At 42.4% G+C, this 115,343-nt stretch carries 114 protein-coding genes, 1 tRNA gene, 1 riboswitch and 4 other annotated features (2 of these 120 cut by a window edge); of the genes, 9 read left to right on the forward strand and 106 right to left on the reverse strand.

What is annotated here, in order from left to right:
* On the forward strand, positions 1 to 447 hold the 3' portion of the coding sequence (locus LG330_RS11855) for a transcription repressor NadR (protein ID WP_404404093.1). 90 nt of this gene lie to the left of the window's left edge; 447 of the gene's 537 nt are visible here — the last part of the coding sequence; its start codon lies off the left edge, out of view; it ends in the stop codon at positions 445 to 447.
* A gap of 33 nt (positions 448 to 480) precedes the next feature.
* Here the strand turns inward: LG330_RS11855 and pheA are convergent, their stop codons facing one another.
* From pheA to LG330_RS12005, 30 genes are all read right to left on the reverse strand, one after another.
* The gene (pheA, locus tag LG330_RS11860) at positions 481 to 1,341 is read right to left on the reverse strand and encodes a prephenate dehydratase (protein WP_404404095.1); all 861 of its coding nucleotides are present in this window, start codon (positions 1,339 to 1,341) and stop codon (positions 481 to 483) included.
* A gap of 21 nt (positions 1,342 to 1,362) precedes the next feature.
* Positions 1,363 to 1,818, reverse strand: a complete 456-nt coding sequence (locus LG330_RS11865) for an ACT domain-containing protein (RefSeq protein WP_404404097.1) — start codon at positions 1,816 to 1,818, stop codon at positions 1,363 to 1,365.
* Between the two features lie 21 nt (positions 1,819 to 1,839).
* Positions 1,840 to 3,129: a GTPase ObgE gene (obgE, locus tag LG330_RS11870; RefSeq protein ID WP_404404099.1), complete on the reverse strand. Its 1,290-nt coding sequence runs from the start codon at positions 3,127 to 3,129 to the stop codon at positions 1,840 to 1,842.
* Between the two features lie 44 nt (positions 3,130 to 3,173).
* Positions 3,174 to 3,701 carry a Spo0B domain-containing protein gene (locus LG330_RS11875; protein ID WP_404404101.1) on the reverse strand — a complete coding sequence of 176 codons (528 nt, stop codon included), beginning with the start codon at positions 3,699 to 3,701 and terminating at the stop codon, positions 3,174 to 3,176.
* A 108-nt stretch (positions 3,702 to 3,809) separates the two neighbouring features.
* Positions 3,810 to 4,100 carry a 50S ribosomal protein L27 gene (gene rpmA, locus LG330_RS11880; RefSeq protein WP_039810086.1) on the reverse strand — a complete coding sequence of 97 codons (291 nt, stop codon included), beginning with the start codon at positions 4,098 to 4,100 and terminating at the stop codon, positions 3,810 to 3,812.
* A 13-nt stretch (positions 4,101 to 4,113) separates the two neighbouring features.
* Positions 4,114 to 4,437: a ribosomal-processing cysteine protease Prp gene (locus tag LG330_RS11885; RefSeq protein WP_039810089.1), complete on the reverse strand. Its 324-nt coding sequence runs from the start codon at positions 4,435 to 4,437 to the stop codon at positions 4,114 to 4,116.
* 11 nt (positions 4,438 to 4,448) lie between these two features.
* Positions 4,449 to 4,757 carry a 50S ribosomal protein L21 gene (gene rplU, locus LG330_RS11890; protein ID WP_404404103.1) on the reverse strand — a complete coding sequence of 103 codons (309 nt, stop codon included), beginning with the start codon at positions 4,755 to 4,757 and terminating at the stop codon, positions 4,449 to 4,451.
* A 16-nt stretch (positions 4,758 to 4,773) separates the two neighbouring features.
* Positions 4,774 to 4,849: a sequence feature (ribosomal protein L21 leader region), on the reverse strand.
* Between the two features lie 66 nt (positions 4,850 to 4,915).
* Positions 4,916 to 6,304, reverse strand: a complete 1,389-nt coding sequence (locus LG330_RS11895; protein ID WP_404404105.1) for a ribonuclease E/G — start codon at positions 6,302 to 6,304, stop codon at positions 4,916 to 4,918.
* A gap of 27 nt (positions 6,305 to 6,331) precedes the next feature.
* Positions 6,332 to 7,141, reverse strand: coding sequence for a site-2 protease family protein (locus LG330_RS11900; RefSeq protein ID WP_404404107.1), 810 nt, complete (start codon positions 7,139 to 7,141; stop codon positions 6,332 to 6,334).
* A complete protein-coding gene (locus tag LG330_RS11905; RefSeq protein WP_404404109.1) occupies positions 7,119 to 7,721 on the reverse strand; it encodes a peptidoglycan DD-metalloendopeptidase family protein in 603 nt (200 codons plus the stop codon). The genes LG330_RS11900 and LG330_RS11905 overlap by 23 nt, the downstream gene beginning before the upstream one ends.
* A 75-nt stretch (positions 7,722 to 7,796) precedes the next feature.
* On the reverse strand, positions 7,797 to 8,597 hold the full coding sequence (gene minD / locus LG330_RS11910; protein WP_404404111.1) for a septum site-determining protein MinD: 801 nt from the start codon (positions 8,595 to 8,597) through the stop codon (positions 7,797 to 7,799).
* Positions 8,598 to 8,599: 2 nt separating this feature from the next.
* Positions 8,600 to 9,253, reverse strand: a complete 654-nt coding sequence (gene minC / locus LG330_RS11915; protein WP_404409581.1) for a septum site-determining protein MinC — start codon at positions 9,251 to 9,253, stop codon at positions 8,600 to 8,602.
* Positions 9,254 to 9,296: 43 nt separating this feature from the next.
* Positions 9,297 to 9,815: a rod shape-determining protein MreD gene (mreD, locus tag LG330_RS11920; RefSeq protein ID WP_404404113.1), complete on the reverse strand. Its 519-nt coding sequence runs from the start codon at positions 9,813 to 9,815 to the stop codon at positions 9,297 to 9,299.
* Entirely contained in the window at positions 9,812 to 10,687 is an 876-nt protein-coding gene (mreC, locus tag LG330_RS11925; protein ID WP_404404115.1) for a rod shape-determining protein MreC, read from the reverse strand. Before mreC ends, mreD begins: the two co-directional genes overlap by 4 nt.
* Positions 10,688 to 10,719: 32 nt before the next feature.
* Positions 10,720 to 11,721 carry a rod shape-determining protein gene (locus LG330_RS11930; RefSeq protein ID WP_404404117.1) on the reverse strand — a complete coding sequence of 334 codons (1,002 nt, stop codon included), beginning with the start codon at positions 11,719 to 11,721 and terminating at the stop codon, positions 10,720 to 10,722.
* A 96-nt stretch (positions 11,722 to 11,817) separates the two neighbouring features.
* On the reverse strand, positions 11,818 to 12,513 hold the full coding sequence (gene radC / locus LG330_RS11935; protein ID WP_404404119.1) for a DNA repair protein RadC: 696 nt from the start codon (positions 12,511 to 12,513) through the stop codon (positions 11,818 to 11,820).
* An 11-nt stretch (positions 12,514 to 12,524) separates the two neighbouring features.
* Positions 12,525 to 13,091, reverse strand: a complete 567-nt coding sequence (locus LG330_RS11940) for a Maf family protein (RefSeq protein WP_404404121.1) — start codon at positions 13,089 to 13,091, stop codon at positions 12,525 to 12,527.
* A 95-nt stretch (positions 13,092 to 13,186) separates the two neighbouring features.
* A complete protein-coding gene (locus LG330_RS11945; protein ID WP_404404123.1) occupies positions 13,187 to 13,858 on the reverse strand; it encodes an SPOR domain-containing protein in 672 nt (223 codons plus the stop codon).
* A gap of 109 nt (positions 13,859 to 13,967) precedes the next feature.
* Positions 13,968 to 14,723 (reverse strand): prepilin peptidase, encoded by a 756-nt coding sequence (locus LG330_RS11950; RefSeq protein ID WP_404404125.1) that lies wholly within the window; start codon positions 14,721 to 14,723, stop codon positions 13,968 to 13,970.
* A gap of 18 nt (positions 14,724 to 14,741) precedes the next feature.
* Positions 14,742 to 15,380, reverse strand: a complete 639-nt coding sequence (locus LG330_RS11955; protein ID WP_404404127.1) for a hypothetical protein — start codon at positions 15,378 to 15,380, stop codon at positions 14,742 to 14,744.
* A complete protein-coding gene (locus LG330_RS11960) occupies positions 15,367 to 15,915 on the reverse strand; it encodes a PilN domain-containing protein (RefSeq protein ID WP_404404129.1) in 549 nt (182 codons plus the stop codon). The genes LG330_RS11955 and LG330_RS11960 overlap by 14 nt, the downstream gene beginning before the upstream one ends.
* Positions 15,916 to 16,911, reverse strand: a complete 996-nt coding sequence (pilM, locus tag LG330_RS11965) for a type IV pilus biogenesis protein PilM (RefSeq protein ID WP_404404131.1) — start codon at positions 16,909 to 16,911, stop codon at positions 15,916 to 15,918.
* 48 nt (positions 16,912 to 16,959) lie between these two features.
* Entirely contained in the window at positions 16,960 to 17,358 is a 399-nt protein-coding gene (locus LG330_RS11970) for a prepilin-type N-terminal cleavage/methylation domain-containing protein (RefSeq protein ID WP_404404133.1), read from the reverse strand.
* 86 nt (positions 17,359 to 17,444) lie between these two features.
* A complete protein-coding gene (locus LG330_RS11975) occupies positions 17,445 to 18,650 on the reverse strand; it encodes a type II secretion system F family protein (RefSeq protein WP_404404135.1) in 1,206 nt (401 codons plus the stop codon).
* Complete coding sequence (locus tag LG330_RS11980) at positions 18,647 to 19,693, reverse strand: type IV pilus twitching motility protein PilT (protein ID WP_404404137.1); 1,047 nt, start codon at positions 19,691 to 19,693, stop codon at positions 18,647 to 18,649. The genes LG330_RS11975 and LG330_RS11980 overlap by 4 nt, the downstream gene beginning before the upstream one ends.
* Before the next feature lie 10 nt (positions 19,694 to 19,703).
* Complete coding sequence (locus LG330_RS11985) at positions 19,704 to 21,317, reverse strand: GspE/PulE family protein (protein WP_404409582.1); 1,614 nt, start codon at positions 21,315 to 21,317, stop codon at positions 19,704 to 19,706.
* 66 nt (positions 21,318 to 21,383) lie between these two features.
* A complete protein-coding gene (locus LG330_RS11990) occupies positions 21,384 to 22,670 on the reverse strand; it encodes a VanW family protein (RefSeq protein WP_404404139.1) in 1,287 nt (428 codons plus the stop codon).
* Between the two features lie 195 nt (positions 22,671 to 22,865).
* Positions 22,866 to 24,575 (reverse strand): sensor domain-containing diguanylate cyclase, encoded by a 1,710-nt coding sequence (locus tag LG330_RS11995; protein WP_404404141.1) that lies wholly within the window; start codon positions 24,573 to 24,575, stop codon positions 22,866 to 22,868.
* Between the two features lie 102 nt (positions 24,576 to 24,677).
* The gene (locus LG330_RS12000; protein ID WP_404404143.1) at positions 24,678 to 25,949 is read right to left on the reverse strand and encodes a bifunctional folylpolyglutamate synthase/dihydrofolate synthase; all 1,272 of its coding nucleotides are present in this window, start codon (positions 25,947 to 25,949) and stop codon (positions 24,678 to 24,680) included.
* Between the two features lie 54 nt (positions 25,950 to 26,003).
* Entirely contained in the window at positions 26,004 to 28,643 is a 2,640-nt protein-coding gene (locus tag LG330_RS12005) for a valine--tRNA ligase (RefSeq protein ID WP_404404145.1), read from the reverse strand.
* 66 nt (positions 28,644 to 28,709) lie between these two features.
* Positions 28,710 to 28,933: a binding site (T-box leader), on the reverse strand.
* A gap of 102 nt (positions 28,934 to 29,035) precedes the next feature.
* On the opposite strand from LG330_RS12005, the gene LG330_RS12010 reads away from it, so the two are divergent.
* Positions 29,036 to 29,230: a hypothetical protein gene (locus LG330_RS12010; RefSeq protein ID WP_404404147.1), complete on the forward strand. Its 195-nt coding sequence runs from the start codon at positions 29,036 to 29,038 to the stop codon at positions 29,228 to 29,230.
* Here the strand turns inward: LG330_RS12010 and LG330_RS12015 are convergent.
* From LG330_RS12015 to LG330_RS12130, 24 genes are all read right to left on the reverse strand, one after another.
* Positions 29,212 to 30,117, reverse strand: coding sequence for a hypothetical protein (locus LG330_RS12015; protein WP_404404149.1), 906 nt, complete (start codon positions 30,115 to 30,117; stop codon positions 29,212 to 29,214). The genes LG330_RS12010 and LG330_RS12015 overlap by 19 nt on opposite strands.
* 95 nt (positions 30,118 to 30,212) lie before the next feature.
* Positions 30,213 to 31,508 carry a glutamate-1-semialdehyde 2,1-aminomutase gene (gene hemL, locus LG330_RS12020; protein WP_404404151.1) on the reverse strand — a complete coding sequence of 432 codons (1,296 nt, stop codon included), beginning with the start codon at positions 31,506 to 31,508 and terminating at the stop codon, positions 30,213 to 30,215.
* A 20-nt stretch (positions 31,509 to 31,528) separates the two neighbouring features.
* Positions 31,529 to 32,509, reverse strand: coding sequence for a porphobilinogen synthase (gene hemB / locus LG330_RS12025; protein WP_404404153.1), 981 nt, complete (start codon positions 32,507 to 32,509; stop codon positions 31,529 to 31,531).
* A 37-nt stretch (positions 32,510 to 32,546) separates the two neighbouring features.
* A complete protein-coding gene (locus LG330_RS12030; RefSeq protein ID WP_404404155.1) occupies positions 32,547 to 33,308 on the reverse strand; it encodes a uroporphyrinogen-III synthase in 762 nt (253 codons plus the stop codon).
* A gap of 1 nt (position 33,309) precedes the next feature.
* Positions 33,310 to 34,242: a hydroxymethylbilane synthase gene (gene hemC / locus LG330_RS12035; RefSeq protein WP_404404157.1), complete on the reverse strand. Its 933-nt coding sequence runs from the start codon at positions 34,240 to 34,242 to the stop codon at positions 33,310 to 33,312.
* 33 nt (positions 34,243 to 34,275) lie between these two features.
* Positions 34,276 to 35,109, reverse strand: coding sequence for a cytochrome c biogenesis protein (locus LG330_RS12040; protein ID WP_404404159.1), 834 nt, complete (start codon positions 35,107 to 35,109; stop codon positions 34,276 to 34,278).
* Between the two features lie 15 nt (positions 35,110 to 35,124).
* The gene (gene hemA / locus LG330_RS12045) at positions 35,125 to 36,456 is read right to left on the reverse strand and encodes a glutamyl-tRNA reductase (RefSeq protein ID WP_404404161.1); all 1,332 of its coding nucleotides are present in this window, start codon (positions 36,454 to 36,456) and stop codon (positions 35,125 to 35,127) included.
* Positions 36,457 to 36,960: 504 nt separating this feature from the next.
* Positions 36,961 to 37,548 (reverse strand): ribosome biogenesis GTP-binding protein YihA/YsxC, encoded by a 588-nt coding sequence (gene yihA / locus LG330_RS12050; protein WP_404404163.1) that lies wholly within the window; start codon positions 37,546 to 37,548, stop codon positions 36,961 to 36,963.
* Entirely contained in the window at positions 37,545 to 39,866 is a 2,322-nt protein-coding gene (gene lon, locus LG330_RS12055; RefSeq protein WP_404404165.1) for an endopeptidase La, read from the reverse strand. The genes yihA and lon overlap by 4 nt, the downstream gene beginning before the upstream one ends.
* 182 nt (positions 39,867 to 40,048) lie before the next feature.
* Complete coding sequence (clpX, locus tag LG330_RS12060; RefSeq protein ID WP_404404167.1) at positions 40,049 to 41,320, reverse strand: ATP-dependent protease ATP-binding subunit ClpX; 1,272 nt, start codon at positions 41,318 to 41,320, stop codon at positions 40,049 to 40,051.
* 229 nt (positions 41,321 to 41,549) lie between these two features.
* Entirely contained in the window at positions 41,550 to 42,839 is a 1,290-nt protein-coding gene (tig, locus tag LG330_RS12065; RefSeq protein ID WP_404404169.1) for a trigger factor, read from the reverse strand.
* 143 nt (positions 42,840 to 42,982) lie between these two features.
* A complete protein-coding gene (locus tag LG330_RS12070; protein WP_404404171.1) occupies positions 42,983 to 43,930 on the reverse strand; it encodes a tetratricopeptide repeat protein in 948 nt (315 codons plus the stop codon).
* Positions 43,931 to 44,062: 132 nt separating this feature from the next.
* A tRNA-Arg gene (locus LG330_RS12075) sits at positions 44,063 to 44,136 on the reverse strand.
* A 170-nt stretch (positions 44,137 to 44,306) separates the two neighbouring features.
* Entirely contained in the window at positions 44,307 to 45,347 is a 1,041-nt protein-coding gene (locus LG330_RS12080; RefSeq protein ID WP_404404173.1) for an IS30 family transposase, read from the reverse strand.
* Between the two features lie 181 nt (positions 45,348 to 45,528).
* A complete protein-coding gene (locus tag LG330_RS12085; RefSeq protein ID WP_404404175.1) occupies positions 45,529 to 46,038 on the reverse strand; it encodes a metallophosphoesterase in 510 nt (169 codons plus the stop codon).
* A 9-nt stretch (positions 46,039 to 46,047) separates the two neighbouring features.
* A complete protein-coding gene (locus tag LG330_RS12090) occupies positions 46,048 to 46,632 on the reverse strand; it encodes an XTP/dITP diphosphatase (protein WP_404409584.1) in 585 nt (194 codons plus the stop codon).
* Positions 46,632 to 47,384 (reverse strand): ribonuclease PH, encoded by a 753-nt coding sequence (gene rph, locus LG330_RS12095; protein WP_404404177.1) that lies wholly within the window; start codon positions 47,382 to 47,384, stop codon positions 46,632 to 46,634. Before rph ends, LG330_RS12090 begins: the two co-directional genes overlap by 1 nt.
* A 238-nt stretch (positions 47,385 to 47,622) precedes the next feature.
* Positions 47,623 to 48,420 carry a glutamate racemase gene (gene racE, locus LG330_RS12100; protein WP_404404179.1) on the reverse strand — a complete coding sequence of 266 codons (798 nt, stop codon included), beginning with the start codon at positions 48,418 to 48,420 and terminating at the stop codon, positions 47,623 to 47,625.
* 16 nt (positions 48,421 to 48,436) lie between these two features.
* Positions 48,437 to 48,889 carry a MarR family winged helix-turn-helix transcriptional regulator gene (locus tag LG330_RS12105; protein WP_404404181.1) on the reverse strand — a complete coding sequence of 151 codons (453 nt, stop codon included), beginning with the start codon at positions 48,887 to 48,889 and terminating at the stop codon, positions 48,437 to 48,439.
* Between the two features lie 107 nt (positions 48,890 to 48,996).
* Entirely contained in the window at positions 48,997 to 49,209 is a 213-nt protein-coding gene (locus LG330_RS12110; RefSeq protein ID WP_404404183.1) for a LuxR C-terminal-related transcriptional regulator, read from the reverse strand.
* Between the two features lie 68 nt (positions 49,210 to 49,277).
* Positions 49,278 to 49,742, reverse strand: a complete 465-nt coding sequence (locus LG330_RS12115) for an acyl-CoA thioesterase (protein ID WP_404404185.1) — start codon at positions 49,740 to 49,742, stop codon at positions 49,278 to 49,280.
* Between the two features lie 111 nt (positions 49,743 to 49,853).
* Complete coding sequence (gene sdhB, locus LG330_RS12120) at positions 49,854 to 50,627, reverse strand: succinate dehydrogenase iron-sulfur subunit (RefSeq protein WP_404404187.1); 774 nt, start codon at positions 50,625 to 50,627, stop codon at positions 49,854 to 49,856.
* Between the two features lie 2 nt (positions 50,628 to 50,629).
* A complete protein-coding gene (gene sdhA / locus LG330_RS12125; protein WP_404404189.1) occupies positions 50,630 to 52,390 on the reverse strand; it encodes a succinate dehydrogenase flavoprotein subunit in 1,761 nt (586 codons plus the stop codon).
* 58 nt (positions 52,391 to 52,448) lie between these two features.
* Positions 52,449 to 53,057: a succinate dehydrogenase cytochrome b558 subunit gene (locus LG330_RS12130; RefSeq protein WP_404404191.1), complete on the reverse strand. Its 609-nt coding sequence runs from the start codon at positions 53,055 to 53,057 to the stop codon at positions 52,449 to 52,451.
* Positions 53,058 to 53,439: 382 nt separating this feature from the next.
* Between LG330_RS12130 and LG330_RS12135 the strand changes: the two genes are divergently transcribed.
* Positions 53,440 to 53,883 (forward strand): YslB family protein, encoded by a 444-nt coding sequence (locus LG330_RS12135; protein WP_404404193.1) that lies wholly within the window; start codon positions 53,440 to 53,442, stop codon positions 53,881 to 53,883.
* A gap of 37 nt (positions 53,884 to 53,920) precedes the next feature.
* Here the strand turns inward: LG330_RS12135 and LG330_RS12140 are convergent, their stop codons facing one another.
* The 13 genes from LG330_RS12140 to zapA form a co-directional block, all read right to left on the reverse strand.
* Positions 53,921 to 55,150 carry an aspartate kinase gene (locus LG330_RS12140; protein WP_404404195.1) on the reverse strand — a complete coding sequence of 410 codons (1,230 nt, stop codon included), beginning with the start codon at positions 55,148 to 55,150 and terminating at the stop codon, positions 53,921 to 53,923.
* Between the two features lie 111 nt (positions 55,151 to 55,261).
* Positions 55,262 to 55,441: riboswitch (Lysine riboswitch) on the reverse strand.
* Between the two features lie 58 nt (positions 55,442 to 55,499).
* Positions 55,500 to 57,272, reverse strand: coding sequence for an excinuclease ABC subunit UvrC (gene uvrC, locus LG330_RS12145; protein WP_404404197.1), 1,773 nt, complete (start codon positions 57,270 to 57,272; stop codon positions 55,500 to 55,502).
* A 92-nt stretch (positions 57,273 to 57,364) separates the two neighbouring features.
* Positions 57,365 to 57,679, reverse strand: coding sequence for a thioredoxin (trxA, locus tag LG330_RS12150; protein WP_404404199.1), 315 nt, complete (start codon positions 57,677 to 57,679; stop codon positions 57,365 to 57,367).
* A 257-nt stretch (positions 57,680 to 57,936) separates the two neighbouring features.
* Positions 57,937 to 58,911: an electron transfer flavoprotein subunit alpha/FixB family protein gene (locus tag LG330_RS12155; protein WP_404404201.1), complete on the reverse strand. Its 975-nt coding sequence runs from the start codon at positions 58,909 to 58,911 to the stop codon at positions 57,937 to 57,939.
* A gap of 28 nt (positions 58,912 to 58,939) precedes the next feature.
* Positions 58,940 to 59,713, reverse strand: a complete 774-nt coding sequence (locus tag LG330_RS12160; protein ID WP_404404203.1) for an electron transfer flavoprotein subunit beta/FixA family protein — start codon at positions 59,711 to 59,713, stop codon at positions 58,940 to 58,942.
* Between the two features lie 19 nt (positions 59,714 to 59,732).
* Entirely contained in the window at positions 59,733 to 60,506 is a 774-nt protein-coding gene (locus LG330_RS12165; protein WP_404404205.1) for an enoyl-CoA hydratase, read from the reverse strand.
* Between the two features lie 13 nt (positions 60,507 to 60,519).
* A complete protein-coding gene (locus tag LG330_RS12170; RefSeq protein ID WP_404404207.1) occupies positions 60,520 to 61,101 on the reverse strand; it encodes a TetR/AcrR family transcriptional regulator in 582 nt (193 codons plus the stop codon).
* 108 nt (positions 61,102 to 61,209) lie between these two features.
* Positions 61,210 to 62,925, reverse strand: a complete 1,716-nt coding sequence (locus tag LG330_RS12175) for a long-chain-fatty-acid--CoA ligase (protein ID WP_404404209.1) — start codon at positions 62,923 to 62,925, stop codon at positions 61,210 to 61,212.
* A gap of 466 nt (positions 62,926 to 63,391) precedes the next feature.
* Positions 63,392 to 63,799 carry a DUF350 domain-containing protein gene (locus LG330_RS12180; RefSeq protein WP_404409586.1) on the reverse strand — a complete coding sequence of 136 codons (408 nt, stop codon included), beginning with the start codon at positions 63,797 to 63,799 and terminating at the stop codon, positions 63,392 to 63,394.
* Between the two features lie 20 nt (positions 63,800 to 63,819).
* A complete protein-coding gene (locus LG330_RS12185) occupies positions 63,820 to 66,177 on the reverse strand; it encodes an endonuclease MutS2 (protein ID WP_404409587.1) in 2,358 nt (785 codons plus the stop codon).
* A gap of 10 nt (positions 66,178 to 66,187) precedes the next feature.
* Positions 66,188 to 67,900, reverse strand: a complete 1,713-nt coding sequence (polX, locus tag LG330_RS12190) for a DNA polymerase/3'-5' exonuclease PolX (RefSeq protein WP_404404211.1) — start codon at positions 67,898 to 67,900, stop codon at positions 66,188 to 66,190.
* A 66-nt stretch (positions 67,901 to 67,966) separates the two neighbouring features.
* Entirely contained in the window at positions 67,967 to 68,515 is a 549-nt protein-coding gene (locus LG330_RS12195; RefSeq protein ID WP_404404213.1) for a CvpA family protein, read from the reverse strand.
* A 7-nt stretch (positions 68,516 to 68,522) separates the two neighbouring features.
* Positions 68,523 to 68,783: a cell division protein ZapA gene (gene zapA, locus LG330_RS12200; RefSeq protein WP_404404215.1), complete on the reverse strand. Its 261-nt coding sequence runs from the start codon at positions 68,781 to 68,783 to the stop codon at positions 68,523 to 68,525.
* A gap of 144 nt (positions 68,784 to 68,927) precedes the next feature.
* Here zapA and rnhC point away from each other — a divergent pair, with 144 nt between their 5' ends.
* The gene (rnhC, locus tag LG330_RS12205) at positions 68,928 to 69,845 is read left to right on the forward strand and encodes a ribonuclease HIII (protein WP_404404217.1); all 918 of its coding nucleotides are present in this window, start codon (positions 68,928 to 68,930) and stop codon (positions 69,843 to 69,845) included.
* Between the two features lie 150 nt (positions 69,846 to 69,995).
* On the opposite strand, the gene pheT is transcribed toward rnhC, so the two are convergent.
* The 3 genes from pheT to LG330_RS12220 all read right to left on the reverse strand — a co-directional run bounded on the left by pheT (position 69,996) and on the right by LG330_RS12220 (position 74,553).
* Positions 69,996 to 72,407, reverse strand: a complete 2,412-nt coding sequence (gene pheT / locus LG330_RS12210; protein ID WP_404404219.1) for a phenylalanine--tRNA ligase subunit beta — start codon at positions 72,405 to 72,407, stop codon at positions 69,996 to 69,998.
* 12 nt (positions 72,408 to 72,419) lie between these two features.
* Entirely contained in the window at positions 72,420 to 73,463 is a 1,044-nt protein-coding gene (gene pheS, locus LG330_RS12215; RefSeq protein ID WP_404404221.1) for a phenylalanine--tRNA ligase subunit alpha, read from the reverse strand.
* A gap of 340 nt (positions 73,464 to 73,803) precedes the next feature.
* Positions 73,804 to 74,553, reverse strand: coding sequence for a TrmH family RNA methyltransferase (locus LG330_RS12220; RefSeq protein ID WP_404409589.1), 750 nt, complete (start codon positions 74,551 to 74,553; stop codon positions 73,804 to 73,806).
* Positions 74,554 to 74,652: 99 nt separating this feature from the next.
* On the opposite strand from LG330_RS12220, the gene sspI reads away from it, so the two are divergent.
* Positions 74,653 to 74,862: a small acid-soluble spore protein SspI gene (gene sspI / locus LG330_RS12225; protein WP_404404223.1), complete on the forward strand. Its 210-nt coding sequence runs from the start codon at positions 74,653 to 74,655 to the stop codon at positions 74,860 to 74,862.
* Here the strand turns inward: sspI and LG330_RS12230 are convergent.
* The 3 genes from LG330_RS12230 to LG330_RS12240 all read right to left on the reverse strand — a co-directional run bounded on the left by LG330_RS12230 (position 74,859) and on the right by LG330_RS12240 (position 77,026).
* Positions 74,859 to 75,311: a small multi-drug export protein gene (locus LG330_RS12230; protein WP_404404225.1), complete on the reverse strand. Its 453-nt coding sequence runs from the start codon at positions 75,309 to 75,311 to the stop codon at positions 74,859 to 74,861. The two genes, sspI and LG330_RS12230, sit on opposite strands and share 4 nt — an antisense overlap.
* Positions 75,312 to 75,391: 80 nt before the next feature.
* Positions 75,392 to 76,477: a M42 family metallopeptidase gene (locus LG330_RS12235; protein WP_404404227.1), complete on the reverse strand. Its 1,086-nt coding sequence runs from the start codon at positions 76,475 to 76,477 to the stop codon at positions 75,392 to 75,394.
* A 63-nt stretch (positions 76,478 to 76,540) separates the two neighbouring features.
* The gene (locus LG330_RS12240) at positions 76,541 to 77,026 is read right to left on the reverse strand and encodes a dUTP diphosphatase (protein WP_404404229.1); all 486 of its coding nucleotides are present in this window, start codon (positions 77,024 to 77,026) and stop codon (positions 76,541 to 76,543) included.
* A 105-nt stretch (positions 77,027 to 77,131) separates the two neighbouring features.
* Here LG330_RS12240 and LG330_RS12245 point away from each other — a divergent pair, with 105 nt between their 5' ends.
* Positions 77,132 to 77,521, forward strand: coding sequence for a sigma-w pathway protein ysdB (locus tag LG330_RS12245; RefSeq protein WP_404404231.1), 390 nt, complete (start codon positions 77,132 to 77,134; stop codon positions 77,519 to 77,521).
* 26 nt (positions 77,522 to 77,547) lie between these two features.
* Here the strand turns inward: LG330_RS12245 and LG330_RS12250 are convergent, their stop codons facing one another.
* The 4 genes from LG330_RS12250 to infC form a co-directional block, all read right to left on the reverse strand.
* A complete protein-coding gene (locus LG330_RS12250; RefSeq protein WP_404404232.1) occupies positions 77,548 to 77,811 on the reverse strand; it encodes a DUF1294 domain-containing protein in 264 nt (87 codons plus the stop codon).
* Positions 77,812 to 78,118: 307 nt separating this feature from the next.
* Positions 78,119 to 78,478, reverse strand: a complete 360-nt coding sequence (rplT, locus tag LG330_RS12255; protein WP_041120948.1) for a 50S ribosomal protein L20 — start codon at positions 78,476 to 78,478, stop codon at positions 78,119 to 78,121.
* 41 nt (positions 78,479 to 78,519) lie between these two features.
* Positions 78,520 to 78,708: a 50S ribosomal protein L35 gene (rpmI, locus tag LG330_RS12260; RefSeq protein ID WP_039810275.1), complete on the reverse strand. Its 189-nt coding sequence runs from the start codon at positions 78,706 to 78,708 to the stop codon at positions 78,520 to 78,522.
* A gap of 22 nt (positions 78,709 to 78,730) precedes the next feature.
* Positions 78,731 to 79,267, reverse strand: a complete 537-nt coding sequence (infC, locus tag LG330_RS12265) for a translation initiation factor IF-3 (protein ID WP_404409590.1) — start codon at positions 79,265 to 79,267, stop codon at positions 78,731 to 78,733.
* Positions 79,268 to 79,296: 29 nt separating this feature from the next.
* Positions 79,297 to 79,433 (reverse strand) — a sequence feature (ribosomal protein L20 leader region).
* Positions 79,434 to 79,657: 224 nt separating this feature from the next.
* Here infC and LG330_RS12270 point away from each other — a divergent pair.
* Positions 79,658 to 80,134 carry a YusW family protein gene (locus LG330_RS12270; protein WP_404404235.1) on the forward strand — a complete coding sequence of 159 codons (477 nt, stop codon included), beginning with the start codon at positions 79,658 to 79,660 and terminating at the stop codon, positions 80,132 to 80,134.
* A gap of 34 nt (positions 80,135 to 80,168) precedes the next feature.
* Here LG330_RS12270 and thrS read toward each other — a convergent pair whose 3' ends face one another.
* From thrS to LG330_RS12365, 19 genes are all read right to left on the reverse strand, one after another.
* Entirely contained in the window at positions 80,169 to 82,100 is a 1,932-nt protein-coding gene (gene thrS, locus LG330_RS12275; protein ID WP_404404237.1) for a threonine--tRNA ligase, read from the reverse strand.
* A gap of 51 nt (positions 82,101 to 82,151) precedes the next feature.
* Positions 82,152 to 82,376, reverse strand: a binding site (T-box leader).
* 254 nt (positions 82,377 to 82,630) lie between these two features.
* On the reverse strand, positions 82,631 to 83,569 hold the full coding sequence (gene dnaI, locus LG330_RS12280) for a primosomal protein DnaI (RefSeq protein ID WP_404404239.1): 939 nt from the start codon (positions 83,567 to 83,569) through the stop codon (positions 82,631 to 82,633).
* Positions 83,569 to 84,927 (reverse strand): replication initiation and membrane attachment family protein, encoded by a 1,359-nt coding sequence (locus tag LG330_RS12285; RefSeq protein ID WP_404404241.1) that lies wholly within the window; start codon positions 84,925 to 84,927, stop codon positions 83,569 to 83,571. Before LG330_RS12285 ends, dnaI begins: the two co-directional genes overlap by 1 nt.
* A 60-nt stretch (positions 84,928 to 84,987) precedes the next feature.
* On the reverse strand, positions 84,988 to 85,449 hold the full coding sequence (nrdR, locus tag LG330_RS12290; protein WP_404404243.1) for a transcriptional regulator NrdR: 462 nt from the start codon (positions 85,447 to 85,449) through the stop codon (positions 84,988 to 84,990).
* Between the two features lie 71 nt (positions 85,450 to 85,520).
* Positions 85,521 to 85,904, reverse strand: a complete 384-nt coding sequence (locus LG330_RS12295) for a hypothetical protein (RefSeq protein ID WP_404404245.1) — start codon at positions 85,902 to 85,904, stop codon at positions 85,521 to 85,523.
* Positions 85,905 to 85,995: 91 nt separating this feature from the next.
* Positions 85,996 to 86,376, reverse strand: coding sequence for an adenosylmethionine decarboxylase (gene speD, locus LG330_RS12300; RefSeq protein WP_404404247.1), 381 nt, complete (start codon positions 86,374 to 86,376; stop codon positions 85,996 to 85,998).
* 361 nt (positions 86,377 to 86,737) lie between these two features.
* Positions 86,738 to 87,775, reverse strand: coding sequence for a glyceraldehyde-3-phosphate dehydrogenase (locus LG330_RS12305; protein ID WP_404404249.1), 1,038 nt, complete (start codon positions 87,773 to 87,775; stop codon positions 86,738 to 86,740).
* 139 nt (positions 87,776 to 87,914) lie between these two features.
* Positions 87,915 to 88,511: a dephospho-CoA kinase gene (gene coaE, locus LG330_RS12310; protein WP_404404251.1), complete on the reverse strand. Its 597-nt coding sequence runs from the start codon at positions 88,509 to 88,511 to the stop codon at positions 87,915 to 87,917.
* 10 nt (positions 88,512 to 88,521) lie between these two features.
* Complete coding sequence (gene mutM, locus LG330_RS12315; protein WP_404404252.1) at positions 88,522 to 89,394, reverse strand: bifunctional DNA-formamidopyrimidine glycosylase/DNA-(apurinic or apyrimidinic site) lyase; 873 nt, start codon at positions 89,392 to 89,394, stop codon at positions 88,522 to 88,524.
* 17 nt (positions 89,395 to 89,411) lie between these two features.
* Positions 89,412 to 92,045 carry a DNA polymerase I gene (polA, locus tag LG330_RS12320; protein WP_404404253.1) on the reverse strand — a complete coding sequence of 878 codons (2,634 nt, stop codon included), beginning with the start codon at positions 92,043 to 92,045 and terminating at the stop codon, positions 89,412 to 89,414.
* 120 nt (positions 92,046 to 92,165) lie between these two features.
* Positions 92,166 to 93,122, reverse strand: coding sequence for a protease modulator HflC (gene hflC / locus LG330_RS12325; protein WP_404404255.1), 957 nt, complete (start codon positions 93,120 to 93,122; stop codon positions 92,166 to 92,168).
* On the reverse strand, positions 93,112 to 94,080 hold the full coding sequence (gene hflK, locus LG330_RS12330; protein ID WP_404404257.1) for an FtsH protease activity modulator HflK: 969 nt from the start codon (positions 94,078 to 94,080) through the stop codon (positions 93,112 to 93,114). The genes hflC and hflK overlap by 11 nt, the downstream gene beginning before the upstream one ends.
* 217 nt (positions 94,081 to 94,297) lie before the next feature.
* Positions 94,298 to 96,067, reverse strand: coding sequence for a two-component system histidine kinase PnpS (gene pnpS, locus LG330_RS12335; RefSeq protein ID WP_404404259.1), 1,770 nt, complete (start codon positions 96,065 to 96,067; stop codon positions 94,298 to 94,300).
* Positions 96,064 to 96,774, reverse strand: a complete 711-nt coding sequence (locus LG330_RS12340) for a response regulator (protein WP_404404261.1) — start codon at positions 96,772 to 96,774, stop codon at positions 96,064 to 96,066. The genes pnpS and LG330_RS12340 overlap by 4 nt, the downstream gene beginning before the upstream one ends.
* Positions 96,775 to 97,085: 311 nt before the next feature.
* Positions 97,086 to 97,562, reverse strand: coding sequence for a MaoC/PaaZ C-terminal domain-containing protein (locus LG330_RS12345; protein WP_404404263.1), 477 nt, complete (start codon positions 97,560 to 97,562; stop codon positions 97,086 to 97,088).
* A 160-nt stretch (positions 97,563 to 97,722) separates the two neighbouring features.
* Positions 97,723 to 98,667, reverse strand: a complete 945-nt coding sequence (gene mdh, locus LG330_RS12350; RefSeq protein WP_404404265.1) for a malate dehydrogenase — start codon at positions 98,665 to 98,667, stop codon at positions 97,723 to 97,725.
* A 62-nt stretch (positions 98,668 to 98,729) separates the two neighbouring features.
* A complete protein-coding gene (gene icd / locus LG330_RS12355) occupies positions 98,730 to 99,998 on the reverse strand; it encodes an NADP-dependent isocitrate dehydrogenase (protein WP_041120932.1) in 1,269 nt (422 codons plus the stop codon).
* A gap of 112 nt (positions 99,999 to 100,110) precedes the next feature.
* Complete coding sequence (gene citZ / locus LG330_RS12360; RefSeq protein WP_404404267.1) at positions 100,111 to 101,226, reverse strand: citrate synthase; 1,116 nt, start codon at positions 101,224 to 101,226, stop codon at positions 100,111 to 100,113.
* Between the two features lie 228 nt (positions 101,227 to 101,454).
* Complete coding sequence (locus LG330_RS12365) at positions 101,455 to 101,925, reverse strand: DUF441 domain-containing protein (protein ID WP_404404269.1); 471 nt, start codon at positions 101,923 to 101,925, stop codon at positions 101,455 to 101,457.
* A 47-nt stretch (positions 101,926 to 101,972) separates the two neighbouring features.
* On the opposite strand from LG330_RS12365, the gene LG330_RS12370 reads away from it, so the two are divergent.
* The gene (locus LG330_RS12370; RefSeq protein WP_404404271.1) at positions 101,973 to 103,040 is read left to right on the forward strand and encodes an AI-2E family transporter; all 1,068 of its coding nucleotides are present in this window, start codon (positions 101,973 to 101,975) and stop codon (positions 103,038 to 103,040) included.
* A gap of 29 nt (positions 103,041 to 103,069) precedes the next feature.
* On the opposite strand, the gene LG330_RS12375 is transcribed toward LG330_RS12370, so the two are convergent.
* The 9 genes from LG330_RS12375 to LG330_RS12415 form a co-directional block, all read right to left on the reverse strand.
* Positions 103,070 to 103,459 carry an FxsA family protein gene (locus LG330_RS12375; protein ID WP_404404273.1) on the reverse strand — a complete coding sequence of 130 codons (390 nt, stop codon included), beginning with the start codon at positions 103,457 to 103,459 and terminating at the stop codon, positions 103,070 to 103,072.
* 105 nt (positions 103,460 to 103,564) lie between these two features.
* Positions 103,565 to 105,325, reverse strand: coding sequence for a pyruvate kinase (gene pyk / locus LG330_RS12380; protein WP_404404275.1), 1,761 nt, complete (start codon positions 105,323 to 105,325; stop codon positions 103,565 to 103,567).
* Between the two features lie 21 nt (positions 105,326 to 105,346).
* On the reverse strand, positions 105,347 to 106,306 hold the full coding sequence (gene pfkA, locus LG330_RS12385) for a 6-phosphofructokinase (RefSeq protein ID WP_404404277.1): 960 nt from the start codon (positions 106,304 to 106,306) through the stop codon (positions 105,347 to 105,349).
* 299 nt (positions 106,307 to 106,605) lie between these two features.
* The gene (gene accA, locus LG330_RS12390; RefSeq protein WP_404404279.1) at positions 106,606 to 107,568 is read right to left on the reverse strand and encodes an acetyl-CoA carboxylase carboxyl transferase subunit alpha; all 963 of its coding nucleotides are present in this window, start codon (positions 107,566 to 107,568) and stop codon (positions 106,606 to 106,608) included.
* Positions 107,562 to 108,422, reverse strand: a complete 861-nt coding sequence (gene accD / locus LG330_RS12395; protein ID WP_404404281.1) for an acetyl-CoA carboxylase, carboxyltransferase subunit beta — start codon at positions 108,420 to 108,422, stop codon at positions 107,562 to 107,564. The genes accA and accD overlap by 7 nt, the downstream gene beginning before the upstream one ends.
* 13 nt (positions 108,423 to 108,435) lie before the next feature.
* Positions 108,436 to 109,065 carry a FadR/GntR family transcriptional regulator gene (locus LG330_RS12400; RefSeq protein ID WP_404404283.1) on the reverse strand — a complete coding sequence of 210 codons (630 nt, stop codon included), beginning with the start codon at positions 109,063 to 109,065 and terminating at the stop codon, positions 108,436 to 108,438.
* Complete coding sequence (locus LG330_RS12405) at positions 109,062 to 110,300, reverse strand: NADP-dependent malic enzyme (protein ID WP_404404285.1); 1,239 nt, start codon at positions 110,298 to 110,300, stop codon at positions 109,062 to 109,064. The genes LG330_RS12400 and LG330_RS12405 overlap by 4 nt, the downstream gene beginning before the upstream one ends.
* Before the next feature lie 97 nt (positions 110,301 to 110,397).
* The gene (dnaE, locus tag LG330_RS12410) at positions 110,398 to 113,706 is read right to left on the reverse strand and encodes a DNA polymerase III subunit alpha (RefSeq protein ID WP_404404287.1); all 3,309 of its coding nucleotides are present in this window, start codon (positions 113,704 to 113,706) and stop codon (positions 110,398 to 110,400) included.
* A 32-nt stretch (positions 113,707 to 113,738) separates the two neighbouring features.
* A complete protein-coding gene (locus LG330_RS12415) occupies positions 113,739 to 114,674 on the reverse strand; it encodes a bifunctional oligoribonuclease/PAP phosphatase NrnA (RefSeq protein ID WP_404404289.1) in 936 nt (311 codons plus the stop codon).
* An 80-nt stretch (positions 114,675 to 114,754) separates the two neighbouring features.
* Between LG330_RS12415 and LG330_RS12420 the strand changes: the two genes are divergently transcribed.
* On the forward strand, positions 114,755 to 115,075 hold the full coding sequence (locus LG330_RS12420) for a YtpI family protein (protein ID WP_404404291.1): 321 nt from the start codon (positions 114,755 to 114,757) through the stop codon (positions 115,073 to 115,075).
* 41 nt (positions 115,076 to 115,116) lie between these two features.
* Here LG330_RS12420 and LG330_RS12425 read toward each other — a convergent pair whose 3' ends face one another.
* Positions 115,117 to 115,343, reverse strand: the 3' end of a protein-coding gene (locus tag LG330_RS12425; RefSeq protein ID WP_404404293.1) for a DRTGG domain-containing protein. 1,084 nt of this gene lie beyond the right edge of the window; the window shows 227 of its 1,311 coding nt (coding positions 1,085-1,311); its start codon lies off the right edge, out of view — the gene reads right to left on this strand; it ends in the stop codon at positions 115,117 to 115,119.

Raw genomic sequence — 115,343 nt, forward strand, 5'->3', positions numbered from 1 at the left:
TCTCTCGCAAGCGAGATGAATGTGAGCAGACAGGTCATTGTCAGTGATATTAACTTATTAAAGGCAAAAAACGAGCCAATCCTTGCGACAAGCCAGGGTTATTTATACATGCCTGCGCATCCGACCAGTCGGGTATCCAGACTCATTGTATGCAAACATACGCCTGCACAGACTGAAGAGGAATTAATGCTGATTGTACGTAATAGGGGTATTGTTAAAAATGTCGTGATTGAGCATCCTGTCTACGGGGAAATGACTGCTTCACTGATGCTTCATAATCAGACTGAGGTAAAGCGATTCACTGATCAGCTTGCATCTTCTGAGTCAGTACTGTTATCAGTACTAACAAACGGTATACATATGCATGAAATAGAAGCAGAGCATACGGCTATTCTTGACCGGATTGAGTATGAGCTTGATCAGGCAGGTATTTTATATAAGGAATAAAAAAAGTTCTCTCAATTTGATGAGAGAACTTTTTTATTTTTGAGGCTCGAGCAGATGTTTTTTATAACTCCCGAGGATCTTCACTGTACAGCCGAGCGCTTCAAGCTCTTCAATTGCCCCCTGCATCAGTACACCATCCACAGGTTTTTCAACATCAATGATAAAGAAGTAATTGCCAAGCCCGGTTTTAAGCGGTCTTGATTCAATTTTACTCAAGGAAAGCTGGCGCCATGAAAAAGCAGATAGCACCTGGTGGAGCGCACCCGGTCTGTCATCAGATGGTAGCGTGACCATAAGTGTGGACTTTTCAGCATCCTGTTCAAACGGAAGAAGTTCCGTTTCTTTTTCACTTGTCAGCACAACAAAACGTGTGTGGTTGAAATGAAAATCATGAATATTTTCTTCTACAATCTCCAGACCATATGTATCAGCAGCCAGCGAATTACCGATTGCAGCTACATTTTCCTCTTGATGTTCACTTACATATTTCGCAGCCGCTGACGTAGAGGTTGATGGCTCAAGCTCAATCCCCCTGAAGCGGTAGTAAAGATACTTGTGGCATTGCGCAAGTGCATGGGAATGAGACATAATCTTCGTTACATCCTGCCATTTGTTCTCGTTGTCCGGATGTACCATTAAGTGCTGTTCAATTGGTGAAATTAATTCAGCCGTTATATGTAGATCAACATCATGGAACAGATAATCAATTGTAATGGGCACAGAGCCTTCCAGTGCATTTTCAAGCGGCACCACTGCACGATCCACTTTTTCCTCAGCAAGTGCCTCAAGACAGTCGGGAATGGTAGGAAAGGCAATATATTCTCCATTCGTAAATACACTTTTTACCGCATGATGGGTAAAAGAAGCTTCAGGTCCTAAGTAACCAATTTTCATATACTCACCTTCTTTATAAAATCAGGCCCCAGAGCCCAGTACTTCCACTTTTTCAACAAATTCAAGCTTTTTAAGTCTGTTCAGCATCTCATCTAGCGAAACGTTCATATCAGTTACATTTAATGACAGTGTGACGTTTGCTCTTCCCTGTAGCGGGATGGTCTGGTGTATCGTCAGGATATTTCCACCGCAGGATGCGACCAGCCCAAGCAGCTGAGATAAGGTGCCTGAGCGGTCTTCAAGATGAAAAAAGAGCGTGATGATTTTTTCTTTCACAACTGTGTGAAAAGGGAAAACAGTATCTCTGTATTTATAAAATGCACTTCGGCTTAAATCAACTGAGCGCACTGCTTCCCATACAGATCCTGCATGCCCTCTTTCAAGCAGCTGCTTTGCTTCAAGCGTTTTTTGCATCGCTTCCGGAAGCACATCTTCTCTGACAAGATAAAATTTTTCATTCAGTTCCTTTTTTGGCACCTTATAACCCCCTGCTTCTATCTACTCAACGAAATCAAATTCAAATTCAATGATTTTAACAGTGTCGCCATTCTTCGCACCTTTTTCACGCAGTGCATCGTCAATGCCCATTGCACGCATCTGTCTTGCGAATCGCCTGATTGATTCTTCACGGCTGAAATCTGTCATCTTGAACAGTCTCTCAAGAGAATCTCCTGAGATCACAAAGCTTCCGTCTGATTCACGTGTGATCTCAAACTTAGACCCTGCATCTTCGTGTTTGTAAAGGACGCGGTTGATTGTTTCATCTTTCTCAGCTTCCTGTAATGGGAATTCAGGCGTTGATTCAACGAGATCAGCTACTGTGTAAAGCAATTCTTTCAGACCCTGTCTTGAAATGGCAGATGCAGGGAACACTTTCACATCGTCTCCAACCTGTTCCATGAATTTCTTCAGGTTTTCCTCAGAATCAGGCATATCCATTTTGTTAGCCACAACAACCTGTGGACGTTCTGTCAAACGCAGGTTATATTCCTTCAGTTCGTTATTAATTGTCAGGTAGTCCTCATAAGGATCGCGTCCTTCAAGAGCAGACATATCAACGACGTGCACGATGACACGCGTTCTCTCGATATGACGCAGGAACTGATGACCAAGACCCACACCTTCATGCGCACCTTCAATCAGACCGGGCAGATCTGCCATAACAAACGTTCTGTTATCTTCCGTCTCCACCATCCCAAGATTCGGCGCAATGGTCGTGAAGTGATATTCAGCAATTTTCGGCTTTGCAGCTGATACGACAGATAACAATGTCGACTTCCCAACACTCGGGAATCCAACGAGTCCAACATCTGCAAGCAGCTTTAATTCCATAATAATATTCTTTTCCTGACCCGGTTCGCCTTTTTCAGACAGTTCAGGTGCAGGATTTGACGGTGTAGCAAAGCGTGAGTTTCCTCTTCCTCCGCGTCCGCCTTTGGCAATCACTGCCTGCTGACCGTGCTCAGTTAAGTCAGCAATGACTTCACCCGTTGCCTCATCTTTTACTACTGTACCAGGTGGCACTTTTACGATCATATCTGATGCGCCTCGGCCGTGCTGGTTTTTAGACATACCATTTTCGCCTTTAGGTGCTTTAAAATGACGCTGATAACGAAAATCCATCAGTGTTCTTAAGCCCTCTTCGACTAAAAAGATGACATTGGCTCCCTGACCGCCGTCTCCGCCGGCAGGTCCGCCTTTTGGTACATATTTTTCTCTTCGGAAAGCGACCATTCCATCTCCGCCGTCTCCGCCTTTTACATATATCTTTACCTGATCGACAAACATAATTGTGGATCCTCCTATTGTTAAACTTTCACTCTTGGCACAGGTTAATCAAATGTCAGCTTTATTGAAAAGGATGCGCTTGTATCCTGAATCCATTCCAGCTTCGCTTCTACTGGTTCCTGTATAATATCTTCCGGAGTAGATTGAAGAGGCTCCCCTTCGTATTCCACAACAATAGAAAAGCTTTCTTCCTGCTGTTCAAATAAAAAGTAAAGCTCCTGATCTGATGGTGTATTTAAAGCTTTATCCACCGCTGCTGCAGTTTTCTTAGCCCATTGAAGGAGTAAACTGTCATATGATTCCGGAATCTTCATCCGTTCTGTAAATTCATACCCAAGCTTGAGCGGACCTGGACGATACCAGTTGTATGTCAACAGCCATTCTGAAAAGCGGGGTGTGCCAAGACCGGTCAGTAAAGCTTCCTGTCTGGATTCAATGACCATTTCATCTATGATTTGTGTGGCCCGTTCTATATTTGATAACTCGAGATTCCCTTTGATCATCTGCAGTTTATTCATCCAGTCATGCCGGCAGTGCTGCAGCAGCTCGAGCTTTAGCTTTGATTCTATCATTGGCCCCCTCCTACCTAGTGTTACTTACACTCTAGTATAGCAAAGAGAGCGCTGATGCTGAACATAAAAAGAAACTCTGGCTGTTTATAACCAGAGTTTCTTAAGAAATTAAGCTTCTTGTGCAGCTGGATATACGCTGACCTTTTTCTTGTCACGGCCCATACGCTCAAAGCGTACAACGCCGTCAGCTTTTGCGAATAGAGTGTCATCTCCTCCGCGGCCTACGTTTTCTCCAGGATAAATCTTAGTTCCACGCTGACGGTAAAGGATTGATCCGCCTGTAACGAACTGGCCATCCGCACGCTTAGCGCCTAGGCGCTTAGAGATTGAATCACGACCGTTCTTAGTTGAACCTACTCCCTTTTTCGAAGCGAAAAATTGAAGATCTAATCTTAGCATGGTTTTCCACCTCCTACTGTTTGAAGGTTATTTTAATGTATTGCCCGTATTCCTGTTCAATTGTCTGCAAGGAGACAATCATACTTTCCATAATCAGCTGGGTACTGCTGTTTGCTTCATCCGGAAACTCAACTCTGAGATAGCCTCCATCGTCTCCCTGGTGTATCAGCGGTTCAGTCTCTGTCAGAGAAAGAACGGCGTTTACTGCGCCAAAGGAAACTGCAGATGCACCTGCACAGACTAAGTCTTTACCGTGTTCCGCATAATCAGCATGCCCTTCCATTTGAAAAGCTCTTATCAGACCGTTCGGATCTTTTTCGATGATCACCTGTATCATGAATAATCCTATTAAGCGTTGATCTTGCCGATTACAACTTTAGTGTAAGGCTGACGGTGACCAAGCTTACGGTGTTGATTCTTCTTCGGCTTGTATTTGAATACAGTGATCTTTTTAGCGCGACCCTGTTTTTCAACTTTACCTGTAACTGTAGCGCCATCAACTAGCGGGCTGCCTACCTTTACATTATCTCCGCCTACGAAAAGAACTTTGTCAAACGTAATTTCTTCGCCTGCTTCAACGTTAAGCTTTTCGATGTAGACCTCCTGGCCTTCAACTACTTTAATCTGCTTTCCGCCTGTTTCAATAATTGCGTACATTCCAATGCACCTCCTCAATTTCACTCAGACTCGCCATATACCAGGTGACTTCTCAGTGCTTAATAACCTGTTATGAGCGGTTGTAGCACGGGTGCTACAAACAGTAACATATGAATGTTATCACAATCAGAATCGTGGTGTCAATGACAATATTAGATTTATAGAATTTTGTAGTAAGGATGAATATGATCGATCTCTGTTATGTTGACCGGAATGTTCAGATCTTCTTCAATCCATTTGATAAATGCCGGGTCAGTTTTGATCAGCTGATGAATATCCCTGGTCAGTTGAATGTCCGCCTTGTCGATCTTTCTTCTTTTTGATAGAAGATCTTTTTCAAGTTCAAGCAGGCAGCTTTCCGGGGAAAGCACATGCCCTTTACCTGCACACACAGGACACGGAATTGTATATAGAGACTGATAGGAACCTTTCGTTTTTTTCCTCGTGAGCTGATAAAGCCCAAGCTCAGTAAAGCCTGCCGAATGGATGTGCTTATGATCATATTTTGCTGTGTCTCTGATTAGCTGATCAACCTCATCCTGATCTTTTTTTGAATCCATATTGATAAAGTCAATCAGCACAATACCATGGAGATCCCTCAGCTTCATTTGCCTGAGCGATTCAAGTGCAGCTTTTTGATTGATCTCTTTTACAGCTGCCCTCTTCTGCTTTGCACCTGTCTGATGTGAGGAGTTCACGTCAATGACTGTGAGGGCTTCCAGAGAATCAATGACAATAGAGCTGCCGCCATCAAGCCAGACTGTATTACGCGTGAGTATGTGGTTCAGATCTTCTTTCAGGAAGCTGCGGAAGAAATCTTCATCTTCCAAATAGAGTGTCAGATCTGCTTCAAGCTGTGCGTCTGCAATAAATGATTTCAGCTGTTTTGAAAGCGATGATGAATCCGTAATGATTTCATCAGGTTTTATTTTTATCAAAGCAGCTTTGACATCTTCATCAAAGTTTTCAGGCTTGTCTGCCAGAAAGAAGCCTTTTTTCTGCTTAAACAAGCTGGCTATCTTTTCATACTGCTGCTGTAATGCTGTAAGCTCTGACGTTAATTCAGATTCATCTGCTGCTCCTGCTTCTGTTCTGATCAGTATGCCACTGCCATGCTGCAGGGAATTTTCAGCCCAATTTTTTAAACGCTTATGCTGATTAGTCATAATCTTTTTGGATAATCTGACCATTTTAGTAAATGGGAAATAAACCATATATTGTCCGGACAATTCAATGTCACCGGTCAGTACCGGGCCTTTCGCTGCTTCCTCATCTTTTATCACCTGCACGAGCAGTCTCATTCCCTGATGCACCGGTCCATATAGATCAGGAATGGTTTTTAATGGCAGATAGCCTTTAGGACCGTGATCAAACATCACAAAAGCTGCCTGAAGTGACGGCTTAATACTTGCAATCGTTCCACTGTAAATGTTGCCAACCTTCGTTTCTGAAAATGGCGGATACAGTTCAATTCTTGCAGGTTTTCCGTGTTCTATCACTGCCCATTTCTTTTCTCTCGTCCTGCTGCTGATGATGATTTGCTTCATTGAATGCACCTTCTATTCTTACCGCGATCATTTTTCTGCGGAAAAGTATCGTTTTATTATCATATCATCACTTAGATTACCAATCATCTTCCCGTTTCTCATAAGAATAAAATACTGCTTCCTTCCTTTATATAATTTATTCACTAAGCTGTGTATGTTCAGTTTATCTTCAATCACTTTAACCTTTACTTTATGATCAGGAGCATGGTCTCCCCATTTTTCAAGCAAAAATTGTTTATGTAAAAGGTGCCTGTTCAGATAAAGCTGCCAGGTACAGACCGCTGAATAGATATATAAAAGCATCCACTGGAATTGAATTCCATTTAACAGGATAAGAAGTAGAGCAAAAAGGCTGATTGAACTAACGATTAATGTAATATGAACACTCTTTTTAAAAGGAAATAAGAGATTGGCGACTGAATAGACCACCCTCCCCCCGTCAAGCGGCCATACCGGAAGAAGATTAAAAAAGAGAAGCTGAAGGTTCAGGTGATAAAGCTCATCAGCCAATGGAAATGGGGGCTGAAAGCAAATCATGAGCAAATGGACGAGGATATGAAATAATGGTCCACTGCATGCAACTGCCAGCTCTTCAGAAACCGGCTTATTTAATATTTTCTTTACTTCAAGCTGACCGCCAAACGGCAATAACGTCAGCTTAGCCACCTTCCATTTAAAGCATGCAGCTGTCATTGCGTGGGCCGCTTCATGAAACAAAACGAGGATAAACAGCATAAAAAAAGATAAAAACTGTCCTGATAAAAAAGAAGCCAGTGCCATCACCCAAAGTACAGGGTGGAATGAAATGGAGAAATTACTCTTTTTCATTAATCTCATTTATAAAATGCTGCAGATTAAATGGCGTTTCTGACGGTTTAAGCATGAACTGATAGGTATGACCATCAGTATAGCCGATCTGTGAACCCGCATTTACCAAATCGAATGTTTTTATGCCCTTTGGTACGACAGAAAGGTACACTGTTTTTTTCCTGTCAGTGTGCTGCATGACTACAACGTTTTCCCCTTCAGCTTCACCTGCAAATAAGATCAGCCCGCTTCTTGGTGCAAAAATCGGTTCACCTGCAGCAGATTTGATCACTGAACTTTCCCCGCTCAGCGCTTCCTGATAAAAAGAGGCTGATACCGGCATCACTGTGTGATCATCTGTGTCAACCTCACTGATAAATCCCAGGTGTCTGCCCCATGTATCATAGTGAGCTGCAAATTCAAATGATGAATAGAGTACATCCTGTGCTTCTATCAGTTGTTCAATTGACCAGAGATCATCTTCACTTGCTGTAAATACGACTGCAATCAATCCGGCAAGTATCGTTTTAATCAGAAATTTTTCAGGAAACCTGCTATTGACCTGACCTTTTTTACGCAATGGATCAGCGTACTTTTTTTCAGGGGACATGGATACACTCTCCCTTAACGAGTCTTGTGATCCATTGTATGAAAAAAACCGGCAGCACATTCGCTGCCGGCTGTTTTACTTTTTGCCGAGTAACTTAAAAACTTTCTGAAAAAAAGAAGGCTTCTCATCAGTCAGGGACATAAGTGGAATTGATTCTCCGAGAATTCTTTTTGCAATATTACGGTATGCAATGGATGCTTTACTGTCAGGATTCATCGTAATCGGTTCCCCCTTGTTTGATGCTGTTATCACCTGATCGTCATCTAAAACGATCCCAAGCAGATCAATTGAAAGGTGAGTTGTCACTTCGTCAATGTCCAGCATGTCCCCTGATTCCATTAAATGATTTCTAATTCTGTTAATGATTAGTACAGGCGCTTCTTTTGTTTCCTGTTCGAGGAGCCCGACAATTCTGTCTGCATCACGGACAGCAGATCTCTCGGGCGTAGTAACGACAATTGCACGATCAGCACCTGCGACCGCATTTTTATATCCCTGCTCAATTCCGGCCGGGCAGTCAATTAATATGTAGTCATAATCCTGCTTCAGCTGATCAACAAGCTCCTTCATCTGTTCAGGATTTACTGCTGATTTGTCACTCGTCTGTGCTGCCGGCAGGAGGTATAGTAATCCATCAAAACGCTTATCTTTAACGAGCGCCTGATTCGGTTTACAACGTCCTTCTACTACATCTACAAGATCATAAATAATTCTGTTATCCAAACCAAGAATCACATCCAGGTTACGCAGACCGATATCAGTATCAATTAAGCATACTTTTTTCCCCTGCATTGCGATTGCTGTACCCAGATTGGCAGTCGTAGTCGTTTTACCGACGCCGCCTTTACCTGATGTAATGACGATTGCTTCGCCCACTGCTATCTTCCTCCTTCGAACTTCGTAATACTGGGACGGATCCTTCTCAAAATCTGCAAACGGTCAACAACGATCTGATTGCTGTCATCTATATATGCACATTCCATTTCATGTGAATCATCATCATGATCGGGTGCACGGTTTAATTTTGACGCGATCCGGAGCTGTGCGGGAATCATCTGGGAAGCCACAATGACCGCTTCCTCTTTTCCGTAACAGCCTGCATGCGCGATCCCTCTCAGTGTACCTAATATATAGATGTTTCCTCCGGCCATAATCATACCGCCGGGATTCACATCACCCACAAGCAGAAAATCACCTTCAACTTCTATCACCTGACCGGATCTGACAATACCGGTCATAGAAGACATCTCTTTTTCTCTGACCCGCTGCTCTGATTCAGTTTTCGTCATCACATCACTGTGAATTTCTTCTACAAGCAGGCTTTTCTGCTGATGTACAATCTGTCTGATTTCTTCCTGCTGGATTTCTGTTAAATAGCGGTGTCCCACTTCAATCCTGGCTTTAACCGCCTGACCATCAGCAGGCGCTTTATACTGAACAGAAAGCTTTTCGATCAGTTCTTCTTTTAAAACGTCGTAACCGCACTGGTCATTCAGCTTCAAAATAAAACCGTCCTTCGTGCCTTTAATCATTACATTTTGTGCACCCACATGATTCACCCCAAACCGTAGCGTATTAATCCTCCAGATACCTGAATTTCATCGCTGACATCCAGACCTTTAAAGGATAAGCTGCAATTAAAATAAAGATTGCATTAAAAATCAGTGTAGAGTATAACCTTTGATCCAAAAACGTCTGTATATTCATGTCCGTAATACCGATCAGCAGATTAAACTGATAAACCAGCCATTCAAGTAAAGCGATCATGATCAATGTAATCAGACTGCTGATTGCGATATTCTGAAAAATCAATCTCAGGATCAGCGCAGAAATATAGATTAACAGCGGGAATAAGAACATGTAAATTCCCATAATGCCTGTAAAAAATACGTCGTATAAAAATCCTAATACAAACGCATAAATATAAGCTGAATTTCTGCTGTAATAAAAGCTTAAAAATAATAAAAACACGACCAGAAAGCGGGGTACTAACAGTCTTGCGTCACCTGCCACTTCCACGGGTGAAAAGGTCGCGAAGATACTTTCACTGTAGAAGATTACAATGCCGAGAAGCGGAAGAAGAAACCGGTTCATTCTTCTTCCTCCCCTGTTTCTATCTCATCGGCACCTGCAGCCAGACGTTCAAGTACCAGTACATGCTCTATATCAGAAAGCTTGGCAGCAGGCTTTACATAAGCTGTCTGGGTCAAACCATATTCATCAGATGATACTTCTGTTACTTCCCCAATCAGAAGGCCGCGCGGGAATACTCCGCCAAGACCTGACGTGATGACACTTGAACCTTCTTCTACTTCAACATCGAAAGGTATTTTCCTTACCATTAATTCTTCTCTTTCAGGATCAAATCCTTCTACTAACCCATAAACATTTGATTCTTCCGTCTGGATTAAAGCAGAAACGCGGTTATTGGAATTTCTGGCGCTAAGTAATTCCACCGTTGATGTAAACTGTCCGGTGTCTTTTACTCTGCCGATCATACCGCCTGCTGTCTGGACCGCCATGTTTGCTTCAAGACCGTTTACCTGTCCTTTATCAATAATGATCGTATCCTGCCATTGATCCGGGTTTCTCGCGATCACTGTAGCATTTGTCGTATTGTAATCACGAATATTCCCTTCAACATTCGTCTGGGCTCTTAACTCTTCATTATCACGTTCAAGATCAGTGACCTGTGTCTGAAGTAAAGCAAGCTCTTCCAGCCTTGATTTTAACTTTTTATTTTCACTGTAAGTATTCAGCAGATCCTGCACACTTTCAATACCGCCACCGACAAACCCGGCAGGCTTTGAGGCAATATTCTGTCCGAATCCCACTATATCTTTTACAAATTGCTCAGGAAGAGAGATGTTTTCCCTTTCCCTCAGTGAAAAACCAATTAGTGCAACAAGCAGTATAATACTGACGAGCAGCACAATCAGCCTTTTATTTCTAAAAAAAGAAGGCATTTTCTGCACACCCCAATTAACTGTTTTCCTTGTTACTTCTGTTTCTTAAAGTAGTCGATATTATCCAGTGCTTTTCCTGTGCCGATTGCAACACAATCCAGTGGTTCTTCAGCAATATGAACTGGCATTGATGTTTCTTGTGTCATCAGCTGATCAAGTCCCTTAAGTAATGCCCCTCCACCTGTCAGGACGATTCCGCGGTCCATAATGTCAGCTGAAAGCTCAGGTGGTGTATGCTCAAGCGTGCTTTTTACTGATTCAATAATCGTAGAAATTGTATCAGCTAAAGCCTTCTGGATTTCCTGCTGCGTAATTTCAATTGTTTTTGGCAGTCCTGTCAGCAAATCACGGCCACGGATTTCCATTTTTACATCGTTTTCAGATGCAACCGCTGATCCGATTTCCATTTTAATCGCTTCAGCCGTACGCTCACCAATCATCAGGTTATATTGTTTTCTAATGTAGGAAACGATCGCGTCATCCATTTCATCGCCAGCCACACGAATAGACTCGCTCGTCACGATACCTCCAAGTGAAATCACAGCTACTTCTGTTGTACCTCCACCTATATCTACGACCATACTTCCCGTTGGTTCCCAAACTGGAAGACCGGCACCGATTGCAGCTGCAAACGGCTCTTCGATTGGAAATGCGTCTTTAGCACCTGCCTGTCTCGCTGCATCGATTACTGCACGCTTTTCTACAGACGTAATACCTGATGGCACACATACCATTACGTAAGGTTTTCTAGTAAATGCACCGCTTTTCAGTGCCTGATTCATATAATATTTCATCATTGTTGAAGTTGTTTCAAAGTCAGCAATGACACCATCTTTCATCGGGCGCAGAGCTACGATGTTACCAGGTGTTCTGCCGATCATGTTTCTAGCTTCATTTCCTACTGCTACAATATCTCTAGTATCTTGTCTTAGCGCTACCACTGAAGGTTCTCTGACAACGATCCCCTTACCTTTTATGTAAACAAGTGTGTTCGCTGTACCTAAATCAATTCCTATATCTTTCGTTCCAAACATGGAGTATCTCCCTTTCTCATTCCGCTAATAGCCCTTTATAGGCCGGTCAAAAACCATAGCTTTAATTATAGCTCACACACATACCATTTAACAACGTTACATATACCCTTTTTCCTTCAAACTTACATACTTCTTCTCACCAATGATTAAATGATCCAGCACTTCGATCCCTATCATCTTTCCACATTCTACTAATCTCCTGGTTACATCAATGTCTTCTTTTGAAGGGGAAGGGTCTCCACTTGGGTGGTTGTGCGCGCAGATGATTGAGGCTGCAGACCGCTTGAAGGCTTCCTTAAAAACCTCTCTGGGATGCACGATTGAGGAATTCAGCGAGCCGATAAAAATTGTCTGCTGGTGGATGATCTGATTTTTCGTATTGAGGTAAAGTGCAACAAAATGCTCTTGAGTCAAAAAGCGCATTTCATTCATGAGAAAAGTTGCCCCGTCTTCAGGTGAACGAATTGTGAACCTGTCTTCAAAAGTAATATTGGCAATCCTTCTGCCGACTTCAACAGCAGCGAGTACCTGAACAGCTTTTGCATGTCCAATCCCTTTAATGGCTGTCAATTCATCAAAGGAGGCTTCTTTTAAAGACCTCAATCCGTTAAATTCCTGAAGCAATTTATTTGAGAGGTTAATGACGGACTCTTCTTTCGAGCCCGTGCGGAGTAATATTGCGATCAGCTCCTGGTTGGATAAGCTTTGAGGCCCCTGGTTAATAAAGCGTTCGCGGGGCTTATCCTCATCATGGTAATCTCTGATCATTAACGTTTTCTGTGGAATCAGCATTGTTTTCCTCCTTAGGGCTGAAAACAGCTGAGAAAGCTTTGGAGCTCTCTTTTCAGGCGGGCTGCCGGTAGACCGACAACAGCATAATAATCACCTTTGATCTCTTTGACAAAAAGGGCACCTCCGGACTGAATACCATATGCTCCTGCCTTGTCGTAAGGATCATCAGTTGAAATATAACTGCTGATTTCTTTATCTGAAAGCGGCCAGAAAGTTACATCTGTTTTTTCAATAAATGAAGATACATTCTCACCTTTCATCAGTGTGACACCTGTATACACTGTGTGGGTCCTGCCGGATAGACTTCTAAGCATCTCTGCTGCTTCCTCAGCTGATTTCGGTTTGCCGAGAATTTTATTCAGATAAACAATTGTGTCACTGCCAATGACAATTGTTTCAGGAAATTTAGCAGCTACTTCAGCAGCTTTTCCCTCAGCAATTTTTAAAACGGCTGTTTCAGGATCCGGATCTGTAATGGTGGATTCATCAAATTCTGAAGGGTGTATCTTGAAAGGGTATGGGAGTAAGGACATCAATTCTTTTCGACGTGGAGATTGTGAAGCTAAAATGATTTCCATGTTTTTCACCTCAAAGCAAAATGATAATAGGGAGACAGATCCAGTATAGCATATCTTCCTATTATCATTGTAAGGATTTACATAAATGAGAAAGGTTAATCCTGCACTTCCCCTTCGAGCTGCAGAATGGCACTCAGACTCTGAAGAAAAGCTGTTTCACTTTCGTCGCTTTTTATCGACTGATGAAAGTTCTGCAGGGAATTGTTTTCTAATTTGTCGCCAGGAGCATGCATGAATTTCGTATCAGGTGCAGCCAGCTTCTGATTGATGGCACTCATCGTTGCTGTAAGCCATTCTTTGTCTGGTTCAGTCACATCGAGCTGAAAACTGTTTACACTGACCTGTTTGACATAAACGTCACCTGACTGCCTGGCTGCCAGTGATTTTGCCATATCTTCAGTTCCTGCAGCCCCGATCCATAAAAGAACCATATCATCCTGCTTAATCAGAACGTGCGGCACCTCGGCGGTCATCCCGGAAATGAAACTTTTGGCTGCCTCTTCACTGCTGAACGCTCCTGCCTGAAGCACCCAGAAAGAAAAAGCTTCAGATTCAAACAAGCTTGTCTCTTCAGGCGGTTCAGCAAGCAGCGGCTGCTGATCAGGTGTTTCCAACAGTATATTCAAAATCAGTCCAAATACAGCAGCACATAGAATACCTGATAAAACAGGAAATAAAATTAATCCTTTCGTTTTCTTCCTGTTCTCAAAAGAAGGAAATTGAATAATCGTTCCATCTTTGTTTTTCGAGGCCGGTTCCTGTTTCATTTAAGCAGCTCCTTCTCTATTTCATATATTGAGACTAGCACGTGAAACAAAAAAAAGAACAAGACAATTGTCGTCTTGTTCACGTGAGATTCCGACATGGATTTTACGGTCAGAAAAAGAAATCTGTATAGGTGGAGATGATCTCCGCTCCCCAGAAATAAGCGATCATTGTACCTGCTGCGATTGACGGACCAAATGGAACAGGATCTTTTCTGGATTTCTTTTTAACGTAAATTGCATAAAGTCCTGCTGCCGTTCCGATAAACGTCGCAATGAAAAATGACAGCAGCGTCAATTTAAAGCCCAGCACCAGTCCAATCACCGCATAGAGTTTAATATCTCCACCACCCATGCCGCCTCTCGACATGATCGCGATCAGGAGCAAAAGAATAAATCCGCTTGCTGCGCCAAGTGGTGCGTCCCACCAGGGGGTTAGCGGTTCAATCACTCTTAGAGGAATAAGTAGAAAGAGAAAAAACAGTAGAATTTTATCGGGGATCAGCATATAGGCTATATCCGATACGCTGATAATAAGAAGAAGGGAGATTAATATAAGAGCGACGATTAATTCCATGGTAAAACCGAAATAAATATATGCCAGTCCGAAAAATAATCCTCCCAACGCTTCTATCATTGGATAAACCGGTGAAATCACTTTTCCACAATTTCTGCACTTCCCCCGTTGAATGAGAAAAGAAAATACAGGAATCAGCTCTTTCCAGGTCAGACTTTTTTTACACTGCGGACAGGCTGAACCGGGATATACAATAGATTGTCCGGCAGGACTTCTTAATCCGACGACATTAAAAAAAGAAGCGAGCAGCATACCCGCTATTACAAAATAGGCTGTCAGTAAAATTGTCATTACAATGCTCCTGTTTGTTTATTCTGTAACACTTTCATTGACTTCGTGATAATAATAGGCTGTTGCTGTAAGCTGAAGTACGATTGTGTCATCCTGATCTGACAATAAACGTTCTTCATCAGTCAGCTGTTCAAACTCCAGTCCTTCAAAATTTATTACCCTTTCAAGGCGTTCCATTTCTTTAATAAATAACTGAAGACTGCTAAAGTCAGGTGAACTGACCTCTGCTGTGAATGTAACTGACTGAAGACCTTCTCCTGGTTCTGTTAAAGGCTCCGTTTCCTGCTCCTCTTCCTCCAGAAGCTCTTCATCCGAATTCAGCGGTGCTACTTCTGCTTCATCACCAAACCCCACAATATCGATTTGTGTACCGCTGACAAGCTCTGCAGATTGCATTGCCAGTAACACCTGATCTTCCGCTTTCGTTAAAGGGAGCTTATCTTCCTGAATCACGCGCGGCGAATCCTCTTGAACAGGATCAGTATTACTTTCAGCTTCTGCGATAATCACTTCACTCTCAAGAAGTTCTGTTCTGGCAGTCAATGCCTCATTTTTAGCTGCAGCAGGTCTGACAAAAAACAGATAAAAGACGAGCAGCTGAACAAACAGTAAAAAGATTAATAGTATAACCGTTGCCTGCCTTTTAGTCAGTTCCATCCTGCTGTCCCCCTGTCATAAACTGAAACGAGAATATATATCTCGGTATTTCTACAAAATCGCTCTCATCATTCGGAAACTCAGTCTCAACTCTGTCCACTTCCGCCAGCTCAAACATCTCTGACTGATACAATCTTGACGTATAAGCTGCACCATCATTGATCGTTTCAAACTGAATACTGCTATGTAATCCTGACTCTGTAAGATCAAAGCTGACTAAGTAAGCATTATCCGGCAATAAGCGGACTAATTCATCAAGATAAGGAGAAATGTCCGACGCCATAGACTCAGCTCTTTGCAGCGCTTCATCATACCCATCCTCCACAATGATTTCCGGTTGTTCTAAATATGCAAGCTCAGTCTGAAGTCTTGTCTGTTCCAGTACAAGCTCCTGATTTTCGGCAGTCTGTGAAAAGTACATGACCACAAGCCATATGCTAAGCAGTAACCAGATCGTACCAGTTATAATGAACAATAGTTTCCCTTTAGTTAAAAATGGGTCTTTTTGCGGCAGCAGGTTGATATCATGATTCATTTACCGCTCTGCCCCCTTTTGGAACAAGCCCATCAGCGCTGTGTATTTCCCTTTTACCCCATGATGGTCACTTTCCAGAAATGCTTCATTTACAACTGTTACCGGCAGATTGTAGTAATCTGTAAGCTTTTGACCGATTTCTTTTATATAAGGATTATCTCCTGTAAGAATAATTTCATTGATTTCTTTTTCACCTTTATGTAATGAGAATTGGTAGAAATTCATTAGCCTTTCAATCTCCGCAATTCTGTCTTCAAGCTGCTGATCATAAAGATTCTGATCTCCATAAAAAGAAAAATGTATCTCTTCCCCATCCCTTTCAGGCTTCCAGTCTGACAAGGTGGTTTCAATCGGCTGATAGCGCATAAAATCAATCACATTTTCTGAAAAAATTGAAATATTCACCATATTAATAGACCATTCACTGATCAGGTACGTTTTTTCTTTCTTCAGAAGCTGCAGGCTATTTAAAAAACGGTGAATCGCAAGCGACCTTACTTCCGCTGTGACAGGCTTCATCTTCACATCCTCAAAAGCATTAGCATAAGCAATTACATACTCCTGAGGAGAAGCAAACAGGATTCCTGGTGTTTCAACCTGACCCGTTCTCGATTTTGTTAAATGGTCCAGTCTGATTACATCTATTAAAGGATCTTCAAAAGGGAAATGCAGTGACTGCCCTGTTTCCATCATAAAATATGCATTCACTGCGTCAGGTTTTAAATGCGATGGAATCATCACCGGCTTCATTAACACTGAAGAGTCCGGCACAAAAAACTGAACACGTGATTTCTTCAATTCCCACGATTCAACTAACTCTTTCATGAGTTCAAAAAACTGTTGTTCATCTACAATATGACCTTCTTCAATCATGCCTGCAGGAAGAGGTTCTTCCCGCAGGGTGAGTGAATTTGTTCCTTTAGCGGAGGCAGCCATTCTGATGACGTAGTCCTGGATCATGATGTTCACTGTTTTTTTGGATGGAAATATGTTCATTTGGCTGCGCTCCTTTTTAATAAATGCTAAATATAGTATTTCTATGTTTTAGTTAGTTGTATCCAGATAAGTTTCTATTACTTCCTCAGTAACCGGTGTTGCAGTAATGTCACTAATTGAATTTACCGGATGACCAGTAATACTCCAAACATCCCCAGATCTAGAGAGAGTGAAATCACTTACTGAACTTTGGATATAATCTGAAAGAGTATCTTGTGTACATGCATCTGCAGTAGAACAATCAAGATCGCTTGACAACTCAGCCAGCTTAGCAGAACTAATGATATTTAATGCTTCGGCTGCTTCAGCACGATCATCTGAATCACTGATAATATTGTTTACAATCGGCACTGCAATCGCAGCAATAATTGCGATTATCACTAAAACTGCTAATAATTCTACCAGTGTTAAACCTTTTTGATTTAATAGATTTTTAATTTTTTTCATTATCATATACCCCCGAATATTGTTTTGGATGTTAGATGTTAGCCCCTAATCCTGTTGAAGCAGGTTCACCTCCTTACAATGGTTTTTTAAAATTGATCATATAGCGTAAATAGTGGAACCATGATGGCGAGCACGATTACACCGACGACAGCTGCCAGAATTACGATCATGATTGGCTCAATCAGTGATTTCAAGGTATCTACTGTTCTCTCAACCTCTGCTTCATAGAATTCCGCAATATTTTCAAGCATCATATCGAGTGTTCCACTCTTTTCGCCGATTGCTGTCATCTGATAAACCATCGGTGGGAATATCCAGCTTTTTTCTAACGGCTCTGACAGTGTTCCACCGGTTTGCAGATTTACTCTGGCTTCTGTCAGTACTTTTTCCATTGCCGGGTGATCCATTACGCGTTGCACGATTGCGATCGCCTGCAGAATTGGAACAGAACTTGCAAACAGTGAAGAGAGGGTCCGCGTCATTCTGGCAATCAAGGATTTTTGGAGCAGAGAACCGAAAATCGGGATTTTTAGCCACATCACCGAAAATGAATAGCGGAATGAACTGCTTCGTTTTAGAGCGATATAAAACCCGATACCAACTCCTCCCAGCAGCAAAAAGATCAGCCACCAGAATGATTGAATAAATTCGCTCATTGAAAGTACGCCTTTAGTCAGGGCAGGCAGTTCTGCATTCATTTGTGCAAACATTTCTGTAAATCTTGGAACAATGGTTGTCATAAGAAAGACCACCACAGCAAATGTCAGAACCGTCAGCATGATGGGATAAGCGAGTGCTGACTGGACTTTTTTTCTCAGGTTATACTGCTTTTCAAAATAATCAGCGAGTCGTTCAAGCGTTTCATCAAGACGCCCTGATGCCTCACCTGCTTTAATCATATTGATGAAAATAGCAGGAAAGATTTTCGGGTACCTTCCGACTGCATCTGATAAAGAGGTACCGGTCTGGATATCTTCTTTGACCATGAGCAGTGTTTTTTGAAGCTGTTTCCCGGAAACCTGAGAGGAGAGGATTCCTGTTGAATCAACGATTGGTATACCGGCTTTGATTAATGTTGAAAATTGTCTGCAAAAAACAACAAAATCCTTATGGCTGACCTGTGGCTTCAGATAAATTTCTTTATGAAGAAGATTGTTCGATTGCGAGATCTCACGTATGCTGATTCCGTCTTCACGCAGCTTGGCGATCGCCTGTCTTTCAGATATTGAATCTATGGTTCCTTTTTTCAATATCCCTTTTGACGTACGGCCGGTGTATTTATAGATGGTCATGTAAATTCACCGGTCTGGAGATGCTGCTGAACGTCTTCATACTTCACTTTTCCGGACTGAAGCAGCTGCTGAACTGACACCTGTAATGTATGCATGCCTGAAGCTCTTCCTGTCTGAAGTACGTTAGGTATTTGATGTGTTTTCTCACTTCTGATCAGATTGGCGACTGATGGGAGATTTATGAGTACTTCAGTAGCTGCAACCCTCCCGGAACCATCTGCAGCTGTAAAAAGTCTTTGGGAGATAACTGCCTGTAGAACAGATGCCAGCTGCGTTCTGATCTGACCCTGCTGATGTGGTTCAAACACATCAACGATCCGGTCAATTGTCTGAGAGGCTCCACTCGTGTGCAGAGTCGCGAGGACCAGATGCCCTGTTTCTGCAGCGGTAATGGCAGTCGAAATTGTCTCAAGGTCCCGCATCTCACCTACCAGAATAATATCCGGATCCTGTCGTAAAGCTGAACGCAGGCCGTTTGCAAAGCTTCTTGTATCAAGCCCGACTTCTCGCTGATTCACCATTGATCTTCTGTGCTGGTGAAGGTACTCAATTGGATCTTCAAGTGTGATAATATGTTTTGACTGTTCTCTGTTAATATGATCAATCATTGCAGCGAGTGTAGTGGATTTCCCGGAACCAGTTGGACCGGTTACAAGAATAAGACCCTGAGATTTCTTACATAAATCAGGGATTACCTGCGGAAGATTTAAATCGCTGAATGCAGGAATGACATTTGTGATGACACGGATTGCAATAGCAACAGAGTTCCGTTGATGATAAGCATTAACTCTGAATCTTGAAACATCAGGAAGACTGTAACTGAAGTCAATCTCACCTTTTTGTAAAAATTCATCCAGACGATGATCTGGAATCATTTCTGTAGCGATTCTCATCAGCTCTTTCGGCACGAACTTTTCTTCGCCAAGCTGCTGCAGCACGCCATCAATACGGCAGATTGGTGTTGAAGCTACAGTCAGGTGAAGATCTGATGCTCTCATTCCGTGTGCTTTTAACAAAAGCTCATTTATATCGTACTGTTCCATTTTTCTCACCTCACTGTGACAATGTAGATACTCTGAGGATTTCTTTGATCGTAGTCTGACCCATTGCCGCTTTTTTAAGTCCGTCTTCATGAAGGAAAGCTGAATGCTCTTGCATATATTGTTTTATGTTTGATGTGCCTGCCCGGCTGACAATCAGTTCTTTTAAGCCTTCATCCACACTGAGCACTTCGTGAATTGCCATTCTCCCTTTATATCCTGTGTGATCACACGATGGGCACCCATTCCCTTTTGCGAGTAACATCGTTTGAATGCCGAATGATTTTAACAGTTCAGCTTCCGACTGGTCTGGTTCGTATTCGGTTTTGCAGTCTCTGCAGATTTTTCTGACCAGCCGCTGTGCAATAACACCTGTTAGTGATGAAGCGATCAAAAAAGGTTCAATCCCCATATCAGCAAGGCGTGTAATTGTTTCAGGGGCACTGTTCGTATGCAGTGTGCTTAATACTAGGTGTCCTGTCAGAGAAGCACGAATGGCAATTTCAGCTGTTTCCTGATCACGAATTTCACCGATCATGACAATGTCAGGATCTTGTCTTAAAATACTTCTTAACCCTTTCGCAAATGTTAAGCCGACCTCTTCATTCACTTGAATCTGATTGATCCCCTGCATCTGATACTCTACCGGGTCTTCCACTGTGAGGATATTGACCGCTTCTTCATTTAACTCATTTAATGCAGCGTATAGTGTAGAGGATTTCCCTGAACCTGTAGGTCCTGTGATTAAAATGATCCCGTTTGGATTTTGAATCATCCTCATAAAACTGTTCAGGTTAGGCTCTGAAAAGTTCAGGTTTTTCAGGGCAGTCAGCTTATTTGATAAATCATGAAGCCTTAACACCATTTTTTCTCCATATACAGTTGGAAGTGAGGAAATTCTGATATCAACCGGCTTATGATTTATAACTGTTTTGATCCGTCCATCCTGCGGTACTCTTGTTTCTGTAATATTCAGGTTTCCCATGATTTTCAATCTGGCAAGCACAACATTTTGCATATTCTTTGGCAGGGAACGGTCTTTCCGGATGATGCCATCAATACGAAACCTGACTGACATTTCAGTTGCGTGAGGATCAAAATGAATATCGCTCGCTTTTTGAGATAAAGCTGATGAGATTATCTGATTTACAAGCCGTACCATGGGGGAATCTACATTAGTCAGGTCTTCATCAGTATCAGATTGTTTTCCGGTAACATCCATCAGCGCTTCATCCATCGATGATTGCATTTCAAAATACTGATTCACATATTTTGACAGCTGTTCTTTTGTGGCAATACTCGGTTCAATCTGACAGCCGGTCGCCATTCGAAGCTCCTCAATGGCGAAGTAATCCATTGGATCAGCCATCGCTGCAGTCAGTTTATTGCGCTCTTTTTTTAATGGGATAATGAGATTACTTTTTGCGAGCTCTGCAGGTACCAATTGGATAAGTTCCGAATCAATGCTGAACCTTGATAGATCCACATGAGGAATGCCAAGCTGGAATTCCAGTACTTCAATCAGCTGTCTTTCAGTAATGATTCCTTTATTAATCAGGTAATCACCGAGTTTCTCATTTTCACTTTTACCAATCAGCGCATCTTCAAGTTCAAATGAGGACACCATGTCTGATTCTACGAGTAAATCCCCAAGTCTTTTTCTGTTAACTGAACTCAACGCGGAACACCTCAATTATTTCGGGTTATTTTCTTCTTTTCTTTCAATGGAATTCTGCAGCTTCTGCTTCACATCTGGCTGATTTGTTTGATCTGAACTAGCTTCAACATTTTCATTTGTATCCTCGTTCACAGTAGTCGTTTCTTCAGAATTGTCGTCATCAGATTCAACTGCCTCTGTATCATCCTGAACGTTCGCGCCAGAGGACTCACTCTGTACCGGGGCTAGTGAAGAAACTTCAATGATCGCGGGCACAGGCGGATAAAAATCTCTGGTTACAAGTAAATCTTCGGTTACTTCTCCAGAAGCTGAGAGCTGTGTCTGATAAATCTCGACTTGGAAACCGTCAGAACCTTCCTGAATCCGCAACTCTTCTCCTGGTGCTAAAAGATTTGAATAACGTCTGATCGTTCTTGGTTTTACAATATTACTTTGCACCCGCTCAACACCGTAACGTTCTTTATTAGCAGATGTTAGTGTAACTGAGAGCTCATTGCCAGCTGCACTGGCTTCAATGTTTATTTGAAAGTCTGATTGATTAAAAACTTTAAAATCTTTACTGTCTTTAAGGCTTACAAACGCTTCAAAACCCGTTCTAGTATAGTCTGGTGGACGCATTGCCGCATGTCGTTCAGTAATTACTGTATCCGTTTGAAGGAATAACTGATAAAGCGCTGAGACAGCAATTAATCCTTCTTCATTGTCATTAAAGAACATATTGTTAAAGGAAAATTCACTGTTAGCATCAATTACAAATGAGGATAATAGATCAGCTGCTTCAGCAGCGTAACCCGTGGTCATTTGAACCATAACCGGATCATGTAACCCTGACTGCTCAGGTGAAGCAGTATTCACATCATCATAGACAAGCCGTTCAGCAAGTATGATCAGGTTCTGTTTTGTGTTTTCTGTATCCAGGACATCAGCATATGATGCCAGGTATTCTTCGTCCAAGTCAGCTGTCAATGAGAAAGTGATAAGTTCATTCCGCTCCCAGAAGGCAAACCATGGTGTATGTAAAGCTTCTTCTAAAGACTGATAGCTTTGTTCTAAATCAAAATCAAAATATGTACGTGGTATGTCAAATGTGCCGTCCGGATAACTGACAGTGATTGGGTCCCCGCTCTTCCATTCTGCAATCGCATTTGCTGTTTCCAGCTTCATTTCTTTCAAGTCGTCTCTCTCAATTGTAAATCCCTTATCTGTAGCTGCAGAGCGATCAGTAAAAGTGATAATAGAGCCAAAGAAAAGAAGCACCACCGGGATCATGATCATTAAAGATTTTACTATTTTACTTGACATCCATCCCACTCCTTTCTGCTTACGCCACCTATGTATTTTATCCTAAAAAAATAAATTAAAACGTAATATGTAAATAAAAAGACTTATATGTCTTTACACAAACATCACTTTATCAGTATAGATTGATTAATACGACAGAACAACAAACAGTGTGTAGTTCTTCATACGCGAAGTGAGCATTTTTTCACAAAATGCTCACTTCGCGTATACTGCTACTTTATTCCTACCTTTTTGCTTTGCGCCAATATAAAGCGCTCTATCAGCATTTCTTAACAGATTTTTTGAGGAATCGGTATCCTGAGGAGATGAAGCCACTCCGATACTGACAGTCATACTGATTTGCGACATTTCCCTGTTTTTACTCAGGTCATGCTGGATTTCGAAAATACAATTTTCAACTGTATACCTGATTTTTTCTCCAATGATTTGCGCTTCTTCTTTTGTTTTATCACTCAGCAGAAGGACAAATTCCTCTCCACCATACCTTGCAATTAAGGCATCGCGGCCTGCCGTTTCAATTAATATTCCTGCGAGCTCCTTTAATAGATCGTTTCCACTTTCATGACCATATGTGTCATTTACCTTCTTGAAGTGGTCGATGTCCAGCAGAATGAGTGAGAGTGCATTCATGTGACCTTTTTGCAGCCTGTCAAACTCTTTTTCGAGGTGCTCATTGAAGTATCTGAAATTGTATAGTCCGGTTAATGCGCAGCGCTCACTTCTTTTTACGTTACGCTGATAGTTTCTCGCGTTTTGCATAGCAATTGCCAGGTAGGAACAAAGAATCTCAAGAATCGCGATCAGATGGGTCCCAAATGCATTTTTCTTTTTAGATGCAGCCAGGAGAACAGCAACCGTTCTTTTATTCCGCTGGATCGGTACACAGATAATACTTTCGATATCTGACGGAATGTACCCCTCAACCTCTTCCACCCATTCGGATTTTTTATTGAATAATAAGGCTTCACCGGTTTCCCACACTTTACCTGTAATCCCTTCCCCTTTTCTGACTGGGGACAGGTTATTCGGTTCAATTTGCCCGTTTTCAATTCTACGCAGCAGAACCAGTTCATCTCTGCTAGTGTGCACATCTAATAAATACATATAATCAAGTGGCATAAGATCTGCAAGTTTATTTATAAACAGATCCAATACTTCACTTACATTCAGACGCTCTGCAAGCTGATGACCGATCTTAGCCGATTTTGCAAGGTCTGTATTCACCCGCTCGGATGTATTATAAAGTCTTAAGATCATTGTAACTGCAAGAAACGGGATACCAAGCAGCAATGTAGCAGAAGGACCTAACAGCTGCAGCAGGTAATAGAGAGCAAGTCCAAAAGGCATACTGAGCATAGTAGCAGCGTAATCCAGCTTTGTGTCACTGCTGAAGAATGCATTACGGTTTCCAATCAGCCAGTTAAATGTATACAGATAAATATGGTTAGCAAAAATATGAATAAATATATACACAGCTGAAGCTGCTACAAGTGGTCCAAAGCCTGCTGCTATATCGATATTCATTTGATAAAATACGAATCCTGCCAGTAAGCTGATTAACATAAACATTGCGGAATTAAGCGGAAAACGGTATAAGGTTTTCAGCGTGATTTTCGCTCTAATTAATACAGGAATCAGCACAATCTGCATAAGGAGCATTTCAAAAAATAGCCCATACGTTAAAAAGGCAGCTAGATTGATCCAGTGAATAATAAATATCGTTGAATGATCCACTTTAAATGGGAGGTAAGCTGAAATCACCGCCAGTCCGATTAAGCTGATCGCAATTCTCCAATCTACATCAGTAGCCGGACTAATCTGATGGGCAATGTATAACCCTGTGGGGAATACGGCCAGCCACATAAGCCACAATACCCACTTTACAGATTTATCCACATCTTTCATCTTACCTCACCACGCTTTTTTATGATAATAGTCACAATTACTTTTATCATACCAAATAATTTGTTGATCGTCACAAAGTTTTTAACAAATGGAAATTTTCTATTAATTAAGTTGGTTTTTCAATTGTCTGTAAACCCCTGATAAAAAGTACAAAGATCCTGTGATCATATGAACTGTGTGCTGATCGGGTGTTAAACTCTCAAGCCACTCAGTTCCTTCAACTGCCTTTTTATGCGGATGACAGCTGATTTTATAAAGGTCAGCTGCAGCTGATGCCCTCGGAAAATCGAAGGATGTAAACGTGATCCGATCTGCGTGCTGATCCAGCTGGCTGATCATTTGCGTCAGATCTTTATCAGAAACAGCTGCAAAGACAAAATGAATCTTTCTCGTACTGTATTTCTGACGAACAGTTTTCATCATCATTTCAATACCTTCAGGGTTATGTGCACCATCCATAATCACAAGCGGCTTTTCACTGATCGTTTCAAACCGTCCCGGCCAGAAGGTTTTTTCAAGCCCCGACTTAATAGAACGGCTGGAAATTTCATGATCAATCATTTTAGCCATGGTGACTGCAAGTGATGCATTTTCCACCTGATGTAAGCCACTCATAGCGGTCTTTAAATGCAGTTCTCCATCATAAATAAACTGCTCCCCTGCCTGTTCAGATGCAATTTGCTCAATTTGAAACTGCTTTCCGAATTCAAATACAGGTGCATTCATTTTTTCAGCCTGCGATAAAATCACTTCTCTGGCACCAGCATGCTTTACGTTTAAAACGAGCGGCGTGCATTTTTTAATAATTCCTGCTTTTTCAAATGCGATTTCTTCATATGAATTCCCAAGTATACTGACATGATCCAGTCCGATGGATGTAATGCAGCTGCAGACCGGTTCAATGATGTTAGTAGAATCAAACCTGCCCCCTAGTCCTACTTCTATCAGTACAAAGTCCACCTTATTCATTTCACCGAAATAATAAAACATCATCGCAGTGATGACTTCAAATTCCGTTGGGCCACCGAGCTCGTGCTGCTCAAGTTCATCTGCGAGCGGCTTAATTTTATTGACTAACGCTGTCCATTCTTCTTCAGGAGCCGGTTTCCCGTTGACAGAAATCCTCTCATTAAAGACTTCAAAATAAGGAGAGGTAAAACTTCCGACTGAATAGCCTTCCTCCTGCAGCACGTTTCTTAAAAAGCTGAGCGTTGAGCCCTTGCCATTTGTCCCACCAATATGTACTGCTTTTATTTTCTGATGAGGACGTCCAAGCCGCTCCATCATCCATTCCATACGCTCAAGACCAGGCTTGATACCAAGCCTTAATCTGCCATGAATCCAGTTCACTGCTTCTTCAAAATTCTGTATCAATGTAGTCACTCCTTAAAAAAGCGGACAGACAGTGATGTCTATCCGCTCGAACTTTTATACGGTGCGCAGTTCTTCAATTCGTGTCTTCACAGCTTCCTGTTTCGACAGATAATCTTTCTGCTTCGCACGTTCTTCTTCTACGACTGCTTCGGGCGCTTTACTTACAAAACGTTCGTTGCTAAGCTTTTTCTCTACGCGATCAACCTCTTTTGTCCATTTATCCAGCTCTTTTACAAGACGGGCAATTTCTTCATCGACATTGATCAGTCCTTCTAAAGGCAGGAACAGTTCTGCATTCGTTACAACAGCAGACATTGCTTTTTCAGGCGCTTTCACGTCTGTACCGATTTCAAGTTTTTCAGGGTTACAGAACTTTTCGATATACGCTTCGTTTTTCGTTAAGCGCTCTGCTGTCTGATCATTTGCTGCGCGGATCATCAGATTAACTTTTTTACTCATCGGTGTGTTCACTTCAGCACGAATATTTCTTACTGAACGGATCACTTCAATAAGCAGCTTCATCTCTTCATCCGCTTCACGGTCGATGTGATTTTCATTTACAATCGGCCATGTAGCTTCTGTAATTGATTTCCCTTCATGTGGAAGGTTTTGCCAGATCTCTTCTGTGATAAATGGCATAAACGGATGAAGCAGACGCATTGTCTGATCGAGCACATGTGCTAGAATTGAACGCGTTGTCTTTTTCGCTTCCTCGTCTTCACCATTCAGCGGCAGTTTCGCCATTTCAATATACCAGCTGCAGAAATCATCCCAGATAAAGTTATAAAGTGTACGGCCAACTTCTCCGAATTCATAGCGGTCAGCAAGGCTCGTTACATTCTCAATTGTGTCATTCAGACGCGTCAGAATCCACTTATCAGCGACTGACTTTTTACCTGTCAGATCAATTTCTTCAAATGTGAGTCCATCCATATTCATTAAAGCAAATCTTGATGCGTTCCAGATCTTATTGGCGAAGTTCCAGATTGATTCCACTCTCTCCATTGAGAAACGGAGGTCCTGACCAGGTGATGAACCGGTTGTCAGTACATAACGAAGTGAGTCTGCACCATACTCTTCAATCACATCCATCGGGTCAATACCGTTACCAAGAGATTTTGACATTTTACGTCCTTCTGCATCCCTTACAAGTCCGTGTATTAATACATCTTTGAATGGACGCTGCCCTGTAAATTCAACACCCTGGAAGATCATTCGTGATACCCAGAATGCGATGATATCATAACCGGTTACAAGCGCTGATGTCGGGTAGTAACGCTTGAAATCTGCAGATTCCCCGTCCGGCCAGCCCATTGTAGAAAATGGCCATAGTGCAGATGAGAACCATGTATCAAGCACGTCTTCATCCTGATTCCAGTTTTCAATATCCTCAGGCGATTCTTCACCTACATAAAGTTCACCTGTATCCTTGTGATACCATGCAGGAATTCTGTGACCCCACCAGAGCTGTCTTGAAATACACCAGTCTCTTATATTTTCCATCCATCTCATATACGTATTTTCAAAACGGTTTGGTACAAAGTTTACTTTTCCTTCAGTCTCCTGAATATCCATTGCCTGCTTAGCCAGAGGCTCCATTTTAACGAACCACTGAGTTGAAAGATAAGGCTCAACGACCGCACCGCTTCTTTCAGAGTGTCCTACTGAGTGCAGGTGCTCTTCAATCTCAAATAACACGCCAGCTTCCTGCAGGTCTTTTACGATCTGCTTACGGCACTCAAAACGGTCCATGCCTTTATATTTCCCGGCATTGTCATTCATTGAACCGTCTTCATTCATCACAAGTACGCGCTCAAGGTTGTGGCGGTTACCGATTTCAAAGTCGTTAGGGTCGTGTGCAGGCGTAATTTTTACAGCACCTGATCCGAATTCCATATCAACATAATCATCAGCAACAATCTCAATCTCACGCCCTACAATCGGAAGCTTCACTGTTTTGCCGATCAGGTGCTTGTAGCGGTCATCTTCCGGATGGACAGCTATTGCGGTATCACCAAGCATTGTTTCAGGACGCGTCGTCGCAATCTCAATATGACCGCTGCCATCAGTCAGGGGATATCTCATATGATAGAAAGCACCCTGCACGTCTTTGTGAATGACTTCAATATCTGAAAGGGCAGTTTTTGTTGCAGGATCCCAGTTGATAATATACTCACCGCGGTAAATTAACCCTTTATTATAAAGATCAATAAATACTTTTTGAACAGCTTTTGACAGACCCTCATCAAGCGTGAATCTTTCTCTGCTGTAATCAAGGCCTAGACCAAGCTTAGACCATTGTGCACGGATATGCTCAGCATATTCTTCTTTCCACTTCCATGACTCTTCAAGGAATGCTTCACGTCCAAGCTCATAGCGGGATTTTCCCTGTTCACGAAGCTTCTGATCAACTTTTGCCTGCGTTGCGATTCCTGCATGGTCCATACCAGGAAGCCATAGAACATCATAGCCCTGCATCCGCTTCATTCTTGTCAAAATATCCTGAAGCGCTGTATCCCAGGCATGTCCAAGATGCAATTTCCCTGTTACGTTAGGAGGCGGGATCACAATTGTAAAGGGGTCCTTACTTTCATCACTTCTTGCTTCAAATACTTTCTCCTTCAGCCACCACTCATAGCGGCCCTCTTCTATCGCCTTTGGATCATACTTTGTCGGCATCGATGTCTCATTCATATTAAAACCTCCATATTTAAAGTAATAGTCAGCAGCTTTTTCACAACAAAAAAATCCCGTTCGCCATAAAAGGACGAAGGGATTTGATTCGCGGTACCACCTTTTTACACAGACTGATCTCTGTGCACTCAATTAAGATAACGGCTTCTAACCGGCACAGGCTACTGAAATGTTCACCGGTACTGCTCACAGGCGACTTCTGCAGGATCAATTCTGGAAATTCTCTCACCAAATGAATTTCTTCTCTGAAGAACGAAAATCTGCATACTACTCCTGTTCAAGGCATCATATATATGCTCTATCATAATCAAAATGCTGCTGTTTAGTCAATAAAAATCGCAAAAAACCTCTTCCTGCATAAGATAGCTAATAAAGTTTCAGGAGAGGAGTCAATGATGGGGAAAAAAATGTTTCCAAAGCCTAAACCGCCATGGTGGAGAAAATGCCGATGTACACTTCAGAACATCATCGTCCCGCTTTGTATCTTTCAGACAATCCGGTTACTGCTGCTTCCATCAACACTTGATGTACTGATTCTTGGATTCCTAGTAGGTATTGCATGTGTTCTTTATTTTGAATGGATTTGAGCCGCTGGTATTCTGATCAGCTCACCTCTGTTAAACGGACGTCTCGATTCAAACTGGTTCACTTTCATCAGCTGGAGCATCGGAACTCCATATCGCTCTGCGACCGTTTCTGGTGTTTCATCCTGCTGAGCGATATGTATTTTTATGACTGTCCGCTCTTCTTCTAAGGACTTAATAAAACGTGTGAAAGTATCTTCACCTTTCTTCTCTTTCTTCTCTTCCTGCTCTTCTTCATCTTCACCTTCAACTTCTATTTCATCTTCAACTTCAACCCTGACTTCTTCAGTAAATTCTTCAATATCCGGTTCAGGCAGCGTCTCAATTTCTTCAGGAGTGTCTTCAGGAATTTCCAGAGCCGGCTCAGCACCTTCAGATTCTTCTGTAATCGCATGTTCAATTTCCGCTTCTGGTTCAGCAATCCCTTCCCACTCTTCCAGGGGATTAGGCAGCACCCTCGGCTCTTCTTCAGCTTTTACAGGCTTGGGCTCTGTAATACCTTCAATCATAATATCAGCAGTAACATTCAGCCTACCGCTCTCTGGTATTTCATAGTCCACATGATCAATGTACACCTCAACATCCTGTTTTCTATCTACTCTTGCAGAAGAAATGGAGATAGACAGCGGGAAGTGATGTTCAAAATAGATAAGATCCTCCATCACTACGGATTCCTGTACCTCCGTATCCTGCAGTGCACGCAGTTGATCAGTCACCGGCTCATAACTGCCTTCTCCAGCCAGATGGAGCGTACCTTCCACTACCACCTGATCAGCGTGCTCAGTAATCGATACACTCGGTTCAAACGAAAGAGAACGTAATTCACTCAGTACCTGATCCCCTTTAAACACGATATTTTCCTGTAATTGATAAATCGTATTTTTCGTCATCACGGCCTCCTCATAATCAGTCTTTTATAATTTATGATCACAAGGAACCCGTTATGATAAAAACCAGCCTGAATTTAATCCAGGCTGGTTAAGATTTATCGCTTTGATGAAATTTCTTTGAATGATGCTTCAACAGCTTTTAATGTTTTTTCAAGATCCTCATCACTATGAACAGTTGAGAGGAACCAGCCTTCAAATTGTGATGGTGGAAGGAATACACCATTTTCAGCCATCAGTCTATAAAATTCTCCGAACATGTTAAGATCTGACGTTTTTGCTTTTTCAAAGTCGGTTACTTTTTCATTTGTGAAGAAGAAACCGAGCATTGATCCTGCACGATTAACTGAATGAGGAATATTGTACTTTTCAGCAAGCTCAGTGAAGCCTGCCTGTAATTTGTCACCAGCCTGAATAAAGTGATTATAGCTTTCTTCAGTCAGCTGTGACAGTGTTGCATATCCCGCAGCCATTGCAAGCGGGTTTCCTGATAAAGTTCCAGCCTGATAAATCGGCCCTGCCGGCGCAATGAATTCCATAATATCTTTACGCCCGCCAAAAGCACCTACCGGAAGACCGCCCCCGATTACTTTACCCAGGCAGGTAAGGTCAGGTGTTACACCAAGGTGCCCCTGCGCACAGTTATACCCTACGCGGAAACCTGTCATGACTTCATCGAATATCAGCAGTGCACCGTGGTCAGAAGTTAACGTTCTTAACTCTTCAAGGAAGCCTTCAACCGGAGGCACGACCCCCATGTTACCTGCAACCGGCTCAACAATAACCCCGGCGATTTCACTTCCATATTCCTTAAATACATACTGAATGGATTCGAAATCATTATAAGGAACTGTAATGGTGTTTTGCGCCACGCTTGCCGGGACTCCCGGAGAGTCAGGCAAGCCAAGTGTCGCAACACCGGAACCCGCTTTAATCAGAAGACTGTCACCGTGTCCATGATAGCAGCCTTCAAATTTTACGATTTTATCGCGGCCTGTAAACCCTCTGGCAAGTCTGAGTGCACTCATCGTTGCTTCTGTACCTGAAGAAACCATTCTTACTTTTTCAATAGACGGTACACGTTCAATGACTAGTTCCGCCAGCTTATTTTCAGCAAGGCTTGGTGCTCCGAAGCTTGTACCGCTCTCTGCAGTTCTTTTGATTTCTTCAATTACATGATCATCGGCATGACCAAGAATTAACGGTCCCCATGACAGTACGTAGTCGATATATTCATTTCCGTCAATATCATAGATTTTTGACCCTTTACCTTTTTCCACAAAGATCGGATCCATGTTAACGGATTTAAATGCGCGGACGGGGCTGTTTACCCCACCTGGCATTAATTCTGATGCTGTTTTAAATGCTTCCTGAGACTTTTCATATGAACGCATGCTACCGCTCCTTTTAAAATTTATTGATCTTTCAGCCAGCGTGAAGCTTCTTTTGCGTGGTACGTAATGATCAGGTCTGCGCCGGCACGTTTCATACTTGTCAGCTTTTCGAGGATGACTTCCTGCTCATTGATCCAGCCGTTTGCTGCAGCTGCTTTAATCATTGAGTACTCGCCGCTTACGTTATAAGCAACGACTGGAAGCGGATGACGGTCTTTTACTTCCCGCATGATATCCAGGTAAGAAAGTGCAGGTTTCACAATCAGAAAGTCCGCCCCTTCATTTACGTCAGAATCTGCTTCTCTTAAAGCTTCCATTCGGTTAGCCGGGTCCATCTGATAGGTTTTACGGTCCCCAAACTGCGGCGAGCTGTGAGCTGCGTCTCTGAAAGGTCCGTAAAAGCTTGAAGAATACTTAACTGCATAACTCATAATCGGCACATCATGGTATCCTGCTTCATCAAGGCCATAACGGATCGCAGCGACAAATCCATCCATCATGTTAGATGGAGCAATGATATCAGCACCTGCTTTTGCCTGGCTGACTGCTGTTTTAGCAAGCAGATCAAGCGTAGGGTCATTCAGTACTTTGCCGCCTTCAATCACACCACAGTGACCGTGATCAGTGTATTGACACAGGCATGTATCCGCGACAATCACCATCTCAGGTGCTTCTTTTTTGATCAGTCTTGTTGCCTGCTGGACAATGCCTTTTTCAGCATAAGCCTGAGAGCCAACTGCATCCTTCTCTTTTGGCACACCAAACAGAATGACAGACTGAATACCGAGTGACTGACATTCCTTGATTTCATCAATCACACCATCTAAAGAGACATGAAAGACACCTGGCATTGAAGGAACTTCCTTGCGAATCTTTTCACCTTCCACAACAAACAGCGGATAAATAAAGTCTTCCGGGCGAAGCCATGTTTCACGTACCATCGAACGCAGCGCGTCAGAACCTCTTAATCTGCGGTGACGGTCAAATTGTAATTCATTCATTTAAAACCCTCCTGAATACGATTAAAAACACTCTTATTTACTTCAGAGACGAAGCGATCTCTTCAATCATCGCTTCCATTGTATATTCTGAAGGTTCGATATGTACAGGCAAAGCGATTTTCCTTAAAGCTTCAGTTGTCGTAGGTCCTACACTGGCAATTTTGATTAGACCCTGTCTTATTTTTGAAATCAGTTGTGAATCAGCTTCAATTGCTTGATCAAATCGCTCTGCAGCAGATGGGGAAAAGAATGTAATGATATCAGCTGTCCTGAGTTCATTTAAAAGATCTGCTGACATGTCAGGAGCAGTGTTTTTGTAGACCGTCCAGCTGATACATTTATATCCTTTTCCCCTAAGAAACTCTGTAATTTCACCCCGCGAAAGATTTCCCTGTGGAAAAAGCACAGGCCCATCGATCGGTTCAGAAAAGTCTCCCTTAAAACTTGCAGCAGAATAAAGAGGCGGAATGTAGTGAACCGGCAGTCCTTCCTGTTCTAATGCATCTGCTGTTTTTGATCCGACAGCACCAAGTTTCTTTAAGGCAATCAGGTCTTTTAATCCCGCTTCTTCTATTAATCTGCAAAAGTAATGAACGCCGTGTTTACTCGTAAAAATAATCCAGTCTGACTCGTTGAGCTCACGCTTTTTCTGTCCATCCAGGGTAACTGATTCAGGCTCAATCCGGATCATGGGTGTAATAACCGGTATTCCCCCGCTATTTTCTATCAGTTTACGATCCTGAACTGAAGAGCGTAAATCTCTGGTCAGGACAATCTTCATCCCGTTCAGGGAAGCCATCTCACTGACCTTCCTGTTCGATCTTAACCTGATCAATTAACGCTTTAGCACCCTGCTCTGTCAGAATTTCAGCAGCTTTTAAGCCTACTTCAATCGGATCATTTCCACTGATGACTTCTTTATACACTTTCGTGCCATCCGGAGATGCAACCAGTGCTGTCAAAGACACGCCATCTTCAATCTGCGTTGCATATCCAGCGATCGGCACCTGGCAACCGCCTTCCATCTTATGAAGGAATGTACGCTCAGCCGTAACAGTCAGAGCGGTTTCCTGGTCACTGAAACGGTTTAATAATTCTCTTAGTTCAGTGTCACTCTCTCTGCATTCAATTGAAAGTGCACCCTGTCCAATCGCTGGCAGGCAATCTTCAGGAGATAAAAATTCTGACACGACATCTTTTGACCAGCCCATTCTGGAAAGTCCTGCTGCGGCAAGAATAATGGCATCAAAGTTTTCAGTTTCAAGCTTTTTCAGGCGGGTATCAATATTCCCGCGGATCCACTGAACTTTAAGGTCCGGGCGTACTGCAAGAATTTGTGCACCGCGTCTCAGGCTGCTCGTGCCGATAATCGATCCTGCCGGCAGTTCTGCAAGGGTCTCATTATTTTTGGAAATCAATGCATCTCTAGGGTCCTCACGTTCCGGGATACTACCGATGATCAACCCTTCAGGAAGCTCTGCAGGCATATCCTTCATACTGTGAACAGCCATATCAATCTCACCATCGATCATCGCCTGCTCAATTTCCTTTACAAACAGCCCTTTGCCTCCAACTTTAGAAAGCTTCACATTCTGAATCTGGTCGCCTTTCGTGACGATCTCTTTAATCTCAAACTCTGTACCGGGTTCAAGCGCCTTTAACTGTTCAATTACCCATTTTGTTTGTGTAATCGCTAGCTTACTCCTGCGTGACCCTACAATGATTTTTCTCATAAATAAATGCCTCCAATGAATAGTTATCGTGATTTAAACTGACCAGAAATGGAATGATGATAACCTGCTTCCAAGTAAAAAGTTGATCAGCAGGCAGCCAAAAGCGGCTGTATTGAACAGTGCAAGAGACTTACCGGACTGTCCTTTTCCAAACCTTCTATATAAAAACACTCCATAGATTGCTAAAAGCAGAAATGAACCTGAAATTTTAATATCGTACCAAAGCACTGTCGGCAGTGATACAACTGCCCACTGCACACCCAGAATCAGACTTAGTAACAGCAGCGGAAAACCAATACTGTTTAAGATCACTGATCCTTTTTCAAGCTTCGCAAGATCTGTAATACGCTGAATCTTTTGTCCCCATTTTTTTTGTTTTAATAATCTGTATTGTAATAAATACAGGATTGAGAAAACGACGGAAATTGAAAAGGCAGCATAGGATACAATGGCCATTGTAATATGAATGAGCAGCAGTTCCGACATTAGCCGTTCAGCCGCTGCTTCTGTACTCGCCTGAACCGGGGCGAATGTATGTATCGCCATAAATGTAAATCCGATCAGGTTAACAAAAAAGACCGTGAAATCGATTTTCATTAATCGGTTAAGTACAAGTGAAAGCGTCAGTAATACCCAGGCATAAAAATAAATGCCTTCAAAGAGTGTTAAAACCGGAAATCTGCCGGTTCTGAACATGTATAGAAATAAAAAAATTGTTTGAAGAACCCAAACAATTGACAAAAGCCAGAAGGCAACGCGATTCGCCTTCTGGTCTCTTTGTACATAATCCATAAAATATAATAGCACGCTGATTGCATAGAGGATGATCATGACTTCATGCAGCCGTGTCATAGACAGTTCAAACATGTGTGATCCTCCCCGTCAACTTTGCAGTGTAAGCTGTGGCTCTAGTTTTACTGATTCAGCCGATTTTTCACGACGTTCAGTTTCCTGCGTCAAATTAAAAATCTGTTTGAACAGCTCAAGTTTTTCATCACCATCAGGTAATGCAGCCAGTTCTTTTGCCTGCAAAATCGGATCTTTTAATAATTGATTAATAATACTCTTAGTGTGCTTATTCAGCACCTTGCGCTCACGGTCTGTCAGGCTTGGCATTTTACGTTCAATGCTTTCCATTGTTTCAGCCTGGATTGCAAGTGCTTTCTCACGCAGCTCCGAGATCACAGGAACAACGCCAAGCATATTTAACCATTCTTTAAATGAGACAATAGCCTCTTCTACCATAAGACCAATTTCCTCAGCAGCCTGTTTACGTTCTTCAAGGTTTGCCTGGACAATCCCCTCAAGGTCATCAATGTCGTACAGGAATACGTTATCAAGCTCATTGATTGCAGGGTCAAGGTCTCTCGGCACTGCAATATCCACCATGAAGAATGGACGGCCTTTACGCATTCTTTCAACATCTGTCATCATTTCCTTACTGATCAATGCTTCCTGTGCACCTGTTGAAGTGATCAGAATATCTGCTTCAATCAACGCACACTGAAGCTCTCTCAGCTCTTTCGCACTACCTGAGAACTTGTCTGCAAGTGCAGCGGCTTTCTCAAATGTACGATTGATAACAGTCACTTTAGTTGCACCGCTGCCCTGCAGGTTCTGAATTGCAAGTTCACCCATTTTACCTGCACCGAGAATAAGCACATGTTTTTTATTTAAATCTCCGAATATCTTTTTAGCAAGTTCAACTGCAGCATAAGAGACAGATACAGCATTAGATGCAATATCAGTTTCTGAATGTGCTTTTTTAGCAAGCGTTACAGCCTGTTTAAATAATTCATTGAAAACCGTACCCGTTGTACCATTTTCCTGCCCTGTAAAGAAGCTTTTTCGTACCTGTCCAAGAATTTGAGTCTCGCCTACGATCATTGAATCAAGTCCGCAGCTCACCTTGAACAAATGCTCCATCGCACCATCTTTCTCATAAATAAACAAATAAGGACTAAACTCATCCTTGTCCAGGTTAAACCAGTCAGCTAAAAATTGCTTTATATAATAACGACCTGTGTGAAGCTGATCGACTACTGCGTATATCTCAGTACGATTACATGTCGAAACGATGACGTTCTCCAGTATACTCTTACGGGACTGAAGCTCCGTCATTGCTTTACTAAGATCCGCTTCCTGGAAAGAAAGACGCTCTCTCATCTCTACAGGGGCCGTTTTGTAATTCAAACCTACCACTAAAATGTGCATGTGCTGAATGACACCCCCACGAATTAATCATTACTCCCATTATAACATGATTAAGATCATGTCCTAATGGTAAATGTGAACAACCATTGAAACGTACGGATACAGCATCTGTAATGTGCCGTTTTGCACTGCTGTATCAAGATTTCATCTGAACTAAGGGTACCAAAGCACCCGTTCGTTTTCAATAGTTCTGCTCAATATCAGAATCTTCGTTGAAAACGTTTTAATAATCTATTCTTTCACTACTTTGATGTTTTATAAACATACTACAATAATTCTCAGGTAAGTTTTCTATTATTCAGTTCCTTAAAGTGGAGGGCTGCGCTTTCCTGCCCACGGGCGGTGAGCCCACTGATGCCTCGCATTGCGTAGTCTCTTCTGTCTTTTCCCGGGGCGGGAGTCTAGGCTCTTCCTTTTAAGAACCAGCTGAGTTTGGTAACAGCATTGAACATAAAAAGAAACGCACTGATTAATCAGGCGTTTCTCTTTTAAAATTGAAAACTATTACTCTTTCATTTTTCTTTCAATAAAGTGCCATGCGTTGTCCTTACCAAGACCTGTTTCGGAAGAGAACATGATGAGTTCATCGCCTTCTGCGATTTCGAGGACTTTTCGGGTAACACTAAGATGTTTTTGCCACTTTCCTTTAGGAATTTTGTCTGCTTTAGTAGCAACGATCAAACACGGGATGTCAAAGTGTTTTAAAAAGTCGTACATCATGATGTCATCCTTGGTTGGCGGATGTCTGAGGTCAACGATCATAATGACGGCTTTGAGCGGTGCTCTGTCTGTCATATATGTTTCGATCATTTTACCCCATGCTGCACGTTCTGTTTTCGATACTTTCGCATAACCGTATCCAGGTACGTCTACAAAGTAAAGTGCTTCATTTAAAAGGTAGAAGTTCAGCGTCTGGGTTTTCCCCGGTTTAGAGGAGATCCGCGCGAGCGCTTTACGGTTAATCATTTTGTTAATAAAGGATGATTTCCCGACATTCGATCTGCCCGCTAGTGCAAACTCGGGCAGACCTCCTTCAGGATATTGTTCAGGCTTTACAGCACTGATGACGATCTCTGATTGGGTTATTTTCATTGTTTTTCACCTGCCAGCGCAATTTCAAGGACTTGATCTACATGAGATACCGGGATAAATGTAAGTTCAGCACGTACACTTTCCGGAATGTCATCTATATCGCGCTCGTTATCTTTTGGAATAATAATTGTCGTAAGGCCCGCTCTGTGTGCACTTAGTGACTTTTCTTTCAGCCCGCCGATTGGCAGCACTCTTCCCCTAAGCGTTACTTCACCGGTCATACCGATTTCTTTTTTGATTGGACGTTCAGTTAATGCTGATACAAGCGCAGTAACGATTGTAATCCCTGCTGAAGGTCCATCTTTTGGTACCGCTCCCTCAGGAACATGAATATGAATATCATGCTTCTCATGGAAGTTTTCTTCAAGCTTAAATTGTTCAGCTCTCGATCTGACAAATGAAAATGCAGTCTGCGCAGATTCCTTCATCACATCACCAAGCTTACCAGTCAGCACGAGCTTACCTTTACCAGGTGACAGTGATACTTCAATTTGAAGTGTATCCCCGCCTACAGTCGTATAGGCAAGACCTGTCGCAACGCCAATCTGATCTTCTTCTTCAGCCTGACCGTAACGGAATTTTTTCTTACCCAGGAATTCAGAAAGACTCTTTGATGTAACAACAACTTTTTTCTTCTCTTCACCAACGATCATTTTAGCTGCTTTTCTGCATACAGTCGCCAATTGCCGTTCCAAGCTTCTGACCCCGGCTTCACGTGTATGGTAGCGGACAATGTCTTTAATCGCTTCATCTCTGATCTGAAGCTGTGATTTTGACAGTCCGTTTTCCTTTATTTGTTTTGGAAGCAGATGATTTTTAGCGATATTGATCTTTTCAATCTCAGTATAACCAGCGATCGTGATAATTTCCATACGATCGCGAAGCGGACCCGGGATTGTTGAAAGATTATTTGCAGTTGCAATAAACATGACCTTAGACAGATCATAAGGCTCTTCAATGAAATGGTCACTGAAGGAGTTATTCTGTTCAGGATCAAGTACTTCAAGCATCGCGGATGATGGATCGCCTCTGAAATCATTAGACATCTTATCGATTTCATCAAGAAGAAACACTGGGTTTACGGTCCCTGCTTTTTTCATCCCCTGAATGATCCGGCCCGGCATAGCGCCGACATAAGTTCTTCTATGGCCGCGTATTTCAGATTCATCTCTTACACCACCCAGTGATGCACGGACAAATTTACGGCCTACTGATTCAGCGATTGAACGCGCCAGACTTGTTTTCCCTACTCCCGGAGGACCGGCAAGACATAAGATTGGCCCTTTGAGAGACTTGGTCAGCTGTTGGACTGCAAGATATTCAAGCACCCGCTCTTTAACTTTTTCCAATCCATAATGATCACGGTCAAGAATTTTTTCAGCTTTTTTAATATCAAGATCATCTTTAGTTGACTGGGACCATGGCACTGTAATCAGCCATTCAATATAATTGCGGATGACAGAGCTTTCAGCTGAAGTTGCAGGAACTTTTTCATAGCGGTCCAGTTCTTTTCTTGCAATTTTTTCAATGGATTCAGGCATTTGCGCCTGTCGGATTCTTTTGGCAAGGTCTGAAATTTCACCTGTTTTCCCATCTTTATCCCCAAGCTCTTTCTGAATCGCTTTCATTTGCTCACGCAGGTAATATTCCTTTTGAGTCCGTTCCATCGACTTTTTCACGCGCTGACCGATTTTCTTCTCAAGGCTTAACACTTCTTTTTCATTATTAATCGTTTCGATCAATGCAGTGATTCTTTTTTTGATATCAGTCGTATCCAGAATTTCCTGCTTCATCTTAAGCTTGAGTGGTAAGTGAGAAGCAACAATATCCGCAAGACGGCCCGGCTCTTCTATATCAAGTACGGTATTAAGTGTTTCTTTTGATACTTTTTTAGACAGGGCAATATACTGCTCAAAATAGTCAGTCAGTGTACGCATAAGAGCCTCATATTCAGGAGACTTCTCAGGATCGTCCGGGAATGATTCAACTTCGACAGTGAAAAACGGATCACTTTCCACAAAAGAAGTTATTTTACCTCGCTCAATGCCTTCAACGAGAACTCTGATCGTACCATTTGGCAATTTAAGCATTTGTTTTACTTTTGTTAGCGTACCCATTCCGGCAAGATCGTCCTGTTCCGGCTGATCGATAGCCATATCTTTTTGGGTTGACAAGAAAATCATATGATCATCCATCATTGCTTTTTCTAAAGCCTGAATCGACCTTTCACGGCCAACATCTATATGCAGCACCATTGTTGGGTATACGAGCAGCCCTCGCAGCGGTAAAAGCGGCAAAGTCTGTATTTTATTCGCCATATGTAACACCTCCAGGTTAATTCAAAAAACCGATTAAAAACGTTTAGTACTACTTTACCCTTTAGATTAGAAAAACATCCAGCGAAGAGAAAAGTTTTATGCGCTTTTTCAGCTTACGCCTGTATCTTTTGAGAGATAAAAAAAGCTGACTCGATATGATGAGCCAGCTTTTGTCTTAGACATTAAGCAGATGTTTTTTCTTCATCATCCAGATCGATCTGAGAACCATCCTCACGTAGAAGAATTGGTCTTTCAGTCTGCTCTACAGCACCTGGTGTAATGATACATTTCTTGATCTCTTCTTTAGATGGAAGATCAAACATTACATCAAGCATCAGATTCTCAATAATTGAACGTAATCCACGAGCTCCGGTCTTTCGCTCAATTGCTTTACGTGAAATTTCACGGAGAGCTTCTTCTTCAAATTCAAGTTCAACATCATCAAGTTCAAGCATTTTCTGGTATTGTTTAACGAGCGCATTTTTAGGCTTAGTTAAAATTGAAATCAGCGCTTCTTCATCCAGCGTTTCAAGCGTGGCAGTTACCGGCAGACGCCCGATAAATTCAGGAATCAGACCAAACTTGAGAAGGTCTTCCGGTACAAGCTTTGAAAGCAGCTCGCGTTCTGTCAGGTCACCTTTTGAATCACCTGAACCAAACCCGATTACTTTTTGGCCAAGTCGGCGCTTAATAATTTGATCTACCCCATCAAATGCACCACCGACGATAAATAAGATATTCGTCGTGTCAATCTGGATAAACTCCTGATGCGGGTGCTTTCTTCCACCTTGAGGAGGAACGCTTGCAGTAGTACCTTCAAGAATTTTCAGCAATGCCTGCTGAACACCTTCGCCTGATACATCGCGGGTGATAGATGGGTTTTCTGATTTACGTGCTACTTTATCGATCTCATCAATATAGATGATGCCTTTTTCAGCACGCTCAACATCATAATCTGCAGCCTGGATCAGTTTGAGAAGAATGTTCTCTACATCTTCACCAACATAACCGGCTTCAGTAAGTGATGTAGCATCTGCAATTGCAAACGGTACATTCAGAATTCTTGCTAACGTTTGAGCCAGTAGTGTCTTACCGGAACCAGTAGGCCCAATCAGACAGATGTTACTCTTTGAAAGCTCAACATCATCGACTTTACTATTGGATTTGATTCGCTTGTAATGGTTATATACGGCTACTGAAAGTGACTTCTTCGCACGTTCCTGACCAATTACATAATCACCGAGGATCGAAAGGATTTCTCTCGGCTTCGGTACATCTTTAAATTCAACTTCTTCTTCAGTACCAAGTTCTTCTTCCACAATCTCAGTACAAAGCTCTATACATTCATCACAAATATATACACCCGGACCGGCAACAAGCTTACGAACCTGTTCCTGGGTTTTTCCGCAGAAAGAACACTTTAATTGTCCTTTTTCGTCGTTAAATTTAAACATTACTTTCACCCCTTTATCAGTATTGCCCATTTTAGAGCATGTCTTTAACTCTGTAGGAAAAATTGTACCATACAGAACCATCAGACGGAACTAACTCGATTTTCCCGATATGTTTTGCAATAAAACCTTTATGTATGTACTGATTTGAACCTTTTACTATGAAGAAACTGTGCTTATGTTATAAAACAAGGCACGATCTGATCGCGCCTTGCTTCAGTCTTACTTATTATTATGCAACAGTTGTGCTGTTATCTACAAGAAAATCGATTGCTTTTTGAACTCGAAGGTCGTTTTCAAGAATTTCTGTAGATCCACCAAGTGCTGCTTTGATCTGATCTACTGACATGTTGAACTGTTCAGTCATGCTGCTTAGCTCAGACGCAACATCTTCTTCAGTGACAGTGATATTTTCAGCTTCAGCAACTGCTTCAAGTACAAGGTTAGTACGTACACGTTTAGCTGCATCTTCCTGCATTTGTACGCGAAGTGCTTCTTCGTCCTGACCGCTGAACTGGAAGTACAGGTCAAGATTCATTCCCTGTGCACTCAGGCGCTGTTCGAATTCCTGCATCATACGGTCAACTTCAGTGTTAACCATTGATTCCGGGATATCAATTTCAGCGTTTTCAGAAGCTTTTTCAACTACTGAATCACGAAGTGCCATTTCAGCAGCGTTTTTCTTGTCTTCAGTCAGACGGTTTTTCGTCTTTTCTTTCAGTTCAGCTAGTGTTTCCACTTCCTCGTCTGCATCTTTAGCAAATTCATCATCAAGCTCAGGAAGTTCTTTCGCTTTGATTTCGTGAATTTTAACTTTAAATGTAGCCGGCTTTCCAGCAAGCTCTTCAGCATGGTATTCTTCAGGGAAATTGACTTCAACGTCTTTTTCATCTCCTGTAGCAAGACCAACTAATTGCTCTTCAAAACCTGGAATGAATGAACCTGATCCGATTTCAAGAGTGTAGTTGTCAGCTTGTCCGCCTTCAAATGCTTCTCCATCAACGAACCCTTCAAAGTCAAGAACAACTGTATCGCCGTCCTCCACTTTACCGTCTTCTTTCACAACCAGCTCTGCCTGACGTTCCTGCAGCTGCTTAAGCTCAGCGTCTACATCTTCGTCAGTTACTTCAGCATCAAGCTTTTCCACTTCAAGCCCTTTGTATTCACCAAGTTTAACTTCAGGCTTTACAGTTACTTTCGCTGTGAAAATCAGCTCTTTACCTTTTTCCATTTGCTCTACGTCAATTTCAGGACGATCAACTGGTACAATACCAGCTTCATCTACTGCGTTAGCGTAAGCTTCAGGAAGGATCTCATCTAGAGCGTCCTGATAAAGCGATTCCACTCCAAAACGCTTTTCAAACATTTGGCGAGGCATTTTACCTTTACGGAATCCAGGTACGTTAATTTGCTTTACGACCTTTTTAAATGCACTGTCAAGACCTTTGTTAACTGTTTCAGCGTCAACTTGTACCGTCAGTACGCCTTCATTTCCTTCTTGCTTTTCCCATTTTGCTGACATAAATAATTCCCTCCAAAACATCTATTAAGTTAATGGTTTCATGTACGACATGAAATCAATGATTCTTTCATTTATCAATTTAGAATCCCATTATGCAACCATTTTATTATAACATACGCGGTTTGTCTTTCAACTGCAAACCATTAGACCATTTCCACTTTTTCAAGCCGTCTGATTTCAGCAAGAAACTCAGTATGATCAAAATCCTCAAACGGGTTTTCCTCACCCATGTACTCACGGGCCAGCCTTTGGTATGCAGCTGATATGACAGCTGGCGAATCTACTCTCCAGGTGAAAGGATAAAGCAGAAATGCATGCTTTTGCAAGAGCTCTGACGCAATTTCTGTCAACTGTGGCTGATCACTATCATTTGAAAGGATTGCTGCTGCTTTCTGATAAAGCTCCTGATCGAATGGTTCGAGCAGATCTGCAGGTGACACCGAGATTTCCTTTCCCCATTTACAAATGACCGTTTCATCAGGTACACCCTGCTCTCTTAAAATATTTATCAGCAGCGTTTTGATAAAGGGATGTGTGTCATCCTTTTCAATTTCACTAATGATGTCATTTTTCATTGGTCTGATATTCTGCTTTGCAAGTGCAGCCGCCTGAATCATCTGTTGTTCCAGATCTTTTTGCAGCTGGAATGTCTGAAATGACTCGTCTTCAGCTTCTCTCACATCTTTTTGTTCCTGACCAAGATTAATCAGATTCTGAAGCCTTGCTGCTTTCTCAGGATTCAATTCATTTTCTTCTAAAAGAGGCTGTATGAATGAAGCAATCTCATCAAACCGTCTCAACTGAATCAGATTCATTACATAAAGCTCCACCATTTCTTCATATTCACCTGAACCATTACGGAGCATTTTTTCGCAAAGCGCTGCTGAGTCAGCCCACTGATTATTTTCATAATATGCTACAGCAAGAGATGTTCCTGCAGCAGCATCCTGTTCGTCGATTTCAAGGGCCTGCTCTAAAAGGCTGATGGCTTCAACATTTTCCTGATTCTGCAGCATGTCCAATCCCCGCTCTACAAGTCGGTCTTTTAATCCCGGAAACGGTATAACACGCCTGCTCTGCTGCTCAGCCATATATGATGAACCACCTTCCGTAATCTTTTTGAATTGAGTGTAGCATTGTACTTACAAAAATGCCAAGAAAAGCACTATCTTCACACCAAAAAAAGCCTGCCGGTTACGATTGTAACCGGCAGGCTTTGGTAGCGTCCCAGGAGCGATTCGAACGCCCGACCGACAGCTTAGAAGGCTGTTGCTCTATCCAGCTGAGCTACTGGGACATTATGTAGTCCGTCTTGTTAAGGACAATTATTATTATATTAATACATTGATCAAAAGTCAACGGATTTTCAAATATTATTTTAAAATATTTTAAAACGTAAATTGCAATATTAAATGCAACACCCTAATAAAGCATAGGGGGACCTCCCCGGTGTGTAGCTTTGTTGGCCTAGGCCAACAAAGCTACACACCGGTCGAACATTTCTGCCGGGGTCTCATAGTTTAAAATTTTTCTCGGAAGCTCGTTCATCCAGGTTTCTACTTCTTCAAGCAAATCATCGGAATAAGAATGGATGGGCTGGCCCTTTTTGATAAACCGCCTTATCATGCCATTGTGACGTTCATTTGTGCCACGCTCGAAGGAGGCGTACGGGTGAGAGAAATAAATGGCGATATTTTCCTTTTCGAACGCTGCGAGCTCGCTGAATTCAGCACCATTGTCAGCTGTGATGCTTTTAAAGACAGCTGAACAGTTGTCCTGGTAAGGCGCGAGAAGTGTCCGTACAGCTTCCTGAACAGCTGAAGCACTCTTACTCGAAATCCTGACCAGTAACTCTTTACGAGTTTTCCTTTCAATCAGCGTCAGTAATGCTTCATCTTTAGACTTTTTACCAAGCACCGTATCGATTTCCCAATGCCCAAACTCTTCACGGGAGTCCACGGATTCACATCTTTCTTCGATACTCTTCCCGTGTATCCGCTTGTTTTTCCGTGCAGGTGTTTTCTTTGTCGAGCGTCTCAGTTTCAGCGGCAGATCAATGTTTCTTACTGATAGCTTACACTGATCAATTAGGTTATAGATGGTTTTGGTGGCTGGGATATAGCTGTCTTTAAAAGCCTCGTGTCGTGTTGCGTGACCGACAATCGCATCCGGAGACCACTTGTCCTCAAGTATCTTTTTCTCTGCGTAACGCAGAAAGTGCCAGGCTTTTAGCGTGACAGACTGGGCTCCGCAGTGCCGACGGTTTTCCCGATAGACACGGGCAGCTGTATCCGGAAAATATTTCGCGAACGGTTTTCTGTTTGTATCCAGCTGCACAACTGTTCCCCGTTTTCTCTCACGGGAAATGGTACTGGGGTGACGCCCGGTTCTTTTAGCGATCTGTCTCAAAGAGAGCCCAAGGTTTAGATAAGCAGAGATTTCTCCTCTTTCTGCATCGGACAAATGTTTAAAGGTTTTCTGTTCTGTGCTAGAATTACTTTGAGCCATAGTGATGACCTCCGTGTATTAATTGTTTTAGTCGACATTAATGTTACACGGTCTCACTATGGCTTTTCTATTTTCAGGTGTTGCATTTCATTTTACAATTAACCAAATATTTTAAAACGGGTTAAAAATGAATAAAACGCGCCGCTTTTAATCAATCTGCATATAGCGGCACGTATGAGATTCAGTCAGTAAAAGTCCCGTTCCATGACAATAGTTTATCATGCTCATTCGTATAAAACACTACTTCAACCTTTTCGTTCTCGAACTCTACAATTGCATAAGTAGGTTCATTACGATCACGCGGCAATCTGATGCTGCCCGGATTCAAGAAAAGTTTACGATCAATCATTTCAGCTCCAAGCTGATGTGAATGTCCGAAAATAATAATATCAGCATTATTTTCTTCTGCTTTATAATGTACTCTGTCTAATGATGACTTAATGCCATACAAATGTCCGTGCGTGATAAAAATTCTTTTATCTCCGCATTCAACGACTTCATCCTCTGGATAGGATGAATCAAAATCACAGTTTCCTCTGACTTTGATAAAAGGGTTCATTTCATCTGATTCAAATGGAAGTTCTGAATCACCAGCATGCAGCATATAATCGACCTGATTGCTCCATTGTTCCCTAACCTCAGTCAGAATATGCGCATCACCGTGATTGTCACTTACGACTAGGATTTTCATCAGCTCACCTCACTGAAACTGTAATTGTAACTTCTTAAGTGCATTTGCCCGGTGACTGATCTGGTTCTTCTCATCAGGTGTCAGTTCGGCAAATGTTTTTTGAAATACTTCAGTATAAAATATAGGGTCATAACCGAAGCCATGGTCGCCTATTGGTTTTGTGGTAATATACCCTTCAGCTTCACCTGTAAACAACTTTGTTTCTTCCCCGGGTATGGCCATGGCAAGCGTACAATGGAAACGGGCGGTTCTTTTATCCCCGGGCACTTGTTCCATTTTAAATAATACTTTTTCAATATTTTTCTGATCACTTTTTTCAGGACCTGCATATCTTGCTGAATATACGCCGGGCTCTCCGTTTAATGCATCGATGATTAGTCCGCTGTCATCAGCTATAACAATTTCATTTAACTGCTTTGAAATTGTTTCTGCCTTTAAAGCGGCATTCTCAGCAAAAGTTGATCCTGTTTCTTCAACTTCACCGAGTTCAGGATAATCTGCGAGTGTTTTCACCTCATAGCCGAAGGACTTCACAAGGCGATCAAAGTCTTTTGCTTTTCCAGAATTGTTTGTTGCAATAATAATGGTTTTCATCATGAATGATCACCTGTTATTTTTGCAGTCAGTTCTTCACCTAGTATTAATTTCTGTTCCTGAATAATACGTTCAATGCCATCGCGGCTGATCTGGAGCATATCAAGTAACTCCTGATGCGTGAATGATGCTTCTTCTCCTGTACCCTGTAGCTCAACAAAATCACCGCTGCCTGTCATCACAATATTCATATCCACATCTGCTGTACTGTCTTCTGCGTAATTCAAATCAAGTATAGGTTGACCATCTGCATTAATGCCTGCTGATACAGCCGCAAGAAAATCCTTCACAGGAAATACTGAAAGCTCTTTTTCAACAGAGACTTTTTCTATCGCAAGCGCCATCGCTGCAAAAGCACCGGAAATAGAGGCCGTTCTTGTTCCGCCGTCTGCCTGAATCACATCACAGTCGATCCATACAGTTCGTTCTCCAAGTGAATCAAGGTCAACAACAGCTCTTAAAGCACGTCCGATCAGCCGCTGAATTTCCATTGTACGGCCGCTGACTTTTCCTTTAGATGATTCACGGATCGTCCGCTGTCCGGTAGCTCTCGGCAGCATTGCATATTCAGCAGTGATCCAGCCTTTTCCCTGTCCTCTCATAAAAGGAGGCACTCTTTCATCAATACTCGCGGTACAGATGACTTTTGTATCTCCAAAGGATACAAGAACAGATCCTTCAGGGTGCATCAGATAATTTTTTTCTATGGTAATTTGCCTCATTTCAGAAGGCGCTCTTTCATCGGGTCTCACATTGATTCACTCCATCTTTTAAATTGGCTTTGTTAAAGTTGGCTGTTGATTTCCGCTGCAGGGGGACGCTTTCCACAGGGCGTGCGGTGAGCCTCCTCGACGCTTTGCGTCTGTGGGGTCTCACCTGTCACGCTTCTCCTGCAGGAGTCGCCCCCTTCCGCTACAATCACCAGTTGCGCAAAAACAACATTGACCTTTAACATAGCTTTTAAACTAAACGATAAAAGCCGTGATACGCTCACGGCAATTTCACAGATTCTACCACGAGGGAATCGTCATTCATCCATTCCCTGGCAACTTGTCCAAATATCACAGGAGATCCTGTTGTGTAATAAAGGTGCTTTTGTCTTTCATGACGGGCATTTAATTCCCCGCGATAAGAAAGAATTGCACTGACTTCTCTGGCTGTTTCATCACCGGAGCTGATGACTTTAACTGACGGTCCCATATACTGTTCAATTAATGGCTGCAGCAAAGGATAATGCGTACATCCCAGAATCAGTGTATCGATAGGATGATTCCTCATATCACTCAATGTTTCTGCTACAATTCTTTTTGCGAATGAACTGTTATGTTCTCCACTTTCAACAAGCGGAACAAACTTAGGACATGCCTTAGGATATGTCTGAATGCTTTCTTTTAAACTGCACAGCACTTTTTCATAGGCTGCACTTTTGATGGTCCCGGCTGTACCGAGAATACCAACATGATTATTTTTTGTATATTTAATGGCTGAGCGCGCACCCGGGGAAATAACACCAATCACCGGTATATCAAATGCGGTTCTGATTTCTTCAAGCGCAGCTGCTGTTGCTGTGTTACAGGCAATCACCAGCATTTTGATGTCCTGTCTGTAAAGAAACTCTGCCATTTCCCATGTAAACCTTCTAACCTCTTCTTCAGGTCTCGGGCCGTATGGGCAGCGCGCTGTGTCACCTAAATAGATGATTTGTTCGTTCGGAAGCTGGTAGATAATTTCTTTGGCAACTGTTAGGCCGCCTACACCAGAATCCATTACACCGATTGCTCTGCTCAAGAAAAACGCCTCACTCTTATTTCATTTCTCCATGTAATTTACTCAGCACTTTTGCAAGAGAAGAGACTTCATCTTCAGTAAACTCTGACAGAACATCGCTTAAATCCTGCTGACGCTTTTTAATTACTTCTTCAATAATTCTTTCTCCTTCTTCTAACAGATGAATTCTCACTACCCGGCGGTCATGTTCATCTTTCACTCTGACAACCAGACTGCTTCTTTCCATCCGATCAATTAAATCTGTTGTTGTGCTGCAGGCGAGATACATTTTATTAGATAGTTCACCAATTGTCATATCCCCTGCCTCAAACAGCCACTGCAATGCTACAAATTGTGGCGGCGTGATTGTATACTGGCTCAGAATTTCTCTGCCTTTTTGTTTGATCAGTCCGGAAATATAGCGGAGGTCCTTTTCGATATCTGCTACAACCTCTTTTGAATGAAGCTCCTGCACTTCTTTAGTTTCCATCGTTTCATACACTCCCTATGTTTCATTCTGTTAATATTGTCGCCTTTTTGTTGACAATAATCAAGAAAATTTAAATATACAGCGACGAATAAAAAACTGCCTCCCGGTTAGAGAGACAGTTCTTCAAGCCTTAATAATTCAACAATCGCCTGAGATCTTCCTTTTACCCCAAGCTTTTGAATGACATTGGAAATATGATTCCGTACTGTTTTTTCACTTATAAACAACTCAGAAGCAATTTCTTTTGTTGTCTTATCTTTAAGTAAAAGAGTAAAAACTTCCTTTTCCCTTTTCGTTAAAATTGATGTTCTCCGAGCCACATTCTTTCCCCCTTATTCAATAACACCGTTTGTTCAGTGTATGAATACCAGGGGTGATAAGTGAGGAATCAACCGTCTATTTTTACTGCAGGGTGAAGGAATAAATCTTTCTGTTCGTCTGTCCACGGTTTTCCTTTACCAGTCGCCTTAGTCATTTGCACCATTGTTCCCCTGCCGCAAAATACAGACTGCCCGTCAGCGTCTGTCCCCAAATAATGAATATCTACTGAGGAGTTCCCTACCGATTCAGCTTTTACATAAACTCTTAACTCCTGATCAAAAAACACCTGTTTCAGAAAATCGCACTGGAGGTTAGCTACGACCGGAATCGATTCATTAGACGGATCAAGCCAGGTCTGCATAAAACCCAGGTGCTTAAGGAATTCAATTCTTGCCTGTTCAAAATAAATAAATGGCACTGTATTGTTTAAGTGTCCAAATAAATCTGTTTCAGAAAACCGTACCTTAACCGGGTAATAAAATTCAAAACCCGCTCTCCATTCTTCAAAATTAATTATGTATGGTATTTTCATTTCCCAGCATCTCCTTCACAAAATGAATGATCATTCATTCCTATTTTACATGAACAGGATCCTTTTGAACAGAAAAATCCAGGTGCTGTCAAAGCACCTGGACCTGTCGTTTTATACTTCTTTGTCACTTCCAAAGAAGTTTCTGAACATCTGTAGGTTTGTATCACGGTTAAGTGCCGCAATAGAAGTGGTAAGTGGAATGCCCTTAGGACAAGCCTGTACACAGTTTTGTGAATTACCACAGTTTGAAAGACCGCCATCACCCATAATCGCTTCTAGGCGCTCATTCTTATTCATAGCACCAGTTGGATGAGCGTTGAAAAGGCGAACTTGTGATAATGGAGCAGGGCCAATAAAGTCTGACTTACTGTTTACGTTTGGACAAGCTTCCAGACATACACCACAAGTCATACACTTGGAAAGTTCATACGCCCACTGACGCTTTTTCTCAGGCATACGTGGTCCGGGACCAAGATCATAAGTACCATCAATCGGAATCCATGCTTTTACTTTCTTCAGTGAATCAAACATACGGCTGCGGTCAACCTGAAGGTCACGTACAACCGGGAAAGTCTTCATCGGCTCAAGTTTGATCGGCTGTTCAAGCTGATCCACAAGTGCTGTACAAGATTGACGCGGTTTTCCGTTGATGACCATTGAGCAGGCGCCGCATACTTCTTCAAGACAGCCCATATCCCAAGAGACAGGAGTCGTTTTATCACCTTTTTTATTAAAAGGATTTCGTCTGATTTCCATCAGTGCAGATATAACATTCATATTTGCACGGTATGGAATCTCAAACTCTTCGAAATAAGGTGCAGAATTCTCATCGTCCTGGCGGTGTATTTCAAATCTAATGACTTTTTCTTCAGTTGCTGTTGCCATGATTATTTTGCTCCTTTCTTCTTAGAGTAATCACGCTTACGCGGTTCAATCAGAGATACATCCACTTCTTCAAAGTGGAATTCCGGTGAATTTGTTGCCGGATTAAATTTAGCCATTGTCGTCTTAAGGAACTTCTCATCATTACGTTCTGGGAAGTCCGGCTTGTAGTGAGCGCCACGACTTTCATCACGGTTAAGTGCACCAATTGTTACGACACGCGCCAAGTGAAGCATACCTTTCAGCTGACGTGTAAATACTGCACCCTGGTTGCTCCATTTAGCAGTATCGTTAATGTTGATACGCTTGAAGCGTTCCTGAAGCTCCTGGATTTTAGCGTCTGTTTCACGAAGTTTGTCATTATGACGAACTACTGTAACGTTATCTGTCATCCACTCACCAAGCTCTTTATGGATTACATAAGCGTTCTCATCGCCATCCATTGCCATGATTTCTTCCCACTCCTGCTTCTTCTCATTCTCAAAGCGCGAGTAGATTTCTTCAGGCATGTCTTCAACTGTTTTCTCAAGGCCTTCGATATATTTAACTGCGTTAGGTCCTGCGACCATTCCGCCGTAAATAGAAGAAAGCAATGAGTTCGCCCCAAGGCGGTTAGCACCGTGGATTGAGTAATCACATTCACCTGCAGCAAACAGTCCAGGGATGTTTGTCATCTGGTCAAAGTCGACCCACAGTCCACCCATTGAATAGTGAACAGCCGGGAAGATTTTCATTGGTACTTTGCGCGGATCATCACCCATGAACTTTTCATAGATTTCGATGATTCCGCCAAGCTTGATATCAAGCTCTTTTGGGTCTTTATGGGAAAGATCAAGGTAAACCATGTTCTCACCATTAATTCCAAGCTTTTGTCGTACACATACGTCGAAGATTTCACGGGTCGCGATATCACGTGGCACCAGGTTACCGTAAGCAGGGTATTTCTCTTCAAGGAAGTACCATGGCTTTCCGTCTTTGTATGTCCATACACGTCCACCTTCACCACGCGCTGACTCACTCATCAGGCGAAGCTTATCATCTCCGGGGATCGCTGTCGGGTGAATCTGAATAAACTCACCGTTTGAATAATATACGCCCTGCTGGTAAGCAACAGATGCTGCTGCACCAGTGTTAATAACAGAGTTAGTAGATTTTCCGAAGATGATACCAGGTCCCCCAGTTGCGAGGATAACTGCATCTCCTTTAAACGACTGGATTTCCATTGTTTTCAGATCCTGTGATACGACACCGCGGCAGACGCCGTCATCATCAAGTACTGACCCGAGGAATTCCCATCCTTCATACTTCGTTACAAGTCCGGCAACCTCATATCTGCGCACCTGCTCATCTAGTGCATAAAGCAGCTGCTGACCAGTCGTTGCGCCTGCAAATGCTGTACGGTGGTGCTGCGTACCACCAAAGCGGCGGAAATCAAGTAATCCTTCAGGTGTTCTGTTGAACATCACACCCATACGGTCCAAAAGGTGAATAATCCCCGGTGCTGCATCGCACATTGCTTTTACCGGAGGCTGGTTAGCAAGGAAGTCTCCACCATAAACTGTGTCATCAAAGTGTTCCCAAGGAGAGTCCCCTTCTCCTTTTGTGTTAACCGCTCCATTTATACCGCCCTGTGCACAAACAGAGTGTGATCTTTTTACAGGTACAAGCGAGAAGAGGTCTACTGACATTCCTGCTTCAGCTGCTTTAATCGTTGCCATAAGGCCGGCAAGTCCGCCACCTACAACGATAATTCTACCTTTACTCATTTTGTCACTCTCCTTACTGATATCAAAAGCTGCTCAAGGCAGCTGAAAGTTCATTTAATTATACAAATGCAAGAATTGAACGGATACCAATGATCGTCAGTACGACAAACACTCCAAGTGTTGCGTACGTTGAAATCTTTTGTGAACGAGCGCTCACCGTGATACCCCAGCTGACCATAAATGACCATAAACCGTTAGCAAAGTGGAAAGTTGTAGACACGACTCCAAGTATGTAGAACGCAACCATCCATGGATTCGCTAAGATCTGCTCCATCATGCCAAAGTTTACTTCTGCGCCAAGTGCAGCCTGAATACGTGTTTCCCAGACGTGCCAGGTTACGAAAATCAGTGTAATGACACCTGTGATACGCTGCATGAAAAACATGTAGTTACGAAGTGTGCCATAACGTCTTGTATTGTTCTTCGCAGTGAATGCGATGTATACTCCATAGATTGCGTGGAAGTATAAAGGGATAAAGATAATAAATAGTTCTAAGAAAATTCTAAATGGTAAACTTTCCATAAAGTGTGCTGCATCGTTGAAAGCCTGTTCGCCTCTAGTAGCGAAATGGTTGACAACTAAATGTTGAATCAGGAAGATCCCTACCGGTATAACCCCAAGTAAAGAATGCAGCCTCCTCCAATAAAACTCTCGATTTTCCGCCATCGAATGTAACCCCCTCTAAAATAAATACAGCTGCTAAAACCTACTCCCTAGAATGATAGATTCAGCAAAATTTTCGCACAGTATAACATTTATGTGACAAATTTATTGTACTCCTCTCGTAATGGAGCGTCAAGAAAACGTATACATAAAAACAATTCTAAATATTATTTATTTAACCAGCTCTATTATTAGACATTTTCCTGAATTTATCGGCTTCAGTTCACAAAAATTTCACAAAATCACTTTTCACAATTTATTATTTCAAAAAACTGCTTATCTATATGACAATATGCCGATTTCACAGTTAAATTTCTTTTTGACCTTACACTTTATCACTCAACACTTTATAATAAAGAGATTGAAAGTGAGGTTCGGTTAAGCAATGAGCGACAATGAAAATATAACACAGAACTTATTCGGTTACCGGTTAATCAGAGATGAGCTGATACCTGACCTTTTAGGCAACCATACAAAAGATATTCTCTATTGGGCGGGCAAAAAATTAGCAAGAAACTATGCATGCAGTAACGAAGGCGAAATGATTTCTTTTTTTGAACGTGCAGAGTGGGGGGTCCTCACCATCATAAAACAAAAAAATGATGAAATACATTTTGAACTTTCCGGCAATGTGATCGAAGAAAGAATTACACATAACGATCCTGTTTTTACACTTGAAGCTGGCTTTATTGCAGAACAGATCGCTATGATTAAGCAGTATCAAACTGAAGCAGTGTATACCCGCAAAAAAAAGAACTGCGTTCAAATTGAGCTTAAATGGGACCAGAAAGATCCTTATTCACTGCCCTCAAGAAAAGCCTCCTTTTAAAAATCAGCAGGCCCCTGTCAATGGAGCCTGCTGATTTTTATACCTCTACAGTGCTTTTGTTTAATCCAAAGCTTTCATGAATTGCATTCGCAGCATTGATCATTTCGTTAGAATCAACTACAACCGAGACTTTGATCTCTGATGTACTGACCATTTTCACCTGAATGTTCTGTGCTGCCAGCACGCTGAACATCTGGGCTGCTACACCAGGATTTGAAACCATTCCGGAACCAACAATCGATACTTTCGAAAGGTTCGTTTCATGTTCAATTTCCTGATAACCAATCTCTTCTTTATGACGCGTAAGGATTTGCAGTGTTTCTTCAAGCGAAGACTCTTTAATGGAAAATGACAGATTCACTTTTCCAGTATCAAGCTTACTTTGAATAATAATATCAACATCAATGTGATTGTCAGCTAAAATCGAAAATACTTTAGGGAAACCTGTCAGTTCATTCTCAAGACCTACCACTGTCATTCTAACGATATCCTTATCAAATGCTACGCCTCTTACAACTAAATGCTCTTCCATTGGTGCATCCTCCTCAATTAAAGTCCCTTCTGTTTCTTCCATGCTTGATCTTACAGTCAGTTTGATCCCGTAATTCTTTGCAAATTCCACTGCTCTCGGATGAAGAACACCTGCTCCAAGGTTGGCAAGTTCGAGCATTTCATCATATGAGATACCCTTTAACTTTCTTGCGCCTTTCACATAACGAGGATCAGTGGAATAAACACCGTCAACATCTGTATATATATCGCACCGGTCAGCACTCAGTGCAGCTGCAAGCGCTACTGCTGTCGTATCTGATCCCCCGCGTCCGAGTGTCGTAATTTCACCGTTTTCATCCATTCCCTGGAACCCTGCCACTACAATGACACGCCCTTCCTGCAGCAGTGTTTCTAAACGATTTGTCTTTACCTCAGTAATTCTTGCATTACTAAATACCGCTTCTGTGCGGATTCCTGCCTGCCAGCCGGTCAGTGACGTACTTTTGTAGCCCCTGTTTTGGAGTGCCATTGCAAGAAGTGACATTGACATCTGCTCGCCGGTTGTCAGCAGCATATCCATTTCTCTTTTTTCAGGGCGTGACGTCATTTCCCCGGCAAGCCTGACCAGTTCATCCGTCGTTTTTCCCATAGCGGATACAACTACAATGACATCATTGCCTTTTTCTTTTTCGAGAATGACTCTATTCGCCACATGATGAATTTTTTCAACTGATCCTACTGATGTACCTCCAAATTTCTGTACAATGATTCCCACTCTATTTCCTCTTCCCTGACATTATTTCTCAACTGTTTGCGACTATAAAAAAAGCAACGGGGAGAAAGTCTCCCCATTGCTTTTGAACAGATAACATCATCTGAATCGCACAGGTGAGATAGCTCTCCAGAACATTACAGCTCTGACAGCCCTGCATTTTTTAAATACAGAACCAGCAAAAAATCTGATGAATGATTTTCTGCTTCGGCGGTCCGCACCTTTCACACTGCCTCTCAGGGTTTCATCACCCTCTGCAGTGGTACTCTTTGCGTCCGCACCTCTATCACCACTTTAAAATAAAGTGTTTAATTGTGAATCATTATAGCACGTGACGATTAAGCCTTCAACGCTATTCATTTAATTTTTTTATTACTTTTTCTGCTGTTTTCGCAGGAACCCCTGCTTTTACAATTTCTTCAAGGGACGCTTCTCTCAGCTTTTTAACAGATCCGAAATACTTCAGCAGCTGCTTTTTACGTTGAGGTCCAACGCCTTCAATCTCATCAAGTACTGACTGAATGGAGTTTTTCGCGCGCAGCTGTCTGTGAAACGTAATCGCAAAACGATGGACTTCATCCTGAATCCGCTGCATAAAGTAAAACTCCTGACTGCGCCTGTTCAGCGGAACGACTTCTAGCGGGTCACCATATAACAGCTGGGAAGTATTGTGACGGTCGTCCTTGGCAAGGCCTGCTACAGGAATATCAAGACCGAGCTCATGACGCAAAATTTCCTTTGCCGCCTCAATCTGCCCTTTTCCTCCATCGATAACAATCAGATCAGGCATTGGCAGTTCATCCTTCAGCACTCTTGAATACCTTCTTCTGATTACTTCTCTCATAGATTCGTAATCATCCGGTCCCTGCACCGTTTTTATTTTATATTTCCGGTAATCTTTCCTGGCCGGCTTACCGTCTACAAAAACAACCATCGCAGATACAGGGTCAGACCCCTGTATATTGGAGTTATCAAATGCTTCAATTCTATAAGGCGTATAGATATTCATTGCATGACCTAAATTCTCTGCCGCTTTAATCGTTCTTTCTTCGTCACGCTCAATCAGCGCAAACTTTTCAGTCAGTGCAATTGAAGCGTTTTTCGCTGCCAGATTGACGAGATCTTTCTTTTGTCCTCTGACTGGCTGCCTGACATTTGTCTCAAGCAACTCTTCTGCCATTTGCTGATCAATCGTCTGCGGGATTAAGACTTCTTTTGGTTTAAAATGATTTGCCTTCATATAGAACTGACCGAGGAAGGAAAGGAATTCACCTTCTGCTTCATCATAAATTGGAAACATCGATACATCCCGTTCAATCAGCTTGCCCTGCCGGATAAAGAATACCTGAACACACATCCACCCTTTATCCACTGCATAACCGAAAATATCACGGTTTGTAAAATCATTCATCGTCATTTTCTGCTTTTCCATTGTTGCTTCAATATGAGCGATTTGATCCCGGAATTCTTTTGCCCGTTCGAATTCAAGGTTTTCTGCAGCATGTTCCATTTTAACTTTCAGATCTTTTTTTACTTCTTTAAAACCGCCATTCAAAAACCTGGCGATATCTTCAGTCATCTGACGATAGGTGCTTTGTTCCACTTTGAATTCACACGGCGCCAGACATTGTCCCATATGATAATACAGACAGACTTTATCAGGCATCGTCCTGCATTTTCTTAATGGATACATTCTGTCGAGCAGCTTTTTTGTTTCGTTTGCAGCCTGCGCGTTCGGGTAAGGTCCAAAATACTTTCCTTTATCTTTCTTAACTTTACGGGTAATGAGCAGTCTCGGATGTCGCTCTGCGGTTACCTTAATAAATGGATAATGCTTATCATCTTTTAACATAACATTATACTTAGGGTCATGTTTTTTGATCAGGTTTAATTCAAGTACGAGTGCCTCCATGTCCGATGAAGTCACGATATATTCAAAGTCCTCTATTTCTGAAACCAGCCGCTGTGTTTTCCCATCATGCGATCCGGTAAAATAGGATCTTACTCTATTTTTAAGCACCTTCGCTTTCCCTACATAGATAATCGTACCCTGTCTGTCCTTCATCAGATAACAGCCGGGCTGGTCAGGAAGGACTGCAAGTTTATGTTTAAGCTGGTCTTTCATCTCTTTAGCCTCCTGCACACGTGTTACCTTTATTTTACTCAATTAAAAGCTATAAGCAAAATAAAAGCCGGGCACATGGCCCGGCTCAGTTATTATGCATGCTTATTTAATAATTCTTCTAGTGCTTCTTTCGGCTGGAAGCCTACTACTTTGTCAACAATTTCTCCGTCTTTGAATACGACAAGAGTTGGGATACTCATTACACCGTATTTGCTTGCTGTTTCCTGGTTTTCATCAACATCAAGCTTTACGATTTTTACTTTATCGCCCATATCAGAATCAAGCTCTTCAAGAACCGGTGCAATCATTTTACAAGGTCCGCACCAAGTAGCCCAGAAGTCTGCCAGTACTAAACCTTCTTTTGTTTCAGTTGCGAATGTTTGATCTGTTGCGTGTGCAATTGCCATGTGTAATTCCTCCTTGTTGAATACGAATATAGTCAAAGTATAGCAGGGAGACTATTGTATTTCCACGTTTTTGCCTGAGAATTAAAAAGAGCCTAAGACAAGGTGTCAGGCTCTTAAAATCGTTTCGCTTCGCTTCAGGCGGACGCTTTCTGCGGCCGGGCGGTGAGCCCTTTCCGCGAGTCGCCGCCTTCCGCTCCGCTGCACTCAGACTTAGATAAATCATTAGTCCGTTTTTATATTTCAGTTTATTAAATGAATTAAGATACTTTCACTTTTTTGAATTCTTCGATCAGCAGTGGGACTACATCGAAAAGGTCTCCGACGATGCCGTAGTCCGCTACTTTGAAGATGTTTGCTTCAGGGTCTTTGTTGATTGCAACGATCACTTTTGAGTTAGACATTCCAGCCATGTGCTGAATTGCACCTGAGATACCACATGCGATGTAAAGGTCCGGTGTTACAACTTTACCAGTCTGACCGATCTGCAGTGAGTAATCGCAATAGTCTGCATCACATGCTCCGCGGGATGCACCTACTGCACCGCCAAGAAGGTCTGCCAGTTCTTTAAGCGGTTCAAAGCCATCTTCACTCTTAACACCGCGTCCGCCAGCAACGATTACTTTAGCTTCTGACAGGTCAACGCCATCAGTTGCTTTTCTCACTACCTCTTTAATAATTGTTCGCAGGTCTGTAATGTCAACACTTACTGATGATACGTCCCCTGAACGTCCCTCTTCTTTATCAAGTGCAGGAATGTTATTCGGACGGATTGTAATGAATGTCAGACCATCTTTGATCACTTTTTTCTCAAATGCTTTACCGCTGTAGATTGGACGAATGAACTTCGGTGAATCGCCGTCCGCTTCAATTGCAGTAACATCTGATACTAGTCCGCTTTTCAGTCTGCTTGCAAGCTTAGGTGACAGATCCTTACCTAATGAAGTGTGTCCCATGACAATTCCTTCAGGGTTTTCCTGCTCGATTACTGCAAGGAATGCCTGAGAGAAGCCATCTGAAGAGTATTGCTCAAGCTTTGCATCCTCGACTGTAATCACTCGGTCTGCGCCATAGGCTACCAGTTCATTTGCAACGTCTGCGATTCCGTTACCGATTAGTACGCTGATAACTTCTCCACCGTCAGCAATTGTCTTACCCGCTGCAATTGCTTCAAATGATACGTTTCTAAGTGAACCTTCTCTTGTTTCTGCTAATACAAGTACTTTTTTGCTCATCGGTTAAACCTCCTGAATAGTTATAGAGTTAGACTACTTTTGCTTCAGTACGAAGAAGTTGAACAAGTTCTTTTACCTGTTCGTCAACTTCACCTTCAAGAATGCGACCAGCTTCTTTTGCCGGTGGCAGATAAATTTCAACCGTTTCTGTTTTAGGTTCTACATCGTCTTCATCAAGATCAAGATCATCAAGTTCGATTTCATCAAGCGGTTTTTTCTTCGCTTTCATAATACCCGGCAGCGATGGGTATCTTGGGTCATTCAGCCCCTGCTGAGCTGTCACTAATAGTGGAAGTGTTGTTTCGATTGTTTCTGAGTCACCTTCAACATCACGCACAATCTCAACTTTCTCTCCGTCTACTTTAATGCTTGTAATTGTTGTTACATAAGGAATGTCCAGGTAATCAGCTACCCGTGGTGCAACCTGTCCTGACCCACCGTCGATTGCAACATTACCCCCGATAATCAGATCTGCCTCTTTATCTTTCAGATATTCAGAAAGGATTTTTGCAACTGAAAATTCATCTGTCATATCTACATCATCTTCAATATTAATCAGCACTGCTTTATCAGCACCCATTGCAAGTGCAGTACGAAGTTGCTTTTCAGTTTCCTCGTCTCCGACAGACACAACTGTTACTTCTCCGCCGTGCGCGTCCTTCAGCTGAATCGCTTCTTCAATCGCATACTCGTCGTATGGGTTAATGATGAATTCCGCACCATCCTCAGCGATTTGTCCGCCTTGAACAGAAATTTTTTCCTCAGTGTCAAACGTTCTTTTCATTAGCACATAAATGTTCATGTATATTCCCTCCTATTAATTATTGACCTTTAAATTCAGGTTTTCTTTTTTCAATGAATGCACTGATACCTTCTTTTGCATCCTCAGAAACAAATACATCCCCGAAGATCTCAGCCTCTCTTGCAACCCCTTCATGAAAATCAGCTGTTTTTGCATACTGGAGCAGCTCTAATGCAGCTTTTACTGAAATCGGACTTTTAGCGGCCAGCTTCGTTGCAAGCGCTTTCGATTTTTCGTGCACTTCATCTTCCGGAAATGCTTTATTAGCCAGCCCGTACTGGACAGCTTCCACACCTGAAATTGGATCACTTGAAAGAAGCATTTCTGCAGCTCTTGCAAATCCAACGTAGCGCGGCAGCCGCTGTGAGCCGGCAAACCCTGGTACAAGACCCAACTGAAGCTCCGGCAGGCCAAGTTTGGCTGTTTCACTTACATAGCGGATATGACATCCCATTGCAAGCTCAAGTCCCCCTCCAAGTGCAGCACCGTGAATAGAAGCAATAATCGGCTTTGAGAACGCTTCCATTCTTTCAAAAACTTGTTGGCCTTTTTCAGCCAGTTTGGAGAACTCAGCTCCGGTTTCGACCTGAGTGAATTCTTTAATATCCGCTCCGGCCGAGAAGAAGCGACCTTCACCGTGAATCAGCAGCACGCGGACATTCTCATCATGCTCTACTGCGTCAAGCCACCCGTCAACTTCGCGGATCAGATCACTTGCCAGCGCGTTAGCCGGCGGACGGTTGATCACAGCAGTTGAAATATACTGATCATTCTCCCATTTTAAGAAACTCATCCTGTTCTCCCCTTCACTTGCATAATCCTTTTACCAAAAGCCTATGTACGCCTGGTGACAGGTCAGTGATTGAATACTTCTGGTCATTAATCACCCAGCTTGTGGCCACCTCATCAATCGTACCAAATACCATCTGCCTTGCCAATCGAATATCTAAATCCTCTGATAAAACGCCGGTTTTAACACCGTTTTGCAAGACGTCATCAACGAGCACCAGATATTCTTTTAATACTTTATTTATCCTCATTCTGATATCTTTATTGGACTGCCTCAGTTCAAGCTGTGTTACAATAGCTAAATGGTGATCGTCAGCAAGCATTTGGAAATGACTTTCTACAAGTATTTTCAGCTGCTCTACAGCGTCTTCAGTACCGGCCATTTTGTTTCTGATTTTCTGAACGAACTGTCCCATTTTCTCTTCAAAAAGAGAGATCAGAATATCTTCTTTATTTTTAAAATATAAATAGATCGTTCCATCTGCTACCCCGGCCTGCTTGGCAATCTTTGAAACCTGTGCATGATGGTAGCCGTTTTCAGCAATGACCACTACGGCTGCATCAATAATTAATTTATATTTTGGTTTATCTTTCTTCATCCGGTCATCACCCTTCAATCACATATAAAAAAGACGAAAATATGAATGACTATTCATTCATATTTTCATCTTACTAAGAAAACCTATCTCCGTCAAGAAAAAACATTGTTAAGATGAATGCTTCTGCTTCTGCTTCTGCTTCTGCTGCTGCTTTTCCTTCTCTTCTTCAACCAGCTGTCTTCTGAGAATTTTACCGACTGCTGTTTTAGGAAGTTCATCACGGAATTCATAAATTCTAGGCACCTTATATGACGCCATATTTTTTCTTGCAAACTCATCTAACTCTTCTTCAGTTGCTTTCTGATTCTGTTTCAGCACAACGAACAGCTTAACAGTCTCTCCACGGTAAGCATCAGGTACGCCAACAGCAACAACTTCCTGAACTGCAGGATGCTCATACATCACTTCTTCAATTTCACGCGGGTAAATGTTAAAACCACCAGCAATGATCATGTCTTTTTTACGGTCGACCACATAAAAGTAACCTTCTTCATCCATATATCCGAGATCTCCGGTATACAGCCAGCCATCACGTAATACTGCTGCTGTTTCTTCAGGCTGATGCCAGTAACCCTTCATGATCTGTGGACCTTTTACTAGAATTTCCCCCACTTCACCAGGTGGCAGCTGTTCACCATTTTCCATCGAAACAACTTTAGATTCCGTATCAGGCCAAGGTACGCCTACGCTTCCCTTCACACGCTTCGCATTCCAGATAAAGTTTGAATGTGTAACCGGAGAAGATTCAGTCAGTCCGTATCCTTCTACCAGTTTCCCACCAGTCACCTTTTCGAATTCCTCCTGCACTTCAACCGGCAGTGGTGCTGAACCGCTCAGGCAGGACTCAACTGAAGTAAGATCATACTTCTTCAGGTCAGGGTGATTCAAAATACCGATATAAATCGTCGGTGCGCCAGGGAAGATCGTCGGCTTTTGCTTATGAATCGTTTTCAGCGCTGTTTCAACATCAAACTTAGGCAGCAGGATCATCTTATAGCCCTGCATAATTGAAAGAATCATAACAGTCGTCATACCGTACACGTGGAAAAACGGTAATATACCCAGAATACTTTCTTCACCTTTTTTGTTTTTATACAACCACGCGTCACACATAGAGGCATTCGCAATCAGATTTTTATGCGTCAGCATGACACCTTTTGGAAAGCCTGTCGTTCCGCCTGTATATTGCAGGATCGCAATATCTTCTTCAAAATCAAGCGGCGGGATACTCGGATCAGGTGTTGACGTTTTTAAAATTTCCGTCAGCAGATGATTACTGCCTGCGTGTTCCACTTTTACTGTAAGACCGTATTGCTTTTTCTGGATAAATGGATAAATTAAATTCTTTGGAAAAGGAAGAAAATCTTTAATCGCCGAAATAATAATGTGTTCAAGATCTGTGTCATTAAAAACCTTAGAAATCCTTGGAAATAAAATATCCATTGAAATGATTGCTTTAGCTCCTGAATCTTTCATCTGGTATTCAAGCTCGCGTTCTGTATAGAGTGGATTTGTCTGAACGACTACACCACCTGCGTATAAAATTCCGTAATACGCAATCACAGATGCCGGCATATTCGGCAGCATAATGGCTACACGATCACCTTTTTGAATACCGATGTCCTGCAGATACTTTGCCATTTTCAGAGATGATTCGTACATTTCCTTAAACGTGAATTCTTTTCCCATGAAATGTACCGCAATTTTTTCCGGCCACTGTTTTGCTGCTTCAGTTAAGTAGGCGTGCACCGGTTTTGGTTCGTATTCCAGGTGAGTAGGAATTGTATCGGGGTAAAGCTTCAGCCAAGGCTGTGATGACATCATAAAACCTCCTTCTTTTTAGTAAAATAATTAGAAAATTCTCATTTCTAACTTTATTATAATCTAAAAAGAAAACGGTTACAATTTATATATGAGAAAAAAGACACAGAGTCCCTTTTCATTTATTAATATATTTAAAACGCGCTGATGGTTTCAGTTACAGGGGTATGCTTTCCGCTGTCAGCGGGTGAACCCCTCCGCTTTCGCCTTATGATCTCACCTGTCCCTTTTCCGCCGGAGGGAGTTGCCCCCTCCAGCGAGAACCATCATCTGTAAAAAAACATGATTTATGACTTATTAAACCTTTATTCAAAGTGTTAATCATTTAATTTATTGCGAATTAAATGATTAACAGTCGCTGAAATCTTAAAAAACCTACAGCGTGACTAAATAAATAATACCGATCACCATAAAGACTGCGCAGCAGACGATGAGGATTTTGATTAAGTTTTCCATTTTCTATTCTCTCCTAGTTTATACTCGCTCCGATGACATATGACAGTCCAATTGAAATGAGCATTGAAATGAGTCCGACTGCTCTGTTATCTGATTTAATTTCTTCATCAACCTTAAAGCCCGGTGTCAGAAATTCAAAGACGAAATAGGCTATCAACAGTAAAACAAACCCGTAAAGTCCCCAGCCCATCATCGTTAATAACGTATCGTGCTGACTGATAGAGCTTTGGAAAATGTTTGCGATTCCAAATACTTTCCCGCCCGTTGCCATTGCAACTGAAAGATTACCGTTTTTAATTTCTTCCCAGTTCTTATATTTGGTGACTAATTCAAAAATTGACAGGAATACGATCATACAAACGACTACAACACTGAAGTATCCGGCTGTTTCGATCAGGGGATGCTGCCAGAATCCTTCCATACCGCTCACCTTCTGTTCCATTATTTGAACTCAACAACGGTTACACCGCTGCCTCCTTCACCGTCTTCACCAAGGCGTACCTTTTTCACTGAACGGTGATTTTTTAATTTTTCCTGTACGCCTGATCTAAGGGCACCGGTGCCTTTTCCGTGAATAATTGAAACACGTGGATATCCGGCGAGCAGTGCATCGTCAATATATTTATCCACTCTCAGCAGTGCATTCTCAAATCTTTCTCCGCGCAGGTCAAGCTCTAAGTCGACATGGAAATCTTTCCCTTTAACGGTTGCCAATGGTTTTGGATCCGGCTTTTTCTCACCTTTAATTAATTCAAGATCTGCTTCTTTCACTTTCATTTTCAGGATACCAATTTGTACAGCCCATTCTTTTTCGTCTGTCTTTTTAATCAGCGTCCCCTTCTGACCGAAGCTCAGTACATTGACTTCATCACCAGGCTGGAGTTTTCGTTCTGATTTTGATTTAGGCTGTTTCTTTTTATCAGATGATTTAGGTGCAGCGTCATCCAGACGTTTCCTCGCATCAATGAGCTCATGTTCCTTTACATCTGCCTGTTTCTCAAATCGTAGCTGTCTAAGCTCTGACATCACTTGTTCTGCTTCGGCTTTGGATTTTTCAACAATCTCCTGAGCCTTTAATTTCGCCTTTTCCATCATGTCATCTTTCTTCGAATAGTATTCAGCCATTTGCTTTTGCAGATCCCGGTGGATGTTTTCAGCATCTTTTAATAGTTCGTGCGCTTCTTCATAGTCTGTCTCCGCACTTCTTCTGCTCGTCTCAAGAGAAGCAATCATTGCTTCAACCGCTTTACTGTCTGTCCCGACAAAAGATTTTGCATGTTCAATGACATGATCACTTAAACCGAGTCGCTTTGAAATATCAAATGCATTACTGCGGCCGGGCACACCGATCAGTAATCTGTATGTTGGACTTAACGTCTCAACATCGAACTCCACGCTCGCATTAATGACACCGTCACGATTGTATCCATAAGCTTTTAATTCCGGGTAATGGGTTGTTGCGACGACTCTTGCACCAATTCCATGTACCTCATCAAGAATAGAAATCGCAAGTGCAGCACCTTCCTGAGGATCGGTACCTGCTCCAAGTTCATCAAACAGTACCAGACTCTCACTATCTGCCTGCTTTAAGATCTCCACAATATTCACCATATGAGAAGAGAAGGTACTCAAACTCTGTTCAATAGACTGCTCGTCCCCAATATCCGCGTGGACAGATTGAAATACAGCGATTTCGGAACCATCCAGTACAGGAATTGGCAGACCTGCCTGAGCCATTAATGTGCATAAGCCGATTGTCTTTAACGTAACGGTCTTACCACCTGTATTTGGTCCTGTAATCACAATAGTTGAAAATTCTTCGCCCAGATAAATATCATTGGCAACTGCTTCATCTATCGTTAAAAGCGGGTGACGTGCTTTATTCAGTTTAATGATTCCCTGATCATTCACTTCAGGTTTTGTTGCTTTGATTGTGCGTCCGTATTTAGCTTTTGAAAACATAAAGTCAAGATCTGCAAGTATATCGACTGTTAACAGCAGACTTTCTGCTTCCTGCTGCACTTCAAGTGAAAGTGCAATGAGAATTTTTTCGATTTCCTCCTGCTCCTTCAGTCGCTGTTCTCTCAGCTGATTATTGAACTGTACAATGGATGCAGGTTCGATAAAAAGCGTCTGACCAGAGGATGACTGATCGTGCACGATCCCTCCGTAATGACTTCTGTATTCCTGTTTTACAGGGATGACGTAGCGGTCGTTACGGATTGTAATAACTGCATCTGAAAGCATCGTAGCAGCGTTTTTAGAACGGATCGCACTTTCAAGCTTTTCTCTCACTCTGCTCTCACTCGTTCTGATTCTCTGACGGATTGCGCGCAGCTCAGTGCTGGCTGAATCGAGTACTTCCCCGCTCTCATCAATCGAATCAAAAATCTGGTGCTCAAGCGGCGTTAAAATGGCCAGCATTTCTTTCTTCTCAGTGATAATCGGTATTGAGATTTCCCGTTCCTCATGCAGGTCCTCTACGAAGTTCCTGATGTTTTTACCCGCTCTGATTGTACTTGCCACCTGGATCAGTTCAGCAGCACTTAACATACCGCCAATCTGTGAGCGTTTAATATGTGGTCTGATATCAAATATACCGCCAAGTGGCATACCGCCTTTCACTCTTAAAATGGTGGCTGCCTCATCTGTTTCATTCTGCAACCGCTGGACTTCTTCAAGTGAAAAAGAAGGTTCCATTTTTTCGATTCTCGTTGAACCAAGTGATGAAGCTGCATGCTCCATCACCAGGTTTTTAATTTTATTAAATTCAAGTGTTTTAATTGATTTTTTCAACAGCTTTCTCTCCTTAATCGTTGCGTTTCAGGAATTTCATCAGTTCTTCAAGCGTATAGGCGTTGACTACTGATTCTTTTTTCAGCCATCCTTTACGTCCAACTTTTACACCGAGATCCATGAAATCCAGATGCGTCCGGTCATGTGCATCTGTGTTGATCAGAATCGGCACACCCATTTCCTGTGCCTTTGATACATTCTCATGATTGAGATCAAAGCGGTACGGGTTAGCATTTAGTTCAAGTGCTGTTTTAGTTTCTGCAGCTCTTTTAATTAATTGATCCATATCCGGCTCGTAGCCTTTCCGCTCTCCGACAATCCTGCCGGTTGGATGCGCGATAAAATCCACGTGCGGATTTTGAAGCGCAGTTTCAAGTCTCGTCATAATTTTTTCCTGTGATTGTGAAAATGAAGAATGGATTGAAGCGATGACGATATCAAGCTCAGCCAGCAGGTCATCTTCATAGTCAAGTGACCCATCAGGCAGGATATCCATTTCAATCCCTGCGAGCACTTCAATTTCATCATATTTTTTATTCAGTTCTCTGATTTCTGCGATCTGTTTTCTTAAGCGTTCCGCAGAAAGCCCATTTGCTACTTTTAAAAACGCTGAGTGATCAGTAATTGCCATGTAATCGTATCCTTTTTCGATACATGCTTCAATCATTTCCTCTAAAGAGTAAGCCCCATCACTCCAGGTCGTATGCATATGCAGGTCACCTTTGATGTCACTAAGTGTGATCAGCCCTGCTGCTTCTTCATGCCTTTCTACTTCCCTGCCATTTTCACGCAGTTCAGGTGAGAGATATTTAAGATCGAAATAATTGAAAAATTCCTCTTCTGTTTCAAACGTTTTTAATTCACCTGTTTCGTTATTGTCAACACCGTACTCACTGATTTTTTCACCGCGTTCTTTCGCGATTTGTCTCAGTTTTACGTTGTGATCTTTAGACCCTGTAAAATGATGAAGTGTTGAAGGGAATGCCTGATCTTCTATCAACCGGATATCAATCGAGAGTTCAACGCCGCGCTCAAGAACAATCGATACTTTCGTATCACCATTTGCAATCACTTCTTTCAGCCCTTCCACCTGTAAAATCTGCTCTCTTACTTTTTCCGGCTGATCAGTTGACGCAATAAAATCAAGGTCCTTAACAGTCTCGGATGTTCTGCGCAGACTGCCTGCTCTTGAATAGCGTGTAATCTCTTTGATCCCGCCGAGCAGTAGATCAATTTCTTCTGCAATTGGTAAAACAGTTGCGATCGGAAGACGTTCAGGCCTGCTGCCGGCATTTTGTGCAGCAGCCAGGATTTTTTCTTCAGTTTTCGCACCAAATCCTGATAGCGCCTGCACTTTACCTTCTTCACAGGCTTTAATTAAATCTTCAACTGTTTCAACACCAAGCTCCTGATACAGCCTGGCAATCTTTTTACCGCCTAGCCCCGGCAGCTTTAACAGTGGAATCAAGCCTTCAGGCACTTCTTTTTTTAATGACTCAAGTACTTCAGATTCACCTGTTTCAACAAATTCTTTCATCACAGCTGCAGTACCTTTACCGACTCCTTTAAGCGCAGTCAGGTCTTCAATCTGCGAAAGGCTCCGCTGATCGGTTTCAAGTGCCTGTGCAGCTTTTCTGAATGCGCTGATTTTAAAAGGATTCTCTCCTTTCAATTCCATATAAATCGCAATTTTTTCAAGTAATTTAATAATATCTTTTTTATTCAATCTGACCGCTTCCTTTCGTTAAAAAGCCCGGAATCCACGACGGGGAATTCCGGGCTTTCTTCATGTTTAAGATGATGACGATCGCGTTTCCAGCCACCAGTCTTTCACTTGTTCTGAAAACACGGGTGTATGTTCAAGAATAAACGCTGCAATCCAGGAATCGGATAATGTACTTTGAATCATTCCCATAGGAATCATTGCAGCAATATAAATCAGTACAAATAACACAAGATACATTTCAATAAAGCCCATCAGTCCTCCACCGACAACGTTCAATGGCCGGAGCATCGGGAACTGGGCAACTGAATCAAACATTGACCCGATCAGCTGCATAATAATTTTAGCAGCAAAGAAGATAATTGCAAAAGCAATGATCCGGTAATAGGCATCTTCAAGGTTCACAGACTCAGCAATTAAACTGAGACGTGAATCAGTATCAAAAGCAGGGTATGGCACCCATAGCACAAGCTTAGGCGCTAATTGCTCATAATACCTGTATGCGAGGAAAAATGAAATGATAAATCCTATCATATGAATTAATTGTAATATAAATCCGCGGCGGAGTCCGATCAGGAAGCCGGCCAAAAGCAAAATGAATAACAGCAAATCCAGCATCTAGCATTCAATCCCTTAAATTTTTTAATTCTTTCTCGAGTTCTTCCATTTCTTCTTTTAACTTCAGATAATCATGTACTGCATTAACTGCTGTCAGTACAGCCAGCTTAGATGTATCGAGCGCCGGATTAACCGAGCTGATCTCTCTCATTTTTTCATCAACCATTGAGGCAACAAGTCTGATATGAGACGTGGACTCACTGCCTACGATGGAGTAAGATTGTCCATAGATGTCAACACTTGTGCGGTTTTTACGATTGTTCGACAACGCAGCTGCCCCCATTCTCAAGAATCCTAATCACTATCATAACACGTAGAATTTGGAGATGAAAAGAAAAGTTGATTATATTTACATGTCACGCTAATATGGTACGCTGACAAAGCAAATCTTGTCTATATAAAGGAGAAATAAATGGAGAATGCAGTCTTAACTTTACCAATTTCAAAGATCAATGAAATGAAGGTACACTACCAGTCTTTTTTAAAGCCAAGCCCTCCGGCAGGTGCGCTTTTCGCTGCGAAAGGACCTACTTATTCAATTACGGCCTATAAATCCGGAAAAGTGCTGTTCCAGGGACAAAGCGGGGTACAAGAAGCTGCTAAATGGGGTCCTGCAGAACAAAAGACAAAGAAGATTTCTGCCCCCTCTAATAAAAGCCTGCCGCAACATATTGAGGAAATGTCGATTATCGGGACAGATGAGGTAGGTACAGGAGATTATTTCGGTCCAATTACAGTCGTTGCTGCTTACGTCTCAAACGATCAGCTCAACCTGTTAAAAGAATTGGGTGTAAAAGATTCCAAGCACCTCACAGATGAAACAATTGTGAAAATTGCCAAGGACCTGATTCATACAATTCCATACAGCCTCCTCACATTACCAAATGAAAAGTATAATGCCAAACAGCAGCAGGGCTGGACGCAGGGGAAAATAAAAGCGGTCCTGCATAATCAGGCAATTATACATTTAAGAAAAAAGATCTCACCTGTCACCCCTGAATGTGTGCTGATTGATCAATTTGCTGAGGAAAAAGTTTATTATCGTCACATCAGTGGGGAAAAAGCGATCTACAGAGAAAATGTCTATTTCAGCACAAAAGCTGAAGGGATTCATCTTGCTGTCGCAGCAGCTTCCATTATTGCAAGGTACGCTTTTATCAAAGCAATGGACCAGCTGAGTCAGGAAGCCGGGTTTACATTACCTAAAGGCGCAGGCGCGAAGGTCGACCAGGCAGCAGCCAGACTCATCCGTTCAAAAGGTGAGAGCAGCCTGGATCATTTTACGAAAAAGCATTTTGCGAATACGCAAAAAGCGAAGAAGCTTGTATAGAGGTTGTTTTATATCGTGTGGCACAGTGGGGACGGAGTTGACTGTGCCACTTTTAGAATCATTCTAAAAATGAACCACTCAACTCCGTCCCCAATGAGTCACCCAAATCATGTAAAAAAGCTGAGACAACAACGTCTCAGCTTTTTTCTATTACGAACGCAATTCTGCGCCGGTTTTTTCTTTTACTGCATCAAGCACCTGATTATGTGCTTTCAAGACCTCTTCATCAGTCAGCGTACGTTCAGGGTCCAAGTACGTCAGTGAGAATGCAAGAGATTTCTTCCCCTCTTCCATTTTATCTCCCTGGTACAGATCAAATAACTGTACGTTTTTCAGCAGCTTTCCACCGGCTTCTTTAATGATTGCTTCGAGTGTACCTGCTGCAACTGCTCTGTCAGTTACAAGTGCGATATCTCTTGAAATTGAAGGATATCTAGGGATTGCGCTGTATTTCAGTGGTGCAGTTTCATCGCCGTAGATCTCTTCAAGCTTGACTTCAAAAACGTATGTTTCTTTCAGATCAAGCTCTTTTGCTTTTACAGGGTGAACCTGGCCCACAATACCAACCTGCTGATCTTTATAATAGACAGCCGCTGTTCTGCCCGGGTGCATATGGTCCATTTTAGCCGCTTCGTAACGGATTTCATCGCTGATACCGAGTTTTTCCCACAGGGCATCCAGGATTCCTTTTGCTACATAAAAATCAACCTGTTTTTTCTCACCCTGCCATGGATGCAGCTGCCAAAGACCAGTCAGTGCACCTGCAAGATGTTCTTCCTCATTTGGAAGCTCTGAGCCTTCAGCCAGGAATACTGATCCTGTCTCATAAAATGCTGAAGATTCTTTTTGTCTTGCACTGTTATAGGAAACACTTTCAAGTAGCTGAGGAATGATACTTTGTCTGAGCTGGCTTCTCTCTTCACTCATTGGCATCATCAGTTCAACAGGTGTTTTTACATCAAGCGCAAATTCAGTCACCTTTTGCTGGTTTGTCAATGAATACGTCACAGCCTGGACAAGTCCTGCACCCTCCATTGTCTGGCGGATCAGACGGCGCTTTTGCTGGCGCGGCGATAAGCCACCCGGATTTGTTTCGTGTACAGGAAGTGTCATTGGAATATTGTCATATCCAAATAGACGTGCAACTTCCTCAATCAGATCTTCTTCAATTTCAAGATCTCCGCGTCGCGTTGGAGCAGCAACTGTGATTAATCCCTCATTCGCAGATGCATCTATCTGTAATCTGCGGAAAATGTCCAGTACCGCCTCTTCAGTCAGTTCAGTGCCTGTCACACGATTAATTTTTTCAAGCGTGATTGAGATTTTCTTTTCCTGAATATCCATGTGATCCGCTGCAGAAGTGCCTGAGAGCACTTTTCCATCCGCATAAAGTGTTAACAGCTGTGCTGCACGCTCTGCTGCAAGTGCCGCACGTTTCGGATCTACACCTTTTTCAAAACGGGAGCTCGCTTCACTGCGAAGGCCGATTTCTTTAGATGTCTGCCGGACAGATGATGGCGCGAAATATGCCGATTCAATGACTACATTGACGGTCTGGTCTGTTACTTCACTATCATATCCACCCATCACGCCGGCAATTGCCATAGGCACTTCGCCATTTGTGATGACAAGATGATTTTCGCTCAGTTCTCTTTCAGCTTCATCAAGTGTTTTGATCTTTTCACCCTGTTTTGCAAGACGGATTACAATTTCACCTGTTTTGATCTGATCAAGGTCAAAGGCGTGGAGCGGCTGCCCGTATTCAATTAAAATGTAGTTCGTAATATCCACTACATTATTATGAGGTCTGATTCCTGCTGCAACGAGACGGTTTTTCATCCATTGTGGAGATTCACCGACTTTTACATCCTTTACTACTTTTGCAAGGTAGATCGGATTTTCATTCACAGCCTCAACACGCACTTTGATTGCATCTTCTGCACGCGCGTCAACCGTTTCATAGTTCAGATCCGGGAGCTTTACTGGGCGGTCTAAAATCGCACCAGTTTCATATGCTACCCCGATCATGCTCATCGCATCTGCACGATTAGGTGTCAGCCCGAGCTCAAGCACTGCATCATTAAGCATTAATGCTTCAAGTGCATCTGCGCCAACTTCTGCATTTTGTGGGAAATTGAAAATACCTTCCGCATATTTTTTCTCAATAAGTTTCGTTTCAACGCCAAGCTCCTGCAATGAACAGATCATTCCGTGGGAAGCTTCTCCGCGCAGCTTCGCTTTTTTAATTTTAAAGTTACCAGGCAGCACTGCGCCAACCTTTGCAACAGCTACCTTTTGACCTGCTGCAACATTTGGTGCACCGCAGATAATCTGTACATTTTCTTCCTCACCAACATCCACCTGACAAATGTTTAATTTGTCAGCTTCCGGGTGCTTCTCACACGATACTACGTGTCCGATCACAACATTTTTAATACCCTCTGCAGGAATTTCAACACCTTCCACTTCAATTCCTGAACGTGTAATTTTTTCAGCGAGTTCATCAGGTGTTACCCCGGATAAATCGATATATTCTTCAAGCCATTTATAAGATACAAACATGGTTCATCCTCCTTAGCGAATTTCTTTACGGGCGAATTGTTTTAAGAAACGGTCATCATTTGTATAGAAATGACGGATATCATCAATTCCATATTTCAGCATCGCAATTCGCTCAGGTCCCATACCAAATGCGAACCCTGTATATTTCTCAGGATCAAATCCCGCCATTTTCAGTACATTCGGATGCACCATACCTGCACCAAGAATCTCAATCCAGCCGGTTCCTTTACAAACGCTGCAGCCTTTTCCTCCACAGATCTTACATGAAATATCCATTTCAACTGAAGGCTCTGTAAATGGGAAGAAGCTTGGGCGTAATCTGATTTCACGGTCTTCACCGAACATTTTTTTAGCAAATATGTTAAGCGTTCCTTTAAGATCACTCATACGGATATTTTCATCCACTACAAGTCCTTCAATTTGCATAAACTGGTGTGAGTGCGTCGCATCATCATTATCACGACGATACACTTTACCAGGGCAGATGATTTTTACAGGACCTTTACCTGCATGTCGTTCCATCGTTCTTGCCTGTACCGGTGATGTGTGTGTTCTGAGCAAAACGTCTTCAGTTATATAGAAGGAATCCTGCATATCTCTTGCCGGGTGACCTTTTGGCAGATTAAGCGCCTCGAAGTTGTAATAATCCTTTTCAACTTCTGGCCCTTCTTCAACTGTGTAACCCATCGAAATAAACAGATCTTCAATTTCCTCAATGACCGTTGTCAGCGGGTGTGCATGACCTGCTGGTACAGGGCGGCCAGGAAGCGTTACATCAATTGACTCTTCAGCCAGCTGCTTTTCAACGGCTTCGTTTTCAAGACCTTCTTGCTTTTCTTCAATTGAACCTGCAATGCTGTCACGTACTTCATTTGCAAGAGCACCCATTTTCGGCCGTTCTTCTGCAGAGAGTTTTCCCATCCCTTTCAGGACTTCAGTGATCGGTCCTTTTTTACCGAGATAAGCGACTCTTACGTCATTTAATTCTTTCAGATCACTGGCATGCTGAACTTTTTCAAGTGCTTCCTGCTTTAATTCCTGTAAACGTTGTTCCATGTATACGTTCCTCCTTTATTTCAATACAAAAAAGCACTCCATCCCCTGGTAAAAAGGGACGAAGTGCTTAGATTCCGTGGTACCACCCTGATTGATCCGTCAACGATGACAGATCCGCTCATAAGACTGATAACGGCGTTTAGCCGGTACACCTTTACGCATATAGCGGTCCCGGTGACAACTCTGGAGGTGAACTTCATCAATAGTCTCTGCAGGCAGATTTTCAGTCCAGGATCCGCCTTCCCTTTTGAACAGATTGACCAGATTACTTTTCTCCGTCAACGTTTTTCATTTCATTCCTCAACAAGTATATACTACATTCAGAAAAATTTAAAGACCATCATTCACCTTTCAAATGATAAAGCAGAATCCCCGCTGCTATCGCAACATTCAAAGATTCGCTTTTTCCATAGATCGGTATATACAGGTTCTGATTAGTCAGCGCAAGCAATTCACTGTTAACGCCCGCTCCTTCATTCCCCATGATAAGCGCAAACTTTTCATTAGTTGAAGCTTCCTTATAATGTACAGCTCCCTGTAGTGATGTCCCGTACACTGGAATTTCACTCCCCTTACAATGTTCAATAACTGAGAATAAATCCTGCTTCAGTATTGGCAGGTGAAAATGACTGCCTTGTGCTGAACGTAAGACTTTTGCATTGTAGGGATCAGCTGTACCCTTGCCAAGAATTACTGCATCCATTCCTGCCGCGTCAGCCGTTCTGATCATCGTTCCAATATTCCCCGGATCCTGTATGGCATCAAGCATGAGAATGTTTGTCGCATGTAATGTTTCAAATTGTACTTCCGGCTGTCTGCAAACAGCAAAGACGCCCTGCGTATGCTCCGTTTCAGCCAATGCTAAAGAAATTTCCTCAGTTACAAAGTGGATCTCAACTGCTTCCATATAAGAAGGCAGCTCAATCCCTTCTTTAACAATCGCTTCTATCACTGCATCCGCTTTAATTGCTTCCTCAGTCAGGTGCCACCCTTCAACAAGAAACAAACCGCTCTTATCCCTGCCTTTTTTTGTGGTCAGCTTTTTCCATTCTTTTACCTTTGTATTTTGCAGTGATTGAATCACGTGTATGCACTCCTCTTTTATCGATTTCACTATTATAGCTGATTTTCATGTATAGACATAGTGAATGCGGAGAAGATAATGGTATCAAAGAATGGAGGGTACGTCATGAATTTAAATATCAGACAGACAGTGATGCATAATGTGAAAGACAATAATACTGAACAATTACAGGATACGATTGTGGATTCGATTCAAAGAGAAGAAGAGCAATTACTTCCGGGCCTCGGTGTACTATTTGAGATCATCTGGAAAGAAAGCGCTGCTGAAGAACAGCAGCGCATGCTTCAAACCCTTGAAAACGGCTTAAAACATTAAGTATTCAGGAGAAAATCGATTCCGAATATCGCAGCATAACCAAATGCGAGTGTCCAAATGGCAATACTGACAATCTGCCAGACCAGCACACGCGTTTTATCAGCTCCTAATGATAAAGCGATAAAAGCTGCAATATGAGTGCCAATCAGAATCGGTCCTAACAAAGACAGGCCCGGAAGACCATATTTGTTCCATACATTCCGGGCCCGGGTCTGGCGTTTGTTTTCTTTATGCGTTTGCTTTTTTTCATTTCTTTTTGCTAAGTATTCTTTTACTTTTTGAAATAATACAATGAGTAAAAATACAGTCAGCAGATTACCTGCAAAACCAGTTACCATCACCCAGAATGGTGACAGTCCCCTGAGGATCCCGAGCGGCACAACAAGCGCAATCTCAAGCCAGGGTGTTGCGGCTGCCAGGAATAAAAGTGCGTATTCAACAAGTAGCATATGGTGACTCCTTTAGATTCAATTTACTTCATTCAGTATATCATTAAAAAAGATGCCCCTGCTAAGAGGCATCTTTTCATTTAGTCAAATGTAATCGCATTCACTGCATCGCGGTCAAGCTTTTTAACTACTTCTACGATCAGCTTCACTGCATTTTCATAATCGTCTTTGTGGATCATCGCTGCATGTGAGTGAATATAGCGTGACGCAACTGTGATCGCGATTGAAGGTGCACCTGTTGCAGATAAATGGATTGAACCTGCATCCGTTCCTCCGCCGGCAATCGCATCAAACTGATAAGGAATTCCGTGCTCATCCGCAATATTTGTGATGAAGTCTCTAAGCCCTTTATGACCAACCATAGAAGCATCATAAAGTATAATCTGTGGACCTTTACCCATTTTTGAGCTTGCTTCTTTAGCTGTTATACCCGGTGTATCCCCTGCAATACCAACATCAACTGCAATCCCGATATCAGGATTAACAGCCACTGCAGCTGTACGTGCACCGCGCAGCCCGACTTCCTCCTGAACAGTACCAACACCAAACACTTCATTCGGGTGCTGCTGACCTTTCAGCTGTCTTAACACGTCAATCGCAATCGCACAGCCGATTCTGTTATCCCAGGCTTTCGCTAACAGCATCTTATCATTGTTCATGACAGTGAATTCAAAATAAGGTACAGCCATATCACCAGGCGTTACACCCCACTCGACTGCTTCTTCTCTTGACGAAGCACCGATATCAATAAACATATCTTTAATATCTACCGGCTTTTTACGCGCTTCGGGAGGCAGAATGTGCGGCGGTTTTGAACCGATTACACCTGTGATATCACCTTTTTTCGTCACGATCGTCACACGCTGTGCCAGCATCACTTGTGACCACCATCCGCCTACTGTCTGAAACTTAAGAAAACCTTTATCATCGATTTGTGTAATCATAAACCCGACTTCATCAAGGTGACCTGCTACCATAACGCGTGGCCCACCTGCTTTACCGGATTTCTTTGCGATTAAACTGCCGATACCGTCTGTTGTTACTTCATCAGCAAACGGTGATATGTATTTTTTCATGACCTCTCTTGGTTCATGTTCGTTACCCGGAATCCCTTTAGCATCTGTTAAATCTTTCAGCATTGTTAACTGCTCATCATATTTAGTCATTTCTTCGCCTCCCTAACTTATTACCAAGCAATATTATACCACTTCGCCAGAGTATTCACAAAATTAGTATTTATTTTTTTGGCGTTCTACATTGACTTCATTTTTTTCTTTATACGCACGGATTGTATCCTCAGCAGAGAAATCGAGTTTTTCGCCTATTAATAAATATGTATGCCACATTTGATCATAACGCTCTTCCGTGTGAGCCTCTGCAAATTCACTGATATGGCGATTAAACTGAAGAAATAATTCTGTCAGTGAATCATCCGTTTTAAAGACTGTTTTCTGGTCGTACCTTAGATGTGTTTCGAGTCCGATTGATAGTAAAAAGTGAATACCATCCACATACTCTTCAAGGATGACACTTTTTTCAGATGGTCCCTTGAGACTCCAGAACTTGAAACATCTTGTTTCATTCGCAAGTTCACCTGCTTCAACAGACAATGCAAGCAATTTATCCTTTAATAAATTCTTATCTGTCAGTCCATGCTCTTTTTCGATAAATAAATCCAGTTCATATTGCATTTGATAAAGTTCATTCCAATTCATCATATTCACTCCTTCTCACACAGTGTAACAAAATTTTAGTCCAAAACTGAAACTTTCAGCTGAACCAAACCGTATGTGTAGTATCTAGATTACAGGGGGTCCCGCATGATCTTAATCTTATTACGGGTAGCGATTACTTTATTAATCCTTTACTTACTATATAAAGGGATAAAATATTTGTTTGACCCTAAAAGAAAGCTCGAATCCGCTCATGATAGAGAAGAGTATTTTTTCCACGATGATGCGCGTAATCCGAGAAAGAACTTTTTTATAACGTATAAAGGTGTCATGTTTCAGGGAGAAAAATACCTTGGGGAAGCAGACAGGTCATTTGACGTCATTAATATCTTTGTCTGGCCGGATGATCCGTCTAACCTTCAGGGTTTCAGGGTGGAAGATTTTCGTTTTATGGAGACTGAAATCAAAAGCAATTATCCACATGCCAAAATCGACTGGAAAAGCCCGATTAGAGAATTACTCGGTAAAGAAACTTAAAAAAAGCTGCCATGTGGCAGCTTTTTTTAGCGTATAGCCCAAATAATGAATGCGCTGTGCAAAATCACAAGCAGCGGCATGCCGACTCTGAACGACAAATGTTTTGTCTTATGTCTGAATACATTCATCCCCGCCCACGATCCGAGTGCGCCGCCTAACAGCGCAATCGTCCACAGCGTTTTTTCAGAAATTCTATATTCATTATTTCTCGCACGCTTCTTGTCCACTTTCATTGAAATAAATCCGACCAAAGACAACACAAAGTAATATAACAAAAACAACGTATCCATAAACACACCTCTTCCTCTTTACATCATAAACAACCCGAAGATAATGTTCCAAGTGATTAATAGTCGCTTGATTTTTCAGGTGATTAAGCTAAAGATTTATATAGCTCATCTACATGTCTGCACAGCTGGTGATTCTCGCTGCAGGCGGCGACTCCTGTGGCAGGAAGGGACAGGTGAGACAAAGCACGGCGAAGCCTGCTGGCTCACCGCCCGGCCACGGAAAGCGTCCCCCTGAAGCGGAAATCACCAGCCAACTTTTCAGATGAACATATAAAAAGACTGCCCATAAAGGACAGCCTGATTGATATTACTTGTTAAGTTCAGCTTTAGCAGCGTCTGCAAGCTGCGCGAATGCTTTTTCATCAGCAACAGCAAGATCAGCAAGCATCTTACGGTTTACTTCGATACCCGCAAGCTTAAGACCGTGCATTAGACGGCTGTAAGAAAGACCGTTTGTACGAGCAGCTGCGTTGATACGTGTAATCCATAGCTTACGGAAGTCACGCTTCTTCTGACGACGGTCACGGAAAGCATAGTTTCCTGACTTCATTACCTGCTGGTTTGCTACTTTGTATAGCGTGTGTTTTGAACCATAATAACCTTTAGCGAGTTTAAGAACTCTTTTTCTACGTTTACGAGAAACGATTCCACCTTTAACACGTGGCATAGTAAATTACCTCCTAATAAATCATGTTCATTATTTTTAGATTAGATCATATCTTTGATGCGCTTGTAATCGCCTGAAGACACAAGTGAGCCTTTGCGCAGTTTACGCTTAGCTTTTGTTGACTTGTTAGCGAAAAGGTGACTAGTGAATGCACGTGAACGCTTAAGTTTACCTTTACCTGTCTTCTTGAAACGCTTAGCTGATCCACGGTGAGTTTTCATTTTTGGCATGAGTAGTATCCTCCTTAAATCATTACTTTTCGTTCGTTGGTGCGAGCATGAGGAACATGCTGCGGCCGTCCATCTTAGGCTTCGTTTCTACTGTAGAGATATCTTTACACTCTTCAGCAAATCGCTCAAGCACTCTCTGGCCGATTTCTTTATGTGTAATGGCACGTCCGCGGAAACGGATAGAAGCTTTTACTTTATCGCCTTTTTCAAGGAACTTCCGTGCATTACGAAGCTTTGTATTGAAATCATGTTCTTCAATTCCAGGGCTTAGACGAACCTCTTTTAAATTGATGATTTTTTGATTTTTACGTGCTTCTTTTTCTTTTTTCTGCTGTTCGAATTTGAACTTACCATAGTCCATAATTCTTGCAACAGGCGGTTTAGCTGTTGGTGCAACCAGAACGAGGTCAAGATTGACGCGCGCTGCGATCTCTAATGCTTCATTCTTTGATTTGACACCTAGCTGTTCACCGTTTTGATCAATCAGACGCACCTCGCGTGAACGGATGCTTTCATTAATCTGCGTGTTATCCTTGCTAATAGTAATCCACCTCCGGATTGATTTTGAATACCTTTGCGACTCGTTTTCGGCAATAAAAAAAGCCGGAAACTTCTTCAGTCTCCCGCTGCCATGCACATACTACCCTGTTATAGGAAATAAATGCGTGTTACCATCCAGCTTAATCTGCCGGGAAGGTGAGAAGCGGGTGCCTCTTCTTGTACACAAATTCGTATTCGATTCACTCTTGCTATTGTAGCAACTTCCGAGTGGAATGTCAATCCAAGTTCTTAATCAACAAAATTGATGATATCAGATTAATGGATATGAAGCAACACCTTTTCGACAAGTTTCTCATTAATTCATTCTTTTTTCATAATAATACGTTTGAATTTATATGAAAAGGCTAAACCTAATATAATTCAATTAATTTAAACGGAGGCGTTCATGATGAAAGCACGCATGATTATGACTGCTGCTGGCTTAAGTTTATTACTTGCAGCCTGTGGAGAAGAAGATGAAACCGTTCAGGATCCTGCTCCGGCTGAGGATGCTGAACAGACAGAGGATCAGCCTGCACCTGAAGAAGAAAATCAGGAGGATACAGGCATATCATTCCTCGAGTTCGATATGGATGCGGATTATGAAGGAAACGATAATGACTTTGAGATCTCTTATGACAGCGAAGGAAGTCAGGTGGAAGCCTCATATGAAAATGAAAGAGATATGCTGACGATGTCAGGCGATGACGCTTTTCAGGAAATCCAGCCTGTGCTGAGTGAATTTGATTTTACTACTGAGACACCTGATGATGAAGTAATCGACAGGGTGATTGAAGGTTTTGAAGTTGAAGAGGGATTCCAGTCAATCGAGATCGAAATTAAATTTGAAGATGGTACTGAAAAAGAATATCAGCGTGGAAATTAAAAAATCTGCCGGGGGATATCCCCCGGCAGATTTTTTATCGTGTAATTTCCTGTTTCAATTGCTGTGTGAAATCATTCAGTGAGGCAGTGTCTGTATCCTGCTCACCGTATTTACGGATATTGACTTCATTATTTTCCATTTCTTTATCCCCTACTACAAGCATATAAGGGATTTTCTTCATTTGTGCTTCACGGATCTTATACCCCATCTTCTCGTCACGCGTATCTACTTCTACACGCGCGCCTGCAAGCTGCAGCTCATCCTGCACTTTTTTCGCAAAATCAAGGTGAATGGATGGAGACACAGGAATCACCTGGACCTGCACCGGTGCCAGCCATGCCGGAAGAGCGCCTTTGTGCTCTTCAATCAAGAATGCAACGAACCGTTCCATTGTTGACACGACCCCACGGTGAATAACGACAGGGCGGTGCTGTTTGCCATCTTCACCAATATAATTCAGGTCAAAGCGCTCAGGAAGAAGGAAGTCAAGCTGTACAGTAGACAATGTTTCTTCTTTTCCAATCGCAGTTTTCACCTGAACATCAAGCTTTGGTCCGTAGAATGCCGCTTCGCCTTCAGCCTCAAAGTAGTCATGACCCATATCATCCATCGCTTCTTTGAGCATTGCCTGAGCCTTTTCCCACATTTCATTATCATCAAAGTATTTTTCAGTGTCTTCAGGATCGCGGTATGACAGACGGAATTTATATTCGTGCAAACCGAAATCTTTATATACTTCTTCAATCAAACGCACAACGCGCTGGAATTCTTCTTTAATCTGATCAGGACGCGCGAAGATATGTGCATCATTCAGTGTCATCGCACGAACACGCTGAAGTCCTGACAGTGCACCTGACATTTCATATCGGTGCATCAGACCAAGTTCTGCAATTCTGATCGGCAGTTCACGGTAGCTGTGAATATCCTGTTTATACACCATCATATGGTGAGGACAGTTCATCGGACGAAGGACGAGTGTTTCATTATCCATTTCCATTGGCGGGAACATACCCTCTTCATAGTGATCCCAGTGACCGCTTGTTTTGTAAAGCTCTGCGCTCCCAAGGGCTGGTGTGTATACGTGATCATAGCCTAAAGAAATTTCTTTATCTACAATATAACGTTCAATTGTACGTCGGATTGTCGCGCCTTTTGGCAGCCAGATTGGAAGCCCCTGGCCGACCAGCTGTGAGCTTGTAAAAAGATCAAGTTCTTTACCAATTTTACGATGGTCACGCTGCTTTGCTTCTTCAAGCATCTCCAGGTGGTGGTCCAGATCTTCTTTCTTGAAGAAGGCAGTGCCATAAATACGCTGCAGCATCTTATTATCACTGTCGCCTCTCCAGTATGCACCGGCAACACTTAACAGTTTAAACTCCTTAATATGCTTTGTTGACGGAACGTGAATCCCGCGGCAAAGATCAAAAAATTCTCCCTGCTTATAGATTGTTACGTCTTCCTCTGAAGGAATGGCTTCAATCAATTCAAGCTTATAAGGGTCATTAATTTCCTTAAAACGGCTGACTGCTTCCCCGCGGCTGACAACTTCTCGTTCAACATTAATGTTGTCTCCAGTGATTTTTTTCATTTCTTTTTCAATACGTGGAAGATCTTCAGTTGAGATTGATGACTCAGTGTCAATATCATAGTAGAATCCACCTTCAATCACAGGACCGACACCGAATTTCGCATCAGGATACAGGCGTTTTACGGCCTGTGCCATCAGATGGGCTGTACTGTGTCGCATAATTTCAAGTGATTCCGCGTCGTCAGGTGTCAGGATGGCTACTTCTGCATCCTGATCCAGCGGTGTACGAAGGTCCAGAAGCTGTCCGTTCACTTTTCCGGCAACTGCTTTCTTTTTCAGTCCTGAAGAAATGGATGATGCAATTTTTTCAACTGTGATCCCTTTAGGATACTCCTTGCTGTTTCCATCAGGAAAAGTCACTTTAATTTGTTCTTCCATGGGTAACACTCCTTCAATTAAATTTTTGCATATAAAAAACCCCATCCCTGGTAAAGGGACGGAGTTATATTAACCCGCGGTTCCACCCTTCTTTCTGAACAAGTGTCCAGAATCTCTGGTTCAGCTAACGGGCTGCATCCGGTACGAATTACTTCAGTGTTCACTCATACGGCTCAAGGGTGGTAAATACATTTTGCTTCATAAGAGGATTTCAGCCGGGTCCTCTCTCTCTTATAATCAGCTTCAAATGATTCATGTCCCTGTCAGTGCCTTTATTTATAAATTGTTTTGATAAGAGTCATTTTAGATGAGGTTGGTTATAAAAGCAAGTTTAAATTTAAAACATTGGCGTCTACTCTTCGCTCCAGGCGGAGGCTTTCCGGACGGCGGTCGCTGAGCTTCCTCGGCTTCGCCTGCGGGATCTCAGCTATCCCGCTATTCGTCCCGGAGTCCCCGCCTTCCACTACGAGTCACGCTGTGCATGAGACATTGAAAGTTTTTGTACTTAAATTGCAAAAGCCTGAGCCCAATTAAATATTCCGCTTATTCTTCCCTTTCATTTCAACCGGGATGGACAGGAATTTGATTCTTTCCATGATTCTGGCTGCTTTGACTGGTTCTTCTTCGCCTCGCTGGGAATAGGTCAGGTGGTGTTCGAGTTCGTTGTAGTCAAAGTTCGAGCTGAAAAATGTTGGAAGCCCTTCTGCCATTCTGTATTGCAGAATCGTTCCAAGTACTTCATCACGTGCCCAGCTTGAAAGTGATTCTGCCCCGATATCATCAAGCATCAGAATGGAAGACCGTTTGACAGCGTCCACTTTCCCTGCGAAAGTCTGATCGCCGAGCGACTGCTTCATTTCTTTTAAAAATTCAGGGAAATACAGAATAAAGCTTGCCTTGTTCTGCTTTTTCAATTCATTGGCAACAGCGCCAAGCAAATAGCTTTTACCAACACCAAATTTGCCGTACAGATATAGCCCTTTATAATGTTCAGGATCTGCAACGAGTTGACTGACTGTATCTTCTGCAATTTGCAAAGCTTTCATTCTCGTCGGGTTATCCACATCCACCTGATCAAAAGTGGCATTCAGCACATCTTTAGGGACATACATGCTTTGGACCAGTTTTTCAGTATTTCGCTGTTCCTGAGCTGCGATCTGTCTCGGGCATTGCGCATACTGCATATCAATGTAGCCGTTTTGAATGATCAGCTTCGGCTCATATCCCTTCATTGTGTTTTTACATTCCCCAAGACTCGGGCAATCTGCACATTTTCTAGATCTGGTCATAAACTCATATAACTTGATCATTCCCTGATCAGCTGCGTTCGGCGAGAGCTCATCTCTGTGGATTTGTAAAAACTGTTGAATTTCCGGGTCAGCTGAGATTTCCTTTTTCATCATTTCATATCTGCGCTGAAATTCATTTGATCCTGAAATCCGTTTGATCGTTCTATTAATCGGATCCATTATTCTTCACCTGCTTTGCGCTTTTTCAGTTCGCGTTCTTTTAAGTAGCGTTCCCTCTCCTTCAGGAATTCAGGATCCGCCACTTCTTCTGATTCATCAGAAGTAAACCAGTCCGGAAGCTTTTCTTTCCGAATGGTTTTTTCTTTTCTTGATGTCTTACTCCCACCTGACTTCTTCCAGGTAAGATAGTTTTTATGTTCTTTTTTTGCTTCAGCCATCGCTTCTTCAGCTGTTTTAATCCCGATTCTGACCCACTGTGAAGCAATCTGTTCAGTGAAGCCTTTAGTCAGCTTCATATTTGTCCGCAAAAGTACAAATTGAATTAACACATTGATCACTTCATCAGGAAGCCTCTTTTCATAAATCAGATGATCAATCAGTTCAAGCTCAGTATTTGAGGGCTTCACACCATTAGAGGCATCAATTAGTACCTGTACAGGTGAACTCTTCTTTAAATACTGCAGCGTCTGATCCTCTGAATCAGGCAGTTTTTGGACCTTCGCCTGCTCAGCAAAATGCTTTAGCGCAGGCAGTGCTGAATTCGTTTTAAGCTGAAAAGAATCCCTGCACGCTTTTCTAAGGGCTTCTGTATCAATTTTGTCTTCTTCTGTTATGGAAGAGAGAATCGGACTTTTCATCTCCTGTTCAGATAACCCATACAGAATAGAAAGCTTCACGATCAGCTGTTTTACATCATACGTTAAACTTTTTCTTGGCACCATCGCTTCAGAAAGACCTGCAAAAAGTGCGTGAAAGTCAAACGCCTGAAAATCTGCTGCGATCCCGCTGTTTTCACCTTCAAATGTCAGCGTCTTACCGTCCTCCACCTTTTCCGGCATATGCGGTGAGATCTTAGCATCTGAATAAAAAACATCCTGAAACGATCGCGTTACTTCCTCGTATGCCTGCAGGTTGTCAAAAGATACGATAAATCTGTTTTTTAACCGCTGAAACTGACTGGCTCCGATCTGTCTGTACAAGAAGACGCTCAGCATCGGATCTTCAAAAAAAGCTTTTGCACTTAATGGCGGCTGTATCTGATAAGCATACGACTTAGTGTCTCCTGTCTTAAGGAAGGTTTTTAGCAGCCCCATTCCTTCTAGGCGGAGTCTGGCCTGAAAGATTCTTTCTATTGAAACTGACATCAGGTCCATCAGTGTTTTATGAGTGCGTGCTTCACTCTCAAGATGATGACGCTCCACCTCGAGCCATAATATATTATACAGACTGATTGCGTCGGCCCCGAGCAACGGCTGATACAAAAATGACACCAGCTCTCTGTCATGTTCGCTTAATTGACCATTCAGCTGAACGTTATATTCATCTGAGGGCTGTATTTCTTTCCATAAACTCGTCATAAGCTCAGACCTTTCATCTATCCTATCCAAATCTACAAAAAAAGAGCAGCTGACTGCTCTTTATTTTCTTTCTTTATTCAACAGTTCTTTCATTTCATCTATGAACACATTTAAATCTTTAAATTCACGGTATACAGACGCAAATCTTACGTATGCTACTTCATCAACTGATGAAAGTCTGTCCATGACCATTTCTCCAATGTCGACAGATGGGATCTCTGAAATTCCCTGACTGCGGAGTTCACGTTCAATATCAGAAGCAATCTGTTCAAGTTTTTCAAATGGTACTGGCCTTTTTTCGCAGGCTTTAATCAGACCGCGCAGGATTTTGTCTCTGCTGAATTGTTCCCTGATGCCATCTCTTTTTACAACAATCAGCGGAATTTCTTCCACTTTTTCAAATGTTGTAAAACGATACTGACAATCTTCGCATTCTCTTCTGCGCCGGATCGATTTTCCATCGTCAACTTGTCTTGAATCAATCACCCTTGTTGCGTTTTCATGGCAGGATGGACATTTCATTTCACCAGCTCCACATCGAATCTATTTCCTCTAATGATACTGAAAAAAAGCTTAAACCACAAGGGTTCCTCTTACTTTTCAGCTTCTCTCATCTCTTTTGCAAGCGCCTGATAGCAGATAGAAATTTCTTCCTTCAGCTTCGGATAAGCACCGCCGACAACCATCTGGTCAGTAGACGCTTTCAAATCAAGCGCTGTGTGCATTGGTCTTGTACTGACAACGGTTGCAATTAAAAACATTTTAGGACTCTTCGTGCGGGTGATCATAATTTCCCCATGATCTTTTGATTCTGATGAAATCTCATACCCATCATTTGAAAAGTAGCGTTTTACTTGATCGTATACTTTGTCGAATGATACTTTATAATAACGTGTTTCAAGCTCTTTTTCTTGATGTTTGTCTGCCGTCTCGCATTCCTGACTGAACCTTTTAAAAACTCCCTTTAACTTGGCCAACGTAATTCCTCCTCCAGTGTCTATAACCTTAGTTTATCAGTTTTATGGAGAAAATAAAAAAGAGATGCGAAAATGCACCTCTTTTGTCAGATTAACCTGCGTGTACCGTTGATTGTGGGACTTTTACAGGCCCCATACCGCGTGATACTTCAATTGTTTCACGTGTCTCAGCGCCAAGTGATTCAGCGATGTGATTCGCTGCAACGTTTGGATCAAGATCTCCACATGTGTATACATCTATACTCGCATAGCCGTGTTCAGGGAAGCTGTGAATAGTCAAATGTGATTCTGAAATGATCACGACTCCACTTACACCCTGCGGCGCAAATTTATGAAATGCAACTTCTCTTACCTCAGCACCTGATTTCAGTGCAGCATCTACGAATGTTTGTTCAATTAATTCCATGCTGTTTAACTTTTCAAAGTCACAGCCCCATAGTTCCGCTATTACATGACGACCCATTGTTTCCATTGATCGTTCCCCCTTACTGAAAATTTGAACTTACCCGGTTAATCAGACCCTGCTGCCACGGGGGAAAGTTAGTCCAATGAGGTCCTAACCCTTTAAGCAGAAGTTATGTTGTGTGAACCGGAATAAGATCACGAAAATCAGTATAAGGTTTTTTGAATGATTTTGCAATGATTTGTTTTTATTTAGAGATATTGCACGTTTTTTATATGAAGACCGGGTGACCTGCACGCCAGGCGGACGCTTTTCGCGGCCGGGCGGTGGAGACACCACCTTCAGCTCCGGTCACCTTATCTACTATAAAAAGAAAAGAAGAAATACATTTAAATGTACTTCTTCTAAGAATATATTTAAATCCTATTCATTATAATGCTGTTACTTCTCTCTGGGATTGTTCCATCTGGTTTGCAAGGTGCTGGACGAGATCGACTACGCGGCATGAGTAGCCCCATTCGTTGTCGTACCATGCAAGTACTTTTACTTTTGTTGCGCCCATGACCATTGTTGAAAGTCCGTCAACGATTGCTGAGCTTGGGTTTGTGTTGAAGTCAATTGATACTAGCGGTTCTGTTGTGTATGACACAATTCCGTTCATTTCGTTTCCAGCAGCTTTTCTAAAAGCGTTGTTTACTTCTTCAACTGTTACTTCACGTTTCACATCTACGACAAGGTCGACGAGTGACACGTTTGGCGTTGGAACACGCAGTGCCATTCCGTGCAGCTTACCCTGCAGATTAGGCAGAACTTTACCAAGTGCTTTAGCTGCACCGGTTGAAGTCGGGATGATTGATTGTCCGCATGACCGTGCGCGGCGCAGGTCTTTGTGCGGATTATCAATATTTTTCTGGTCATTCGTATATGCGTGCACTGTTGTCATTAATCCATTTACAATGCCAAATTCCTGATCAAGAATTTTAGCAACAGGTGCCAGACAGTTCGTTGTACATGATGCGTTAGAGATTACATCATGCTTCTCTACATTCAGATCCTCTTCGTTTACACCCATTACAATCATCACATCTTCCTGTTTACCAGGCGCTGTAAGGACGACTTTTTTCGCTCCAGCATCAAGATGCAGTGCTGCTTTGTCGCGTGCATTAAATTTACCAGTAGCTTCAATGACAATATCAACATTCATTGATGCCCATGGTAGGTTTGCAGGATCTCTATCACTGACAAGTTTGATTTCTTTTCCATTGACAATTAATGCATCCTCTTTCGCAATCACTTCTGCAGCAAATGCGCCATGAGTAGAGTCATATTTAATCAGGTGAGCCAGTGTTTCAGGCGGGTAGCTCGCATTGATGGCTACTATATTAAGTGTGTCTTCCATTACCGCTTTTCTAAACACCATACGGCCGATTCGGCCAAACCCGTTGATTGCAATGTTCGTCTTGTTCATGAGGATCCCCCTAATAATGTTATACTTAATTTCAAATTAACTAGCATTAGTATAACATATTAAAAGCGTTTGCAAATACATAATGACATTTTTTCAATAAAAAACTCACCCTTTTAAAGGATGAGTACTGTTCGTTTATTCAGGGTGTCAGCTTCCAGTCTTCAATCAGCTTATGCAGCTGGTTAATAGATTGTTCAATCGAACCACTGTTATCAATGACAGCGTCCGCCTGGTCACGCTTTTGTTCTACCGGTATTTGAGATGCAATTCTTGAAGCTGCTTCTTCAGCGCTGTAATCATTACGTTTCATCAGTCGCTCTTTCTGAAGGTCTGCAGGTGCGTAGACGACGAGTACTTTTTCCACCATCCATTGCAGTCCGCTTTCAAAGAGGAGCGGGATATCCAGAAATACAGTGTGCTTTCCATTCTTAAGAGCCTGATCTTTCTGCGCGAGCATGTCAGCACGGACAGCAGGATGAACAATTCCATTGAGCTCTTTACGTTTCCCTTCATCATTGAAGATGATTTCACCGAGCTTAGGCCTGTCAAGATGACCATCCTCAGTGAACACTTCATTTCCAAATACTTCTCTGATCTTTACGTTCGCCTCTTCCCCCGGTTCAACGACCTTGCGCGCTGACTGATCGGCGTCGACTACCGTGTATCCTAAATTGATCAGTTCTTTAGCAATTGTGCTTTTTCCTGTGGCAATACTGCCGGTTAATCCGATAATCATAAATGTCCCCTTACTTTTGACATGTGGTGCAGTAATGTGAGGTCCGCCCTCCGACAACTGCTTTTTTAACCGCTGAACCGCAGACAGGGCACGTAGATTTCGCATACATCTGTAGACGTTCCTGCATGCCTCCAGCTTCACCGTTTACATTTCTGTAATCAGAGATACTGCTTCCTCCTGCTGCAATCCCTTCTCTCAGCACGTCTACAATATGATGAAACAGCTCTCTTTTCTTTTTCAGACTGAGCCTGTCAGTTTTTCTTTTAGGACTGACGCCTGCTCTGAAAAGCGCTTCTGTTGCGTAGATGTTCCCACACCCTGCAACCACACTATGATGCATAATTGATTCCTTAACAGGTTTCCGTGAAAATTTCGGTAGCATTAAAGCTGCCAGGAATCTGATCTCAGCATCCTCATCGAAAGGTTCAGGTCCGATTTCAGCTAAAGGCGGGTGCGCTTCTTCAGACGGCAGAAATCTCATTTCTCCAAATCTGCGAATATCTGAATACACCAGTTTTTGCCCGTTGGACAGATTAAATATGACATGTACGTGATTGCGGAATCTGTCTTCAAGAATTTCTCCAAGTTCATTTACAACGAACCATGCGCCTGTCATTCCAAGGTGCGACAAGATCAGCATTTCATCATCCTGCCGCCCCAGACGGAAGAGCAGATACTTGCTGCGGCGGTCAATGGCAGAGATTTCTTTTTGAGTAACGGCAAATTTAAAGGCGTCCAGCCCTTCTCCTTTTACAACCGCTTTTCTTCCAGCTTCATGGGCTTTAATGACTGTGTTAGAAAACGTCACTTCTTCAATGATCAGCCCTTCAACCTTTGGAGAGAGACCCCTTTTCACGTGTTCTACTTCCGGTAATTCAGGCATGTCTCTCGTCTCCCTTCTTACTTTGCATCGTACCAGGTGTTTCCGAATGAATAATCAACCTTCAGCGGTACTGACAGTTCCACTGCAGATTCCATTACTTCCGGTACGATCTTTTCAAGCTTTTCAATTTCATCTTTTGGACACTCAAAAATCAGTTCATCGTGCACCTGAAGCAGCATACGCGTTTGAAGTTTTTCAGCTTTCAGACGATCAGCCATTTCAATCATTGCCTTTTTAATAATATCAGCAGCAGTCCCCTGAATCGGTGTATTCATTGCTGTACGTTCAGCAAAGCCTCTCAGGTTAAAGTTTCTGCTCGTGATCTCAGGAATATATCTGCGGCGGTGCAGCAATGTTTCCACATAACCTTTTTGTTTAGCCTCATGTATGATGTCATCCATATATTCTTTTACTTTCGGATAACTATCCAGGTATTTCTTAATAAATTCAGCTGCTTCTTTTCTCGAGATATCTAGACTCTGCGACAGCCCATAATCGCTGATTCCGTAGACAATTCCAAAGTTAACCGCTTTTGCGTGTCTTCTCATACCCGACGTTACATCTTCCTTTTCTACACCGAAAACGTCCATCGCCGTTTTTGTGTGAACATCCATTCCCTGATGAAATGCTTCCTTCAATCCTTCATCATCAGAAATGTGAGCAAGTACTCTCAGCTCAATCTGGGAATAATCAGCTGCAAACATGACCCAGTCTTTTTCAGAGGGTATGAATGCCTGTCGGATTTTACGGCCTTCCTCAAGTCTGATCGGAATGTTTTGCAGATTAGGATCAGTTGAGCTTAAGCGCCCAGTCTGCGTGAGTACCTGATTATATCTTGTATGAATTTTATTCGAATCGTCATGAATCACTTTTAATAGCCCTTCAATATAGGTGGACTGAAGTTTACCGAGCTGTCTGAAATGAAGAATATGCTCAATAATTTCATGCTCCGGCTTTAACTTTTCTAAAATGTCAGCTGATGTTGAGTAACCTGTTTTTGTTTTTTTCAATACAGGCAGCTGCAGATTTTCAAATAAAATGACACCGAGCTGCTTAGGGGAATTAATATTAAATTCCTCACCGGCAATTCTGTAAATATCAGACTGAATTTCTTCAAGCCTTTTCTTCAGTTCGATCCCCATATCCTTCAGGCGGTCAATATCCACCTGCACGCCCATACTTTCCATTTCAGCAAGAACGGTTGCAAGCGGCAGTTCAAGCTTTTCAAAAAGTTCAAGCTGTTCATTCTTCTCAAGGGAAGCAATGCAGGTTTCTTTAATCGCATTGATCGTTGCTGCTTTTCTGGCTGTGTGCTGCATGAGATCGTTATGTTCGGGAACTTTCTTTTTAGCGCCTTTTCCGTACACAGACTCATCTGTTGGCACCGCATCCGCCCCATGCCTTTTTGCAATCGAAGCAAAATCATCCGCTGCTTCAGAGGCATCGATCACATAAGATGCAATCAGTAAATCGAAATCTACCCCTTTTAAATTCATACCAAGGCGGTCAAAGGCAACAATTGACGCCTTTGCGTCATAGACAGATTTCGACTTCTTTTCATCTTCTATCCACTGCTTAAATTGCTCTGACTTCGCAGCATTGTCAGGTGTAATAAAATAAGTCTTCTGATCAGCGTGGACAGCAATCCCTAAAATATCAGCTGTATGATAGTTCACATCATACATTTCTATATATAGTTCAGCATGTGATGGAAGCTGTTCCGGTGTAAAATCAGTGACTTCTTCCCATTCAATGTCTTTCAGTTCAATCTCTTCTTCTTCACCGTCCAGCTTATCAAGCAGTGAATTGAATCCGAGTTCTTTATAAAGCTGTGTAAGCTTATCATAGTCAGCTTCCTGTTTTTCAAGTTCGTCCAGCCTAACAGTTACAGGAGCCGTTCTTGTAATCGTCGCAAGCTTCTTACTCATCTCAGCAAGCTGCTTATTTTCTTCAAGCCTTTCTTTCAGCTTTTTACCGCTCACTTGATCGATGGAATCCAGAACATTTTCCAGCGTCCCAAACTCCTTCAGCAGCTTAATCGCCGTTTTCTCGCCAACGCCAGGGACACCAGGTATGTTATCTGAAGAATCTCCCATTAAACCCTTCATATCAATAATCTGATCAGGTGTCAGGCCATACTTTTCTTCGATATGCGCAGGCGTGTATTTTTCAAGATCAGTGATACCTTTTTTAGTAATGTCTACCCTGATTTTTTCTGAAGCGAGCTGGGTTAAATCTTTATCACCTGAAATAACGACTGTCTCAAAGCCGTCTTTTTCAGCCTGTGTGCTTAACGTACCGATAATATCGTCCGCTTCATACTGATCGAGCTCATAATATTTAATGTTATGTGCACTTAGTAAATCCCGGATAAACGGGAACTGTTCGGATAATTCAGGTGGGGTTTTCTGTCTTCCACCCTTATAGTCTTCAAAAGTTTTATGACGAAAAGTTGTTTTTCCCGCGTCAAAAGCGACCATCAGATGCGTCGGTTTCTCCTCATCAAGCAGCTTCATCAGCATCGTGGTAAATCCATATATCGCATTTGTATGTATGCCTTTATCGTTGTTCAGTAATGGCAGTGCAAAAAAAGCACGGTAGGCAATACTGTTACCATCGATCAGCATTAATTTTTTCGACAAACCGTTCATCTCCTCTAGATCAAATTAACCCAGCAGCTATTTGCCTGCTAAAGTTTTGTTCTCTACATAAAAAAGCTGTTTTCCCTCTTCATTTTAGCATGTCCAAAATGAAAGGGAAAACAGCGGGCATTATTCTGTTATACCTTGAAGAAGAGACGCATAAGGAGAATCAGATGGCAAAATAATCATGGTTTCATCATTTACAGTTTTCTTATACGATTCAAGTGTTCTGTAAAGCTCATAAAACTCAGGATCCGCAGAGAATGCGTTATTATACATCCTTGCCGCTTCCGCTTCACCTTCTGCACGGATCACGTCTGCATCAGCATTTGCTGTTGAAAGCAGCTCTCTTACTTCACGGTCAGTATTGGCTTCAATTCTGTTTTTATTGGCATCACCAGTAGAAAGGTAATCCTGCGCAGTCGCCTGACGCTCAGAGATCATGTTTGTGTAAACGGCCTGTTCGTTCTCAGCAGGCAGGTTTGTCTGCTTCATACGGACATCCACTACTTCAATACCGAATTGCTCCTGGCTGAGAAGTTCATTTACCCGCTCTGTAATCCTGTCATTCAGACTTCCCCGGGATGATTTCTCATCGTTTATAATCTGATCATAATCAAATTGACCAAGCTCAGATCTGACAACTGAGTAGATATACTCTTCCATCCTGGACTCAGCATTGATCATTGTTCCGGCGTTTGAAATCATTTTGACCGGATCAGTGATGCGCCAGACTGAATAGTTATCAATGATCAGTCTCTTTTTATCTTTTGTGTTAATTTCCGCTTCTGACACGTCATACGTCATTTGATATTTAGGGAGCGTTGTCACCGACTGTACAAAAGGTATTTTTGCATTTAAGCCAGGTTCATCAATAATTTTGACTACTTCACCAAACTGTCTGACAACCCGGTATTCGCCTTCTTTGACAATAAACACATTTAAAAGTGCAGTAATTAAGAGGAACAGCAGCAAGCCGATGAGAATAAAAACCTTTGTGAATTTTCTCCACTCAATATCTGCTTTTGGTTTATTTGTTTTAGGTTTTTTATTAAATTCAAATATTTTATTCTGATCATTGTCCATTTGCAGATTCCTCACTTTCCTCAGTCACTGGTGGCTGCTGCTGGCGTTCAGGCTGCAAAGGAAGATATTTCATCGTATCTCCGTCATCATTCATTATATAAAGCTTCGTGCCTGGCAGGACCTCTTCGAGTGTTTCAAGGATTAAACGTTCGCGTGTTATTTCTGGGTTACTCTGATATTCAGTTAAAATTTCACTAAAGATTGCAATGTCCCCACGTGCCTGCTCAATTCTTGAAGCTCTCTCACCCTCGGCCCTGGAAATAATAGCGTCTTTTTCACCTTCTGCTTCATTGACTTTCTGACTACGGTATTTCTGTGCTTCGTTTTCTTTTGTAATGGCACCTTCACGCGCATCTGTTACAGCGGTAAATGCCTGGCGAACTTCTGCGTTAGGGAGTTCAACGTCCTGCAGTTGTACTGCCTGCACTGAAATTCCGACTTCATATTTTTCAATTAATGAGGCCAGTAACTCCCTTGTTTCAGCTTCAATTTCCGCCTTACCTGAAGTCAGGGCATCATCAATCGTGGAGCTCCCGATAATGCTTCTGATTGACGCAGAAGTCGCATCATATAAAACTTCCTGAGGATCCTCTGCATTAAACAGATATTGTTTCGGATCTGTAATCTTCCACTGGACGACAAGGTCTGCCAGTACTATGTATTCATCTCCAGTGATCATGACTGTTTCTTCCGGGAATGACTTTATTTCTCCGTCTTCCTCTTCATAACCAAACTGTAAGCTGAATGTTTCTTTTGATAAAATTTCTACTTGCTGTATTGGCCAGGGCAGCTTGAACTTCAGCCCGGATTCAGTAATTGTTTCATTGGCTTCACCAAAAGTCAGCACAAGTGCCTGTTCTGATTCGTCCACTGTGTACCACGATGTAAAAAGAACAACTAATAAGATTGCTGAACCGACGACGATTCCAATACCAGCCATGATGCGCCTGATACTCATGTCTATCTTCCTTTCTGTATGTATTAACTCTAATACGTTAAATATTACAAAAAGGTTTCAAGATCTTTTAAATACAATAGAAAAAGCGTGAACGGGGTCTGTTCACGCTTTTTCTTGGGGTTCCCTGGATGAAGGGGTTTTCACTTAGTATCTTACCAATGAAATATTAAGTCACTGTCATGCCAGTGTAAATTTCATGTAAAGATTCACATTCCTGCTACTTATTCACATTTAAAGGCAGTGTAAGTGTGAAAACCGTTCCTTTTTCAGGCTCACTTTCAACAGTGATTTCCCCATTATGCACTTCGATAATATGTTTGACGATGGCAAGTCCCAACCCGGTACCCCCTGAGTTTCTGCTGCGGGCTTTATCGACTCTGTAAAAACGCTCAAATATCCGTGACAGTTCTTCTTTTTCCATGCCGATTCCATGGTCAATAAACTGAAGCTGCACTTTATTTTTCAGCTTTTTTGATTTCACAATAATGTTCTGATCAGCATAAGAGTATGTCAAAGCATTAGTCAGCAGATTAATAAATACCTGCTTCAGCCGGTCTGCATCTCCTTCTATTACGAGCGGCGATTCCAGATCCAGCTGAATCGAAGCATTTTTCTGATCCGCTTTTTGCTCAAGCATTAACGATACATCTTTTAAGGTTTCAGCAATATCAACCTGGCTGAGATTCAGCTTAAAGCCATGCTGCTCCACTCTGGAAAGCTCCAGCAGATCCTGTATCAGCATTTGAAGTCTGTCGCTTTCCTTGGCAATGATTTGGAGGAAGGATTCAAGCGCTCCTTTATCATTCATCGCACCATCGAGAAGCGTTTCAGTAAAACCTTTAATTGATGTAATCGGTGTTTTCACTTCGTGTGATACATTTGCGACAAAATCTTTACGCATCTGTTCAAGTTTCTTCAGCTCTGATATATCATGGAAAACCAGCACAATTCCCTGCCATGCACTTCGTTCACCGATAATCGGCGCCCCGTACACTTCAAGGTGTTTATGCGGAAAAGTTTCCTCAATTAATATCTGCTGCCTGACACGCTGTTCAGTTAGAAATACTTCCTCAGCCAGTGCGTTTACCTGCTGATTTTTAAAAACGGACACGTAACTCTCGTTCAGCACGTCCTCTATATCTGAATGAAAGAAAGTCAGAAACGGCCGGTTGACCAGTACGATATAGCCCTGCTTATCGATCATAATCAGTCCGCTTCCCATGTTTTCAATGAGCGTTTTCAGCCTGTCCTGCTGAACAGACTGCTCGCTGACCATTTCCTGCAGGTTTCTCGCAAGAATGTTGATTGCATTGCTTAACATACCTGTCTCATCAGCTCTATCTTCAAATGTACGGGCTTTGTAATTCCCTTTTGCAAGCTGAATCGCTACTTCAGTTGCTGATTCAATCGGCTTTGTATACTGGTTGGTGATGCGCGCACCGATATAAATAATCATACCAAGCGCTGCCCCGAGTGTAATCGCCAGAATCAGCCAGATCTGACGGTAGACATTCTCAAGGTTTTCAAAGGCAGCTGCGAGCACGACATACCCGCTTTCAGATCCCGTTTCTATACTGCTGATATAGTAGAAGCTGCTATCATCCGCATCGGCGGGAAACCTCACAATGCCGTTTGAAGGCTCTGGCAGAGAGTTATCAATTTCATCCAGCATCGATTCATGATTAATATCTGAGACCGCCTGACCGGAATCATATACGATCTCGGTATCATCATTTAATATCGTAATCCTCGTTTCCAGCACTTCACTCAGTTCATCAAATAATTCAGATCTCAATTCACTGAAAGAAGGTTCACGTTCAGTCTGATTGATCACAATATTCATTTCTTTTTCTAATCTTGAATGCAGTGCATTCAGGTAATAGGATTTTACCAGCTCTCCAATAATAATCCCTAAGCCTACCAGCACTAATACAATCAGTGTAATTAATGCAAAAAGCAGCCGGCCTTTAAATGACGTGAGCCTCACGTTACTTTCGGCTTCTCCATTTTGTAGCCGAGACCCCTGATTGTTTTAATATATACCGGCTTTTTCGTGTTTTCTTCAATCTTTTCACGCAAATGGCTGATATGCACATCTACAATACGGGTATCGCCAGCAAAATCATAGTTCCATACCGTTTGCAGCAGCTGATCTCTCGTTAAAACGCGGCCCTTATTTTCAATTAAATAAACAAGTAATTCAAATTCCTTCGGTGTCAGATCAATAGATTCTCCTTTATAATAAGCTTCATATTGTTCAGGATATACCTTCACTTCCCCAAGCTCGATAAAATCCTCTTCCACTTCAGGTTCTTTTAATTCCACCCGTCCGGATCTGCGGAGTATTGCCTTTACTCTGGCAACCACTTCACGCGGGCTGAAAGGTTTTGTCATATAATCATCGGCTCCAAGTTCCAGCCCCAGCACTTTATCAAATTCCTCATCTTTTGCAGTGAGCATAATGATTGGAATATGAATCTGCTTTTGGCGAAGCTGTTTGCATACTTCGATCCCATCCATTACAGGCAGCATTAGATCAAGCACCAATAAATCCGGATGCTCATTTTCTACAAGCGCAATTCCTTCCGCACCGTCATATGCTGTTAATACTTCATAGCCTGACTGTTCTAAATTATACTTTAACAGTGTCACAATCGACTGTTCGTCATCTACAACCAGTACTTTTTTCTTCATCATAACCCTCCAGTAGCTAGTATTAACCCCAGATCATCCGATTCCATTATAGTACATATTCATTAGTGATGGCGATTTTATTATGTGAATTGTAAAGCCTAAATGAACCGCTGCTGATCTCCGCTTCAGGCGGACGCTTTCCGGACGGAGGACCGTTGTGTGGTCCAACCTTTATCGCTCAGGCTTCGCCTTGTGGGGTCTCAGCTTCCCACTATTCGTCCCGGAGTCGCCGCCTTACGCTACAATCATCAGCTACAAGAAAATAAATTTATACTGAATTTCTCAAAAATAAAAAGACCATATAGGCCTTTTTAAAAGTTATCCAATGCTGAGCTGTTGAATTTTTGGAGTTTGTCTGGCGGACATACGACGACTTTGCCTTCGATGACTGTGTCTCCGCTTTCGTCTGTGCCACGCACGCTGATTTCGACTTCTGATTTCGGGCGGTCGATGGATTTAATTTCGAATACATAATCAACCGTCGCGTAGTGGTATAGCGGCTTCGGGAAGCTTAGATTGTGACTTTTAATATGAGATCCCGGGCCGGGCATATATTTTGAAACAGCTGAAGTTACGAAACCTGTCAGCATAATGGTTGGTACAATCGGTTTTTTATAGGAAGTTTGTGACGCATAATCATGTTGGATATAGAGCGGATTTGAATCATTTGTTAAACCAAGGAATAACAGCAGATCCTTGTCTTCGATTTTTTCAGTGAGCGTTAATTTTTCCCCGATTGACATATCTTCTATCTGACGTCCGATTTTTCGTTTCTTTCCGAGTAACATGTTTTCTCCCCCCTGTTGACTTTATTCATAACCCCTGAGTTTTACTGCTTATATTCTTTATCTTGTGTCTTTATTATAAAGGATGATCCTTCAAATAAAGAAGCGTTTTATATCACTTTGCAAAAAAGGAACTGCCTGAATCAGCAGTTCCTCCCCACAATTACGTCGATGACAATGCGGTCATCACACTGCGGACTGAATCTGCAGATTTAGAAAGCTGTAATTTTTCATCATCTGTCAGTTCAAGTTCCATAATTTTTTCAATTCCATTGCCCCCAAGGACTGTAGGTACGCCGAGGTAAATACCATCAAACCCGTACTCTCCTTCGAGATAGGCAACTGATGGCAGTACGCGCTTCTGATCCTTTAAGATCGCTTCAGTCATTTCCATCAGGGCGGCAGCAGGTGCGTAATAAGCTGACCCGTTGCCAAGAAGCGCTACGATTTCACCTCCGCCTTTTCTTGTACGTTCAATGATTTCATCAAGCCGTTCTTTAGGAATCAGCTTTTCAAGCGGCACGCCGCCTGCATTTGAATAGCGCGTCAACGGAACCATATCGTCCCCGTGACCTCCGAGTACAAATCCCTGAATATCCTTAACAGATAATCCAAGCTCCTCAGCGACAAATGTATTAAACCTTGCTGTATCAAGGACGCCGGACTGACCGATTACACGCTCTTTTGGAAGGCCGGACTCTTTGAAAACTGTATATGTCATGGCATCTACCGGGTTTGATAAAACAAGGATTGTTGTGTCCGGTGAATGTTTTACAATCTCAGCTGTGACTGCTTTCATGATTTTTTCATTCGTCTGGACAAGGTCATCGCGACTCATGCCTGGTTTTCTTGGCAGGCCTGCTGTAATGATCACAACATCAGAGTTTGCAGTATCTGCATAGTCAGATGTACCTTTGATCGTTACGTCATAGCCAAAAACAGGACCCGCTTCAAGCATATCAAGCGCTTTACCTTTAGTCGGCCCTTCATTTTGAGGAATGTCTACAAGTACAATATCTCCGAGTTCTTTTTGAGCTAAAAACAATGCAGTTGTTGCACCGGTAAAGCCTGCTCCAACGACTGAGATTTTATTACGTGTGAATGCCATTTCTTATTCCTCCCGGTGTTAAAGTATGTAGTTAAAGGCCGGCAAATGCCGGCCTGACTGTCTTACATATTTTCGATCAGAGCAGTTCCGAATTCAGAGCACTTCACTTCTGTAGCGCCATCCATCAGACGTGCAAAGTCATACGTTACAACTTTAGATGCAATTGTTTTCTCCATTGATTTAGAGATCAGGTCTGCAGCTTCGTTCCAGCCAAGGTGCTCAAGAAGAAGTACGCCTGAAAGAATCACTGAAGATGGATTCACTTTATCAAGACCAGCGTATTTTGGAGCAGTTCCATGTGTTGCTTCAAAGATCGCATGTCCTGTGTCGTAGTTAATGTTAGCACCAGGTGCGATTCCGATACCGCCAACCTGTGCTGCAAGTGCGTCAGAGATATAGTCTCCGTTAAGGTTCATTGTTGCAACTACATCAAACTCAGCAGGACGAGTAAGGATCTGTTGAAGGAAGATATCTGCAATTGAATCCTTTACGATGATTTTTCCAGCTGCTTCAGCATCACTCTGTGCTTTATTCGCAGCGTCTGTACCCTGCTCATCTTTAATCTGATCGTACTGATTCCATGTGAATACTTTATCTCCGAATTCACGCTCAGCAAGATCGTAACCCCAGCGCTTGAAAGCACCTTCAGTAAACTTCATGATATTCCCTTTGTGCACAAGTGTTACTGACTTACGGCCTTCAGTCAGTGCATAGTTAATTGCTGCACGCACAAGACGCTCAGTACCTTCTTTAGATACCGGCTTTACACCGATACCTGCTGTATCAGGGAAGCGGATATTTGTCGCACCCATTTCATCCTGAAGGAAGTTGATCAGTTTTTTCACTTCATCTGATCCTTCAGCGAACTCAATACCAGCATAAATATCTTCAGTATTTTCACGGAAGATCACCATATCTGTGTCTTCAGGACGTTTAACCGGTGAAGGTACGCCTTCAAAGTAACGTACAGGACGCAGGCATGTGAAAAGGTCAAGCTGCTGACGAAGCGCTACGTTTAATGAACGGATTCCTCCGCCGATTGGTGTTGTAAGTGGTCCTTTAATAGCAATGAAATACTCGTTGATCGCATCAAGCGTAGCCTGTGGAAGCCATTCACCAGTCTGATCAAATGCTTTCTGACCCGCAAGTACTTCTTTCCATTCGATTTTCTTTTCTCCGTTATAAGCTTTTTCAACAGCTGCGTCTAATACGCGCTGTGCAGAAGCCCAGATATCCGGACCTGTACCGTCACCTTCAATAAAAGGTACGATTGGATTGTTTGGCACCTGAAGATTGCCGTTTGATACTGAAATTTTTTCACCTTGTGTCATAAGTATTTCCCTCCAAATATCATTGGCCGGGGACTGACAGAGTCCGTCAGTCCCTTAGGCTTTAGTTACTATTACATCAGTTATCTGTCAGTTTGTAAAATGTTCTGTGAAATTATCGCTTCTCCACCGGTACATATTCCTGCATGCCAGGACCAGTATATTCTGCTCTCGGGCGGATCAGGCGGTTATTTGAATACTGCTCAAGAATATGAGCCAGCCAGCCTGATATACGGCTTACTGCGAAAATTGGCGTGAACAGGTCATGATCAATACCAAGGCTATGGTAGACAGAAGCTGAATAGAAGTCCACGTTCGGCGGAAGTTTCTTTTCAGACGTCACGATTTCTTCGATTTTAACAGACATCTCATACCATTTTGATTCTCCGCGAAGCTCTGTCAGCTTTTTAGACATTTCACGAAGGTGCTTTGCACGAGGATCGCCCTGCTGGTATACACGGTGACCGAAGCCCATGATCTTTTCTTTGTTTTCAAGCTTCTTACGGATAACAGACTCAACGTTTTCAACTGAACCAATCTCAGTTAACGTTTTCATTACCTGCTCGTTTGCTCCACCATGCAGCGGGCCTTTAAGTGCGCCGATTGCAGCAGTTACACCTGAATAAACATCAGATAATGTTGCTACACATACGCGTGCTGTAAATGTAGAAGCGTTCAGCTCGTGGTCAGCATGAAGAACAAGCGCCTTATTCATTGCTTCAACTTCAATGTCTTCAGGTAACTCGCCATTTAGCATATAAAGGAAGTTAGCTGCAAAGCTCAGGTCGGCTTTAGGTGCAATCGGCTCCTGGCCTTTACGGATACGTGCAAAAGCAGTAACGATTGTTGCAATCTTCGCCTGAAGGCGCACTGCTTTGCGGTAGTTTGCTTTTTCTTCCATTACATCTGCCTCTTCATCAAACAGGCCAAGCGCTGAAACTGCCGTGCGGACAGCTGCCATTGGATGCACTTTATCTACAGGCATCGCCTTAATTTGTGCAATGACTTCATCAGGAATCGCCATGTTATCAGCAAGCTGCTGTTTAAGTTCTGCAAGCTCATTCTCTTTTGGCAGACGTAAGTGCCAAAGCAGATAAATGATTTCTTCAAAACTTGCATTTTCAGTCAAATCGTCGATATTGTAACCAACGTATGTAAGAGTGTCATCAATAATTGAACTGATCGATGAAGTGGTTGCTACAACGTTTTCTAAACCTCTCGTTGCTGTCATAAACAAATCTCTCCTTTTAACCTTAGTCTTGTATTTAAAGCCAGACCGGCATTTAAAATACGGAATTGTCATCACATAAAAACTGAGCGATTGCTCAGTCAGCTGACAGAATAGAATTCGTCATTTCGGATGCGCTTACATTGTCCATTATAATCAATAATCAGAACTTTGTGAATGAAAACGCATTAATTTACCGGGATTAATTTAATTTGACGAAATTTGACAGCCTCAAAATGCCTTTGAAACCCATTCGAAAATTTTCATTGTACTGTAGGCAATCCCAGCTCCAATTAAAGGTCCGACAGCAATTCCGTTAAACAGAGCAACAGCGAGAATTGTCCCGAAGACAAGTGCCACTGTAATATGAGGATCCTCCTGAAGCAGTGAAATGCCGCCTTTTGCGATCAGTGCTACAGCTATACCGGTTGCAAGTGCAACCCACGCATATGGTAACTTTACCGCATCTGTCAGCTCTTTAAACCCGATTGCGCCGCTTGCAATAGGAGCAAGTACAGCAATTGTAATAATTGTGACCCCCCAATTAATTCCTTTTCCCTGGATAAATGCAAAAATCTTCTCATCAGCACCTGCCACTTTTAATAAGATAAGAAATAGGACTGCAATCATCAGCGAATTATTTTTGGCAAAGAAGCCGATTGCCAGTAATAAAATTAAAAAGATCATTGCCGGATTTATCATTTTTTATCCCTCCATTTCATTCGCACTTCATACAGGAGGACAAGCCCGTGATAAAGCGATGTTTTCATATTTTAGTTATCATGCTATTATTTCTCTTCACTGTACGTATTGTCCTGGTTTACTTCTGGCCGTTTACAGCAGGAGCGCTGCTTGCCACTCTTTTATATCCATTCATCAAACTGCTATATGAATATGTAAAACTCCCTTATAAGCTGAGTGTGCTGCTCGGATTGATTATACTGCTTATAACCGGACCTCTAATTCTTACAGGATGCTATGTACTTTTAAATAACGAAATTCTTTATTTATTGACCCGGTTACCTGTCTATACTTCATCACTGTTGAATTTAATTCAGGACACTGTTCAAACCTTCCCTGGATTTATGCATGATTTGACTCATCCCTATCTCACTCACAGCCATTTATCAATGCTAATGAAAGAAATAGAGCATCTTCTCATTAATGCCGGGAAACAGCTGATCAGTGAGATATCAAAATCTGCAGGCAACCTTCCTTCAGCTTTATTTTCAATGGGTATGATGTATATCGCTGCATATTATATATTGGCTGACTTTAAATCCTGGAAAAATAAACTGCCGGGTGAATTAGTTAAACAGCTTGAACAGATCCGTTCATTAGGTTTTCGTGAAGCAGGCGCTTACTTTCTGTCTCAGCTATTACTTTCATTATTTACTTTTATTATTACTTTAACCGGGTTGCTGCTGCTTGGTACCCCTCATCCATTTTTATTTGCACTCTTGTCTGCTGTACTTGATTTTGTTCCACTTGCCGGTTCTATGCTTCTTTTTCTGCCGCTTACCATTTTTTATATGATTCACACAGGTCCGGCTCATGCAGCAGGGGCAGTCTTGATCTATCTGGTGATTATTGGTGTCAGACAAGTAACTGAACCTAAAGTGATCGGTGACAGAATGGGGCTGCATCCATTAGTGGCGCTGATTTTCCTATATACTTCTGTTAGCCTGCTTGGCGTAAAGGGGCTTTTGTTAACTCCTTTATTTATAATTATTTTTGCTGTATTAATTAAGATCCGGCTGCTCCATGTAGTCTGGCGTTATATTTCCACCGGAGAAAACCCACTGGATAAACAATGATGTAAAAAACACACAGCAGCAGCTGTGTGTTATGGTCTGTGAATGATCACGTTACCGTTTCTCATTTTTCTTTGAACCCATTTATAAATAAGTGGTTTCATTAAATTCCTTGTTGCGGGAATCAATAAAAAGAATCCAATCGCATCTGTAATAAAACCTGGTGCTAGTAAGACAACTCCACCAATTAAAATACACAACCCATCAATGACGGCATCACCCGGGGCCCCGTCCAATACAGTCATATTCTGTACCTTTTTCAAAGCCTGAAGTCCTTGGGATTTCGCCAGATAAGCACCTAAAACACCGGTTAGTATGATTAACAGAACTGTTGGCAGTACACCAATCAGATTACCAGCACTGATCAGAATTGCGATTTCGAGTGCGGGAACAATAATAATTAAAAGCATGAGCCATCTCACAAGGAATTTCTCCTTTCAACATTACGCGCTATGTTCATTTTAGCATAATCTGCTTCATATTAAAAAAACCTGAACGGGAAATCCGCTCAGGTTTTTCACTATTCCTTACAGTACGCTTGCGTGTCCGTTATAGACAACTCCGCGTTCTGCATCAACTGTTACTTCCTGTCCATCAGTGAATGTTGCAATGGCGTTGTCCACACCAACGATAACAGGTAAGCCAAGGTTCAGACCAACAACAGCAGCGTGACTTGTCAATCCACCTTCTTCAACGATCAGTGCAGAGCACTTTTCAATTGCAGGCATCATATCTTTGTCAGTGCCGATCGTAACCAGAATTGATCCTTCTGTTACTTTATCAAGCGCTTCTTTTGCATTTGAAGCTGTTACGACTTTACCGAATCCTGACTTACGTCCAATTCCCTGCCCTTTTGCAAGTACGTCACCTACAATATGGATCTTCATCAGATTCGTTGTACCTGATTCACCAACAGGTACACCAGCCGTGATCACAACGAGGTCACCATGCTTTACGCAGCCGCTGTTTAAGCTTTCTGTAACGGCCATATCAAGCATTTCATCAGTTGTTTCCGTTTTTACTCCAACCTGAGCGTATACGCCCCATACAAGTGCAAGACGTCTTGATACAGCCGTATCAGCTGTCACAGCAACAATTGTAGCTTCAGGACGATATTTAGAAATCATTTTAGCCGTGTGACCACTTTCAGTTGGCGCAATAATTGCGTTTACTTCAAGGTTTAATGCTGTGTGTGCAACAGCCTGACCGATTGCATCCGTCATATTACGCTCAAAACGCTTGCTGCGCTTAGAAAGGATCGCTTTATAATCAAGTGCTTCTTCAGCTCTTGAAGCAATGTTGTTCATAGTCTGAACGGATTCTACAGGATAGTCTCCGGCAGCTGTTTCGCCTGAAAGCATGATTGCATCTGTGCCATCAAAAATCGCGTTTGCCACGTCAGACGCTTCAGCACGTGTTGGGCGCGGATTACGCTGCATTGAGTCAAGCATTTGAGTGGCAGTTATTACAGGCTTACCTACAGCGTTACACTTAAGGATCAGCTGTTTTTGAACTAATGGTACTTCTTCTGCAGGAATTTCAACACCAAGGTCACCACGGGCAACCATCAGGCCATCAGAAACCTGAAGAATTTCATCGATGTTATCTACACCTTCCTGGTTTTCGATCTTAGGAATGATGTTGATATTCGGAGAACCGTTCTTTTCAAGAAGTTCACGGATCTCCATTACATCAGATGCACGGCGAACGAATGAAGCAGCAATAAAGTCTACTCCCTGTTCAATTCCAAAAAGAATATCACTTGCATCCTTATCTGTAATACCAGGGAGATTAACAGATACGCCAGGTACGTTAACACCTTTTTTATTTTTAAGCGTACCAGTGTTCATGATTTTCGTTCTGATTTCACCCGCACTCTTATCAACAGAAAGTACTTCAAGTCCAATCAGACCGTCATCCAGAAGGATTTTTGAGCCTTCGTTCACATCATTGACAAGGTCGCTGTATGTGATAGAAAACTTTTCAGTTGTTCCTACTACTTCATCCATTGATACGATGATTTCATTACCGGCAACAAGCTCAATCGCACCGTTTTCCATTGTGTTCGTGCGAATTTCAGGACCTTTTGTATCTAAAAGGATTCCGATATTCTTACCAAGCTTTGCTGCAGCTTCACGGATGTTTTTGATTCTTGCACCGTGTTCATCGAAATCTCCGTGGGAGAAGTTCAAACGCGCTACATTCATTCCAGCTTCCATCAGTTGTGTCAGCTTTTCAATACTCTCACTTGCAGGGCCAATCGTACATACAATCTTAGTTTTTCTCATTTGTTTACCTCCTGAAATCAATTAAATAGATAGTTCCTGTGATAAGCGGTACAGATCAACATCCGCTTTATGCTCCATCTTCAATGCTTCAATAATATCATAATCAACGAGTTCGTTCTTCTGAATACCTACAGCACGTCCACCCTTATTTTCCATTAACAGTTCAACGGCACGCGCGCCAAGACGGCTTGCAAGAACGCGGTCTGAAGCTGTCGGTGATCCACCGCGCTGCATATGTCCAAGGACAGATACTCTTGTATCCACGCCTGTTTTTTCCTTCATCAGGGCAGCAAACTCCCCGCCTGACATGACGCCTTCAGCGACAATAATAATACTGTGCTTTTTACCACGCGCATGCCCTTTTTTAATCTTATCGACAACCTTCTCGAGATTATATGGATCTTCAGGAATCAGAATTGATTCAGCACCACCTGATAGTCCTGACCAAAGCGCGATATCGCCTGCATTCCGGCCCATTACTTCAATGATAAATGTACGCTCATGTGAAGTTGCTGTATCACGAATTTTATCAATTGCATCGATCACTGTATTAAGTGCAGTGTCAAATCCGATTGTAAAATCAGTACCCGGGATATCATTATCGATTGTACCAGGCACACCTACACATGGAAAACCATGTTCAGTTAATGCTTTTGCTCCCATATAAGAGCCGTCTCCACCAATAACAACAAGACCTTCAATACCGAATTTCTTCAGCTGTTCAATTCCTTTTTTCTGACCTTCAAGCGTCTTAAATTCTTCGCATCTCGCAGAATAAAGCTTCGTTCCCCCGCGGTGAATAATATCACCAACAGAACCAAGCTCAAGCTTTTCAATATTACCGGAAATTAATCCCTGATAACCCTGATAAATTCCGTATACTTCAAGCCCGTGGTAGATGGCTTTTCTTACGACCGCTCTGATCGCAGGGTTCATACCCGGAGCATCTCCACCACTGGTCAGTACGCCAATTTTTTTCATTTTGATGTTCCCACCTTTAATTGAAAAATTATGTTAACTATTTCACAGAAATAGTGTTCCGAAGTTGGATGTACAAGTTCGTTTTCATCCTTTTAAAAATAACACGAAGATGTTTTGTTCTCAATCATTAGCTTAAAGTCTCATACATTCTTCTAAAGCTAGTATTCATGTAAACGCTTAAATATTCATAATTGTACACATTTTAGACACATAATAACCTGAATGTTCCTTTCTTCTATTGTTTACACATCTCACACAGGAAAAAACCTCTTCAGATAAGATCTGAAAAGGTTTTTCGATTAAACAGTTTCTTTTGTAAACTCACCAATTGACTGGAATTTTTCATAGCGTTGCGCGACTAATGCTTCTTTATCTAACCCTGATAATTCCTTTAACGACTGAAGCAGCACCTGATCAATCGCTGATGCCTGCTGCTTTGTATCTCTGTGTGCCCCGCCTTTTACTTCAGGAATGATTTCATCGATAATGCCCATTCCCTTCAGATCAGGTGCAGTAATCTTCATTGATTCTGCCGCCTGTTTTGCAAGACCTGCATCTTTCCAGAGAATGGAGGCTGCTCCTTCAGGAGAGATGACAGAGTAAGTTGAGTTCTCAAGCATATGCAGATGATTTCCTACACCAAGCGCCAGTGCACCACCACTTCCACCTTCACCGATGACAATACATACGACAGGTACAGTAAGACCTGCCATCTCAAACAGGTTGCGGGCAATCGCTTCACTCTGACCGCGCTCTTCTGCCGCTTTACCAGGGTATGCACCCTTTGTATCAATAAAGCAGATGATCGGGCGGTTAAACTTCTCAGCCTGTTTCATGAGGCGCAGCGCTTTACGGTAACCCTCAGGATGCGGCATACCGAAATTCCGCTTAATGTTTTCTTTTGTATCTTTACCTCTTTGATGACCAATCACAGTCACAGGGTTCCCTTTATAGCTTGCAATGCCACCTACAATTGCGTGATCATCACCGTACAGACGGTCTCCGTGCATTTCCATGAAGTCCTCGAAAAGCTCTTCTATGTACTCAAGTGCTGTCGGACGTTCCGGATGTCTTGCAAGCTGTACGCGATCCCATGGCTTTATTGAAGAATAGACATCTGCCTCGAGCCGCATCAGGCGGTCTTCAAGCTTTGCGATCTCCTCACTTAGGTCAACTTCAGAATCCGCTGTGAATGCTTTTAGTTCATTGATTTTTTCACGCAACTGATTAAGCGGTTTTTCAAACTCCAGTTCGTTTACCATGATGCTCCTCCTTTATTGTGCAGAGAAAGAAGCACACTTAATTTTTCTTTCATCTCTAGACGGGAGATGACCTGATCAAGCTGACCGTGTTCCATCAGGAATTCTGCTGTCTGAAAATCTTCTGGCAGCTTTTCTCTGATTGTCTGCTCAATAATTCTTCTTCCGGCAAATCCAATTAACGCACCCGGTTCTGCAAAGTTATAATCACCCAGGGAAGCAAAGCTTGCCGAAACGCCTCCTGTAGTCGGATGAGTCATGACTGAAACAATCAGTCCGCCTTTATCACTAAAGCGTTTGAGAGCTGTACTCGTTTTCGCCATTTGCATTAACGATAAAACGCCCTCCTGCATTCTTGCACCACCACTTGCTGTGAAAATGATGAATGGCAGTTTTTTTTCTTCAGCTAATCTGACAGCTTCTGCAATTTTCTCACCGACCACAGAGCCCATACTCCCCATTCTGAAAGTCGAATCCATAATCGTCAGCACTGCCTGATTGCCATTGATTGAGCAGGTTCCTGTTACAACCGCTTCATTTAAACCTGTCTTTTTCTTATCCTTCTCAAGCTTTTCGAGATAGTCAGGGAACCCAAGCGGATTCTCAGAAGTCAACTGCTGGTTAAACTCCTTGAAAGAACCTTCATCAGCCAGACATTCAATTCTCTCAGCAGCGTTCATCGGGTGGTGATAACCACACTGCAGACAAACCTTTTGATTCTTGTAAATTTCTTTCGTGTAAATGATCTTTTTACATTTAGGACACTTGGTCAATATTCCTTCCGGGACATCATTTTTATCATGTTCAGATGGAATCGTTGCGTATTTTTTCTTTTTAGCAAATATATCCTTCAGCAACCTGGCTTCCTCCCTAGTCATAATCTATATTTGTGATCAGCTTCAGCGACTGCTCAGTATCTTCTGAAAGTAAGTATTGATAAAAATCAGCCATTATTCCTTCTGTCAGAGGCACATGCGTCTGTATCTCAGCATGATAAAAGTCATTCAGGATCAGCCAGATTTTTGTATAAAGCTGATTTCCCCCGGCCTCTACCAGTTCTCTTTTCAAATGCGTTAATGATGTAAGCTCTGATTTTTTATATTTAGATGAAATATGTTCATACAGGTGCAACTTGTCATCTTCTGATAAGGCTGAGACTCTTCTAAATGCATCTTCTTCAAGCCATGTTTTCACTTCAGCGACATCACTGACGGCACGGCTCTCCTGTAGAATGAACATGCCTAGCAGATCAATCAGGTGATGGTCTCTGAAGTCTCTGAGAAAAGTACCTTCTCCTCTTCTCGTCTCGATAAGCCCGAGCAGCTCAAGTGCTCTTAACGCTTCTCGCACAGAAGAGCGTGCAACGCCGAATCGCTCCGACAGTTCACGCTCTGATGGGATCCTGTTGCCGGCTGTAAGACGGTCTTCCCTGATCATGTCCCTGATCTGGTGGACAACAGATACATATCTTTTATGTTCATTCAAATGTCTGTCACTCACTCACTTTTTCCAATTTGAGATAAACGTGCAGTTTTCTCTCTGACTTCTTCAGGGTCCACTTTAATTCTGGCTACCCCTGTTTCCATTGCAGCGTTCGCAACACGCGAAGCTACAGCTGGTGCTACTCTCGGATCAAAAGGAGCAGGAATGACATAGTCTGCATTCAGTTCATCCTCAGAAATGAGTGACGCAATCGCCTCTACAGCAGCGATCTTCATTTTTTCATTAATATGAGTTGCTCTCACATCCAATGCGCCTCTGAAGATCCCCGGGAAAGCAAGTACATTGTTTACCTGGTTAGGAAAATCCGAGCGTCCGGTTCCGACCACTTTTGCACCGTTTGCTTTTGCCAGGGCGGGCATAATTTCAGGTACAGGATTTGCCATTGCAAAAATAATCGAATCCTGATTCATCTTCTGGACCATTTCCTCTGTCAGTGCACCAGCTACAGATACACCAATAAAGACGTCTGCACCTTCAATGACATCGTCAAGGGATCCTTCCAGGCGCTCTCTATTTGTGATCTTCGCTACATTATGCTTGACCTCATTCATACCATAAGGACGTCCTTCATAAATTGCTCCCTTAGAATCACACATAATGATATCTCTTACACCATAGCTGTATAACAGCTTGATAATCGCAATTCCGGCCGCTCCTGCTCCGTTCATGACGACTCTGATTGAAGAGAACTCTTTATTTGTTATTTTAAGGGCATTCACAAGACCTGCTACAGTTACAATCGCTGTACCATGCTGGTCATCGTGGAAGATCGGAATATTTGTTTCTTTTTTCAGACGTTCTTCAATTTCAAAGCATCTTGGTGCAGCGATGTCTTCAAGATTGACGCCCCCAAAAGTAGGCTCCATCAGCTTCACTGTTTCTACAATCTTATCAATCTCTGTTGTATTCAAACAGATTGGAAAAGCATCTACGCCTGCGAAGCTCTTAAAGAGCACAGCTTTCCCTTCCATTACAGGCAGTGAAGCTTCCGGTCCGATATTGCCAAGACCAAGTACTGCTGTACCATCAGATACAACTGCAACCATGTTCCCCTTCATTGTATAATCATATACCGTTTCCGGCTTATCATAGATTTCTTTACACGGTTCTGCTACACCAGGTGAATATGCCAGGCTAAGCTCCTCGGCATTTCTAACTAATACTTTTGATTTCGTCTCCAGTTTCCCCTGATTCACTCTGTGCATATGCAGTGCTTCATCTCGTAATGACAACGAACTTCACTCCTATTTTTTGGGTTACCCCTTTATTTAACAATTGGTCAGACCACATTCTTATTCACTATAACAAAAACAATTCTACATTTGCAATTTATTGTTCGACTACATTTTCATTTCCAAGCAGCTGAATCAGCCGGTCTATAAGGGCATCAACGGGGTTTACACCGTCAATGTCCAGCTTCTGTTTATTTCCCGATTCTGCATCGTACACAATGACCGGGGTTCTGCCTTCAAACTGTCTGCAATATTTACCAATCATGTCGAAAGTATCCTTTGAATCCATCGCTTCCGGAATTCTTAAAAAGAGGGTTTTCTCACTTTTCGATCCATTATATTGATCAGCAGGTATTGCATGCTGAACCACGAACTGATTTTTTCCGTTCCGCTCCTCAGTTTTTCCAGTCAATACGAGCGTCATTCCTTTTTGAATAAGCGATGACTGCTTTCTGAAGACGTCAGGAAACACGACACCATCCATATCCCCTGTTTCATCGCTTAATAGAATAAAGCACATATTTTCGCCTTTTTTAGTTCTGATCACCCGTACTTCATTTATTAGAGCACCGATCATAGTGTTTGTGCCCGTCTTTACCTCATCAATTCTAACCGCGCCTGTACCGCTAAGACTGTCACGGTAGACGGACACAGGATGGGAGGATAAATAAATGCCAAGCACTTCTTTTTCATGTGCAAGCTTCTGATCATCAGGCATTGGGGATGCCTTAGCGTGTTTCGGTTTAATATCAAGACCTTCAAACAAGCTGCCTTCTCCCTGCATCAGACCGGCGTGACTGATGGCAACCTCGATTGAAGCAAGCAGGACTGATCGATCCTGCCCAAAACTGTCAAGTGCGCCTGAAAATATGAGCGGTTCAAGCAGTTTTCTGTTCACAAGCTTGGGATTTAATCTGCTGCAAAGGTCGAAAAAGTCCCGAAAAGGCTGTTCCTGCCTGACTTTCATAATCTCTTCAGCTGCCGCTTTGTTAACCCCTTTGATTGCACTCAGGCTGTATATAATCTCACCCTGCTGACCCTTGAAATAGCGCATGCTTTTATTAATATCCGGCGGTGTTACTTTAATGGAGAGATTTCTGCATTCTTTTATATAATGAGCAGTCTTATCCTCATTACCTGTGGCAGTGGTCATGAGCGCTGCCATAAATGCCACAGGATAATGCGCTTTCAGATAAGCAAGCTGATAGCCGATTTTACTGTATGCCACTGCATGGCTTCTATTAAATCCATAATCAGCAAATCTGACAATCAGATCATACAGTTCATTTGCCGCTTCACTCGTATATCCTTTTTTGACAGCACCATCAGTGAACCTTTTTCTCTCACGGTCAAGATCCTGCTTTTTCTTTTTACTGACTGCTCTTCTTAACACGTCAGCCTGACCGAGAGAGAACCCTGCAAATCTTGAAGCAATCTCCATGATCTGCTCCTGATAAACGATAATGCCATAAGTGGAAGATAAGACAGGTTCAAGATCCTGATGAATATAAGGAACTTTTTCATGACCGTACTTTCTTTTTATATACTGAGGAATAAATTCCATCGGGCCCGGACGGTTCAATGCATTAACCGCTACAAGATCTTCAAATTCTGATGGTTTAAGCGTCATTAAAACCTTTGTCACACCTTCAGCTTCAAATTGGAAAATACCACTCGTCCATCCTTTTCCAAGAAGCTCAAAAGTAGCCTGATCGTCCTCATGAATTTTTTCTATATCAAATTTCGGTTCAGTCTGCCGCACAGACTGAATGACCCTGTGTAAAATCGTCAGGTTTCTGAGTCCAAGATAATCCATTTTTAGAAGTCCGATTTCTTCTAACGCACCCATTGGCCACTGCGTAATATGAGCATAGTCAGTTCCCTTTTGAAGCGGGACAACCTCTGCAAGCGGCACATCACTGATAATGACACCAGCTGCGTGTACTGAAGTATGCCTTGGAAGACCTTCAAGCTTCATGGCAGTTTTAAACCACTCTTTGTAGCGGTCTGACTGGTTCACAAACCGCTGAAGTGATTGTGACTGCTGGTACGCCTCTTTTAACGTAATACCGTGAAGAGATGGAATTGATTTTGAGATCACTTCCATTTCCCCGCTGCTCATGCCGTAAACTCTCGCCATATCGCGGGCAACAGCTTTTGCAGAAAGTGTCCCAAATGTGGCGATCTGTGCTACTTTCTTTCTGCCGTACTTTTCAGCTGTGTATTGAATCACTTCATCACGCCGGTCATCCGGAAAATCGAGATCGATATCCGGAAGCGTCACACGTTCGGGGTTTAAAAAACGCTCGAATAACAGCTTGTGTTCAATCGGGTCGACATGTGTAATAAATAGCGCATAGGCTGTCAGTGAACCTGCAGCTGATCCACGGCCGGGTCCGGCGAGAATATGCTGTTCACGCGCAAATTTCATGACATCCCATATAATCAGAAAATAATCATTAAAGCCCATCTGATCGATGACTTTCAGTTCGTATTCAAGCCGCTTAAGATACTCTTCTGTGACTTTTCCCACCCGTTTTTTCAGGCCTTCCTCACAAAGATATGCAAGGACTTCCTTTTGGGTCACGTCATCCGGAACAGGGTAAACCGGCAAATGTGATGTTGAAAAATCAATCGTAACCCCACAGCGCTCAGTGATACGGTAAGTATTCTCAAGTGCTTCAGGGGCATCTGACAACTGCTTTTCAACTTCTTCAGCTGATCTGAAATGGAAACTTCCATGAGTATTCACTTCATCCACCGTCAGACCATCCCGGAGTGCAATTAATGCTTCATAAGCTGTTTTATCAGCCGGCTCACTGTACCTCACTTCAGATGTAGCTGCCAGTGGAACCGCCGTTTCTACAGAGAGAGTACGGATGAGTGTGTTCAATTCTTCATCTTCCCGGCGATCAAAATTGGAAATTCCAAGGTAAAATTGTTCCTGACCCAGCATGTTTTGAAGCTGTAATGCGCGTGCTGCAGCTTCTTTAATCTGACCGTTCCTCAATAAGCTTTCAATCTCTCCATTCATGCCTGGCGTAATGGCGATCAGCCCTCCTGAATATGCTTTCAGCCACTTCTCCGGCAGCGGCTTTTCTGTTGTCGAAATTGCGCTGGATATTTTAATCAGGTTTTTATAGCCTTCATTTGTTTCTGCAAGTAAAACAAGCGGAAATGACTGTTCATCACTTCCGCTGATATCTGCAGTTAATCCGATAATCGGCTTAATCCCTTCTTTTTGACAAGCCTTATAAAAGGGGATCACGCCATACATCGTATTATGATCTGTCAGTGCCAGCGCAGTCTGCTTTTCACGCTTCGCCAGTGCAACCAGTTCCGGTATTGAGATTGTGCTGCTGAGCAGACTATAGGCACTTGTCACCTGCAAATGAGTAAAAGTCATCCTGGATCCCCTTTCATCACGTGATAAATTTTTTATGCTTTACAGATCGCTTCGAGCTTTTCAATCACTTCTTCTGCTTCAGTCCAGTTGTAAATTGAAGCACCGGCTGCAACCGGGTGGCCACCGCCGTTATACTGCTTAGCGAGTTCATTTACAATAGGTCCCTTCGATCTCAGGCGTACACGGATCTCTTTCTCCTCTTCAATGAAAAACACCCATGCGCGGATCCCTTTCACACTGCCGAGCGTGCTGACAAGAAGAGACGCTTCAGATGGAGCTGCATTAAATTCAGTAAGTTTTTCTTTCGTTAATTTTATATGTGCTGCACCATTCTCTGACATGTGGAAGTTTTGAAGTACATATCCCTGAAGCTTTAACACATGTGCATCCATTTCATAAAGTGAATTGTAAAGTTCTGATCTGTCAAAGTCATACTTAATCAATTCACCTGCATAATCAAAAGTTTTCTGTGTTGTGCTCGGATATAAAAAGCGGCCTGTATCTCCGACAATTCCTGCATAGATCAGTCTTGCAGCAGCGTCAGACATTTTTAATCCGTTATCTTTTCCGCTCAGGTATAATTCATAGACCATCTCACTGGCTGAGCTTGCTGAAGTGTCCACCCATAACAGGTCGCCATAAGCATCTTCATTTGGATGGTGATCAATTTTAATCACTTTCGCACCTTTTTTATAGCGCTGATCATCAATTCTGTCTGTGTTTGCAGTGTCACAGACAATAATTAATGCATCCTTAAAGTCTTCATCCTTCAGTTCATCAAGCTCATGTAAAAAGCTGAGTGTAGGCTCAGGCGCTCCTGTTGTATAGACTTTCTTTTCGGGAAAAGATTCTTTAATCACTTCTGCAAGTCCGGCCTGTGACCCGTATGCATCTGGATCAGGTCTTACATGTCTATGTAGGATAATTTTGTCATATAGCTTAATTTGTTCAATGATTTGCTCTTTCACCGTCTGTCACTCCCTGAATTAGTGGAATTTACTCTGATAAGCCTTTACAATAATAGTAGTTTATTATTGGAGGAATCAAAATGGCAATTTTAGTGTTTCTGATCATTATGTCCGGAGTTGCTTATCTCTATTTCAAGACAAAGCAGATCCGTACACCCCGCCCTGTAGAAAAGGCCTGGCAGAAAAGCCGCGCAGGAATGGCACTCGGTACAGGAATGGGATTAATAGGGCTGAATACCCTTTTTCTGTTTAACTTTGAGCTTGCAACTGATTTGATCTTTACTTATATCATCGCACTGATCTTCATCATCATCGGTTTTTCAAGTGCATGGGTTAGATATAAAGCCTATAAACATTATACGCCTTTATTGGCGGAAGAAGAAAACAACTGGAATCACTAATTTAATTAAACAGAGAAACCGGCTGCAAGCAGCCGGTTTCACTATTTTTCAAGCAGCTGACACATCATCATAGCCTTGCCCACGAGCGTTCCATCGCTGAACACTTCGACATCAACCTTCCCGAACTTCCGGCCGACATCAAGCAGCTTCGGAACAATTTCAAGCGTGCTTTCCATCTGTACAGGCTTAATAAAATAAATGGTGATATTTTCAACGACCAGGTCACTCCGTTTATATTCCTTAAGCAGCTGATTGGCTGACTCGGTGA

It is taken from the genome of Jeotgalibacillus malaysiensis (assembly GCF_044789845.1).
Classification (GTDB): Bacteria; Bacillota; Bacilli; order Bacillales; family Jeotgalibacillaceae; genus Jeotgalibacillus; species Jeotgalibacillus malaysiensis_A.

Coding starts and splice junctions, on each gene's coding strand:
- pheA (WP_404404095.1), bottom strand. CDS start 1,341: ATGAAAATTGGTTACTTAGGACCTGAAGCTTCTTTTACCCATCATGCG.
- obgE (WP_404404099.1), bottom strand. CDS start 3,129: ATGTTTGTCGATCAGGTAAAGATATATGTAAAAGGCGGAGACGGCGGA.
- LG330_RS11875 (WP_404404101.1), bottom strand. CDS start 3,701: ATGATAGAATCAAAGCTAAAGCTCGAGCTGCTGCAGCACTGCCGGCAT.
- rpmA (WP_039810086.1), bottom strand. CDS start 4,100: ATGCTAAGATTAGATCTTCAATTTTTCGCTTCGAAAAAGGGAGTAGGT.
- LG330_RS11885 (WP_039810089.1), bottom strand. CDS start 4,437: ATGATACAGGTGATCATCGAAAAAGATCCGAACGGTCTGATAAGAGCT.
- rplU (WP_404404103.1), bottom strand. CDS start 4,757: ATGTACGCAATTATTGAAACAGGCGGAAAGCAGATTAAAGTAGTTGAA.
- LG330_RS11895 (WP_404404105.1), bottom strand. CDS start 6,304: ATGAAGCAAATCATCATCAGCAGCAGGACGAGAGAAAAGAAATGGGCA.
- LG330_RS11900 (WP_404404107.1), bottom strand. CDS start 7,141: ATGAGATTAATGAAAAAGAGTAATTTCTCCATTTCATTCCACCCTGTA.
- LG330_RS11905 (WP_404404109.1), bottom strand. CDS start 7,721: ATGTCCCCTGAAAAAAAGTACGCTGATCCATTGCGTAAAAAAGGTCAG.
- minC (WP_404409581.1), bottom strand. CDS start 9,253: ATGATTAAAGGCACGAAGGACGGTTTTATTTTGAAGCTGAATGACCAG.
- mreD (WP_404404113.1), bottom strand. CDS start 9,815: ATGAACCGGTTTCTTCTTCCGCTTCTCGGCATTGTAATCTTCTACAGT.
- mreC (WP_404404115.1), bottom strand. CDS start 10,687: ATGCCTTCTTTTTTTAGAAATAAAAGGCTGATTGTGCTGCTCGTCAGT.
- LG330_RS11930 (WP_404404117.1), bottom strand. CDS start 11,721: ATGTTTGGAACGAAAGATATAGGAATTGATTTAGGTACAGCGAACACA.
- radC (WP_404404119.1), bottom strand. CDS start 12,513: ATGCTGATTCCACAGAAAACGTTAATGATCAGAGATTACCATGATGAG.
- LG330_RS11940 (WP_404404121.1), bottom strand. CDS start 13,091: ATGGAAATCATTTTAGCTTCACAATCTCCACGTCGAAAAGAATTGATG.
- LG330_RS11945 (WP_404404123.1), bottom strand. CDS start 13,858: ATGAAACAGGAACCGGCCTCGAAAAACAAAGATGGAACGATTATTCAA.
- LG330_RS11950 (WP_404404125.1), bottom strand. CDS start 14,723: ATGACAATTTTACTGACAGCCTATTTTGTAATAGCGGGTATGCTGCTC.
- LG330_RS11955 (WP_404404127.1), bottom strand. CDS start 15,380: ATGGAACTGACTAAAAGGCAGGCAACGGTTATACTATTAATCTTTTTA.
- LG330_RS11960 (WP_404404129.1), bottom strand. CDS start 15,915: ATGAATCATGATATCAACCTGCTGCCGCAAAAAGACCCATTTTTAACT.
- pilM (WP_404404131.1), bottom strand. CDS start 16,911: ATGAACATATTTCCATCCAAAAAAACAGTGAACATCATGATCCAGGAC.
- LG330_RS11970 (WP_404404133.1), bottom strand. CDS start 17,358: ATGAAAAAAATTAAAAATCTATTAAATCAAAAAGGTTTAACACTGGTA.
- LG330_RS11975 (WP_404404135.1), bottom strand. CDS start 18,650: ATGACCATCTATAAATACACCGGCCGTACGTCAAAAGGGATATTGAAA.
- LG330_RS11980 (WP_404404137.1), bottom strand. CDS start 19,693: ATGGAACAGTACGATATAAATGAGCTTTTGTTAAAAGCACACGGAATG.
- LG330_RS11985 (WP_404409582.1), bottom strand. CDS start 21,317: ATGGTGTCCTCATTTGAACTTGAAGATGCGCTGATTGGTAAAAGTGAA.
- LG330_RS11990 (WP_404404139.1), bottom strand. CDS start 22,670: ATGTCAAGTAAAATAGTAAAATCTTTAATGATCATGATCCCGGTGGTG.
- LG330_RS11995 (WP_404404141.1), bottom strand. CDS start 24,575: ATGAAAGATGTGGATAAATCTGTAAAGTGGGTATTGTGGCTTATGTGG.
- LG330_RS12005 (WP_404404145.1), bottom strand. CDS start 28,643: ATGAATGAGACATCGATGCCGACAAAGTATGATCCAAAGGCGATAGAA.
- LG330_RS12010 (WP_404404147.1), top strand. CDS start 29,036: ATGATGGGGAAAAAAATGTTTCCAAAGCCTAAACCGCCATGGTGGAGA.
- LG330_RS12015 (WP_404404149.1), bottom strand. CDS start 30,117: ATGACGAAAAATACGATTTATCAATTACAGGAAAATATCGTGTTTAAA.
- hemL (WP_404404151.1), bottom strand. CDS start 31,508: ATGCGTTCATATGAAAAGTCTCAGGAAGCATTTAAAACAGCATCAGAA.
- hemB (WP_404404153.1), bottom strand. CDS start 32,509: ATGAATGAATTACAATTTGACCGTCACCGCAGATTAAGAGGTTCTGAC.
- LG330_RS12030 (WP_404404155.1), bottom strand. CDS start 33,308: ATGGCTTCCCTGAACGGGATGAAGATTGTCCTGACCAGAGATTTACGC.
- hemC (WP_404404157.1), bottom strand. CDS start 34,242: ATGAGAAAAATCATTGTAGGGTCACGCAGGAGTAAGCTAGCGATTACA.
- LG330_RS12040 (WP_404404159.1), bottom strand. CDS start 35,109: ATGTTTGAACTGTCTATGACACGGCTGCATGAAGTCATGATCATCCTC.
- hemA (WP_404404161.1), bottom strand. CDS start 36,456: ATGCACATTTTAGTGGTAGGTTTGAATTACAAAACGGCCCCTGTAGAG.
- yihA (WP_404404163.1), bottom strand. CDS start 37,548: ATGAAAATAACCCAATCAGAGATCGTCATCAGTGCTGTAAAGCCTGAA.
- lon (WP_404404165.1), bottom strand. CDS start 39,866: ATGGCGAATAAAATACAGACTTTGCCGCTTTTACCGCTGCGAGGGCTG.
- clpX (WP_404404167.1), bottom strand. CDS start 41,320: ATGTTTAAATTTAACGACGAAAAAGGACAATTAAAGTGTTCTTTCTGC.
- tig (WP_404404169.1), bottom strand. CDS start 42,839: ATGTCAGCAAAATGGGAAAAGCAAGAAGGAAATGAAGGCGTACTGACG.
- LG330_RS12070 (WP_404404171.1), bottom strand. CDS start 43,930: ATGGCTGAGCAGCAGAGCAGGCGTGTTATACCGTTTCCGGGATTAAAA.
- LG330_RS12080 (WP_404404173.1), bottom strand. CDS start 45,347: ATGGCTCAAAGTAATTCTAGCACAGAACAGAAAACCTTTAAACATTTG.
- LG330_RS12085 (WP_404404175.1), bottom strand. CDS start 46,038: ATGAAAATCCTAGTCGTAAGTGACAATCACGGTGATGCGCATATTCTG.
- LG330_RS12090 (WP_404409584.1), bottom strand. CDS start 46,632: ATGAAAACCATTATTATTGCAACAAACAATTCTGGAAAAGCAAAAGAC.
- LG330_RS12105 (WP_404404181.1), bottom strand. CDS start 48,889: ATGGAAACTAAAGAAGTGCAGGAGCTTCATTCAAAAGAGGTTGTAGCA.
- LG330_RS12115 (WP_404404185.1), bottom strand. CDS start 49,742: ATGAAAATACCATACATAATTAATTTTGAAGAATGGAGAGCGGGTTTT.
- sdhB (WP_404404187.1), bottom strand. CDS start 50,627: ATGGCAACAGCAACTGAAGAAAAAGTCATTAGATTTGAAATACACCGC.
- sdhA (WP_404404189.1), bottom strand. CDS start 52,390: ATGAGTAAAGGTAGAATTATCGTTGTAGGTGGCGGACTTGCCGGCCTT.
- LG330_RS12130 (WP_404404191.1), bottom strand. CDS start 53,057: ATGGCGGAAAATCGAGAGTTTTATTGGAGGAGGCTGCATTCTTTACTT.
- LG330_RS12135 (WP_404404193.1), top strand. CDS start 53,440: ATGAGCGACAATGAAAATATAACACAGAACTTATTCGGTTACCGGTTA.
- uvrC (WP_404404197.1), bottom strand. CDS start 57,272: ATGAAAGACCAGCTTAAACATAAACTTGCAGTCCTTCCTGACCAGCCC.
- trxA (WP_404404199.1), bottom strand. CDS start 57,679: ATGGCAATTGCACACGCAACAGATCAAACATTCGCAACTGAAACAAAA.
- LG330_RS12155 (WP_404404201.1), bottom strand. CDS start 58,911: ATGAGCAAAAAAGTACTTGTATTAGCAGAAACAAGAGAAGGTTCACTT.
- LG330_RS12160 (WP_404404203.1), bottom strand. CDS start 59,713: ATGAACATTTATGTGCTAATGAAAAGAACGTTTGACACTGAGGAAAAA.
- LG330_RS12165 (WP_404404205.1), bottom strand. CDS start 60,506: ATGAGTTTCTTAAAATGGGAGAATGATCAGTATATTTCAACTGCTGTG.
- LG330_RS12170 (WP_404404207.1), bottom strand. CDS start 61,101: ATGAAGAAAGATAAACCAAAATATAAATTAATTATTGATGCAGCCGTA.
- LG330_RS12175 (WP_404404209.1), bottom strand. CDS start 62,925: ATGATGTCATCACAGCCTTGGCTGAAGCTTTACCCCGATACAATTCCT.
- LG330_RS12180 (WP_404409586.1), bottom strand. CDS start 63,799: ATGGAAGGATTCTGGCAGCATCCCCTGATCGAAACAGCCGGATACTTC.
- LG330_RS12195 (WP_404404213.1), bottom strand. CDS start 68,515: ATGCTGGATTTGCTGTTATTCATTTTGCTTTTGGCCGGCTTCCTGATC.
- rnhC (WP_404404217.1), top strand. CDS start 68,928: ATGGAGAATGCAGTCTTAACTTTACCAATTTCAAAGATCAATGAAATG.
- pheT (WP_404404219.1), bottom strand. CDS start 72,407: ATGTTTGTATCTTATAAATGGCTTGAAGAATATATCGATTTATCCGGG.
- pheS (WP_404404221.1), bottom strand. CDS start 73,463: ATGGAACAACGTTTACAGGAATTAAAGCAGGAAGCACTTGAAAAAGTT.
- sspI (WP_404404223.1), top strand. CDS start 74,653: ATGAATTTAAATATCAGACAGACAGTGATGCATAATGTGAAAGACAAT.
- LG330_RS12230 (WP_404404225.1), bottom strand. CDS start 75,311: ATGCTACTTGTTGAATACGCACTTTTATTCCTGGCAGCCGCAACACCC.
- LG330_RS12235 (WP_404404227.1), bottom strand. CDS start 76,477: ATGACTAAATATGATGAGCAGTTAACAATGCTGAAAGATTTAACAGAT.
- LG330_RS12240 (WP_404404229.1), bottom strand. CDS start 77,026: ATGAATTGGAATGAACTTTATCAAATGCAATATGAACTGGATTTATTT.
- LG330_RS12245 (WP_404404231.1), top strand. CDS start 77,132: ATGATCTTAATCTTATTACGGGTAGCGATTACTTTATTAATCCTTTAC.
- LG330_RS12250 (WP_404404232.1), bottom strand. CDS start 77,811: ATGGATACGTTGTTTTTGTTATATTACTTTGTGTTGTCTTTGGTCGGA.
- rplT (WP_041120948.1), bottom strand. CDS start 78,478: ATGCCACGTGTTAAAGGTGGAATCGTTTCTCGTAAACGTAGAAAAAGA.
- rpmI (WP_039810275.1), bottom strand. CDS start 78,708: ATGCCAAAAATGAAAACTCACCGTGGATCAGCTAAGCGTTTCAAGAAG.
- LG330_RS12270 (WP_404404235.1), top strand. CDS start 79,658: ATGAAAGCACGCATGATTATGACTGCTGCTGGCTTAAGTTTATTACTT.
- thrS (WP_404404237.1), bottom strand. CDS start 82,100: ATGGAAGAACAAATTAAAGTGACTTTTCCTGATGGAAACAGCAAGGAG.
- dnaI (WP_404404239.1), bottom strand. CDS start 83,569: ATGGATCCGATTAATAGAACGATCAAACGGATTTCAGGATCAAATGAA.
- LG330_RS12285 (WP_404404241.1), bottom strand. CDS start 84,927: ATGACGAGTTTATGGAAAGAAATACAGCCCTCAGATGAATATAACGTT.
- nrdR (WP_404404243.1), bottom strand. CDS start 85,449: ATGAAATGTCCATCCTGCCATGAAAACGCAACAAGGGTGATTGATTCA.
- speD (WP_404404247.1), bottom strand. CDS start 86,376: ATGGAAACAATGGGTCGTCATGTAATAGCGGAACTATGGGGCTGTGAC.
- LG330_RS12305 (WP_404404249.1), bottom strand. CDS start 87,775: ATGAACAAGACGAACATTGCAATCAACGGGTTTGGCCGAATCGGCCGT.
- coaE (WP_404404251.1), bottom strand. CDS start 88,511: ATGATTATCGGATTAACCGGCAGTATTGCCACAGGAAAAAGCACAATT.
- mutM (WP_404404252.1), bottom strand. CDS start 89,394: ATGCCTGAATTACCGGAAGTAGAACACGTGAAAAGGGGTCTCTCTCCA.
- polA (WP_404404253.1), bottom strand. CDS start 92,045: ATGAACGGTTTGTCGAAAAAATTAATGCTGATCGATGGTAACAGTATT.
- hflC (WP_404404255.1), bottom strand. CDS start 93,122: ATGGACAATGATCAGAATAAAATATTTGAATTTAATAAAAAACCTAAA.
- hflK (WP_404404257.1), bottom strand. CDS start 94,080: ATGAGTATCAGGCGCATCATGGCTGGTATTGGAATCGTCGTCGGTTCA.
- LG330_RS12340 (WP_404404261.1), bottom strand. CDS start 96,774: ATGAAGAAAAAAGTACTGGTTGTAGATGACGAACAGTCGATTGTGACA.
- LG330_RS12345 (WP_404404263.1), bottom strand. CDS start 97,562: ATGTTACTCGGAAAGAAACGAAAAATCGGACGTCAGATAGAAGATATG.
- mdh (WP_404404265.1), bottom strand. CDS start 98,667: ATGGCATTCACACGTAATAAAATCTCAGTCGTTGGAGCAGGCTTTACC.
- icd (WP_041120932.1), bottom strand. CDS start 99,998: ATGACACAAGGTGAAAAAATTTCAGTATCAAACGGCAATCTTCAGGTG.
- citZ (WP_404404267.1), bottom strand. CDS start 101,226: ATGACAGCAACGAGAGGTTTAGAAAACGTTGTAGCAACCACTTCATCG.
- LG330_RS12365 (WP_404404269.1), bottom strand. CDS start 101,925: ATGATAAATCCGGCAATGATCTTTTTAATTTTATTACTGGCAATCGGC.
- pyk (WP_404404275.1), bottom strand. CDS start 105,325: ATGAGAAAAACTAAGATTGTATGTACGATTGGCCCTGCAAGTGAGAGT.
- pfkA (WP_404404277.1), bottom strand. CDS start 106,306: ATGAAAAAAATTGGCGTACTGACCAGTGGTGGAGATGCTCCGGGTATG.
- accA (WP_404404279.1), bottom strand. CDS start 107,568: ATGGTAAACGAACTGGAGTTTGAAAAACCGCTTAATCAGTTGCGTGAA.
- dnaE (WP_404404287.1), bottom strand. CDS start 113,706: ATGACTTTTACTCATTTGCAGGTGACAAGTGCCTATAGTCTGCTCAGC.
- LG330_RS12420 (WP_404404291.1), top strand. CDS start 114,755: ATGGCAATTTTAGTGTTTCTGATCATTATGTCCGGAGTTGCTTATCTC.